The organism is Rufibacter sp. XAAS-G3-1, from assembly GCF_013623775.1.
Taxonomy (GTDB): Bacteria; Bacteroidota; Bacteroidia; order Cytophagales; family Hymenobacteraceae; genus Nibribacter.
In genome coordinates, this window is the sequence record NZ_JABFAM010000013.1 from 1 (window position 1) to 114,688 (window position 114,688).

A 114,688-nucleotide genomic window follows, 5' to 3' on the forward strand; every position below is an offset into this window, starting at 1 on the left:
CAGGTATGTTGAAGTTAATCTTATACCTGGTGATTTAGAACTATAGCAGTTGGAAAAATTATATCGGGGCAATCTAAAGGTTGTGCGTAATTAAATAAAATAAAAATGACACAAGGTCGCGAGCCTCCATCAAGAAATCACTTCAACAACTCTAGTTCAACCAAAAACAATTTTAAAAATTAAGAAAAGCTAAGCAAAAAATGGAAAATTCTACTTCAACAAAATGGTATAATAAGAAAGGACTTGTAACATTATGAATTTTTATTTTCTTTCCTGTTGGCCTATACGCTCTCTGGAAATCAAATAACATTTCAAAAGGCTGGAAAATCGGAGTTACAGCAATTATTGCATTTTTAGTAATTATCAATTTAGGAAGCGACGACGAGAATAATTTAGAAACATCAGCAGATACACCGACTACTACAGAAGTTCAATTAACTCAAGCACAGAAAGATAGTATTGCCAATGTTGAAAAAGCAGCCCAATTAGAGGCGCGGAAAAACAACACAATTACAGCTGAGCAATTATATTCCGCTTATGAAGATAATGAGGTAAAAGCTGACCAGAACTTCAAAGGACAAACTTTTTACGTGACTGGAAAAGTGACAGACATTAAAAATGACATCATGGACGGCATCTACGTAATTCTGGAAGGAGACGTCCGCCTGGTCGTCCTTGCCCCGGACGATGCCCATGGGGCGCCTGATGCGGTAGGCGTTCTCCGAGACGAACCTGAGCCCCTTCCCGGACAGGAACCTGCCCAGGCCGACGGAGTAGACGCCCGTGTCCTCGAAGCCGAGGATAAGGCCGTGGTCCGGGCCGGGGCTGAGCTTGGCGGCTCATTTGGCCAGTTGGCCGAAGCCAGCCTTTGTGTTTTTGAACTGGGAGTGGCAGTGCCCGTTGTCGGGGAAAAGCGCGGTGGCATCCAGCACCAGCTTGCTGACGTCGATGCCGATGAAAAGGTTTTTTCCCATATCTTTAATTGGCGTTAAAAATAAGGTCGGGCGACTCTCACCTTTAGCAGGCATGCAGGCCTAGTGTTCTATCTGGTCAAGGCCGACCGGAAGAAATGGGGGGAGGACTAACACAATGTAGGGGCATGGAAACCTATGTAAACGTTTAGTTCTCCTCTCCCATTTCAAATATAAAGAAATTGCACTATTAAGGATTGGGCAAATATAAAGGTGTAAACGCCAGTGGCCGACAGCCTCCCCTCCGCCGTCTTTCACACGAGGCCATTAGAGGGTATTTAAAATATAATTTTACTTATAGTTACCATAATGGTAACTTTTTTCTTTATATTTGAGTTATAAAAGAAAGAAGTGAGAGTAATAGCAAAACGGGCACTGCGGGATTTCTGGGAAAAGCATGCTGATAGTGAGAAGCAGCTACAGGCCTGGTATAATGAGGCAGAGCAAGCAACTTGGAAGTCTCCAAACGACATCAAGAAAGATTATCCTTCAGCTAGCATATTGGAGGACAATATAATGGTTTTCAACATCAGGGGAAATAACTATAGGTTAATCGTAAGAATCAACTACAAGTATGGCGTCGTGTGGATTCGGTTCATTGGTACGCACGCCGAATACGATAAAGTTGACGCAACTAAAATTTGAGACGAAATGAATATAAAGCTTATAAAAACAGAGGAAGATTACCAATTAGCGCTTCAACGGCTGGAAGATATATTTGACGCTGAGCCGGACACGAAGGAAGGAGATGAACTGGAGGTTCTTTCTTTTTTGATTGACTCTTATGAGAAGGAGCATTTCCCGATTGAAGCACCAGACCCGATTGAGGCGGTAAAGTTCAGAATGGAGCAGCTTGGGATAAAGCAGAAAGACTTAGCAGAAGTTCTGGGCTTCAAGAGCAGGGTAAGTGAGGTATTAAACAAGAAAAGAAAACTTACGCTAGAAATGATAAGGAACCTTCATAAAAGTCTAAATATTCCGACAAACGTGCTGATTCAGGAATATTAAAGAAAAACACCCTCTAACGGCTGGTATATACAAAACCCTTGCTCCGCTGCGGGCTTTGCATATACTAGCCGTTAGGGGCAAGCAATAAAATCAACAACTATCACATTAGAATCGTAACTTACTAAAATGAAAACTTTAGTAATAAACTTACCTGAAACGGTTGATATGACGGCAAAGGAGGCTGTCATGGTACTTGCTGCCCAACTTTACGAAATGGGCAAACTATCGCTCGGACAAGCCGCAGAGTTTGCTGGATACTCTAAAAGAACGTTCATGGAGTTGCTTGGCAGTTATGGAGTATCCGTGTTTAATTACCCTGTTGACGACTTAGACAACGACATCCTAAATGCAAAGAACAATCATATCTGACACAAGTTGTCTGATAATATTGGACAAAGTAGGTGAAATAGAATTACTCAAAGCACTTTATAGAGAAATAAGTATAACCTCAACTATCGCGCATGAATTCGGGCGGGCATTGCCAGACTGGATTTCAATTAAAGACGCTGCAAACAAGACTTACGAGGATTTGCTCAAAGCCTCAGTCGCCTAACTCAACAGCAAGCGCAATAGCACTTGCTGTTGAGTTAGGCGACTGCCTACTGATATTGGATGACTACAAAGCAAGGAGATTAGCTTCCAGCCTGGAGCTAAAATTTACCGGAACATTCGGCATATTAGTTGAAGCCAAACTTAGCGGTTATTTGCCGTCAGTCAGACCTATCCTCGAAAAAATAAAGGAAACAGACTTTCGCCTTTCTTTGGATTTAGAAAGAAAGATTCTGGAGAAGGCTGGAGAATAAAAAAGCAGCTGCTAACATGAACTCTGTTAAAAGTCAATAAAATCAGGCGGAAAATCTTTTAAAATCTGGTTGGTAGGCAACACCCGAATGAATAATAGCGAAAGCCTGCTTGAGCAACTTTTTGCAAACAGCGATCAAGGCCAGTTTTCGGTTTTTCCCTTTCGCAACCAGCCGCTCATATAACTCCCGGCAGGCCGTGTTCGCCCGCATTGCCGTCAGGCTGCACATGTATAGTTTGCTGCGGATCTGGCTGCCTCCCATCTTGGTTATTCTGACTTTACCCCGGACACTAGGCCCGGAGCTATACTCCCGGGGACACAGGCCCGCTTTGGCAATCAATTGACGGTAAGAAGTAGCCTGCCTGAACCCGCCAAAGGACAGGAGCAGCATACCGGCCGTTTTGCTGCCAATGCCGGGGATAGAGCTTAGCAGCCCCGTCTGCTCCTTGAACTGCTCCCGCAGGTGACCATCCAGCTCCTGCTCCAGCAGGCGGATCTGTTTCTGCAGCACCAGCAGCGTAAGCTTCAAGGTTTCCAGGGTCGCTTTACTGCTGACCGGCTGTTGCCCCAAAGCCTCCGGGGAGTTAAGGGTCATGGTTTTTTGCTTAATGAGCTGCTCAATGGCCTGCCCCGGCTGCCTTCATTCCACCAGCCGCGCATCGTCGGGCCGCCAAAGCCTCAGCTCGTTCTGCTGGCCGTAGCGCATGATCCACTGGGCGTCCTTCCGGTCAGACTTGCCCTTGCCAAGGCGCATCTGGATGAAACGCTTGATGACCAACGGGTTTACCACCGCCACTTTTGCGCCCTGCCCAACCAGGAAATAAGCCAGGCGCATGTAATAGGAACCGGTGGCTTCCATCACATACAGGCTCTCCGGCCCGCCGCCTTTGAGCAGCCTGCGGAAGCCTGCCTTGGCGTTCTCCACCTCCAGGTGCCGGGGTTCACCGGCCACTAGGTGGCAGGCAGCCAAGGTTTCTTTACTCACATCAATACCGACTACTGTTTGCATAGCTTAGGGTTTTTAGTAAGTTTAACAAAAACAGAAAGGGAGAAGACTATTGTGGCTTTATCTATCCTGATGCAAGCTCTCGGGCTTTATGGAACTCTTCAAAGTAACAATAGGAAAGGAAGGGGATTATCATGTTAGACAGGCTCGCAAGGGCCTCATTGTATAATAAATCTTGTTCCTTCCCTTCTTCTCTTTTATACAAGTTAGTTAGTTTTTGCAAACATAGGCTAGTGTAAACAGCATCTCGGCCGACGGCTTCCGCCGCCGTTTACACTAGCCGTTAGGGGAAAACATAATTATCAGAATAAATAGATTTTAACCTATTTTTTATAATTAAAAGTATAAGTGGATATGCAAGAAGAACTCATAAACAGGATAACGATAGATTCAAATATTTGCCACGGTAAACCTATCATCCGTGGATTGCGGTATCCGGTCGACAATATGCTCGAACTTTTGGCATCCGGTATGACAATAGAAGAACTCCTGGAAGATTATCCGGACTTGGAGAAAGAAGATTTTCTGGCTTGCCTCCAGTATGCGGCTAAGCTGACCCAGATAAAAAGTATCTACAGGATAGCTTCATGAAGTTCATTGTAGATGCACAATTGCCCAAAACTCTTTCTGACTTCATTAAATCCAAAGGCATAGACTCCATCCATACACTCGAACTGCCTGACAAGAATAGAATGCAAGACGGGTACATCACCCGATTAGCCACAGAAGGAGAACGTATTGTCATCTCAAAAGATGCAGACTTTCTGGAGTCGTATGTACTAAGAAAAGAGCCTCCTAAGCTTTTGATTATACGAGACTGTTAGGGGCAATCTCAATAATTACCCAGAATGAGAAAAATATTATTGGTTTTAAGTTTATTATCTACCTCATTAGGTTATAGTCAAAATAAAATATGGCTGATTGGAACAGCACACAAAGAAGAAAACTACATAAACCCTGACAGCTTAATTACTGCCTTGAATAAGGTACGGCCTGATATAATACTATTAGAGCTTGAAGATGAGCATTTTACAAAAGACTTTAAGTTCAACACGGCAAAATATTCCTTGGAAGAATTCCTAAATGGCAATGAAAATATTGCTGGTTATAACTACCAGCAACAAAACGGCACCCTACTCCGACCATTTGACATAAATGGAAGGCATGAATTTTACCAGAAAGAAAAGTATCACGAACAAGAGAATAAGATGTTCGGTGAAATGCTTAACATATACAAAGACAATAGATTCTCTGAAAACTGTAAAGCTGACTTTGAGATTTTGCTTTCCGCATTAAGCAGTTACTCAGAGCTTAGTTTCAGTTCTTTGAGGGAGGCAAATTCAGATGTTGCAACTAGATTCCATGCACTAAAGAATAAAATCAACTTTGAACTCATGATTTCAATCATTAAGAGAACCAAGGAGTTGGAGAAGTGGCTAAGTTTTGCTGAACTCAGAAAGAATTATTGGAACAGAAGAAACCAAGTAATGGCCGAAAATATAATCAAGTATGCCAACGAGTTTAAAGGAAAGAAAATCGTGGTTCTAATTGGCAATGACCACAAATACGCTTTAGTTGAAATGCTGAAAAAAGGCGGTTTTGAAGCTAAGAACTATTATGAGTAAAAAAGAGACTGCCACAACATGGTGTTCTATGGTAACTCCAACAAAAATCATTAAGATAAACTGAGCATTCTTTCCAGGCTTGTTCTTGGTTCTGTAAGCATGCATAAGCCGCATGTCTTCCCTCATTACAGGGAGACATGCGGCTTATGATCTTATGTTTGATGACATTTAAACGCACTATCTTTTCTTTGCCTTTTTTGGCTTCTTTAACGCCATTTCATTGTCACTCAACTCCTGCCCGAAATCAGGCATGCCATCCTTAGTCCATCTCAGTACCCGGGCGCGGGTGTGGCGGTTGGGGTCGTACAAGGGTTCGCCTTTGATTTCTTTGTAGTCACGGGCATGGTAAATCATCACATCGGTTTTGCCGTCTTCGGCCACAATAAAGCTGTTGTGCCCCGGCCCGAAACGCTTGAGCGCCTCGTTGGTGAAGAAAACCGGCTCCGGTAATTTGTGCCAGGAGGCGGGATCGAGAAGGTCAGCACCCTCTTCGGCCCAGAGTAAACCCAGGCAGTAGTTGGCATCGGTGGCGCTGGCCGAGAAGGTCACAAACACTTTTCCGTTGCGGATAATCACGGCCGGGGCCTCGTTCACGTTATGCCCTTTCCTCTCCCACGCATATTCAGGTTGGGAGATGACCACCTGTTGGTCAGCCAGGGTGGTGGGGTTGGTCATTGGGGCGATATACAGGCCGGTGTTCACCTCCTTGGCAGAGGCCCGGTCTACCCAGATCATGTAGCGTTGGGCCTTGTGTTCAAAGGTGGTGGCATCCAGCGTGAACTGATTGGGTTTACTCACCATCTCGCCTTCCTCTTTCCATTCGCCCTGGGTGGGGTCTTCTGATGCGTTGGACAAAGCGTATTTGCGTATCGCCCATTTGTCTTCCACTGAACCGGCCGCGAAATAGATGTACCATTTGCCGTCTATCTGGTGCAGTTCGGGAGCCCAGATGTGGTTGCCCATGGGGCCTTTGGCGTGCTTACGCCATACCACCACCGGCTGCGCTTCTTTTATGCCATTGATGGTTTTCGACTTCCGCATCTCAATGCGGTCGTACTCAGGCACCGTGGCAATAAAGTAATAGGTACCGTCTGTGGCTTTCCACACGTGCGGGTCTGCCCTCTGCGTAGCCAAGGGGTTGTTGAACTGGTTCTTCTTCAGCTTCTGCGCGTTAACGGCCAGTCCGCTGATTAGGAGCGTTATCGCAAGAATGAGTTTAAAAAGTCTGGTGGAGTTCATGTTGTTTGTGCTGCTAATCTTTTTTAAATATAAACGTAAAAAAGACATTTATATTAAATTAGAGACTTCTTTTCAAAACTCGGCTACTTCCTTGTCATTTATAAACGTCTAGCTTCTCAACCCTATAAAAAAAAAGATAGCGTTTTAGACCTGAAATTCAATAAGCAGGCTCAAAACGTTATCCCTTATAAATAGCTGTAATTCTATTTAACCAGCAACTAGGCAGTGCTTTACTTGCGTCCTTTCCCCCGGGTACCGGCGGTTCTGGTGGGTTTCTGGTCAGAACCTGGCTTGGGTTTCCTGGCCGAGGCTGCTTTGGGGTTTCTGGCGGGCAGTGAGCCTTTGGGCGACCGGGGCGTTTTCTTGGAGACGTGCTCAGATTTGGTTTTCAGGTTTTTGCCAGCCGCCGGTTTGGGTCTCCGCTCTGCGGGTGCTTTGGAGGTTCTATCGGTATCGGGTGCATCATCAGCGTGGCTGGAGGCCTCTTTCTTCGGTCTTCTGCCGGGCGTGTAGTCTTTGGGAATGCGGCGGGTGGCACCAGCATCTGGGGCGGGTCTGCGGGCCGCTTTGGCGTTGGGGTGCTCGTACTCCGCAGAAGTCCGCTTGGGTTTGCCTACGCTGTGCACTTTCACGCCAAATTCCTCTATTACCTCGTCTGCTTCTTCCGGTACATCTTCCGCATCTGCTTTGCGGGCAGAGCGGGCCGCTTCTTTGCCCCAGCTGGAAGCATCTTCGGTTTTAGAGGATTCAGACACCAGTTGGTTGATGGATTTCATCTCCTCCAGGGTAAGATAGCGCCAGTGGCCGGTAGGCAGGTCGTCTAGTTTCACGGTCATGATGCGCACGCGCTTCAGCTTCTCCACCTTGTAGCCCAGCGCCTCGCACATGCGTCTTACCTGGCGGTTCAGGCCTTGGGTTAAGACAATCCGGAAGACCTTGTGGCCTTGTTGCTGCACAAAGCATTTCTTGGTCACGCCCTCAAACAAGCGTACCCCGTTGCTCATGTTCCGGATGAACTCGTCCGTTACGGGCTTGTCCACCATCACCACGTATTCCTTCTCATGGTTGTTGTCGGCGCGCAGGATCTTGTTCACAATGTCGCCGTCGTTGGTCAGGAAGATGAGCCCTTCAGAGGCATTGTCCAAGCGCCCGATGGGGAAAATACGCTTGGGGTAGCCAATAAAGTCAATGATGTTCTTCTTGTCTTTGGTATCTGTGGTGGTGGTAAGGCCGGTGGGTTTGTTGAAGGCAATGTAAATGGGCCGCTCGTTGGGTTTTTTAGACCGGATGGCTTCGCCGTCCACGGCTACTTTGTCGCCGGGTTTTACGGTAGCGCCTTTTTTGGCGTTGCGGCCGTTAATGGTCACGCGGCCTTCCTCAATGTACTGGTCGGCCTCGCGGCGCGAGCAGAAGCCCGAGTCGCTGATGAATTTGTTGAGCCGAAGTTTATTATCTGTTGACATGTTGTTGCTGATTCTGAATACGATACGTGTGCGGGAAAAGGAGCGCCAGCATTTTGGCGCCTATGTTTCTGAAAAAGAAACAAACTAGGCGAAAGTGTCCAGATACAGGTCTTCTACCTTTTTCCGGGCCCAGGGCGTTTTGCGCAGGAAGGTAAGGCTGGACTTGATGCTGGGGTTGTGCGTGAAGCTGTTGATCCGGATGCGGTCACCCAACGCATCCCACCCGTAGTGGTCTACCAACTGCACCAGAATCGTTTCAAGGGTTTTCCCGTGCAGCGGATTGTTTTTCTGTTCTTCCATATTTCCAGTACGAATATTCCCTAGCAAAGCAAGCATTAACAACCCGATATCAAAACCAGTCTAGAAGCCTCGTTATGAGGCTTTTTTATTGCCCTCTATGTTTTTGTTTATAGGTAATATTCGTTTTCTTTGTGTAAATGTTGTTCCTTTTATGTACATTTCCAAACATAAAGGGAGAATTTTTTCAATAACAGCTATAAAATGGCACACAATGGCATTTGATGGCAGCAAAAGACAGTCTTTGACACAGGGAACGCATGAGTAACATACGGATTGAACGGGCTTGCCAACATTGCGGCGCCTCATTTGAAGCCAAGAGCACAGTTACCAAATACTGCGGCCTCCGTTGTGGCCAGAGAGCCTATAAGCTAAAGGTTAAGCTGGAGAAGATTGAAGCAACCAAGAAAGAGGCTGCCCAGGTTCCAGCCTCCAAGCCATTTGAGGAACTGAAGGCGAAAGAGTATCTGACCATAGAGGAACTAACACAACTTCTTCCCATAAGCAGGCGCACTGTTTACCGGTTGATTGATAGGGGAGAGCTTAGGGTTGGCAAGCTAGGGAGAAGGACACTGATACGCCGCTCCGACATTGACTTGCTTTTCACTACCCCAAAAACACCTGAGGCATGAAGATCACCAAGGTAAAGCTTCGCACCAAAGCCATGCTCAATAATCGGGAGAGCGTTCGCCTGGACTACTACCCACCCATACCAAACCCAGAAACTGGGAAACTAACCCGCTTTGAGTATACCGGCCTTTACTATTTCACGAAGCCCAGGACAGTTCTGGAACGCACTCATAATAAGGAAACCAAGGCCCTAGCAGAAAACCTACGGGCTCAGAGGCAGCTGGAGGTTCAAGCCGGGCAATTAGGTTTCCTAACTGCAAAAGACCTGCATGCAGACTTCATTGCCTTTTTCAGGGACTTAAAGGAGAAGAGAGATGGAACCACTCAAGGTAACTGGACAGGCACCCTTAACTACCTGGTTAAGTTCTTTGGCATGACAAAGCCCATGAAAGAACTGTCTGCAAAGGATTGCGAGGCTTTCAGAGAATTCCTGTTGACTTATAGGGGGCCTAAGGAAGAAGATGCCTCTCTCTCCCAGAATACGGCGGGGTCTTACTACGGGAAGTTTAAATCTGCCCTTAAGCTGGCCTTTAAAGAGGGACACCTACTGAAGGATTTAGATAAGGACACCAAAAACATAAAAGCTGAGGAGACGGAACGGGAGTTCCTGACATTAGAGGAGCTTAAGGTTTTGGCTTCCACCCCCTGCAAAAACACCTTACTCAGGAAGGCAGCGCTGTTCTCAGCACTTACCGGGCTACGCTACTCAGACATTGAGAAACTGACCTGGCCAGAGATCCAGCACAGCCAAGCAGACGGTTACTCCATACGCTTCAGGCAAAAGAAAACGAAAGGTACTGAGACCTTGCCTATCTCAGAAGAGGCGGTTTCCCTGCTTGGTGAACGCAGTTCAGGGAATGTCTTTGAGGGGCTTAGCTATTCCCGTACCCTGCTTAAGAATCTAAAGACGTGGGTTGAGGAGTCTGGCATTCCTAAACACATCACTTTCCACTGTTTCAGGCATACCTACGCCACGCTACAGATTTCTATGGGCACAGACCTCTACACCGTTTCCAAACTGCTAGGGCACCGGGATCTGAAGACTACGCAGGTTTATGCTAAGGTGATGGATAAGGCTAAACAGGAGGCCGCTGGAAAGATTAAGTTGTTAGATATTTAAAGACAGTTACTATGCCAACAATATCGGAAGACTTTGAATACGAATTAAGCTCAATTAACAATGGCTTAGATGAGAGGTATAGAATTGGATATGAATGCAAGAAAATCATAGTTGAAGATGAGTATTTCAGGGATTCCCTTTTCAATGAGTTCTCTCTTCTTGCTCCAAAGCCCAAATTCCATTGGTATGTCAAAAACTTCATAAGTGATGAGGTTTATTCTAATGCAAGAACTAACTCTAATCGATTTAAAGACGACCAAGCAGATAGAGTAATCTATTGGTTATTTGATAGATTTAACAAGAAGCAAATAAACAATGATGTTGAAGATAGATATTGTGGGAGGTCACTAAAGGATACCAGTACGATTAAACTGTTAAATGAAATTCACAATAAAGTTGAGGCTTTTAAAAGATATGTTCTGGTAGAAGGAAATGAAGATTATTCAACTTTTGCTAGGGCAATATGCAGGGTAATAATAGATCTTACTAATCAATTCACCATGCCAGGGCTAAAATTTGCTGTATTGAATACTTTTAAAGAAGAAAAGGAAAATATCCATATAGATATTTTAAACGCCTTAGGAAATCGGAACAGTGATAAAAGTACATTCAAGGCTAGGTATGAAATGTTAAAGACTTATGCTGATGCTATAATTATTGAAGAGATTGGAAAAAGCTCTGAAATAATTAATAAACCAAAAGCTTATAGTGGACAGGATTGGCTTGATTCATATAATGAAAGATACATAAAGTACCTTGGTGTAAGTAGGCCTAGTTTGACATATAAAGATTCCATTAGAGAAGAGTATGTGACAACTGAAGAAGAGGCTGAACAAACCAATGCATACTGGAGTAGCGCCAATGTGAAAGCTGGATATAAAGGAACTAGATTCAAGCTAATAACTTCTAAGTCTCAAGCATGGGAGAGGCTAGTGAACTATGAGGCACAGATGCTACTTGAGTCTTTACAAATGAATTTGTATGATACATTCGGAACCCCTAAGCCAGATGTTTGCAGAGAAAAGCTTACTTCTATAAACGACTTTATAGCTAGTGCGGAAAAGGAAAGCATAGAAGAAGCTTTCAAAGGTCATACAAAAGAATCTATAAAGCATGAATATCTCCGGCTTAAACATAATTATTACCAATTAAATGAGTGCCCAATTGTTAATGGTCCTCTGCCGGCTCAAGTATATGGTAAATACTTCTTGTTCAAAGAATGGCTTGAAACTAAACTAAACCATAAAAGGAATGATGATAGTTTTAACCTTACATCTACTGATCATTCAAAATCAGAGAACACATCGACACCTCCAATTAAGCTGATTACTATCCCTGAAGATAAAATAAATATTATCTATGATGAGGTTAAACATCTTTTTTCTGAGCAACAACATCTGTTGCTGAGTGCATTGAAGGGGGAGAAAATAACAGGAAAGCTAACATTCAATGGCTCACAAAAGCAATGGGTTGAACTGTTTAGAAGAATGCATTACAATGGAGTACTTACTCAGGATAAAAGGCAAACTGAGGATTGGATTAATACTTATTTTCAGTATCAAGACAAGAAAAGTGGTTGCATGAAAAATTTTGGAGGCACAACATACGCCTATCTTACCAGGCCGGCTGGTGATCTAACAGAAAGTAAACGCCTATGCAAAACAGAATGGCTAAAGTATAAGTCTAGTAAAATGTTGAAAGGAGAAAACAACCTTAATAAGATCAATTAATAAACACTATACCATTTGTATCCCAAGATATAAATGGGTCTTGAATGGGGTACTCCTTACTTAGGTCATTTGCATCATTAGTTCACTAAACTATTGATGCAATGGAAGCTTTAGTATTAACCCAATTATCTATACCAGAGATACGGCAACTGTTCAGACAGGAGTTGGTGGCCTACTTCTCTGAGGCAGCAACACAATCAGCAGCCCCGCAAAATGACAGGCTTCTTACAGTAACTCAAGCAGCCGAGTTCCTTAGCCTGGCTACTCCTACCATTTACAGCCTGGTAAGCCGTAATGAGATTGTTTACATGAAGAGGGGCAAGCGCCTGTACTTCTCTGAGCAAGAGCTTACGGCATGGTTAAAGGGAGGAAGAAAGGAAGCAGCTGAAGCAAAGCTACCTGCCACTACTTCAGCCCTAAGAGGTAAGGGCCCTAAAAAAGGAGGTGCGAAATGAGCAAAACATTCCACACCTCCGAAGATAATTCTTTAGATCCGCAAGCTAAAGATAAGAAAATCAATCACTTCCTGCAAACAGTGCCCTTCCTTTCTTTTTCAGATAAAGGACTGGAGAATATCGCCAAACGGTTCGGAATCTCTGTTGAAAGTCTCAAACTAAGGATAGAAGAGTTCGAGCAAGGAGGCGGGGTAAATGTTTGACCCATCCGAAAGAATCACTGTAGACATACCGGAGGACTTTGATTTAAATGAAGCCTTTGGGGATACTCCGCCGCCCTCCTATACTTTTGAAAAGCCAAATCTGCTGGAAACCTTGGAGCCGCATAGGTTCCACTCTTACAATTCAATACCTAGGCCTGATGCTATTATCAGTGTAGACGGGAATATCCTTTCCACGGCCGGGAACATCACCACCATTGCAGGCCAAGCCAAAGCGGGCAAAAGTGGGGTTGTTGCTGCCATATTAGCCGGAGCCTTAGCTATACCTGGAGACACCCCGCCAGACACCCTAGGCATCACTGTAAAGCGAAATGACGAAGGCAAGGCCCTAATTCATATTGATAGTGAGCAGTCACGGTATGACCATCACCGGAGTATGATGCAGGCAATTAAAAGGACACCCCGCAAAACAGAAACTGACTGGTTCTACTCCTTTAATCTCCAGCTGTTTGATGTTAAGGATCGCCGACAAAAGCTTCTCCAACTATGCGAAGTCCTTTCCGAAAAGCATGGCGGTATCTATATGATCATTTTAGATGGTGGTGCTGATTTCGTGAATGATACGAATGAACTGAAGGAGAGTAACGATGTAGTGCAGGAGTTTACGGCCTTAGCGGTCAACTATAACTGCCCTCTTATAAACGTGCTGCACTTCAACCCGGGCATAAGCGAAAAGGGGAGGGGGCATTTCGGAAGCCAGTTGGAACGCAAAAGCGAAAGTGTTATTGCGATTACCAAAGACCAAGATAGCGGAATCAGTACGATTGAAGGCAAAAGGCTGCGCAACAGCGGCAACCTTCCACCTATCCAATTTGAATATGACACTGACTTAGGATACCATGTATTCATAGGGATCAAAAAGAAGGTCAGCAAAGAGGAAACCAAAGAAGCGGGCCTCTCTGATTTGGTTTTTCAGCTCTTTCCGATCGGTACTGAAACATACACAACTGCAGAACTACAGGCGCAAATAATGGAAGTTGAAACGGTTAAAGAAAGAACCGCCCTTACCAGAATTAAGAATCTTAAAGATTGCGGTTTGATTGAGAGAGACCCGGCCTTGAACAAATACACCTATACTAATAAGCCTTAGTGCAAAGGTGCAAAATAGGTGCAATTGCACTACTGCACTACTAGGCGCATACATGGTGCAAAGGTGCAACCCCTATATATATAGGGTTGCACTGTTGCACTACCTGTAACATCAATACTTAAAAAGCCTATTTATGGAAAGCATCTTAAATGTTACCGTTTCCGGTTATTCCACTTTCGCAGCAGAACCAAAGGACGTGAATCTTTTATCCTACTTGAAGTCCACCAAATACAGGGCTGCAGTAGATGAGATCCGGAAAGAGGAAGAACCTGCCAAAAGGAAGGCGCTGAAGGAGTACCTACCAGGGATCACACCTTCCGGACGTTTTACCGAAAGGAAGGAAGCTGGTCTTATTGAACATAGCGGCCTTATCCAGTTTGACATTGACTTCAAGGAAAACAAACACATCACCAACTTTGCCCAGCTTAAAGAGCAGATATGCAAAATCTCCTCAGTGGCCTATTGCGGGTTGTCTGTGAGTGGTGCCGGGTTTTGGGGCTTGGTTCCGATAGCGGACAGGAGTAAGCACAAGCAGCACTTCAAAGCCCTTCAGCAAGCCTTCCTAAATTTCGGCATAATCCTAGACGCTGCCCCCTCCAATCCTGCCAGCTTCAGGTATTACAGCTATGATGAGGAACCCTACTTCAACCACAGCGCCCAACCCTTAAAAGCTTTCTACACCCCGCCGGCTTACGTGCCTACTGCATACCGCCAAAGTGTAGATGATAATGAACGAAAAGTACAGGCCTGTATAAGTGAGATTGAGCGCACATGCACTGACATAACTAAAAATTGCAGTCAGACCGAGTGGGCGGCAATTGGTTATAGCCTAGCCGCTGTATTTGAAGAAACCGGCCGGGATTACTTTCACCGGGTTAGCCAATACCATCCTACCTATTCTCCAAAAGAGACTGACTCTGTTTATAGGTCCTGCCTTGGTGGGAAAAAAGGGGATATTGGTACCTTTTTTAAACGGTGCCTTGACTCAGGGATCAAGTACATGGATAGCACCTTGTTTTCGGAAAAGCAGAAGGAGCCAACCCAAAAACCTTACAAGTCTTACACTCATGTTGTATCCGCTCCAGCTGAGTTACCCCGCGTTTCAGAAGTGACCTTAATACCTGAAGAAGAGCAGGAACAAGTAGAGTTCTACAATCAGACATTTTCTGAGCTATGCGATGCACTAGGCTATGACAAAGCCATAGAGAAGGTGAACTACTACTTATTCCTTTCCGGCAAACATTCAGAGTGCAGCACCTTTATTATTCATACTTGCACCCTCTTATCAACTTTCAAACAATCTAAGGCAGCATAATTCAACCACTAACCATAAAACCCAAAACCATGCAAATCACAACAGAGAACACCGCAAAAACCAACACCCTGCCTAATCCAGCGGACACCCTGAAGGAAGTACTAGGAGCCGTAGCCTTTATGATGGAGAACGGGCAGATAGCACGTAACGCGGCGCCCCTGGTAAACATCCTGAATGCAACAGATAAGTATCACAGCGATGATATGGCCACGCTACGGCAAACCATTGTGGGGCACTTTGACCTTGTGGACGGGCAGCCCCTCCGCTGTGAGCAGTTTGAGCCTTATGAGCTTTGGGATAGCCCAGAAGATAAGCTAAGAGATGCCATTGCAAACCTGAAGGTGAAAGAATTTGAGCCTCCTTTCGGTGATGATTACCAGAGATTGTTCGGCTCTCCCACCAATGAAGAACCGGGGGAAATCTATGATGAGGTGTACCTATCGGTAAAGCAGAAAGAGTTCTTGGAAGGCGTTCTCAAGTACTGGTATAATGGCAAAGGGGAAACCATAACGGATGAAGAGCACCTAACCCTCAAAGATGTTACTGAGCAACTGTTCATGTAAGCCGTGCCAGAAAAACAGCATCATTGATAGATGCAAGAAATGAAACGCAAAAGGCCCCTCTACTGCAGTGAGTGAGGGGCCTTTTCCTTATAAGACTTTTTATGTTAAGTAGAAACCTTTTCTTATAAAGGTGCAATCCTTGATAAATAAGGATTACCCTCCATTGGCCCTGATGGCATCAATACTAGAACGCACCCCATTATCAATACTGGTAAGGATAGGTGGTAATGCCTGCAACGCTCTATTGGTCAGGTCAATCTTCTCATGGGTTAGGCGCGTGTTGTATTCAATCCGCTCCAGCTGCCTCAGCTTCTGCATCCCCATATCCATGTAGTCAACATTATTTTTAGCAAGCAAATCCTTGATGTTCACCAAAGACATCTGAACGGCCAGAGTACGCCCGTTCAGTAAGTCCGCCTGTTCGGTGGTGATGCTTTTGATTTGGCCACGTAAGGCATCCTGTTTTGAGTCCTCCGGCTGATAGTCCACTCCGGCAATCTCCTGCATCTGCTTATACCCTTCATGAGCATCTTTCAGCAGCTTTTCACGCAAGTTCTTCAGGTCGGCTATTTCGTCTTTAGTTAAACCATCTGCTGCTGCTTTGTCAAAGGCTATGTAAAACTCCTGTAATTGTTCCTCTAGCCACTTTCTCTCGAATGCCTTAGAAATAGAGCGCTTTATGATTGCCTCAAAGTTTTCACCGAACTCTTTCGCCGCAGGGTCAAGGCCCTGCTCAAACAAGGCGGTAATTTCAGAAAGCAAAGAATCAAAGGAAGTTCCTGTGGTTTCAAACCGGATGCTGTTCAGGGTATCGCGGTACTGTTCTGCCGCATCCAATAAAGCATTGATTTGGGCAGCGGCCTCCGAGTTCCCGTCCGTGATGTTCTGGGCTAAAATATCCCGTAAGCGGGCTATGGCCAATGCGTTATTGTTGATGTCCTGTAGGGAGGCTATCAACTCATTCAAAGTAGGCACGCCGTTCTGGCCTTCATCCCTTTGGCGTATCCGTCTAAACAGGAGCTCAATGGCAGGTATCTGCTTTTTGTACTCAGTTGTGATGGAAGCCAGACCCCGCCGGTACTCCGTCAACCTCCGTGCCCCGTACAGGTCTTTGATAACCGCCAACTGAGCCTCCATGAGTTTTGTGCCGCTTTCTATTTGCCTGATTCTTATTTCCTCGGCATTTTGGCGCTGATCCTCTGCTAAGGCTTGTTTCCGCTCGTATTCAGCGGTTTTATCGAACAGGGAGGCAATCCCTTTGATGGTGTTCATAGCGGCAACGACAATACCAATCGCAGAACCAATACCCGAGGCATAACCCCCGATGACTCCCATTAGTGATTCGGCGCCGCTATTGCCCGCAGCCTTTTCTTTTTTAAGCTCGGCTAAAGATTCAGTGATGCTGTTGATGGTGCTTTTCAAGGTGCCCACGCCTCCGATAACGTCCCCAACCGTATTTAGTAATGAACCGAAGTTTTTGTCGATCATTGACACCGAACCAGCGAGACCCTTAAACTGGCCAGCCATGGTAGTAATCGCCTTCGGTACCTTCTCTTCAATGGTCCTGGAGGCTTGGTTTAGGAGTTTACGGATTTCCTCAATTTTTTCATTGTCTTTAAGACCTGCTTTTATCAACTTCTCCAGCTTCGCCTGGGCGAGGGCTACCACCTTTTTGGCGTTGTCAACTGTAAGGTTATCAACACCCTTGAGTAGATCCTCGAAAATGTTGAGTTTCTCTATATTGGCCCTGTCTAGGGAATTTAAATCGTCTTGGTAGATGCGTTTCCTTTCCTCAAGTGCGGCTAGGTCTCCATTAAGTAATAAAGCCGCTTCGTCCTTCTGAAATTGCTCAGTAAGGCCTGTTCTCTGCTGCTGATAGGTTCGTAATCCGGTCAGGAGGTGTTGGTATCTATCCTTTTCCCGTTGCTCCTCTTCTTTGGCGTTTTTAGTAAGGAAGTCTTTCCGGCTGCTTTCCCCTGTGGTCAAGTCTTCCGGTTTAATCGCGGATAGCTTGGCCAGTTCAGCGGCCGCATCCTTGGCGGTCTGCTTGGCTTTCTCAAGCTCTGCCCCGTAGCGTTTGTCAGCGTACTCTGACGACACTTCCTCCCTTGCCTGTTCATAGTCAGAAACCAGCTTCTTACTCTCTTCCAGCGCTATTTTTAATTTCTCGGTGCCATGCTTATACTCCAGGTCGGCAATGACCTTTACTTTCAAATCATCCAAAGGGGCAATATTGATTCCGCTGCCGGGGTTCTTCGTGTTGAACCTCACCACCTCCGCCCGGATCTTCATGAACTTATCAATAACCGCCTGAATCTCTGCCTCTTCCGGAGCCATGGACTTGCGGTTGTATTCGGCGGTGATGGCGGTGATCTGCCGCAAAAGGGTAAGCCTGGCGTTGGCGGCCACATTCCCTTTCTTGGTTTTCTCCGTTACCTCATCGGTCAGGTCTGCCCCGTTCTTTATTTCCCTGGTGATGAACTTGGTGAGCCCCAGGTTGTCTTTCTCGATTTTACGGATGCCGTCTAACTTCTTCTCCCTTTCGCCTATCACCTCAACGATGGCCTGCTGGTTGGCGGAGATGGCAGAGTCTACATCCTGCCGGGTGCCTTCCCGGGCAGAGGTATTGGCCGTTTTTCTTCTCGTCTCATCCAACTGGGCAAGTTTCTCCTGGAGCTTCAGCTCCTTCTCATCCAGTTCTACTATCTCGCTTATGATCTTCTGCCGGTTACGCTCATTCTCGGTAAGACCCTCTTCCGCTGCCCGTGCCCTTGCGGTGGCCAGGATGGAATCGGTCAGGCGCTGGTAGGCATCGCTTGCCTTGCCGGTCAGGAACTCCTCATCCTTGATGTTGCCCAGGTACCGCGGATAATCTTTCTGCAGTTGGTCAACGGCGGCCTTGCGCTTCTCCAGGGAGATGGTGGTGTCTTGGGTTATCCGGTAGAGCGTGCGTAAGGTGGTGAGCTCCGCCTGCGCGTTCTGGTTACCTGTCAGCGCAACATTGGCCAGGTGTCTCCTTGCCTCAGCCGCCTCGTCCGTCTTCTTCTTGAGGAGGTCCAGACCTGAGAGGTAGTTCATCAGCGGCTCTATGGCAAAGGCCAGCAAACCAGCGATACCCAGCCCCGGTAGGATATTGGCTACGGTCTTCAACCCGCTCCACATACCCCCTAAAAGTCCGGTGTTCCGTTTCACCGCGTCCCCAACCTCGTTAAAGCCAGTTTTCCCGATGTTACGGGTTCTGTTGATCTGTAATTCCGTGCGCTGAAGGGCGGCGTTGTACTTGGCGATAAGTTCAGGGTTGCCGGTGGTGGCCGCGCCGTTGGCGTAGATTTTCTGCAGGGCAATCAGCTTCTCCAACTGTCCCATGGGCTTCTGAATAGCATTCCCGAGGTCATCATATCCGCGGGAACCTGCCCTCGCCATCTTGGCTATCTGCTCCTCCAGCACCTGGGCCTGTTTGTTGTATTCCACCAGGCGCCACGGGTCTTTCTCCCGCTGGGCCGAAGCCCTCACGGATTCCAGCTTAATCTTAAGTTGGTCTATGCTTTTGTCAAATTGCTTGGTGTCCAGACGGGCCACCCAGTCCAGGGACATGTCATCTCCGCTTACGCTTGCAGGCATGGCTTATAGGTTTAAAAGTTGTTGGAATTCCTCCAGGGAAGTAGGGCGTATGATGTTATCCGGACCACTACCCTCTTTCTTTATATCTTCATTGTCATCTTGGCTACTTTCCGGAATGATGTTCATGAACATGACCAGGTTAATCCAGGTCATCTCCCAAAGCACATATTTTGGAGTCCACCGGTAGTACCTCGATGCACCGCCGATTAATGACCACGGGCTATTCTCTCCCCGGTTCCGTTTTCTGGGTTCACCTTTGGAAGTGCGTTTTGGCTCTTCGTCAAGACTATACAGGTAGAAAAATCCGATAGGTGCACCTGGTAGCACACGGCGCTCAGCACGCGCAGCACCATCGGCATGTCAAACTCCCTACGGATAAGCCGGCGCAGCTCTTCCTCAGGCTCCTGCTCAGTGTCAGTCAGGGCCAGGGCGATGATTTCCACCAGTGTGAGCAGGTGGTCGTGCACCAGGGGCAGTATGGCGCCGGTCTTGTCCAGTTCGTGGCCCTGAGGGATTCCGGAAAGCACATCATCGGGTATCTTCATGGCCTCGGCCGAGATTCTGAGCACGGTCCCTACTTTAAGGGAGCCTACCAGGTACACTTTCTCCTCCTGGTGCCTGCCCAGCAGCCGGTCAATCTTCTGGCGCAGGTTCTTGGGCGGCGTGGCGAAGGAGACCTTGATGGCCGGCCGGTGGGTCAGCGCGTCAATGGCATCCTCCGTAATCTCGGTGCGGGTTCTTACATTCTTAATCATTTATTTGGGGTTTATGGGTGGGTAATCGTTTTATCTTTTCCTGAAGGCTGCCAGTGCCTCCCTCAGTTCTCTCTCAGCGATAAAGGAAGAGCCGGTCAGCACATCGTAGCCTTTCGACTCCACAGCCGCGGCGTACTCCATGCCTGCCACCACTACCAGCACCAAGCCGGTAGGGTACTTGGCAGCGGCCCTTCTGGCCACGGCAATACCTTTGGCGGTACCCTCTCCTGTCTCTGGGAAGTGTTCTCTGATTGTTTTTCCGTTGTTCTGGATTAGGAAACCCACGGAGGAAGTGAGCGCACCGGTCCGGTCTTTATAGCGCGGTGTTGCCTGTGTAATATTCCCGCTCCTGTTAGGCTTTATCTTCAAGGGGGACAGCGGAACCGCTCCAATGGTAAGGCCTGACGCCCGCGCCCTGGTCTTCATGGCCTCCCGGTATGATGGGTCTGCGTGAACCTTTTCGCGCACGTTGGTCACGAACCGATCCCCCACAAAGTGCAGGGTCTGAATCATGGTATCATACATGGCCTTCAGCTTCCGGTCAATCACCCGGTTGATGTCGCTGCGGCTAAACTGCGCTTCAAATCCCATACTCACAGGCTTATTGGTTCGGGTTCTGCGGGGTTGGCAGCAGGGCCCAAAAGGATTCCCCACTGCCTCACCACTCACAAGAAGTCCCTATTAAAGATACCGAAAATCGTTGGAAATACCATGGGTTTTAGCTATATTTATATCATATAATAGCCTGTATAATAGCTTATTATATACATTTACTAAAGAAAATAGTATAAGTAGATAAGCCTAGCCATGACACCGGAACAGCAGCAGGAAATAAACAAGATTGTTGATGCGCTTATGGGTACAACGCCTCCTAACCAGGCACCCACGGAAACGGAAAGAAAACTCACCCCTGAAGAGGCGGAGGAGCAGGCCCGGGTTGACGAAATCATGAAACACTTCCCCATCATCTAACCACCCTTAACCCCACAGAAATGGCAAAATCATCATTGAAGAGCCTGTCGGCCGAACACCGGCAGAATGTCGTGAGCGAAGTCCTGGACCTGCTCCGAACCAAGTACGGCCAGCAGATAGGCCATATTGAGATTACCCAGTCAGAGCTTGATGCCCTGGGCCATATCCCACAGGCGTCCCAGCAGGAGATTGACGCAGTAAACCTTTAACCACTTAGCAAGAGACCCATGGAAACCACCACCCAAAAATTCCCCATCCTGATTCACGAAGACGCGAAAGCCTACCAGAGCTTTATGCAGTCCTACCGATTGCACGTCCTTCCCACCGTGAAAGACATCAAGGCGATGTATGAGAAACTCAACCTTCAGGAGCCCTTCAGCGATGAGGTATGGCAAGACATCATACACGGGGGCCGCAAGGTGCAGGCTGCCATAGAAGCCCGGGTGAAAGCCGTCAGGGAATTCCTAGGGGTGAGCACCGGACTCGTCAAAGAAGACGTGATGAGCAAGGCCAACCCCTATGGCCCGATAGCCGACAGGATGTACCGCTTCCACAACACCTTCAATGGTAACTCGGAACAACTGCACCGGCTTCCCTTGAGCGAGGTGGTGAACGTGGCAGATGTCCCCGAAATCAGTGAGAAAGGCAAAGCCATGGTCTTGGAGATGTTCAGGGAGTACATCCAGAATGAGGAGGAACTGCGCATCAAAGAAGATGCTGAGGCCTTTATCGAGGCGTTCAACAAAATGGCGAAGACCCTCAAAGGGGCGGATGTATGGGAAAGAACCTATGGCCCCATGTTCGGGAACGGCCACACCATGCACATGATAATCTCTGAAGACAGGGATGATGCCAAGACTCCAGTATTCAGCCTTAACCCAACTCTTTTCTCCTCTTTGAGATACATCCGAAACTCGAAGAAATATAGATAGCATGTAGGGTGCCTTTGGAAGATTGGGCACCCTTTTGCAGAAACAGGTAATAAAACACTTACCTAACCTTTCCAAAAATGAGCGCAGAAGATAAAAACAAGGTAGACCCCGATATTTTAGCCTTTGGCAAGAAGAGCAAAGGAGGAGCCTGCCCCCAAAGAGGGCGTAGACCCGGCCGTTGCAGCCTTCAGGGATAAAATCAGAGCCAGGCAGTTGAAGAAATAACCGGATGGAAAGCAACACTATAGAAGAGCAGGCCTTTTTGGATGCCTTGGAGGCTTTTACTATTGAGTGGAACAAGATGAGCGTGGCATTAGCCCCCACGGGAATCTGGAAGCATCAGGAAGGCCCCCTTGTAGCAGACAGCCTTACTTTCAACGCCCTTTTCAGAGAAAGGAAAGAGAAAGACCAGCCCTCCCATCTGTCCATCAACCCAGAAGCACTTGACCTATTCAACTGGCTTAAAAACCACAAAAGATAAACACCATGAAGACCCAGACTTTACCCCAAACACCCTCTCAGGAGAAGATACTTATCCATGAAGACCCTGATCTCTTCCAAGGGCTAATGGGCAGAGGAAAACAATTGTTCGGATTGGTCAGCGATATAGCAGAAGCCTACTCCGAACTGAACATCGGGCCCTTTGACAATGAAGCCTTCCAAGCGGCTATCCATAACCCGTCCGCCATCAGGGATAAGGTAATGGGCACCGTAGGGCAGGCGCTCGCCTTGGCTCCCTTCAAGGCTAAGAATCTGAGGCAGGAGATGACGGAAGATGCCGAGGCGCTATTGAGTGACCTTTACAAGGCGGTTACCGTGCTTAGGCAAGCCGGCCAGAGCCCCGGCAGCATTCCCCTTATCTTTCCTCTGTCTTCCATCACCATCAACGAGGAGGGTTCCCCAGAAATAAACGGGCAGAACCAGGAGAAGCTGAAAGAGCAGTACTGCAGGATTTACCTGGAGTCGCCGGAGGAAAAAGCCCTTTACCTCAAACTGAAAGAGCTGGAGAAAGCCTACAACGGAGTGCAGGAGGAATTCAACAAGCACCGGTTCATAGGTCAGCTGGGTGTACACCCTACCATTGACACCCTGGTATTGGATTCCCAGAACATGGCTACCCTGAAGCCCGAGGCCACCAAAATGCTGGTGCAGAGATACCAGGCAAACAGATATTAGCCGGATGGAGAGCAGCTTCAACTACTCTATGGTAAAGAAGAGTTTCGCCATTCTGAAAGACCAGGCCGCTTACCTGAGAAGGAAGGGCAACAAAGCCTCTAACTGGGTAAGGGAAGCGATTGACGAAAAGGTGCTCAGGGAAATGGGGGCCCAGACCCTTGGCGGACTGGGCCTAAATCCTTTCATCACCAATACTGCAGAAGGGCCTATGGATTCCATACAGGTCTTTCTGGTGGAACAGGCAACCGACACCCACTCCCTTATTCTGGTGAAGGGCGGCGGCCGGGACACCTGCGGGGAGATACCCAGCCAGCAGGTAAAGCCTTACCTAAGGTATATACGGAAGCAGCGTTTCAACAAACCGATAGAAGAGCGCCATATCACCAGAGAGGAATTTGAGCAGAAAAGGGAAAGCGTACTTTTTGAAAACAACAAAAATCAGCAAAAACCATGGGACTGAAAAAAGGCCAGACGAACAACCCAAATGGAAGGAAACCTGGGGTACCCAATAAACTGACAGGCAGCATGCGCGAGCGGGTGAACGGCTTCCTGGATGAGAACTTTGACACGGTGACGGAAGCCTTCACGCAGCTGAGCCCCTCCGACAAACTGCACTTCTACACAAAGCTGCTGGCGTTCGGGCTCCCTACCCTAAAGGCGGTGGAGCACTCCGGCGAAATCAAGAATAAACTGGAGGCTCTCTCAGATGAGCAGCTGAACGAACTGGTGCACCAGGTATTAAGTGCCGTTGACAAATAACCTGTGTATATGGGGGCTGAATGTCAACACAAGTTTGTCTTCAAGTATGTCGAAAAGACAAGCAGAGGTAATGGGTACTACGGGAGGCTATACCAGAAAACTGACTATTTCTTTTGTGAGAAATGTCTTGAGGAAAGGGAAAAGATAGAGAAGGTGCAAGCAAACATAAACTACCCTGAGGAAATACCCGCCTGGGCAGCAACAGGGGTTAAGCGGCTAGATTAATCAATCACCTTATGAAAAGACAGGAGAAGATAGAAGCGCTCAGGAAGATACTTGACGGGGTTCCGGTGGAAGAGGCATTCCCTGTTGTGGAAGTGGTCCTTTATGAGAGCTTTGAGAAGGAAGGAATAACGGTGGCGCTTGTAGAGCCCCGGGACGGGTATAAGCAATCCGTCATTGTAACCCCTAACCAATTGGCGGCTTCTGTGGTGGATGACATACGGAAGTGGAACCCGCTGAAACGGGTAAAGGCAATCTACATCTCCAGAGCGGAGCTAGACGCATACGATGCTTGGTTTGAAAAGGAATTCTAATGGAAAACACCAGAAAGATATTGGCGGAAGTACTGACCGGCGCTCTTACCCCTCAGCAGGCGGCACCAGCTTTGCGGCAGGCCATGGCAGAGGAAAACCCTGTGGTATTGGTCTTGGAAGAGAAGGATGGCACCTACAGCCTGGTAGAGGTATCAGAAAGCTTTAAGGTTTGCGATGCCAAAAAGGGCTTTACCCGGGAAGAGGTGGAAGAGAAAACAAGGTACAGGAAGGCGCTGTACTTTGACAGCGAAGACAGCCAGCTGGGCAACGCCACCTTAGTAACCCATCCGGACCCAAAGAAGGTTAATACAGTCATTGTCCTACCTGACAACGGTAGGCGCTTAAACCAGAGCTTATGACCATCATAGAGACAAGCAGCGAAGAGTACCGGGAATTGGCGGTTAACGCCATTGTTAACCAGGACGTGCATGTGCTGAGCCAGCTGAGGGAAGCCAACGAGGCCGGAGCCGGTGAGGTGGTGGTGCTGGGCTCCTTTTTGGATGCGCTCATATACTCCACCGATGATGATGACAACGATGATGAACGGGCGGAGGTAATCACAGACCTGACGCTGTACAACTTCTTCCATAACCCGCCAGCGGCATGACACAGACTAGCAGAGAGATACTGGCCGATGTATTGGCCGGCAACATTACCATGGTAGCCGCGGCGCCGGCGCTGAGGTTGGCCATGAAGAGGGAAGCACCATTGGTTATTGCGATGCAGGAAGAAGACGGCACCTGGTCAGTTACCCATGTAGTAGGAAAGCAATTTGAAATGTCGGACATGTTCCTTAACCCAACGATCAAAGGTCTCTCTGAGGAAGAGTATAGGGCACGCTACGGAGAACACAACGGTATAGAGTTCAAAGCTGTAGAGCAGGTGGGTTGAGTTCTCTTAAATAGTTGATGGTCTTAAAGTTTATCCTTAATTTGTAGAATGGTATACGCAATTTTGAAAGACACACATGGGCATTTCCAATATAAGGAATGCCAAACTACTGAAGGAGCTCTAACACATCTTCTTAAAAATGATTGCTTGCCAATTGCAGTCATTGACAATAGCGGCTATGTTGAGCTAATACATGTTAATAACATGGCCTACGATCCATTCAAAGTATTCCAAGATGCACTTATGAATTTTAGGGAAAATGATAAATCGCTACCTTATAGCAATTACAACTATGCTGAGGAAGTAATTAGAATGGGAAAGGATAACTCCTCATATTTATTTTAATCCTACCCTCAATCGTTCGGAATTGCACCTTTAGAAGAATTTCTCTCTACTTAACATAAGATGTGTTATAAGGAAAACCACGCTCTTTCATTCCTGCCGGGGTGTCTTTTCCGGTTGGTTTCTTGCATTCTTCTCAGGAGGTTGATTTATGGCACGGCTCCATTTATCCTACGTGCGGTTCCGGCGCGGGGCGCCATGCGACGATGGAGTAGCGGAAAGGGATGCCTCTGGGATTCTCTACCTGGAATACCCTCGGCGTACATCCCCGCTATCACACATCTGGGCCCTAGGGGGTGCTCGATGGTAAAGAGGCAACTCTGCTCGTGGGTAGGCTTCTGCTCTTCGAAAATGATCCAGTCCTGCATGGTTAATGTTGTTAAGAAGGGAGGCGTTGATTTGAGCGGCGCATGGCTACAGACAGACATGCTATACCAGCTGTAACTATTACTTGAAGGCTAGGTGATAGGCTCCCACCTGTCCACAAACCAAGCGGAGTCATACTCATCGTCCAATTCACCCTTGACGAACTTCTGCCCGGTGGCCAGATAGTAGCCCGTCTTCCAAACGTCTGACCTTACATTATCTATCCTTTGCCATTTAACCTTGCTTCTATGCTGAGGCAAGGTAGCTGGGTCTAATTGTATCACTGGCATAGCCTACAGGTTGATTGCGGGGCAAAACAACTTAAAACATGGCATCCATGCATTGTATCGGCCTAGGGATTAAACACGGGGTAACGTGTGATTTTTCACATAGATTCGGATGGTACCCTTTCAGAGAGCAAGATGTGTTTTTGTTCCAAAAAAACTGCTGCCACCTTATTGACTAAGGGGCGCCCGCTGCTAATGCCATCATAAAAAAGCCCCGGCTTCCCGAGGCTTTTCCTATTTTAGATCAATTCGAGCGTCCTGTCATTGATGAATACATCTAGTGGAATCTTGAGTGCCTTATGCAGATTGTTAATCTGTTGCAGAGTGAAGTATCTTTTTCTGCTTAGAATTTCAGATACTCTAGACTTGGGCCCAATCAAAGGCTCAAGGTCTTTGTTCTTCCATCCATTTTCTTCCATTATATACTTGATAGCATCAATGGGATCTGGTGTGGAAATGGTGTAATGCACTTGCTCGTAAGCGTGCACAAGAGTGGATAGGACCTCTAGTTCATCATCAAGTTCAGTCTCTGGTTCAGGATTTAAGTCTAAAATTTGGTCAATGCGAGTGATAGCTTCACGGTAGTCTTGGTCGGTACGAATTGGGTGAATTGCTGAATTTGGGGTGGTAGCGGTCTTTGTCATGATTTTTGTACCCTGGATATTTCGTCTTGAACTTGGTATTTGGCGCGGTCAGTTCATTTAGCCCACTACACAGAGTGGGCGTCTATTCTATCATACTCTGCGTGGGTTCCGATCCATCTGATGTATACTGTCTGGTTTTTGACCAGAACCACGGTTATGATACGGTAGCGATTTCCTTTGATGTCGAATATAGCTCGGTTATTACCTAGTATATCTACTGAGTTAAAGACCTTCTTCAACTCATTCAGGTTCTTAATTTCAAGTCCTTTAATGATGGAGACCCAAACCTCAAGAGGGAGTTTGGAGTCTGCATGTTTGGTATAGAACTCAATTAAGCGGGCATTTGAAATAATCCTCATTTTTTTTCATATATGAGTAGATAGAGGTGCTTTAGTGAAACAAAGTTACAAAATATGTAACATTTAACCTAGCATTAGGTTACATAATATGTAACCTAATGCTAATAAAAAGCCCCTCTACCAATGGTAAAAGGGGCCTATTTCTTATAGAAACTTTTCTTACAACTGAACAGGGTTATCCCTTATCAACTGATTAGCCTGGCACCAGTTCAGGCACTCAGGCTTGATGTACCCAAAGATGGACTGCCTGAGGTTTTCCACGTCTTCGCTCTCATATCCTTCCAGAGCGTCTATTACGTTCATCAAGGGAACTGCTGAGGGTGACACCTCTCCCCTTTCAATCATTGCTGAGACTGCCATCAACACGCGGCCTAGGGCCTTGGAGTTATTAAGGAGCTGATGAGGATCGGGTTGAGCGGTGGCTGTTAGACTTACATCATGTGTCATATGATTGCAATTTCACACATACCATTGAATTTATAGAATGCAGTTAAATCCTGCACCTCGAAATGAATTCTGTCACTATTCGTCGTAAGGGAAAACCTGGATGGGTTAGACTCCCCGGCTCTCTCAAAGTGCCCTATGCACAATCCCTCGCTTGACTCTGATACACAGATACTGTTCTCTTTTATGGAGGCAATCTCATGTAAGGGAATAGGTTCTAAAACTAATTTATCACCTTTTGCCGCAAACGGCATTAAACCATCAGAGCCAAGTGTCAATACGTGTTTATTTGGATATGATATCATAGCAATACAACAATTTAGATGAAGTGAATTTAATCAAATGCAGGACTAATCGTTTTTGGACCACCCTCTTTCGTCAAAGGTGAACAAGTTAGGGTGCCTCAATTTGACACATTCAGGGATGAAGGGCTTACCGTTTTCCTTGCCGTCTGCATACAGATGTTGCCAGGTGAAATTGTCTTTTCTGATCATCAGGGTTATCCCTGGTCCCATGCCCCATGTTCTTCTTTCCCCTGTGCGGCTGTCGATGAATGAGTAATATATGACCGCCGCTATGCAGTCACGGTTTAGCCAGGCAAGCTCCTTCAAGGGTATCGCCAGCGACTGCGGCTCATACCATCCTACATGACCAACACCTGAATCGTTAATGTATACATGGGGCTTTATCTCTTGCACTATATGCTTCTCTACCCTCAGAGACTTTAATATCATATGTATCTCAACTTCAGCAGTTGAGTAGGAGGTAATCTGGTTATTGTCTGGATTAACCTCGGGTTCAGGGATTCCGAAGTAAGAACCGGCCCAAGGGCGACCCTCTTCGGGATTTTCCCGCTTTTGATTTTTCCTACCTTCACTTGCCTTTGTTAAGGCTTTGTTGCGATTAGCGCTAGTCGGGCTATTAGGGATTTTTACTGGCTGAGTATTCATGGCTCCTATCTTTTATTTCTGTCAACTGTGAAAATTACCTCTGGTTTCCAGGTATGGGCATTAAGGCGAGACCATTTAAGATGGCCAACCCTGACTAGGGGACTAAAAGAGTGATAGTCTAACTCCTTTGCCTGCCCAGTAGCTTTGTCAATTAGTGAGGTCCGGTTTACAAAAGCAATTGCGCTACTGTCGCTGCAGATAAATTCATTGATAGCAGCGGCCTCTTCCTCATTATCAAAGCCCTCCATGTCACATATGACTTTAATACGCTTTACTTCTAGATTTTTTGTAATAATCTCGAAATCATGTACTACTTGATATTTTGAAGAGTGAGGCTTCAGCAGCCGTAAAGGAATGCCAGCAAAGTTCACTGGCTCATTTTCCTGCCGGTCCAGAAGTAATGGTAATTGCTGCTCTTCGGATTGGATTTGGTTTTCATTCATGATCTTGTGGTTTATGGTTAGAAATAGGTTTTCAATCCAAGTGAGCAAGACCAATTTTGAAGAAGAAAAGCGGGATACGTACCCTTCTTGTTCCTTGTAAGTTTGTACTTGCTTACAAGTATTTGATTGTTAGTTATTTGAATAGATTTGCTATATTCCCAGTACAAAGGTAGTCTTTCTAGGTGAGTTTTACGCGAATGCGCCAGAGAGGGTGGTTCTGATAGGATTAACCGCGCCAGTTCAGCCAACAACTGCTTTGTTTTTGTCCTGTTTTTCAGGAAATAGGGTAAAAACCAAAATTTGGCTCTGGATCGGTGCGTCAATTGTCATTCTATGGGGAAATGTCTGTAACTTAAGGAAGTTTTTAGCTCCCTCTTTTTACCGTTGCACCAAACCAATTCCTTCCCTATGGATACCCTTGCTTCTCCGCTTACCGTTCCTCCTTCTTCGCTTACCATAGACGAATTTATCCAAACGTACGCCAGCCACCCAGTGTACATGGCACCCCGTGGCCCGCAGCTGCACGCGAAGAACTGGCAGGCCGAGGCAGCCCTCCGGATGTTTCTGAACAACCTGAGCGCAGAGGTGGCCGAAGACCCGGAGCAATTGGTGGTTTATGGCGGAACAGGGCAGGCGGCGCGTACCCCGCAAGACGCCCGCAAGATTGTAGCACTGCTGCTCACGCTGGAGGAAGACGAGAGTTTACTCATCCAATCGGGCAAACCGGTGGGCAAAGTCAGAAGCCATGCCGAGGCGCCGCGCGTGCTCATTGCCAACAGTAACCTGGTGCCCAAGTGGGCTACGTGGGAGCATTTCAACCAACTGCGCGAACGCGGCCTCATGATGTACGGGCAAATGACGGCCGGTTCCTGGATTTACATCGGTAGCCAGGGCATTTTGCAGGGCACCTTTGAAACCTTCGCCGCCTGCGGCCGACTCCATTATGAGAATGACCTGCGCCACAAACTGGTGGTGAGCGGCGGCTTAGGCGGCATGGGCGGGGCGCAACCCTTGGCCGCTACCATGACGGGCGCCACGTTTCTGGGCGTAGACATTGACCCCGAAAGAATACGGAAACGGCTGGAGACCGGCTACCTAGATAAAATGACCTTTGATTACCGCGAGGCCATGCGCCTGTCCCTGGCGGCCCGCGACAAAGGCGAGGCGGTTTCCATTGGCCTGGTAGGTGACATTGGCGATGTGCTGGAGAAACTCCTTCAGGACGGCATCACCCCAGATATTCTTACCGACCAGACCTCCGCGCATGACCCTTTGAACGGCTACGTGCCCCACGGCATGAGCTTGCCCCAGGCCTTGGCCTTGCGCGGAGCAGACCCAGTTATGTACCGCGAACGCTCCTTGAAAAGCATGGCCCGCCACGTAGGTTTTATGCTGGAACTACAGCGCCGCGGCAGCCGCACCTTTGACTATGGCAACAACCTGCGGGAGTACGCGCAGCAGGGCGGCGAACCCAACGCCTTCCAGATTCCCGGGTTTGTGCCCGAGTACATCCGGCCGCTTTTCTGCGGAGGCAAAGGCCCGTTCCGGTGGGTGGCGCTCTCGGGTGACCCGGAGGATATTAAAGTAACAGATGAGGCCCTAAAAGCACTTTTCCCGGAGAACACGCACCTGATTAACTGGCTGAACCAAGCCGCCATGCGAGTGGAGTTCCAGGGGCTTCCCAGCCGTATCTGCTGGCTGGGCATGGGCGAGCGCGAAAAAGCCGGACTTTTGTTTAACCAATTGGTGCGCGAAGGCAAGGTGAAAGCACCCATTGTCATCGGTCGTGACCACCTGGACTGCGGCTCCGTGGCCTCACCTTACCGCGAAACCGAAGGCATGCTGGACGGCTCAGATGCTGTCTCTGACTGGCCGTTGCTCAACCTTATGGCCAACGCCAGCGGCGGTGCTACCTGGGTTTCTTTCCACCACGGCGGCGGCGTAGGCATGGGCTACTCCCAACACGCCGGCATGGTCATCCTGGCCGATGGTACCGACCGCGCCGACCGCTGCCTGCGCCGGGTGCTGCACAATGACCCCGCCCTGGGCATCTTCCGCCACGCCGATGCCGGGTATGACACCGCCCAGGAGAATGCCCAAAAGTTTGGGTTGGAGCTGTAGGAGTAGGCGCGGATTTACCAGAATTGAGTTCCGGCAAGACATGGAATAACCTTGTCTTGCCGGTAGATGTAGGGGCAATCCCTGGTGGTTGCCCTAATCTTTGCTGAGGGAACAAACCTCCACAGGTGATTACAATCTATAGTGTCTAAAATACGCCCACCGTGGTTGCGTGTTCTCACCAACAACCCAGACTGCGGAGGAGGGCGAAAGGGCAACCACCAGGGATTTCCCCTACCTTCAGGAACGCCAATTTCTTGTGGAAACACCCTTTCAGAACTGCTCTCAGACCAGAAAGCTTGGTCTGTCTATTTTCTCACCTATCAGCCGTTTTCAGCCTGTTTTCTAAAAATAGAAGGAAAATCAGCTTTGGAATGCCACAGTCATTATCTTGCTGTCTGCACTACTTTCTTCCCGAAACCTGACCCAAATGACAGAAGAACCAGAATCCTACCTCCTTATCGGGCCTTTTAGTCAAATGGTGACCATGGCCGGTTTGCCGTTAAATGGATCTCTAGCCGATGGGCAGTTAGAGGCGCTGGAACAAGCAGGTGTGCTTATCAGAGGAGAAAAGATTGAGAAAGTAGGAAACTATGCTCTCTTACGGCGGGAAGCAGAAGCAACCCATTACCGGCTGCATGAAATAAATACCCCCATGGTGCTGCTGCCGGGTTTCATAGATGCCCACACGCATCTGTGTTTTGCGGGTGCCCGAGCCAATGATTACGCCCTGCGGGTAGCCGGTAAAAGTTACCGGGAGATTGCCCGCAGCGGCGGCGGAATTCTGGATACCGTTTCAAAAACCAGAGCTGCCACGCTGGAGCAACTGGTGCCGGAACTCATGGCCCGTTGCGACCGTCACCTGACCGAAGGCGTGACCACCTGCGAGGTGAAAAGCGGGTACGGCCTTACCGTAGCAGACGAACTCAAAATGCTGGAAGCCATTCAGCAGGTAAACCAGCGGCACCCGCTGGATTTGGTGCCCACGTGCCTGGCCGCTCACCTGCGCCCGCCCGAATTTCCAGATGCCCACGGCTACTTAGAGCACATTCTTCAGGAACTGTTGCCGAAAGTAAAAGAGCGGAAACTCGCCCAGCGGGTAGATATTTTCATGGAAGAAACCGCCTTTTCTGAAGCGGAAGCGTTGCCCTATCTACAGGCGGCCCAAGCCTTGGGCTTCGACATCACCGTACACGCAGACCAGTTCAGCACCGGGGGCAGCAAGGTAGCCGCCCAGGTCAAAGCCGCTAGTGCCGACCATCTGGAGGCCAGCGGTGCAGGTGAACTCACGTTGTTGAAGGAGGCCGATGTAGTAGCCACCGTCTTGCCCGGCGCTTCCCTGGGGCTGGGGATGTCGTTCGCGCCCGCCCGTAAAATGCTGGAGGCCGGCCTCTGCGTCGCCATCGCCACCGACTGGAACCCCGGTTCCGCGCCCATGGGCGATTTGCTCTTACAGGCTGCCTTGCTCGGGGCCGCCGAGAAACTGACTTTGGCTGAGACCTTCGCTGGAATCACCTACCGCGCGGCCCATGCCCTCCGCATGACAGACCGCGGGAAACTGGCCCCCGGCCTGCTGGCCGATATGGTCGCTTTCCCAACCGGCAATTACCAGGAGATTCTGTACTACCAGGGAAAACTGAAGCCCACCAAGGTCTGGAAAAGCGGAACGTTAGTCTAGCAAAAGAGGTCGTTTTTGTTTTCAGGAAGTACCACAGACACTAAGAGCATGTTTAAATTTCATCTTTACGCTGCAAACGGCCATAAAAAGAACCTGCGGAAGCCTTTTTCTGGTCATTTTCGCTGGCAAACCTCAAATTTAAACAAGCTCTAATTCCGGGATTTCTCCTTTTCCAAAAGAATGCGCACAATGCGGGTATCTTCATCATCCCAATTGATGTTTTTGACGTTCTCTATCAATTGCACAGACAGACCGTCATACTGGCCAAACGTGTTATAAACCTCTATCAGGAATTCGGTCTCGGTGATTTCTTTGATAAACCCGTACAGCCCTAAGTCCTGGTAAAAATTCACGTAGATGAGGTTTTCTTCTTTGAGAGCCTGCTGTAAGATCTCTTCAATGCTGCAGTTCCCGATATGGAAAATAGCCGGAACGGAGGTGTCGGCGTAAAGCTTTCTGAGGCTGGCCTCTTTGATCTCTAATCTGCGCAGAAAAACATCGTCAAAGTCAGCTCCAAAAAGATCAGTGGTTCTGATGATGGTGATCCCGTTGGGCAGCCCTTGCTGCGAGATAGACCTGATGCTGACCGTTTCTTCGTTTTGGTCAAGCAAATAGCCAAAGTGAAGTTTTGGGCCATCAGATGCGTTGACTCTAAGGGTTACCGGTTTTTGTTCTTCTATTGATTTCTGAAGTAATGAGTAGATTAATGACATGTAAGCAAGCGTAGGTAGATTTGTTCTTTTAGAAATGATAATCTTGGTGTAAAATAAAAAAATATTCTGTACCCTACTCTAAATTTACTTCCGTCTATGTACAAACCATCAGATAAAACCACCTGGAAAGGAAGGTTAGACTTGCCGGATGGCGAGTTGGGGTTGAGGTGGCATCAGATAATACGGTTGCTGGATCTCGCCGGCGAAGTACCAGAGGATCACGGGAATTTCGCCTTGCTGGGCTTCTGCTGCGACGAAGGGGTTCGGCGGAACCAGGGCAGGGTAGGAGCAGCGGGTGGCCCGGCCGCTGTCCGCCAGGCGATGTCTTCCTTCGCTTCTCATCTGCCATTAGGAGTACAGTTGTTTGATGGGGGCGATGTATTGTGCGCCAACCAGCATTTGGAAGAGGCCCAAGCGCAACTAGGCAGGAAAGTGGAGCTACTACTCCAGAAGGGTTTTAAGGCGATTGTTCTGGGAGGCGGGCATGAAACAGCGTACGGGCACTTCTCAGGCATCCGGAAAAGCCTGAAAGAGGGAGAGCGCCTGGGAATCATCAATTTCGATGCGCATTTTGACCTCCGCAGCTACGCCCAAGGTTCCAGTTCCGGTACGCCTTTCCGCCAGATAGCCCATGACCTACACGCGGCCGGAAGGAATTTCCAGTACCTCTGCCTCGGCATTCAGGAATACGGCAACACCCGCCAGCTTTTCCAGACCGCGGCAGAGTTGGGCGTGGAGTACGTGTCTGCCCAGGGGATTCAAGTTGGGGCAACTGGGGCAGTGCAGGAGAAGATAAAGCAGTTCATGGCGAAAGTAGACAAGCTGTACCTGAGCATTGACCTGGATGTGTTTGCCGCCGCCTACGCACCCGGTGTCAGTGCCACCAATGCCTTAGGGCTCACGCCGCATACTGTTTTGCCTTTATTGACTCAGGTTGTCAGCAGTGGGAAAGTGGTTTCTTTAGACGTAGTGGAACTCAATCCAACGCTGGACTTGGACGACCAAACCGCCAAACTTGCCGCCGCGCTTATTTATCAGTTGGTGCAGGCGTGGGGGTAGAAAAATTCTGTTCGTGTGATTTTCGTTCCGGTTTCTCGTTTTAGGCCAGTTTTTAGAAAATCAGGCTCAAAACACCATGAAAAGTTATTACTGACCTTCCGCAGGAGCCTCATTCCGGAGGCCCGCTGATGCGTTTTAGGACTTTTTTTAGGAAAACGGGCCGGAAACGGCATTGGCAGAGACACTCGTAGGAGCTACGCACACTACGAGGTCTTGGGAGCGGGCGATATTGCGGAAGGAGGCCCAAAACGCGAAAACCTGTGAGGTCTCCAAGACCTCACAGGTTTAGAAATTTACTGGCGCGAGACTCCGGTCTCGTGACTTGGGATGAAGCGAGTCTCCAGACTCGCCGGGAACCACCAGCTATAAAAATTTCGGGTTAAAACAGCAGGAGCCGGTTCCTTTCATAGGAACCGGCTCCTGCCTTGATAAACCTTAGGCAGAATTGCGTTCAGCGTTGATGATCCCGAAGGAGCAGCGCATGACCAGTTTCTCGAATTTGCTTTTGTCTGGGGTCACAGCTTCCTGTTCCTCCATTTCCCTGATTTTGGTGAGGGCAAACTGTTGGATGGTGAGCAGCGGCATTTCAATCCGTTGGCGCATCTGAATGGAGTGGAGGTTCACCGGTTTATCGGCCATGAGGTGCGTATTGCCCGTGAGCCGGAGCACGTACTGTTTGGTGCGCTCAAACTCCTGGTAGATGATGTTCCAGAGCTCGCCGTATTGGGGATGGTTGGCCAGGAAAGCGGTGAGTGGGAAGAAGCACTTGGTCATGGCCATCTCGCAGTTCCCCAACAAGGTTCTGAAGAACAGCGAACGCCCGTACAGTTGCGCAATGGCTTCCCACTGCCCGTCGGCTTCCAGTTTCTCCAGCGCGCTGCCCACCCCGAAATAGCCCGGCAAGTTCTGCTTTAACTGGCTCCAGGAACCAACGTACGGCACCGCGCGCAGGTCGTTCAGGTTCAGTTTGCCGGGTTTGCGCTTGGACGGACGGCTCCCGATGTTCGCCTCGGCGTAATACCTGAGCGGACTGGCGTAATTGAGGTACTCCAGAAAGTTAGGGTTGTTTTTAAGGGTGTTGTAGGCTACGTAACTTTCCTCGGCGAGGCGCTGCATCACCTGCTCTTCCTCAGCGGAAAGCGTGGTTTCCTGAGCAGTGAACAAGGCATTCCGGATGCCCGCGTGCATCAACTGCTCCATGTTGTACTGGGCAGAATCTATGGTTCCGAAGTTGGAGCTGATGGTCTGTCCCTGAATGGTCAACTGGATTTCCTTGCTCGCGATTTTTGGGCCCATGGAAGCGTAGAACTGGTGCGTACTTCCGCCGCCCCGGGCGGGCGGGCCTCCGCGCCCGTCAAAAAACACCACCTGCAAATCATACTGGTGGGCGAGGCGGGTGAGTTCTTCCTTGGCTTTGTAGATGCTCCAGTTAGACATAAGGTAACCGCCGTCTTTGGTGCCGTCTGAGAAGCCCAGCATGATGCTCTGGATGTTGCCCCGGCGGTGCAGATGCTGGCGGTACTCGTCAGAACGGTACAAGGCCTGCATCACCTCATGGGCATTCTTGAGGTCGTCAATGGTTTCAAACAGCGGTACAATGTCTACGGACAGTTCCTCGGGTTGCCAGCCGCTGAGCAGAAACAGGCCGTACACTTCCATGACATCCAGGGCACTGGTGCTGTGGCTGATGATGTAGCGGTGGCTGCCGTAGGGGCCATTGATTTCCTGAATGGTTTTGATGGCCTGCATAGACGCCAGTATGTCGCGGTGCAGTTCATTTTCCAGGGCTTCGGGAGAAACGGTGGCGTTGGCGTTCAGCAGGGCTGATATTTTCTCGGAGGGGGAGAGCTCGGCGTAATTTTTAGGCAAAGCATCTGTGCTGGCCGCGATGGCTTCCAGCGCTTCGGTATGCGCAGAACTGTCTTGCCGAACGTCAAGCGAGGCGAAGTACAACCCAAACAGCTCTACTTTCCTGATCAGGTTTTCGGCATGGTGCAGGAACAGAGAATTGTGTTCCCTGATCAAGGTCTCCCGTATTTTCTGCAGCGGCACCAGTACGTCATCTTTGGTGATGTCTGCTTTGTAGCCCGGCAAAAACAGGTTGTTGTACAGCTTCTGCTCCAGCACCAGGAGTTCATTCAACACGCCTTTGAAGGTCAACCGCCGCTTGAGCCGGCGAACATCCCGGTAATACGACTTGATGATGGCGCCCCTAAGCGATTCGGCCACTTGCAGGGTAATGGCGGCGGTCACAAACGGGTTGCCGTCCCGGTCTCCGCCGGGCCAGAAACCTAGCCTGATCAAGGGGTTTTTATCTGAAACCGCCTGCGGAAACTGGCTTTTGAGGTAAGCCATGATTTGGCCGGCCGCCTGGTAGAACACGTTTTCCAGGTACCAGATCAAGCTCACCGCCTCGTCATACGGTGATGGTTTCTCGTTTTTGAAGAACGGCGTTTTGCCCAACTGCCGCAGATAGCTGTTCACCTGCGTGGTGTTGTCGTTCAGCAGGGCTTTTGAGAGATCGTTGATGATGCCCAAGACCTCGCTGGGATAGAACTGGGTAGGGTGGGCGGTGAGCACCAAACGTACCGAGAAGTCCTGCAGCTTTTCCTTTAACTGCGCCTGGGTCTGGGTTTGCTCCACCTCGGCCTGCAGGTGTTTCAAGGTGCCGGCCCCGGCCATGTCATGCGTCTCCCTAAACGATGCGTCTTCCAGGGCATCAAAGAGAACCACCTGCCGCTCGGCGTACTGCACAAACCTGAACAGCAGATCTATCTGCTCCTGCTCGGTACGGTAGGGCGTGTACTGCCCAAAAAACGTGCTGATGATTTCGTTGGGGCTCAGTTCTTTCTCAAATCCTTCTTCACAGTGCAACAGGAAAATAGACAGCAATACGCCGGTTTTCTCCACCCTATGGAAGGGAAGCGAGGTGAACAGGCTGTTGTATAACTGAAACTTCAGGCCTACGTGTTTGTCATAGGTTTGCAGGGCGCTGTTGGAAGAACTATCCATAAGGTCTTGGTTTTGATTTTGGGGTAGGTGGCTAGAGAGAAATGGGAACGTGTTTTTATAAGCTTTTATTTCTTACAGTAAATCTAAAGAGTTGTTGTGAAAAGAATGACAGAAACAATGATTTCTTTACAAATTATAGGTTGTAAAGTAAGATTAGTTGAAATTGTTGCAAGAAGGGTTTTGCCAGCCTTCTTGGTACATACGGCAGGTGTTTCCATGCTGTTTTGAAAGAAACAGGCCTAAAACAGATGGGTATGTTTCTAAGGTTAGAGGAAAAGTACGGAGACAGCATTCCGTTATCCTATTTGTCGTCCTGGAAGGATCTTATGGGCGAACTAGAATAGTTTTGATGGAGCGTTATTGCCGCTTGCCACCAAGATCCTTCCAGGACGACAACAAGAAAAGTAAGTCAAGCTAATTTTGTCCGCATACTAACATACTGTACCTCTCAACGGGTAGGCTTAAAGTACTCTGTTTTAAGCTTAGTTTGCCGAAAACACCTTAAAAACGGCTTATAACTGACCTTCCGCATCCCGCTGGCGGTTCTTGGCGAGTCTGGAGGCTTGCGTCAATTGGGTCTAAACCTGCGAGGTCTTGGAGATCTTACAAGTCTTCGTGCTGATAGTTCTTAAAAAGTAAAGATTTCACTCGCTCGCCTCAGGCGAGGGTGGGTTACCCGCGGCCTTTGGCCGCTAGGCTGGACATTCCAGATGACTTTCCTGGCCAATAGCACAAAGGCTTTCAGCCTCTGTTTTAGGCCTGTTTTCCGCAAAACAGCTCTAAAACGCATAAAAAAGGGAAGGCCTTAAAGCCTTCCCTTCTTCAGTTGGTGCAATCTGTGATTAGATGTTCACCGGTTTCATTTTAGGTACCAGCGACTTCATCACGGCCCAGGCCAGCAGATACGCCAGCGCGCAGAACGCAAACATGATGGTGTAGCCGGTTTCTATGCTGCCCGCTTTCTCGTAGTGGTCAAACAGATAGCCGCCCACTTTGGTCACGATCACTCCACCAATACCGCCTGCCATGCCGCCTATGCCGGTCACCGAGGCCACCGATTTCTTGGGGAACATATCTGAGACGGTGGTGAAGATGTTCGCGCTCCAGGCTTGGTGGGCAGAGGCCCCGATACCGATCAGAATCACCGGAAACCAGAAGCTGACATGCCCCAGCGGCTGCGCGGCCAGTACCACCAGCGGGAAGAGCGCGATCACGAGCATCGCCCGCATGCGGCCCTCATAGGGGTTGTAGCCTTTGTTGATGAAGTACATGGGGAACCAGCCCCCAAAGATACTCCCAATCATGGTCATGCTGTACAGCACGCTCAAGGGCAGCATCACGTCCGTGCCGGTTAGGCCGTACTGCGCTTTGAGGTAAGCGGGCAGCCAGAAAAGGAAAAACCACCACACCCCGTCGGTCATGAATTTGCCGAAGACGAAAGCCCAGGTCTGCCTGAACTTCAGGAGGCTGAACCAGGACACCTTCTCGGCCGCGGCCGGGGAATCCTGCTCCAGTACGGGCTCAACGTCGCTGGTGATGTAGGCTTTCTCGGCGGCCGAGAGGCGTTTCTGTTTTTCAGGGGTTTCATAGAAAATAAACCAGAAAATCAGCCACAGGAAACCCACGGCCCCAATGATGAGGAAGGTGTATTCCCAACCCAGGTGCGAGGCGATCCACGGAACGGTCAGCGGGGCCAGGATGGCCCCCACGTTAGAACCGGAGTTGAAGATACCAGTAGCCAGCGAGCGCTCTTTCTTGGGGAAATACTCGGCGGTGGCTTTGATGGCCGCCGGGAAGTTACCGGATTCTCCGAAGCCCAGAAAAGCCCGGGCCACCATGAAACCCAGCACCGAGACGGAGATGCCCGCAAACCCCAGCGCAGTGAACAACGGACTCACCGCCCGGCCCAGAGGCTCAGCGTACGCGTGCAGGATAGCGGCCAGAGACCAGATGATCAATGCCCAGGCGTAGCCCTTCTTGGTGCCCAGCTTGTCAATGAACCGTCCCGCAAACAGCATGGAGATGGCGTAGGTGAACTGGAACACCGCGGCAATGTTGGCGTAGTCGGTGTTGGACCACCCAAATTTCTCGGCCAGCATGGGTTGCAGCAGGCTAAGCACCTGCCGGTCAAGGTAATTGACCGTGGTGGCGAAGAACAGGAGACCGCAGATGGTCCACCGGTAGCCACCAATCTTTTCCTGGGTGGTCATGGGTTTAAGGTTTGTTTGTGTTGTTTGGGTCATATGGGCGCGGTTTATTAGTTTCTACAATTCTTGGCTAGAGCCAGGGCCTGCGTAGTGAGGTCGTGTAACTTGTCGTACGCACGGTTGTCCAGCACGTCTTTGCTGATGAGCTTGCTGCCCATGCCCACGGCGCAAACACCGGCCTTGAACCAGGTGCGGAAGTTCTGTTCCTCCAGTTCCACACCGCCCGTAGGGATGAACATCTGGCCGGGGAACAGTTCTTTGATGGAGGAAAGGAAGGCTGGCCCCAGAATGTTGGCCGGGAAAAGCTTGATCAAACCGGCTTGGGCGGTCTGGGCGGTATGGATCTCCGTGGGAGTGAAGCAACCGGGCACCCAAAGCAAACCAGCCTCATGCACCAAATTACCTACCTGCGGGTCTACAATGGGAGCCACAATGTAGTCGGCCCCGGCTTTGAGGAAGTCGTTGGCCTGCTGCACGGTTTTAATGGTGCCAATGCCCAGGTGCAGGTCTTGGTACGTTTTCAGCTCAGATTTCAGAAACGTGAAGTTTTCCAGCGCGGCGGCCCCGCGGTTAGTGTATTCCAGCGTTCTCACACCCGCCTGGTACAGGACTTTGATGATTTCCAGGCTCACTTCGGGGCTCTCGTAGAAAAACAAAGGCAGTAGCCCCTGGTCTACAATCGCCCGGAGGGCCGTCTCTTTAGTCTGCATATTCTTTTATGGTTTCCTGTATCTCTGCTACCGAAGTGGTGGTAGCGTCGCTCTCAATGAATAATTTCTTGAAGGCCGCCGCCGTGGCAAACTCCAGGGTCGTTTTGGGGCTGTTTTGGTGAAAGAAGCCGTAAATCAGGCCCGCCATGAAACAGTCGCCGCTGCCCACTTTGTCCAGAATCTGGTCTACCACATACTCCTGAGAGACATGTAGTTGGCCTTGGGTGTACAAGGTAGTGAAATAGCGGATGCCTTTTGCCCCATGGTCAAAACGGAACGTGTTGGCGACTATTTTACTTTTTGGGAATTCTTTCAGGATAGCCTCTGAGGTAAGGGTGGCGTGCTGCAACAGTTTGTCTTTCTCAATGTCAGCCACCAAGTCTTCCTGCAGCGGCATGCCCAGCATTTTATTGGCGGCCCACACGTTGCCCATGATCAGGTCACAGGAAGAAGCCAGGGCAGGCATTACCTCTACCGGTTCTTTCCCGTATTTCCACAGCTTGGCGCGGTAGTTCAGATCCAGGGAAACGAAGATTTTCCGGTCAGCGGCGGCTTGGAGGGCTTCGGCGCAGACATCGGCCACGTTCTGGGTGAGGGCGGGGCAGATGGCACTGAAATGGAACCAGCTTACGTCCTCAAACACCGCGTCCCAGTTGATGGTGCCGGGCGTAAGATCGGCGTACGCCGAACCCGCGCGGTCATAGATCACCCCCGCGTTTTTGAGGTCTTTTCCCTTGGGCAGGTAATAAAGCCCGAGGCGGTCTCCCTGCATGACAATGGGGGAAGTGTCAATCTGCCGCTCCTGCAGGTAGCCCACCAACTGCTCAGAGATGAAGTTCTGGGGCAGCGCAGTGAGATAGGCTGAGGGAACGCCCCAGAGCGCGAGGGCAGTGGCCACGTTCAGTTCGGCGCCGCCCACGTAGAACGGCAGTTTGTTTTCGCCCAGCCACTGGCCCTCGCCGTCTGGGCAGATTCTCAAGAGCAGTTCCCCGAAGGATAAGACTTTTCCTGCCGCCATACCTTAGAAGTTGAAGTAGTTTTTGGCGTTGTTGTAGCAAATATTCTCCACCATCTGGCCAATCCAAGCCATTTCTGAGGCCGGTAACTCGCCGTTCTCCACGTCATTGCCCAGCATGTTGCACAGGATTCTTCTGAAGTACTCATGGCGCGGATAGGAGAGGAAGCTGCGCGAATCGGTGAGCATGCCCACAAAACGGCTCAGCAAGCCCATGTTGGAAAGGGCGTTCATCTGGGCTTCCATGCCTTGTTTCTGGTCCAGGAACCACCACGCAGAACCGTACTGGACTTTGCCCGGCGTGCTGCCGTCATTGAAGTTCCCGATCATGGTGGCGTACAGTTCGTTCTGGCTCGGGTTCAGGTTATAGAGGATGGTTTTGGCCAGTTGGTCTGAGTTGTCCAGTTTGTCCATGAATTTGGAGAGCGGACGCGCCACGTCAAAATCCCCGATGGAGTCAAACCCGGTGTCTGCCCCCAGTTCACGCATCATGCGGGTGTTGTTGTTCCGCAAAGCGCCCAAGTGGAATTGTTGCGTCCAGCCTTTGGCGTGGTCCATCAAAGCCAGTTCCACCAGCATGGCTGATTTGAATTTCAGGATTTCGCCTTGCGTGAGGGCCTGTTTCTGGAGTGCTTTTTCAAAAATCTGGCTAATCTGTTCGCTCGTGTATTCTTCGGCGTACATGGTTTCCAGGCCGTGGTCAGACAAACGTCCGCCCTGGGCGTGGAAGAAATCATGGCGCTGTTGCAGGGCATCCAGTAACTCCTGGAATTTGCCGATGGAAACGCCCGAGGCGGCTTCCAGCTTTTGCAGATACGCCAGATACCCGGTGTCTTCAATGGCCATGGCTTTGTCCGGCCGGAAGGTAGGCAGCACCTTAATGCCGAAATCATCGGCGGCAATTTTCTGGTGGTGCGCCAGGCTGTCAATGGGGTCATCGGTGGTGCAGATCACCACCACGTTCATCTGCTTCAGGATGCCGCGCACGCTGTACTCCGGGGTTTGCAGCAAAGCGGTGGCTTCGTCATAGATGGAACGGGCACTCTCGGGGTTGAGGACTCTGTCAATCCCGAAGGGGCGTTTCAGCTCCATGTGCGTCCAGTGGTACAGGGGGTTCCGCATGGTGAACGGCACGGTCTGGGCCCATTTCTCGAACTTCGCGTAAGCATCGGCATCGCCGGTGCAGAAACGCTCCGGAATGCCGTTGGTACGCATGGCGCGCCACTTGTAATGGTCACCTTCCAACCAGATCTGCGTCAGGTTGTCGAATTTTCTATCGTTGGCAATGTCCTCTGGGTTCAGGTGGCAGTGGTAGTCAATGATGGGCATGTGCTTGGCATGCTCATGGTACAAGGTCTGCGCCGTCTTGGTCTGGAGGAGAAAGTTATCGTCTAAAAAGGACATGTACTTGGTATGATTTGATGGAAACTACCTGTAAACTCAAATACGCTGGCAAACCAGCCGGGGCGTTTACGGGGTGATTTTGTGAAAATAGGCTAAAAACAGGCATAATACCCAATGATAAGAGCTGCAATTGTTAGAAAGAGACCTATTTGGTACTTTTTTAGACCGTTTTTGCCTGTTCTTTTTGCTGTAGCGTTTTCAACTGGGTGGTCATGGCGGCTTGCAGCCCTTCCACTTGGGTAAGGTCAGCGCCCCAGAAATCCTGGTTGGCCAGCACGGCCTGTACGGTTTCCCCGGGCGTTTCTTTCTGCCAAGCCGATTGGAAGAAAGCCAGCACCTCAGGGGCATCGTTCAGCGGAATCTGCTCGCCGTTGTAGTCGCCTTTGTAGAACAGGATGAGCGCGGCCAAAGACTTAAGAAGCCGGGTGGGCAACTGGCCTTTTCTGCGGTGATATTCCAAAATAGAGGGCAAAACGCGCACCTTGAATTTAGACACCGAGTTCAGCGCAATGGAAAGCAGCTCGTGGTGAATGAACGGGTTCTGGAAACGCTCTATCACGTCATTGGCAAACTGCTGCAGTTCCTGGGCAGAAAGATCTAGGGTAGGGATGATCTCCTCAAAGATGGTTTCCCTGATGAAGGCGCCGGCTTCTTCGTCTTCCACGGCTTCGCGCACGGTGCGCAACCCCTGTAGATACGCCACCGGTACCAGCGCCGAGTGGGCCCCGTTCAAGATGCGCACTTTCCTGATGCGGTAAGGCGTGAGATCGGCTACGATCTTCACCTGCAACCCGGCCTGTTCTGCCGGGAATGCCTTGGCGACAGATGCCGGAGCCTCCATCATAAACAAGTGGAAAGGCTCTGATTTCACCAGCAAGTTGTCTTCAAACCCCAGTTTCTGCTGAATCTGCTGGCTGGTGTCTTTGGGGAAGCCGGGTACAATGCGGTCTACCAGGGTGTTGCAGAAAATGGTGTCTTGCTCCACCCAGGCCGAAAAGCCAGCAGGAAGGTGCCAGAGGTCTGCGTACCGGAGCACGATCTGCCGGAGCTGGTCGCCGTTCTGCTCAATCAACTCACACGGAATGATGGTGAGCGCCTTTTCCTTGGCCCCGTTAAAGTGCGTGAACCGGCGGTAAAGCAGGGCCGTCAGTTTGCCGGGGAAAGAGGTAGGCGTTGTCTCAAACGTGGTATCTGCGGGGTCAAACGTGATGCCGGCTTCGGTGGTATTGGAGATAACGAATTCCAGGGCGGGGTTTTGAGCTAGTTTCAGGTAGGCGGCATAGTCAGCGTAGGGGCTGAGCGCGTTGCTCACGCAAGAAACCAGTCTGGTCTCCTGCACGGTCTGGCCGTCCTGAAGTCCTTCTGTCACCACATGGAACAGGCCGTCCTGCGCGTTCACTTTCTGGTACGCTGTCTTGTCGCGGGGCTGCACAATCTCTACCGCGCCGTTAAAATCGGTTTTCTCGTTCAGGATGTCAATGATCCAATCTACGAAACCGCGCAGGAAGTTCCCCTCTCCAAACTGTACCACCTTGGTAGGCCTGGTTTGAGTAATCTGGGCGGTTTTTCTGTTGAGTGGTTGCATGGGTAAGGTTTTTGTTTTGGGGGTAGAATTTGAAAAACAGGCGTAAAACGCGGGTGCTGCTTTGGTGCGCTGCGGGCGCTGTGGCCGCAGGGTTAAGGTAGCCGCCCAGGTTTCCGTAGGGTAGAGCCCCTGATGATCAACTCGGGCTTGAGCACCGTTTTCTGCGGCACCAGTTTGGTGTCACCGCCTTTGAAGTGCTCAAAGAACAGTTCGGCGGTAATTCTGCCCATGGTTAAACTGAACTGGTCTACCGTGGTAAGGGCCGGGTCTGAGAAGGACGTGAACGGCTCGTTCCCGAAACCGGCTATCGCGATTTCTGTGGGCACCAGAATCTTGTGTTCTTTTAGTACCTGCAAGGCTCCCATGGCCCCGTAATCTGAGGCCGAGAAAACGGCATCGGGCTGTACCTTCAAGGCAAGGAGTTTCTCCATGCTGGTGCGTCCGTCCTCTAACTGCAGGTTGCTCTTGATGATGAGTTCTTCGTCAAAAGGAATCTCGTAGTCTCTGAGGGCATCGGTGTAGCCGCGCAACCGCTCCTTGAAAACGCTTACTTTCTTGGGGCTGGTGAAGTGGGCAATGCGCCGACAGCCCTGCAGAATGAGGTGCTCCACCACCTTATAGGCGCCTAAGTAGTCATCAATGACCACCTGGCTTACTTCCAGGGCATCTGTGGTGCGGTCAAACAATACCAGCGGAATCCCTTTTTCATGGCAGCGTTTGTAGTGGTCAAAGTTCTCTGTGTTCTTGCCTATGGAAGCAATGATGCCGTCTACCCGCGCGCTCAACAACGCGTCAATGGTTTGCACCTCCTTCTCATAGTTGTCATAAGACTGGCAGATGATCACTTTGTAGTTGAGTTTATTGGCTATTTCCTCAATTCCCCGCACCACCGACGCGAAGAACGCCCGGTCTGCCGTAGGCACAATAATGCCAATGATGTAGCTTTTGCCGTTGCGGAGTGCCGCGGCAATGTTGTTAGGCTGATAATTCAACTGCTTGGCTGCTTTCAATACCGCCTTTTTGGTGATCTCACTTATTCTGGGGTTGTCGTTCAACGCCCTGGAAACGGTGGATGCCGTAATGTTGAGTTTCTCCGCTATGTGGTGAATGGTCACCTTTGGTTTACTAGCCATATGGTTATTGGTCGCCCCCGGGGGAGGGTCAAAATCTACTACACGCTTCTATCTGTCACCGTTGGCCTACCGTTCATTGCTGGGTTTCCCTATGGTGGCCAGGATGCCCCCGTCCACGTAGATGATCTGCCCGTTGACGAAGTCGCTGGCGCGGCTGGCCAGGAACACGGTGGCCCCGCCCAGATCTTCAGGATCACCCCATCTGCCGGCGGGTGTCCGGTGAACGATGAACTCGTTGAACGGGTGGCCGTCTACCCTGATGGGCGCGGTCTGCTCGGTGGCGAAGTAGCCCGGCCCGATGCCGTTGACCTGCACGTTGTGGCGGGCCCACTCGGTGGCCAGGTTCTTGGTGAGCATCTTCAGCCCGCCCTTCGCGGCGGCATAGGCGCTCACCGTGTCGCGGCCCAGCTCGCTCATCATGGAGCAGATGTTGATGATCTTTCCCTGTTTCCGGGCCACCATGTATTTGCCCACGGTTTTGGACATGACAAAGGGGCCGGTAAGGTCTACGTCCAGCACTTTCCTGAAATCGGCTACCTCCATCTCCAGGGCGGGGGTGCGCTGGATCATGCCGGCGTTGTTCACCAGAATTTGGATGGGGCCCACCTCTTCTTCAATGCGCTGGATATTGGCTTTGGCGGCCTCCTCGTCAGTGACGTCAAACAAATAGCCTTTCGCGTCTATGCCGTTGGCGCGGTACTGCTGGAGCGCCTTCTCCATCTTAGCGGGCGTGTTGCCGTTTACCACCAGGGTGGCACCGGCCTTCGCCAAGGCAGTAGCCATGGCCATGCCCAAGCCGTGGGTGGCACCGGTCACCAGGGCTACTTTGCCGGTCAGGTCGAATAATTGCTGTGTCATGTCTTCTTACTTAAGGTCGGTGATGGGGAATTTGTCCATGTCATTGTAATCCAGGTTCTCGCCGGCCATACCCCAGACAAAGGTGTAGTTGGAGGTGCCTGCGCCGCTGTGGATAGACCAGGGCGGGGAAAGTGCCGCCTCCTGGTTCTTCACCCAGATATGGCGCGTTTCCTGCGGTTCGCCCAGGAAATGGCTCACCACCTGGTCTTCGGGCAGGTCGAAGTAGAAGTAGGCCTCCATGCGGCGGTCGTGCACGTGGGCGGGCATGGTGTTCCAGACGCTGCCGGTTTTCAGCTCCGTCACGCCCATCTGCAACTGGCAGGTATCCACCACTGAGTTGATGAGCACCTTGCGGATGGTGCGGGCGTTTGAATTCTCTGGCGCACCTGTCTCCACGGTCTCGGCCTCAGCCAGGCTCACCTTCTTGGTAGGGTAGGCGTGGTGGGCCGGGGCGGAGTTGAGATAGAAACGGGCCTCCCCGTCTTTGGCCGGGTTGAACAGAACTTCCTTCACGCCTTTGCCTATGTACAGGGCCTCCTTGGGGGCCAAGGTGTATTCCTCGCCCTCTACGGTGACGCTGGCCTGGGGGCCCACGTTGATGATGCCCAGTTCCCGGCGATCCAGGAAGTTCTCTGCGCGGAGGGTAGGGAAGGTGTCCAGCCGCACCGGCCCGCCCACGGGGTTCACGCCGCCTACAATCAGGCGGTCATACAGGGTGTAGGTCAGTTGCAGCGTGTCTGGCACAAACAGATTCTCGATCAGGAAGTGCTCGCGCAGTTTCTGCGTGTCGTAGCCCTTGAAGTCTTGGGGGTGAATCGCGTGGCGCGTTGTGTGGTGGAGGCTCATATGGTTTGTAGAATTGATGTAATCGTTTGCGCAAATTACAAATTTATCAATGCCTTCGGTTATCTGATCTTATAAAAAGATGTAGAAAGTACTAGAAGGTGCGTTGAATCGTTTTGCTAACATAATAAAAAATTGGTGAACAAGGCAGATGTTTAGGGTATGTATTTAGAAAAGTATCAAAAAAACGGGTTGTTTTTTTGCGAAAGAATTTAAATAAGCGTAAATATGCAATCGGTTGCGCAGATTAGTGCCATGCCGCCAGCCTTGCCCCAAATCCTTAACACTTTATCAAAAAACAAATTGTTATCTATGCAACAAGCATTACTAAAGAAGAGCCGGTACCTGCTGGTGCTGGTTTTTTTCTTCACTGCCCTAGCTGGTGCCTTTGCTCAGACTGTTACCATCACCGGGAAAGTGACAGATGAGAAGAAGGAAGGCCTGCCAGGCGTGACCGTCCTCTTAAAGGGAACCACCACCGCCAATGCCACCGACGTAGACGGGAACTTCTCCCTGGCGGTGCCCAATGGAACCGGTACTTTGGTGTTTTCCTACATAGGCTTCGTTTCTCAGGAAGTGCCCATCAATGGAAGAACTTCTATCAATGTAGCCTTGGTCTCAGATTCAAGGGCTATTGATGAGGTGGTAGTGGTAGGGTATCAGACCGTCACCAGAAAAGAATTGACCAGTTCCGTATCATCAGTAAACGCAAAGCAATTGCAGGACATACCAGTAAGTACGGCAGCTGATGCATTGGCTGGGCGATTGGCAGGGGTTCAAGTTACCTCATCAGATGGGCAACCAGGTTCTGAAGTGACAATTCGGGTAAGGGGTGGAAATTCTATCACTCAAAGCAATGAGCCATTATATATTGTGGATGGTATTCAAGTTGAAAATGCATTGTCCTTCCTTTCGCCGCAAGAAATTCAATCAATAGATGTGTTGAAGGATGCGGCCTCTACCGCAATATATGGAGCAAGAGGCTCTAACGGTGTAATTGTGATCACTACAAAAGGTGGACGCGAAATGCCCACTCAAGTGACCTATAATGGTTTTGCTGGCGTGCGGCAAATTGTGAACAAGTTGGACGTGATGGGGCCTTACGATTTCGCACTTTATCAATATCAGAACTATAATTATAATAGAGATGAGGAAACCCGTAATAGTTTCCGGGATAGGTATGGGCGCTATGAGGATTTAGATATCTACAGAAGCATGCCTAAAACAGATTGGCAAGAAGAGGTATTTGGTAGGGCTGCTTTGAGCCAAACGCATGTGTTAGGTGTAACAGGGGGAAGTAAAACAACTTCATTCAATTTTACTCTGAACCACGTGGATGAGGAGGGAATTATGCTGAACTCGGGAAATGTGCGTACCCTGGCCTCTTTGAAATTTGATCATACAGTAAACGATAGATTCAAAGTTGGATTTACTGCTCGTTATAGCCGCCAACAAATTGAAGGTGCAGGAACCTCTACTACGGGAAACGTTGGAAACAGCAGGCTGAGAAATGCTGTTCGCTTTAGACCCTTTATCGCTCCAGGATTTGAAGATCAGGTGAATGATTTTGATCCTTTAGATTTTGAAAGATCTAATCTTATAAGCCCAATCCTTTTGGCTAATCAAGAGCTACGCTTTGATAAGCGCAATGACATAATACTCAATGGTTACTTTAGTCTTGATTTGTTAAAGAACTTAACTTTTAAAAGTGTATTTGGGGTTACTGCCGGCGAAAGAAATATTGATGAGTTTTATGGCCCGTCCACCTCATCAGCAAGAAGAGAAAACGGACAGCCTATCGTAAACCTAACCGATAGGAATACATTGTCTTATACTAATTCAAACACCTTGAACTATAGGACAACCTTTGGGGAAGACCATAATGTCAATGTATTGGTCGGTCAAGAAACTTGGAAGAGGAGTAGGGAAGAGTATGGTGTATATGTGAGATGGCTTCCAATAGATATTACTCCTGAGCAAGCATTCGCAGGGATTGATAAAGCGACCCCGCCTGCAAACTTAATACAAGATCCGGCGACAACTAATGAATCCGGAGAGGCTCTTTTTTCTTTGTTTGGATCAGTCGGATATAATTTCAAGGAGAGGTACAGAGTGAATTTTGCTTTTAGACGTGATGCTTCTTCTTTGTTTGCTCCTGAAAATAGGGCAGGCGTTTTCCCTACTGCTTCTGTGGCATGGCACATTGGTGAAGAGAGCTTTATGGCTGGTACTAAAAGCTGGTTAAATGACTTGAAGATTCGTTTTGGGTATGGGGCTGTTGGAAATAACCGAATTGAAGCTGATAGATGGAGACCTGTATTCGGTACAGATGAAGATGTAGCCTACGCCTTCAATGAAGCCATCACTCCCGGATATTACGCCCCTGCCCTAGCGAATAGAAGCCTGGTTTGGGAAACAACAGTTTCTAAAAACCTTGGAGTAGATATGTCCTTATGGAATAGTAGGTTAAATGCTAGTATTGACGTTTATGAAAACACTACTAATGACCTCCTGATTGAGGCGGTAGTGCCACAAACTAGTGGCTATACACGTCAGCTTCAAAATGTAGGAGAAACTAGAAATAGAGGGGTGGAGTTGCAACTAGATGGTGTGGTAATGGATAAAGGTGACTTAACTTGGACTGCCAACTTCAACATTACCCATCAAAAAAACAGAATTATGAGCCTTGGTATTGATGCTACAGGGCAACCACTTAAATCTTATCCTTACCCATCTGGTTGGCTTCCAACACAATCTGTTACTTATAATGATTTCTTAGTAGAAGTGGGTAGGCCAGTGGGGCAGTTTTATGGCTATGTAACAGATGGATATTATAAACTTGATGATTTTACTGCCACTTACAATGCAGCTTCAGATTCTTGGACTTATGTACTTAAGGAGGGGCTCGCAAACAGCAGAGAGGTAGCATTAGGTAATAGAGCTCCGCAACCGGGTGATTTAAAACTGAAGGATTTGACTCCGGATAATGGTTCAACTATGATTGGTGCCGATGACAGAACTGTTTTGGGAAATAACCAACCGAAATTCTTTGGTGGCTTGAACCAACAAGTAACTTACAAAGGGTTTGACTTGAGCGTATTTCTTAACTTCTCTTACGGAGCAAAGGTCTACAATGCTAACAAACTTGAGTTTACCACCCTTTATGAGGATTTAGACAATAACGTGCTCTCGCTGATGAACGACCGTTGGAAATGGTATGACAACAATGGGGCTTTAGTCACAAATCCAGAGCAGTTGGCTGAAATGAATAAAGATTCAAAATACTGGACTCCAGTAAGAGGTAATTACTTCCTTCACTCATTTGCCATTGAAGACGGTTCCTACCTTAGAATTTCAAACCTAACCCTTGGGTATTCACTGCCAGAATCTTTATTGAAAAGAACAAGAGTGATCTCAAAACTTAGAGTGTATGCCACTGTAAACAACTTGGCAACTATTACTGGCTATACAGGCTATGATCCTGAGGCAAATACTAGAAGAAATACAGGCTTGACCCCTGGTGTAGATCATGCTGCTTATCCACGGAGCCGCTACATCCTGGGTGGAGTAAATGTTACTTTCTAATCTCAAATCTGTAAACCATGAATACTAAATATATTAAATCTCTTTTTGTTGCAACAGCAATTGGAGGATTCTTAACCTTGTCAGGTTGTGATGAGTTCTTGACAATTGAAAATGATTCAACTCTAACACAAGACGCAATCTTTGCGAGTGTTTCATATACTGAATCTGCATTAATAGGAGTATATAACATGTTACCTGGCGATAATGGATATGGTAACAGAGTCTCTATTATTTTTCCTAATGCGGCTGATGACTTTAGGGTAAGTGGAGATCATAATGCTCAAGGGCGCCAAGGTATTGCTCATTATGGTGTTGCACCTGGCAATGGTGAACTAGAGAGGCCCTTTAACCAGCTGTATGGGGGCATAGAACGAGCAAATATTTGTATAAAAAATATTCCACTATCAGATATTTACACATCTGGCTCTGCCTCTGAGCAAGCAAAAATGCGCAAATTATTAGGAGAGGCATTGACTCTGAGAGCGCAATTCTATTATGAGCTTGTACGAAACTGGGGAGATGTTCCGGCCCAATTTGAGCCTTCTTCTGATATTCCAGACCTCTATTTGACAAAAACTGATCAAGATGAAATCTATGACAGACTGTTAGCTGATTTGGCTCAAGCAGCAGAACTTGTGCCCTGGCGTTCAGAAACAGGTGAGCCTACCACTCGTGTGACCAAGGCTGCTGTAAAAGCACTGCGAGCTAGAATTGCGTTGGCAAGAGGAGGGTATTCTTTGAGGAGAACTTCAAAGATGATGGAGCGCAGAAGCAATTATCGGGAATTTTATGAGGTTGCTAAGAACGAATGCCGTGATATCATTCTTCAAAATGAAAATGGTTTAAGTCCTATTTATGAAGATGTTTTTAGAGCATTGCATGGTAGCTCCAGATCAAGTGGGGCTAGTAGAGAGTTGATTTGGGAAGTTGGAGCCTATGGTGGCGGAACTCAAACCGATACGAAGTTGGGTTATTCTAATGGGCCAAGAATAAACCAAGCAAATCCTACTTATGGCCAAGCAAATGGGTTGGTTGAGGCAGTTCCAACCTATTTTTATGAATTTGACTCGATTGGAGATTCACGAAGAGATGTCACATTAGCATATTTTGCTGTTGAGGCAAATAACAATAAGACACTTTCTACTTCACTGGTAATGAGAGAAGGTAAGTTTAGGAAATACTGGACTAACTTCAATGGTACTATCCAAACCCTAGGAATCAATTGGCCACTTATCAGATATGCAGATGTACTTCTAATGTTTGCAGAAGCTGAGAACGAATTAAATGGGCCTACGTCAGAAGCAGTTGCCGCATACGAAGAAGTTAGAAAGCGTGCTTTCTTTCAGTGGGAACCTAGGATGGGCACAACACCCACAACAAAACCAGAGTTCTTTAATGCTATTGTGCAGGAAAGATTGTTAGAGTTTGGCGGAGAAGGAATCCGGAAATATGATCTTATTCGCTGGAATTTATTAGAGCCAACTATACTAGAAACAAGAGCTAAGATGCGTGCTATGATGGAAGGCACTGGACGTTACGCTAATGTTCCTGCAACAGTATACTTCAAACCTAATCAACTATTAGGTAGAAATGTGACAGCTCAGGAAGAAGCCCTTAATTTTCAGTTGCTAGCAGGATTTGGGACAAACGGAGAGCCAATTACTGGGAATGTAAATCAGGTAATGTACCAACCATCGCCAACTACTACTACCCCAACTGGGTTTACTGGAGTGAATTGGAGAGCTGCTATCACAGAGGCACACATTTCCGGGCCAGTAAGAGCTTTTGCAAGTCAATTCACACCAAATCAGTCTGAGCTTTTCCCAATTCCTACTGGAGCTTTGAATGCTAATTTTAGACTTACCCAAGACTACGGTTATTAATCAAAGTTTTTGATTACAAAAGATAGAAGACATGAAAAAAATAAATTCAAAGTTGTTCCTGCTGGTTTACCCTATGTTATTATTACTTGGGTTGGGTATGGTTTCTTGTAAAGAAGATGACGAGGAATTGGGGGGGATGCGGATGTTCCAGCCTGGGGGTGAAATTTCGTCTTCTTCTGGAGAGTCATCGGTCACCTTAACTTGGGAAACCCCGGCGAACACTGTTGCAGGTACTACAACTTACACTGTGGAGATTGCCAAGGATACGTTGTTTCAGACACCTGTAATTTTGACGGCACAGACAGATACCGCTACCATCACCTTTACAGAGGAGCAACTTACGATAAAAGAACTCTACTATGCACGGGTAAAAACCAACGCTAGAGAAGATGGTAGAGAAGAATCAAAATGGTTGACCAGTTCAAGGTTCAGTATCAGAGGGGCTCAGTTGTTCGTGAACAATCCTGTAAACAGCGAAGACCTCACCGACAGAGGGGTTCGGTTAAAGTTCATCTCAAGAACAGAATTAACTAGGGTAGTTCTGACCCCTCTAGGAGGAGGAACCCCGATTGTGGTGAATCTTACCCCCGCCAACCTTTCTTCTGGTACAATTCTGGTAGATAATCTTGCATCTGGCACCACGTACATAGCAGAAATCTTTGCGGGTACCAAAAGCAGAGGAACTACCACCCTCAGAACCAAAGATCCACTAGCCGGAATTTTGGTTGACCTCAGGGGCTTCACGAACAGACCAAGTGTATTACAGGATACCCTAACTCAGATCCCTAATGGAAGCACTGTTATTTTGAGACGTGGTATGACTTATACCATTGCATCAGAAGTGAACCTGGACAAGTCTGTGACAATTACCAGTGGAACAGATTTGACAGAACCTGAATTAGCCTCTATTTACTTCACCAGCAACTTCAATATTGCTGCTGGTAGCAACATAGATCGCGTTACCTTTAGAGATGTGATTTTGACCGGAAGTGATGCTACGGCAAAGTACGTCTTCAATATCAACAAAGCCTCTACAATAAAGGCGATGACGTTTGAAAATGTGAGAGCTGGTAAGTTTAGAGGACTAGTGCGAACCCAAGCTAGCCCGGTAATCATCAACAACTTCACCGTAAACAACAGCGTGCTTGATAGCTTAGGCAGTTACGGGGTTCTTACCGTTGACGTAGCCACCAGCCAAGTACAGAATATTATTATCAGCAACTCTACCATCTACAAAGCAGAGAAAGTGATTGTCAGCAGAAACAACTCCACTTCTGTGTTAATTGAAAACGTAACGGTGAATGAGGCACCCGCTTCAGGTGGTTACTTGGTTGATTATTCTACAACTGGTACAAACAGTGTAACCAACGGAATCAAGATTAGAAATTCAATTCTAGGAATTGGCAAAGCGGGTAGCCAAACCATTAGAGGTATCAGGGTAAACTCAGCCTCTCTGGTGGAGGTATCTGGAACTTACGCCACCTCTGACCACGTGGAGAGTGCTAATCCGCTTCCAAGTCTTTCAACTTATAACGGCACCTCTCTTACCTTATGGCAAGACCCTAAAAACGGAGACTTCCACTTTAAAGATGGCAACTTTGCAGGCAAAGCAACTGCCGGAGACCCACGTTGGAGATAGGAATAAAAAGAAGCACCAGAAGGATAAGTGCCGTCAAGTAGGCGGTATTTGTCCCTCTGGTACTAAGGTGCATCAAGGCCGTTTAGAGTTCCTGTTTTGGGCCTGTTTTTGATAAAACAAGCTCTTAACATAAGAAGCCTGGAAGAGGCTGAAAACTGAACTTTCTGAATGGCAATAGAAGTGAGAAAAGTCTGAGTTGTTTCTATAGACATACTATGAAGCTCTTAGAGTTTTGCGCCTGTTTTCCTAAAAACACCCTGGAAACGGCGGTACAAGCGGATGCTTGCGGCAGTGTACAAATAACGGCTTCTTGTTTTCTGCCTGTTTTCATAAAAGTAGCCTAAAAACGATGGCGCTGGTTGACGCTTGCCCCAGAAGAATTGCTTTAAATGCCGGTTCATGAAAAACTCTAAACAGGTTCTATATTATTCTGCTGGGTGCAATGTGCTTGGGTAGTTTCCTTCCCAAGTCTTACTCCCCCTTAAAACTATGATTACTAAGAATTTTACTTGGATCAACGGAATCTTCGCATTCCTGCTCTTGCTGAACATGGGGTGTGCTACAAGCCAGAACACCCCACAAGGAGCAACCGCTAGTGAATTCCCCCAATCCTTTACCGTACAAGTAACCAACCCATTGAACCGCGAGCGTGAGAGTGTGCTGGTGCTCATCAGCGAGGCAGACTTGCAACGGAGCCACCGCTCTTTCAACAGACAAGCCTTTGCGGTATATGACGGCACCATTGAGATCCCCAGCCAGTACAACGCCAAAGACACCTTCAACAAAGGCATAGCACTGGTGCTGGACAACATGAAAGCCGGCGAGACCCGCAAGCTCACTGTTCGCTACCGTCAATCCGGCACCAACCAGCGCACTTACCCCAAACGCACCCAGGCCGAACTCTCCAAGAAAGTAGGCGGTCGTTTTGAGAACCGAAAATACATTGGCGGCACGTTCCAGAACATAGATTCCCTGCGCGTCCCCGATGAAGTCACCGACCATTCCTACTACCTGCGCTATGAAGGCCCGGGTTGGGAGTCTGACAAAGTGGGCTACCGTTTTTACCTGGACTGGCGGAATGGGGTAGACGTGTTCGGGAAGAAGACCAATGCCATGGTGCTGCAGCAAGTAGGGCTGGACGGCTATGATTCTTACCACAACCCGCAGCCCTGGGGCATGGATATTCTGAAAGTAGGCAAAGCCCTGGGCGTAGGTTCACTGGCCATCTTTGACAACGGCAAAGCCGTGCGCGTGGAGAAAACAGACAGCACCTACAGCAAAATCACCCAGAACGGAGACGTGTACTCTTCCATCCTCACGGACTATTACGGCTGGCAAGTGGCCGGACAAAAACTGAATGTCCATTCCCAACTCAGTATCCACGCCGGTACCAGACTCACCCGCCACCAGATGCGCCTTGAAAACGGGCAGCCGCAGAACATCAGTACCGGGTTAATCAAAGACAAAGCCGCCAAGCTGGTTTCTTCTAAAGGCGAAGCGGGCAAGAGCTACGGTTACATTGCCACGTACGGCCCGCAGACCTTGAACACCCCGCCAGACAAGGTAGGCATTGCCGTGCTTTTCAAACCACAGGATCTCATCACGCTTACCCAAGATCCTTTGAACCACGTGGTGCAGTTGAAGCCTTCTAACGGGCAAGCCGAATATTATTTCCTGGCGGCGTGGGAACTGGAGCCCAACGGCATTAAAACCGAAGAACAGTTTCACCAATACCTGAAAAGAACCGCTGAAGAACTGGCGCACCCGGTGCAAGTGAAGGTCTCCAGATAAGCCTTGCCCGAAGGCGGAATACAGACTTCTGCCTCGCACCGATAGCTTTCCGTTTCGGGCCTGATTTCTGAAAACCAGGCCCGAAACGGAAAGCCTTCAAACACCTTCCTCGGCGATGGCATTAGTTGCCGGAAGGTGATTTTTTACAAGAGGAAAACGGGGAATAGATGAAGGGGAGGGTGCCTCTTTTACGTACGACAAAACAGAAAATGAAAGTAGTAAACAGTTTGCCGAAGCTTTCCCTTTTGGGTATCGCATTCCAGATGATTTCTTTCTCTGGGTGCGCCCAGAAAGCTTCTCCCACCACTACCGCGCCGGTCGCAACCAAGGCAGAGACCGGCCAGGCGTTGGCGTTTCCGGGGGCCGAAGGGTTCGGGAAGTTCACGACCGGCGGCAGGGGCGGACAGGTAGTAGTGGTCACCAATCTGAACGATGCCGGACCGGGCAGCCTGCGCGAAGCCATCCGCAAGAAAGGCCCGCGGGTGGTGGTGTTCGCCGTCTCCGGGTATATTGAACTGGAGTCGCCGCTGGACATCAACAACGGGGACTTGACCATTGCCGGACAATCCGCCCCCGGCGACGGCATTTGCCTGAAAAATTACCAGGTGAGTATCAAGGCAGATAACGTCATTGTGCGGTACCTCCGGTTTAGATTAGGCAACAAAGCGGCCCAACAAGCCGATGCGTTCGGGGCCAACAAAGGGAACAGCAACATCATCATTGACCATTGCTCCATGAGCTGGGCCACGGATGAGAGCGCCTCGTTTTACCGCAACAAGAACTTCACCTTGCAGTGGAGCATCATCGCGGAAAGCCTGAACGCCTCGGTGCACGCCAAGGGCGACCACGGTTACGGCGGCATCTGGGGCGGAATGGGTGCCTCTTTCCACCACAACCTACTCGCCAGCCACAACAGCCGGATGCCCCGGTTCAGCGGTTCCACCACCACCCCAAATACCCCTGATGAACTGGTGGATTTCACCAACAACGTGGTCTACAACTGGGGCCAGAACAACACCTATGGCGGCGAAAAAGGCCGTTACAACATGGTCAACAATTACTACAAGGCAGGCCCGGCCACAGCCTCCTCTAAAAAAGACCGCTTGGTGAACCCATCGGCGCCGTTCGGGAAATTCTACGTGGCAGGTAATTATGTAGATGGTTTCCCAGCTATCACAAAAGACAATTGGGCAGGCGGCGTACAGCCAGATAATAAAGATTCGCTTAATGCGGTGAAAGCCGCTAACCCGTTCCAAGTCACTTCCATCAACGTGCAAGAACCACAAGCCGCGTTTGAAGCGGTGTTGAAGGGGGCCGGAGCCAGTCTGAAGCGCGATGCTGTTGATGCCCGCGTGGTGCAGGAGGTAAGAACGGGCAACTCTAACAATGGCAAAAAGAAAACCGGCATCATTGACACCCCAGAAGAGGCAGGCGGCTACCCGGTTTTGAAAGCTACCCCCGCTCCGGCTGACCAAGACCAGGACGGCATGGCAGATGCCTGGGAAAAGTCCCAGAAGTTGAACCCGGCCAGCGCCAGTGATGCCGCCGCGTTTACCCTAGATAAGCGATACACGAACATCGAAGTTTATTTGAACAGCCTCGTAAAATAGAATGCCCATGAAGAAGTGGATGCCCTTTTTGTTTCTGATGTGCTTTGGGGTTCTGGCGCAGGCCCAGCAGAAAAAGCTGGTGGTGGCCCAGGACGGGAGCGGCGACCATACCACCCTCCAATCGGCGGTAGACGCTATTCCCGCGTTCCCCAATGAGCGCCTCGAGATTCACATCAAAAACGGCACGTACCGCGAGAAACTGGTGATTTCCTCCTGGAAGACCAAGCTCTCCTTCATCGGCGAAGACAAAGACAAAACCATCATTGTCTGGAACGACTACTCGGGCAAGGGCAACATCAATACCTTCACTTCTTACACGGTGCTGGTGCAGGGCAATGAGTTCAGGGCGGAGAACCTCACGTTCCAGAATAGTGCGGGGCCGGTAGGGCAGGCGGTGGCGTTGCACGTGGAGGCCGACCGTTGCGTGTTCAAAAATTGCCGCATCTTAGGCGACCAGGACACGCTGTACACGGGCGTAGACAACAGCCGCCAGTACTATGTGAACTGCTACATTGAAGGCACCACAGATTTCATCTTCGGGCCGGCCACGGCGTTCTTTGAGAATTGCATTATCCATTGCAAAAAGAACTCCTACATCACGGCCGCATCCACCCCCCAGAACCAACCGTACGGCTACGTTTTCCTAAACTGTACCGTGACCGCCTCGCCCGCGGCGACCAAAGTGTACCTGGGAAGACCCTGGCGGCCTTTTGCGCAGACGGTGTTTCTGAACACGACGCTGGGCGAATTCATCCGTCCGGAAGGCTGGCATAACTGGAGCAAGCCCGAGGCTGAGAAAACCACTTTTTACGCCGAGTACAATTCCAAAGGCCCTGGTGCCGCGCCGGAGAAAAGGGTGAGCTGGTCTAAGCAACTTTCCAAAAAAGAAGCCAGGAAACTGGCCAAGGCCGAAGTGGTGCTGGCAGGCCAAGACCACTGGAATCCCCGCAGATAAAGGTTTGGCGTTTCAGGGCTGTTTTTTAGAAAACCGCCCTGAAACGAAAGAAAGAAGAACTCGGCGATAGCTCTCCAGAGCCGCACAAAAGAAAAATATTCTCATGCAAAAAACGATGAAGCGTACCCTGTTTTTCCTCCCCCTGCTGGCATTGTTGTTCACGGCCTGTACCTCTGGCCAGAACACCAGCGGAAGCACCATTCCCGCCTCGCCCACCGGCAAACCGTACTCCGTCTGGATGGCCGATTCCGAGATGAAGCGCAGTCCGCAGGGCTGGATGATTGATTTCCGGCCCGTACCGAAGTGGGACTATACCCAAGGCCTGTTCGCGAGTGCGCTGGAGCGCGTCTGGAAACGGACGGGTGACCAGAAGTACTTCACCTACATCCAGGCCTTCGCCGATACCATGATTACCGAGAACGGCACCATTAAAACCTACAAGAAAGCAGACTACAACATTGACCGCGTGAACCCCGGCAAGTTCCTTATTGGCCTGCACAAAGAAACTGGAAAAGAGAAGTATAAGCTGGCCCTGGATCAACTGCGCGACCAGATGCGCACGCACCCCAGAACGTCTGAGGGTGGTTTCTGGCACAAGAAAATCTACCCCCACCAGATGTGGCTGGACGGCCTGTACATGGCCTCGCCGTTTCTGGCCCAGTACGCCGCCACCTACAATGAGCCGCAACTGTTCAATGACGTGGCGCTACAGATTGAGCTGATTGACAAGCATACCTATGTGCAGGACAAGAACCTGTTCTACCACGGCTGGGACGAGAAGCGCGAGCAGAAATGGGCGAACCCCCAGACCGGGCTTTCGCCGGAGGTGTGGGGCCGCGCCATGGGTTGGTTTGCGATGGCCTTGGTAGACGTGTTGGATTATATGCCGCAGAACCACCCGAAACGTAACGACATTCTGAAGGTTACCCAGAAAATGGCCAGCGCCATTGCCCAGTACCAGGATGCCTCCACCGGACTTTGGTGGCAGGTGGTGGACAAAGGCGGCCAGGAAGGCAACTACCGGGAAGCCTCCGTTTCGAGCATGTTTACTTACTTTTTGGTGAAATCCGCGAAGAAAGGCTACATCGACCAGAATTATTTGACCAATGCCCGTCGTGGCTACAACGGCATCTTGGAGAACCTCATCCAACAGAACCCCGACGGCACCATCAGCATTACGCAGGTTTGCGCCGTGGCCGGTTTGGGCGGCACGCCGTACCGCTCCGGAACGTACGAATACTACATCAACGAGGAGAAACGTGACAATGACCCTAAGGCGGTGTCCCCCTTCATCATGGCCTCGCTGGAGTTTGAGGAAATGGGCAAGGCATCGGCCTCTAAATAAAACAAGCCATGACGTTCAAGAAACCTTTTCTGGTGCTGGTCTTGCTGTTTGGGACTTTGCTGGCGCAGGCACAGAAGTATGATTTTGTGGTAGCCAAAGACGGCAGCGGGAACTTCAAAACCGTGCAGGAAGCCATTAATGCGGTGCCTGATTTCCGGAAGAACACCACCACCATTTTCATCAAGAATGGTACTTACAAAGAGAAACTGACGCTGCCCACCACCAAGACGGCAGTGAAGATGATTGGCGAGGACGTGAAGAAAACCATCCTCACCTTTGATGACTATGCGTCCAAGAAAAACCGTTTTGGCGAGGAGATGGGCACCACCGGCTCCACCAGTTTCTTTGTCTTCGGCGATGATTTCACGGCGGAGAACCTTACGTTTGAAAACTCGTCCGGGCCGGTTGGTCAGGCCGTGGCTGTTCGGATTGACGGCGATAAAGTCATGTTCCAGAACTGCCGTTTTTTGGGCTTTCAGGATACCTTGTACCCGCATGGCGAGAGAAGCCGCCAGTACTACAAAAACTGCTACATAGAAGGCACCACGGACTTTATCTTCGGGTGGTCTACGGCGGTGTTTGAGAACTGCGAAATCTTCGCCAAGAAAGGCGGCAATTTCATCACGGCGGCATCCACCCTGGAAGGCGCGCCCTACGGGTTTGTGTTCCTGAACTGCCGCCTCACCGGCGATGCCCCCGAGAAGTCCTTCTACCTGGGCCGCCCCTGGCGGCCTTTCGCCAAAACGGTGTTCCTCAATACCTACCTGGGCAAGCACATCAAGCCCGAAGGCTGGCACAATTGGAACAAACCGGAGGCCGAGAAACAGGTTCTCTACGCCGAATACAACTCCAGCGGCCCTGGAACTTCTAAAACAGAGCGCGTGAAATGGGCCACCCAACTCACCGCCGAACAAGCCAAAGACTACACCTTAGAGAAGATATTCAAAGACTGGAACCCGCTGGCCGTGAAACCAGCGGCCCAGGTCGGGAAGTAAGTCCAGGTTTTGCGTTTCAGGGCTGTTTATCACAAAACAGGCCCGAAACAGAGAAGGAATTGAACAATAAAAGAGGAGAAGGAAAGACAAATTGGAAGCCCTTGCCGCCAGATTTGTACCCATGAAGTCACTAGTTTATTGCCCATGAAAATCAGATACTACACCGCTGGGTTGTTTTTCCTGATGGCTTGCCAGACAGAAAAGTCGATACCCACGGTTTCTTCTTCCCCCGCTGTTACCGCCAATGACGTGTCCAACGTGTGGGTCTCTGACAAAGGAGACGGCACGTTCCAAAACCCTGTCCTGGACGCCGATTACTCTGACCCCGATGTGGTGCGCATAGGCGATGATTATTACATGACTTCCTCCAGCTTCAATGCCATTCCGGGTTTGCAGATTCTGCACTCCAAAGACCTGGTGAACTGGAAACTCATCGGCTACGCCCTGGACCGACAAGCCCCTTTTGACCATTTCGCCAAGCCGCAGCACGGCAACGGGGTGTGGGCCCCGGCCATTAGGCACCACAACGGCGAGTTCTACATCTACTGGGGAGACCCCGACTTCGGGATTTACATGGTGAAAACCAAAAACCCGGCGGGCCGTTGGGATTCGCCGGTGTTGGTGAAAGAGGGCAAAGGTTTGATTGACTCCTGCCCGCTGTGGGACGAGGACGGCAACGCCTATCTGGTGCACGGCTGGGCCGGAAGCCGCGCGGGTATCAAGAGCGTGCTCACCGTGAACCGCATGAACCCCGAGGGCACCAAAGTGCTGGACGAGGGTGTGATGGTCTTTGACGGCCATGACGCGCACCCCACCGTGGAAGGCCCCAAGTTTTACAAGCGCAACGGCTACTATTACATCTTCGCCCCGGCGGGCGGAGTGAGCACGGGCTGGCAACTGGTCTTGCGCTCCAAGAACGTGTACGGCCCCTACGAGGAAAAAATCGTGCTGGACCAAGGCCAGACGCCCATCAACGGTCCGCACCAAGGAGCCTGGGTAGATACCAAGTCCGGCGAGGACTGGTTCTTCCATTTCCAGGACAAGGAAGCCTACGGGCGCGTGGTGCACCTGCAGCCCATGAAGTGGGTGAACGACTGGCCCATGATTGGCGAGGACAAGGACGGGGACGGCAAAGGTCAGCCCGTGCTCACCTACAAAAAACCGAACGTGGGCAAAACCTACCCCATCATGACGCCCGCTGAATCTGACGAGTTCAACAACCATTTGCTGGGCTTGCAGTGGCAGTGGCACGCCAACCCGAAGGCCACCTGGGCCTTCGCCTCTAACAAAGGCCACCTGCGCCTCTTCACCGACCAAATCCCCGAGGGCGGCAAAAACCTTTGGGATGTGCCCAACCTGCTGCTCCAGAAATTTCCGGGCGAGACCTTCACCGTTACCACCAAACTTACCTTCAAGCCCAACCCGAAGCTAGAAAACGAGCGCACAGGTTTGGTAGTCATGGGCTTGGATTACGGCTTCGTATCAATTGTCAGCAAGAAAGACGGCCTGTACCTGACCTACAACACCGCCCTCAAAGCGGACAAAGGCACCCCTGAAAAAGAGCAGATTTTAGGAAAACTGACCGGAAACGAAGTACAGTTTCGGGTGAACGTAAGTCCGGGGGCCAAGTGCCAGTTCAGCTACTCAGAAGACGGGCAGAACTTCAAGAACGCGGGCGCGCCTTTCACGGCAACCGTCGGCAAATGGATAGGGGCTAAGGTGGGATTGTTCGCCATCAGAGAAGACAAAACCAATGACTCCGGCTTCGCCGATTACGATTGGTTCAGAATCACGAAGTAATAGAAAAGGCGTTTAGGAGCCGTTTTAGAGGAAACATCCTCAAAACGGTGTTCCAAAATTGATGAAGTAAAAGGACTGATGAAGCCATACATTTTGTCCTCCATTTAAAGATGACAAGGCCTAGCTGTTCGGGAGTTCTACTCCCGAACCTATCTGCTGCGGAGTTCTACTCCGCCGGGAACCACGGGCAAAAAAAGGGGAGTGGAACTCCCCGGCAGGTTGCTTCCGGAGTAGAACTCCAGAAGAGCGGGGAGCTGGGGTAATTCTCAGGGAGAACTCTCACGCATTCCGTCCCCCTTTGAAGGGGGTAGGGGGATGAAAAAGGCGCATGAGGTACCGGCTGCGTTACATGGAAATATGAAGAAGTTGAATCTCAGCAATGCGTATTCAGCAAAAGTGAAACATCCCCCTACCCCCTTCAAAGGGGGGACGGAATGCGTGAGAGTTCCTATTTTAAACTAAGTAACGAGAGTAAAATAATATGAGCATGAAAAAGGGTTTTTCCAGCAAGTTCCTAATGACGTTGGGTTTGGTAAGTGCGCTCCAGTTCTCCTGCCAGCGGGAAACGGCTGCACCGGCGGCGAGCGCAACTTCCGGCAGTGCCACCACCGCGGGGGTGAACGTCTCCAACGCCAGCGTAGACGCCACCATTTATGAGGGCATTGAGTTTGACATGCCCAAAGTGAAAGAGACCAAGTTCCCCAACTACAGCGTGAGCATTACCAAGTACGGCGCGGTGGGCGACGGCATCACCAAAAACACCCAAGCCTTTGCGCAAGCCATTGCTGATGTAGCCGCGAAGGGCGGCGGGCGCGTGGTGATTCCGCGCGGATTGTGGCTGACCGGGCCCATCGTGCTGAAAAGCAACATCAACCTGCACGCCGAGGCGGGTTCCATGGTCATCTTCAGCCGGGACTTTGATGATTACCCCGTGGTGGAAACCAGCTTTGAAGGGCTGAACACGTTTCGGTGCCAATCGCCTATTTCGGGCCGGGATTTAGAAAACATCGCGATTACGGGCGAAGGCACTTTTGACGGCAACGGTGACGCCTGGCGGCCGGTGAAGAAAAGCAAAATGACCGATGCCCAGTGGAAGAACCTGACCAAAACCGGGGTGCTCAACGCCAAAGGCGATATGTGGTACCCCACCGAGAACGCCCTGAAAGGCGACACCCAGGGCAGCAACTTCAACGTGCCCGACCTGAAAACCCGGGCCGAATTTGAGGCCATCAAAGATTACCTGCGCCCGGTATTGCTGAGTCTGGTGAACTGTAAAACCGTGTTGCTGGACGGCCCTACCTTTCAAAACTCGCCGGCCTGGAACCTGCACCCGCTCATGTGCCAGGACATCATCATTAGGAACCTGAACGTGCGCAACCCCTGGTACTCGCAGAACGGCGACGGCCTTGATTTGGAGTCCTGCAAGAACGCGCTGGTCTACAACAACACCTTTGACGTAGGTGATGACGCCATCTGCTTCAAGTCCGGCAAAGACAAAGACGGTCGTGACCGGGGTGTACCTACCGAGAATGTCATCGTGAAAAACAACGTGGTGTACCACGGCCACGGCGGGTTTGTGGTGGGTAGTGAGATGAGCGGCGGAGTGCGTAATATTCACGTGTCTAACTGTACCTTCATGGGCACCGACATCGGGCTTAGATTCAAAAGTACCCGCGGCCGCGGCGGTCTGGTGGAGAACATCTGGATATCGAACATTGACATGGTGAACATTCCTACCCAGGCCATCAGCTTTAACCTGTTTTACGGCGGCAACTCGCCAGTGCTGGAGGAAGACCAGCGGGCAGGGGATGAAGCGCGGGTAGAGAGACTGGTGCCCGTGACCGAGGAAACCCCGTCGTTTAGGAACATCTGGATGCGCGACATCACCGTGTCCGGCGCGGCCGAGGCGGTGGCCCTGCAAGGCCTACCGGAGATGAACCTGCAGAACGTGAACATCGCGGATTCCTATCTGAAAGCGACCCGCGGAATATCGGCGGTAGACGCCACGGGCATCTCTTTGAAGAACGTGAAAGTGATTACGGAGAAAGGCCCGGCCCTGACTATTTACAACAGCAAAGACATTCTGGTGCAGGGGCTGTCCTTTAACCAGACCAAGGAACCGGCCGTGAAAGTGCTGGGTCCGCTCACTAAAAACGTGAAGCTGGAAAGCAAGGATTTCACGAGTGCCGCCACGCAAATCTCTAAAGGAAAAGAGTTGGGAAAGGCGGCCGTTTCGCTGCAATAAACGCAAAGGAAAAGAAGGATAGGCCGAGGTTGGTTTACCCTTCTTTCTTACTAAATGGCTCAGAAATGAATAGGAATTTAATGGCGGCATTACTGCTGCTGGTGGCGGTGTGCGCCATGTCGTTTGCCCCCTTCAAAAAGAAAATCGTGCGTGTGTACCTCATCGGGGACTCCACCGTGGCCGACTATTCTGACTATGACGGCGAAGATTATATGAACAAGCGCTACCCCGTCATGGGCTGGGGCCAGGTTTTCAAGCCGTTTCTGGTAAAAGACAGCCTAACCAAAGTAAAGCACCTCATCAAAGCCGATAGTGTTCTTCTGCTGAACAAAGCCCGGGGCGGCCGCAGCACCCGCACGTTTTTTGAGGAAGGCCGCTGGGCGCAGGTGTACAAAGACCTTAAGAAAAACGATGTGGTCATGATTCAGTTCGGGCATAATGATGCCGCCGTGGATAAGACGGAGCGGTACGTGACCGTTCAGGGCTACAAAGAATTCCTGCGCCTGTACGTGAACCAGACCCGCGCGAAGGGCGGCGTTCCCATTCTGCTCACGCCGGTCACGCGCAACTATCCCTGGAAAGACGGCAAAATCGGCAACGTACACGGCGCGTACCCGCAGGCGGTGAAAGACGTGGCCAAGGAACTGAACGTGCTGCTGATTGATCTGCAGCAACTTTCCATTGATTCGTTCTCGGCCAAAGGCCAGGAATACGTCACCGCCAATTATTTCATGAACCTGCCGGCGGGCAAGTACAAAAACTACCCCGAGGGGCAGAAAGACAACACCCACTTCCAACCCGCAGGGGCCCAGGAAGTAGCGAGGTTGGTATTTGAGGGAATGAAGCGGCTGAAGTAAAAGAACTGAAAGAAGGTTTCAGTTTCGGGGCCGTTTTCCTGTAAACGGCCTTGAAACGGGAAACCGCTCGCACATAGGCTTTCCCAAAACCACGCAGGTGTACCGTTCACCCAGAAATGACATGATGAAAAAACTACTCTTGTTGCTGCTGTGCGCCATGGCGGGGCAGCAGGTAACGGCCCAGCAACTGGCTTTCCCGGGAGCGGAAGGATTTGGGCGGTACACCACCGGCGGAAGGGGCGGGGCCGTGCTGGAGGTGACCAACCTGAATGACGCGGGGCCGGGGAGTTTACGGGCTGCGGTCAATGCGTCGGGAGCTAGAACGGTGGTGTTCAGGGTGTCCGGTACCATTGCGCTGGCCTCCAGCCTGACCATCAAGAATCCCAACATCACCATTGCCGGGCAAACGGCGCCGGGTGACGGCATCTGCCTGAAGAACTATCCTGTGACGGTAGACGCCGATAATGTGATTATCCGGTACCTGCGGTTCCGGATGGGCGACGAGGCTAAGCAGGAGGGAGATGCGTTTGGGGGGCGTTTCCACAAGAACATCATCATAGACCATTGTTCCATGAGTTGGTCTACCGATGAGTGCGTGTCGTTCTACGCGAATGAGAACTTCACTTTGCAGTGGAGCATCATCTCGGAGAGTCTGCGCAACTCGGCCCACACCAAAGGCGCGCACGGCTACGGCGGCATCTGGGGTGGCAAAAACGCCTCGTTCCACCACAACCTCATGGCCCATCATGACAGCCGCAACCCCCGTCTGGGCGAGGAAGCCGGCAAAGCCTTCGCGCTCACCGACCTGGTGGATGTGCGCAACAACGTGTTCTACAACTGGGCCAACAACAGCATCTACGGCGGCGAGGCAATGAACGTGAACATCGTAAACAACTACTACAAACCGGGCCCCGCCACCACCAAAGGCGAGCGCATCATTTCCATCGATAAAAACAAAATACCGGGTACGGAGGTGTACGATATCTGGGGCAAGTTCTACATTGACGGCAACGTGCTGGAAGGGAGCACCCGCGCCACCAATGACAACTGGACGTACGGGGTCTACAACCAATTCCACAACAGCTACGGCACTGTCTCGGAGGCTGACAAAGCCGCGCTCAGGAAAGACACACCCCACGCCATTGCCGGCAACGTGACCACCCATTCCGCCCAGGAAGCCTACGAACACGTGCTGGCCAAAGCCGGGGCCTCCCTGAAACGGGATGCCGTGGATGCGCGGGTCATTGAGACGATCCGGAACAAGACATTTACGGCCGCGGGCTCCAACGGCAGCACCAAGGGGATCATTGACAGCCAGAACGACGTGGGCGGCTGGCCCACGCTGAACTCACTTCCGGCCCCGGCCGATACCGACAAAGACGGCATGCCTAACGAGTGGGAAACCAAGAAAGGACTAGATCCGGCTAACCCAGAAGACCGTAACCAGGACGCAAACGCTGACGGATACACGAATTTAGAAGAATATCTGAACGGCTTAGTTTTAGCCGCCAATCTGACCAGCTCGCCAGAGTCACAGCAGATGGCCGGGGAGAAACTGTTTCCTAACCCTTTTACCACTTCCACTACGGTTATATTTGTGGCGAAGCAACGGACGAAGGCACTGGTGAATGTGATGGATACGTCTGGTAAGCAAGTTGCCACCCTGTTAGATGCCTCCGTGAGCCCGGGAACTCATTCCGTGACTTGGCACGGGACAACCGCAAGCGGGAGCAGACTGCCTGGGGGCGTTTACTTCATCTCTGTTCAGGTTGGAAGCGAAAAGACAACGAAACGGGTGGCCCTTTTAAACAAGCTCTAAGAAAGAAGAATTGGTCTTGCAAAATAAACATAATCGCAATAGCACATGTCAGGACAGAAGGCAAGTGAACACCAGCGGGCAGTGGTTTTGAAATTACCGAACTGGTTCTAAGGTAACGTGGTGTACTTATTTGTGCCCCTGCATCAGAATTTTTGATAACAGAGAGAATGAGATCCTTTTTCATAAACCTATCCTCCCGTGCCGCCTTGGCGCTGTTTCCCCTGTTGCTAGGTGCGGCAGATGTGCGGGCGCAGGTGCTGCCTTTTAAGGCGCAGACGGTGTATAATGCGTACCTGGTGCGGAATCTGCACGAAGTGTATGACCAGCGGCGCGCGAAACTACACCAAGCCCTTGCGTCTAAAGAAAGCATGCAAGCGTATCAGGCTCAGGTGAAAAAGCAGTACCTGGCTGTTTTGGGGCAGTTTCCGGAAAAGCAGCCCTTAAACGCCAAAGTCACCAGGCACACCAAGCAGAACGGTTTTAGAATAGAGAATGTACTCTATGAAAGTCGGCCCAACCACCATGTCACCGCCAATCTGTACGTGCCGCAGGGCAAGGGGCCGTTTCCGGCGGTGATTCTGATGAACGGCCACGAAATGACGGCCAAAGCCACCGAGTCTTACCAGAAAACGGCCCGGCTCTTCGCTGCCAACGGTTTTGTGGTGCTGTCCGTTGATCCGTTTTCGCAGGGCGAGCGCGTACAGCTGACCGACCAAACCGGCAAGTCCCTGACCCGCGGCTCTACCACCGAGCATACCTTGCTCAACGCCGGGGCCAACCTGGTGGGAACCAGCGTGGCGACTTACATGCTCTGGGACAACGTGCGCGGACTGGATTACCTGGAGTCACGGCCCGAAGTGGACAAAACCAGCATTGGCGCTATCGGGAACTCAGGGGGCGGCACCCAGACGGCGTATTTGCTGGCCTATGATGACCGCATCAAAGTTGCCGCGCCGTGCAGTTACTTCACCCAAAGAGACCGCTACATAGAGTTGGCCGGTGCCCAGGACGGTTGCCAGTTCCTGCCCGGGGAAGGCAATCTGGAGATAGCGGATTTCATCATCGCGGCCGCGCCCAAACCAGTTTTGATCCTGGCGGGAGAGAACGATTTTGTAGACCACAGAGGCACGCTGCAAGGCTTTGAAGAACTGCAAGAAGTGTATGCCGCGCTGCAACAGCCAAAGAAAGTGAAACTGTTTGTCTGGCCAGACGGACACGGTATTTCGCAGCCCAAAAGAGAGGCGGCCGTTAGCTGGTTCAGGAAGTGGCTGTACCAAGATGACAAAGCCGTGCAAGAAGGCAACATCGGGTTTTTACCCGAGAAAGAACTCCTGGCTACCACTACCGGTCAGGCCACCACAGCCTTCCCCAAAGAAACCACCGTGCAGGCCCTCAACCAGCAGCAATTCCAAAGGCTGGCCGCGCAACGCCAAGCCTTTACGGCAGAGAAAGACTTGGCAGCCTTGCAGGCGAAGGTCAGAGACGTGATTGGGCTTAAATTAAATACCTCGCCGGTTTTCACCCAGGTAAGCGGCGAGAGCCAGGGCAAAGGCTACCGGCTGGAGAAGCGGGTCTTGATGCGGAACGGCGAACTGCCCATCCCCCTCCTGGTGTACACGCCCACCGGAGCAGCCCCGCAGAAGATCGTGATTCGGCTGGCCGAAAAAGGGAAAGCTACGCTCGCCAAGAACGACAGCCTGATTCAGAAAGAAATAGCCGCCGGAAATATGTTGGTGTTGGCCGATGTGCGGGGGGTGGGCGAGTCTTTGGATGACCCTAAACTGAACGATCCTAAGTACTGGAGCCATGAATACCGGAACGCGGTGTTGGGGCTGCACCTCAAACGCCCGTTGCTGGCGCAACGCGTGCAGGATATCTCCACCCTGCTGGATTACCTGAAGGCCCAACCCAATTGGACGAACCTACCTGTCTTGGCATGGGGAGATGGTTTGTATGGGCCAGTGCTGACGCACGCGGCCTTTCTGGACAATAGAATCAGCCAGGCGAAGATAACCGATGCCATTTGGTCTTATGAGACCTACGTTTCTAAACCCATTCAGCAGGACATGTACTCTAGTGTGGTGCAAGGCATCTTGCAATTCTATGATTTGCCAGACCTGGTAAACCGAAGCAATAACCGAATCAAGCACCTATCGTTATGAAATTAGAACACTTCGCCCTGAACGTAGAAGACCCGGTGGGCATGGCTGCTTGGTACGTGGCGCATCTGGGCCTGCGTATTGTGCGGCAAATGACAGAGGCTCCTTTCACCACCTTCCTCGCAGATGATTCAGGGAAGATCATGGTGGAAATTTACCTGAACCCCGCCCACCAGGTGCCGCCTTACCGCACCATGGATCCTTTGCTCGTGCATCTAGCTTTTGTGGCTGAGAACCCGTCTGAAGACCAGGAAAGACTGTGCGCGGCAGGAGCCACTTTGGTCACAGACCAGCATTTAGAAGATGGTTCGCATTTGATCATGTTACGTGACCCGTGGGGTTTGGCGCTGCAACTCTGTAAACGCGGAAAGCCCATGCTCACCAGATTTGATTGGTGATTTCTTTCTGTTTTTACCCTGTTTTCTGGATAATGACTCCAAAACGACTATGAAAGCACCAAACAGGAGAATGATGGGATGCTGCCGGAAAACAGATGTTTGCCATAAGGAATTTGCGTCTGAGTAACGGGGAAATCGTCCAAAAGGCGCAAAAGCGCTCCTCCTGGAAAGAACATCCTTTTTTTGAGCGTGACCATTAACGGAGAAAAAGTAACGCTGCCCAAAGAGGTGGCTTCAAGTTGTATATCTATGAAATTCAAGCTTACTACTCTTGTTCTAACTCTTTTCAGCCTGGGGCTCATGTCTTTTCTATCTGGAGAGAGAAAGCCCCTCACGGTGTACCTCATTGGGGACTCCACCATCTCCATCAAAGAAACCCGCTATTATCCGGAAACGGGCTGGGGCATGCCGTTCGTCTACTTTTTCGATTCTACCGTCACGGTGTCTAACCACGCCAAAAACGGCCGAAGCACCCGTACCTTCATAGAGGAGAACCGTTGGCAACCCATCTCTGCGGCGTTGAAGGCGGGCGATTACGTGTTCATCCAGTTCGGGCATAATGACGAGGTGAGCACCAAGAGAAGCTTCACCCCCCAAACCGATTACCGCGCCAATCTGGAGCGGTTCATCTCTGAGACCAGGAAGAAAAAAGCCAATCCCGTACTCCTCACCCCTGTTGCCCGCCGCAAGTTTGATGCCGCCGATAAAGTAGAGGACACCCACGCGGTGTACTCGGGGATTGTCCGTTCCGTGGCCCAGCAGCAAAAGGTTCCGCTCATTGACCTAGACCGCAAGAGTCAGGCCCTGTTGCAGCAGTACGGGCCCGAAACTTCCAAGAAACTGTTCAACCATCTTCGGCCCGAGGAGCATCCCAACTACCCGCAAGGCAAAATGGATGATACCCACTTCAACGAATTAGGCGCCCGCGAAATGGCCCAGATTGTTCTTGCCGAAATCAAAGCCCTCAACCTAGCGTTAGCCGGTAGAATCGTGCAGCCTCCGGTGAAACCGTAAAGACCCAGCACCGGCTTATTGCTGGATCTTGCCTGGTCTCTAGCCATCAACCAAAACATGCCGGGTTTGCATCCGTTTCTAGCCTCTTTTTAGAAAAACAGCCCCCAAAAGGAAAGAAATAAACCACCATTAACCTATGAGAAAAACGACCTTTCTGCTGAGTTGTCTTGTGTCTGTTGTGGTTTCCTCCTGTGTTGCCGTGAAGCCCACCAGATGGGAGATGCATTCCTTGGCCTCCATTGGGGGACATTCTACCCAGGTGCTGGGGAACCCCAGCACGATACCGGGAAAAGACGGTGCGCCAGCCATTGCCTTTGACGGCGTAGACGACGGCTTGCTCATTGACGCCAACCCTATTGCGGGGGCCGAGGAATTCACCATTGAGGTGGTCTTTAAACCCAAAGCGGTCTGGCCGGCCAACGTAGAGCAGCGCTTTCTGCATATTGAAGACATGGCCGTAGGCCAACGCCGCATCCTGCTGGAGCTTCGCCTGAACAACCAAAACCGGTGGTACGCAGACTTTTTCATGCGCACCGAAAAAGCGGCCCTCACCCTCATAGATTCCAGTAAAACCCATCCGGTAGGAGAGTGGGCTACCATGACCCTCACCTACAAAGACAAGCAACTGAAAGGCTACGTGAACGGGAAACTGGAGCTTTCGGGGGAGATAGAGTATCTGCCTATCCCACCCACGGCCAAGACTTCCATCGGAACCCGTATGGACAAACGCTCCTGGTTCAACGGCCAAATCCAAAGCGTCAGGTTCTGGAAAGTGGCGTTGCAGCCCAAGAAGTATTCTGACATCCTTTAACAGGATTATGAGGAAGCGTTTTACCTCTGTTTTCTGAAAAAGAGCCCGAAAACAGCCAGCATAGAATAGACCATTTTGTTTGTGGCGCAAGCAGACGCTTCCGCCACAAAGACCTGCTTGAATTCAATCTTGAAAAACACTAGGCAGGTAAAAGGAATTATTTGCCCGGCACACGTAAAAACAGGGAATGCGTTTTGGGGCTGTTTTTGCAAAAACAGCCCCAAAACGCATTCCAATACCTTGAGCAAGCTAGCCTGTTTACAGGGTCATGTACTTCCGGACTTTCTCAATCATTTCTGAAGAGCCAATCACCAGCGGGCAACGCTCGTGGAGGGCGGTTGGGTTCTTGTCCAGAATCCGTTCAACGCCGTCAGTGGCGGCCCCGCCTGCTTGTTCCGCAATGAAGGCCAGGGGGTTGCATTCGTAGAGAAGCCGCAGTTTACCGGTTTTGTTTTTGGCCGAACCTGGGTAAAAGTAAATGCCGCCTTTGAGCAGGTTCCGGTGGAAATCTGCCACCAGGGAGCCAATGTAGCGCGAAGAATATTTCTGCTCTTTGCAGAAAGCCAGGTAATTCTGGATTCCCAGCGGGAAGTTGCTCACGTTGGCCTCGTTGCAGGAGTATTGTTTGCCGTCGGCGGGGATCTTGATGTCTGGGTGCGAGAGGAAGAACTCGCCCAGAGATGGTTCATAGGTAAACCCGTTCACGCCCCGGCCGGTCGTGTACACCAACATGGTGGAGGCACCGTACAGGATGTAGCCCGCCGCCACCTGCTGGGTTCCTTTTTGGAGGCAATCTTCCAGGGTGCCGTTCTGGCCGCCGTCAGAAAGCCGGCGGTAGATGCCAAAGATAGTGCCCACCGGAATGTTGACACTAATGTTGGAGGAGCCGTCCAGCGGATCCATGGCCACAATGTACTTGGCTTTGAGGTTGCCGGTATGGATGATTTCCTCTTCTTCCTCAGAGACAATCGCGCACACTTCGCCGCCGTTCCGCAGCGCCCTGATGAACCTGATGTTGGCAATCACGTCCAGTTTCTGCTGGTCTTCGCCCTGCACGTTCTGGGTGCCAATGGCCCCCAGGGAATTTTGGTCGGCCCGGTTTAATTCTCTGCCCACAATTTTGGCCGCCAGCGCAATGTCGCGCAGCAACTGGGATAACTCACCAGATGCGTACGGAAAGTCTTCCTGCTTTCTCATGATAAACCTATCCAGGGTAGTGCCAACGGGAAGCGCTAAAGCATCATTGTTCATATCGTAATCTTTGGGATATAGTAAGGAATAGAGGTGTGACAGATATACGTAAAGGAACAAGGCCCTGTCCCTCTGCCTCAGCTGCCACGCAGAACTGAAGCGATGGTGAGGGGCAGGGCCTTGCTTATGCTGTGAATTCTAACTGGCTGCGGCCAGCCTCAAATTATGTGGTGCAGGCTTATAAAGACACCCCGCGTTTCCACGGAATGAAATCGTCTTGCTGCAAGGCTTTCTCTTTGGTCTGGATTCTGCCGCTGGCTACTTCAATGATGAAGTCCAGCACGTCTTCGCCCATTTCTTCAATGCTTTTCTCACCCGTGATCACCGCGCCGGTGTCAATGTCAATGATGTCTGGCATGCGTTGCGCCAACTTGGTGTTAGAGGAAATCTTGATCACCGGCGTAATAGGGTTGCCGGTTGGGGTTCCTAAACCGGTGGTGAACAACACAATGTTGGTGCCGGCTCCTACCAGGGCAGTGGTACATTCCACATCGTTGCCGGGGGTGCACAGCAGGTTCAAGCCTGGTTTGGTCGCGTATTCTGGGTAATCCAAGACGTCTACAATAGGAGAGGTACCCCCTTTTTTAGCGGCTCCCGCCGATTTGATAGCGTCGGTAATCAAACCGTCTCTGATGTTGCCGGGGCTGGGGTTCATGTCAAAACCAGAACCCACGGCCTCTGCCGAGGCGGCGTACGCGCGCATCAAAGACGCGAAGCGGTCAGCGGCTTCCTGGGTTTGGCAGCGGTTAATCAATTCCTGCTCCACACCGCAAAGTTCAGGGAACTCAGAAAGGATGGTTTTTCCGCCCAAGGCCACCAGTAGATCTGAGGTGTGCCCAATGGCCGGGTTGGCTGAGATACCGGAGAATCCGTCTGACCCACCGCATTCCAGGCCAATGGAAAGCTTGCTTAACGGGGCAGGTTGCCTGGTCTGTTTATCGGCTTCAATCAGCCCCAAGAAGGTCTGCCGGATAGCTTTCGACATCATTTCTTCCTCAGTGCCTTCTTTCTGCTGCTCCAGTACAATCAACGGTTTCTCGAAATTGGGGTTCAGGGCCTTTAATTTATTTTCCAGGATGCTTACCTGCGCGTTCTGGCAACCCAAACTCAAGACCGTGGCACCGGCCACGTTGGGGTGGTGAATGTAGTCGGCCAACAGGGCGCAGAGCATGTCAGAATCTTGTCTGGTGCCGCCGCAGCCGCCTTGGTGGGTCAGGAATTTGATGCCGTCTATGTTTTCAAAGATCCGGCGCTGGGCCGGGGCGGTGGCTTTCTGCAAGGTAAGCGTGCCTATGGCTTCGGTGTTGCCAGATTGGTACAAGTCTACCATCTGCTGCACATACGACTTGTAGACATCGCGCTGGCCAAAGCCCAGTTCATCTAAGAAAGCTTGCTTGATGATGTCTACGTTGCGGTTCTCGCAGAACACCATGGGAATCACCAACCAATAGTTGCCGGTGCCCACCTGCCCGTCTGGGCGATGGTAGCCCAGGAAGGTGCGGTTCTTCCATTTAGAGACATCGGGCGCCTGCCAGCCCGTGACTTTGGTTTTGCCGGAAAAACCGTTTACCTGGTGTTGTACGTTAGAAGTAGTCAAAACCCCGCCTACCGGAATATCATACACCGCTTTGCCCACCAAAGAGCCATACATCAGGATCTCAGCCCCGGCTGCCAGGGGAGTAATGGCGAATTTATGCTTGGCTTGAACGTCATCCACCAATACAATCTGGGAGCCCTCAAATTCCACGAGGTCGCCTTTTCTCAGATCGGTGAGTGCTACCAGCACATTGTCATTGGGGTGGATTTTTAAAAACTTTTGTGACATATCTCTAAAGGTAAGATGTGCAATCGATTGCGCAAGATATTAATATTTAGGTAAGATTGAAATAATCTGAACCAATTACCGCTAAAAATTAAAGTTTAAGAATGGTGGGCAGGAAATAAGTTTCTGCGTTTCCATATTCGGAAAAATTATCTGTGACAGCCAAAGTTTGGTTAGCGTCTTATTTACCTGTTTTCTCCGCTTGCGTGCCTGCTCAACAAAGGAGTTGGTACAGCTTCCAAACCTTTCTGGCGGGCAAAAAATTCCGTTTCTCTGTTTCGGGGCTGTTTTTAGGAAAACAGCCCCGAAACAGGGAAACGGAGAAAATCAGACAGCCCCCCAAAGCAATGATTTCACTCGCTCGCCTCTGGCGAGTGTTCTGGTTTGGTGATCATTATTTTTTCAGAGCAGCCCAGAAATTTATCAGCCCGTTATCTGATCCATGACCCAGGCGGTACGGGCCCCGGATTCGCCGGTGCTGGGGCATTCTCCCTGGCCGGTAAGCTCTTCCACAATGGTCTGGATAAACGGTTGCTGCACGTGGGGCGGGGGAGGCAGGAAAAACTCTTCGGTTCCTTTTTTGGTCTCCAGTCTGATGGGTTCGGGCGCAAAAGACGGGAACGTGAGGCGGCCGTTGCTTCCTACCACTTCTATCTCGTCTTTGAACTGCTCAGGAGCCACCGTAAAACACCAGGTACCGGTGCCTAACACCCCATTCGCAAACTTAAACTGCGCGGTCACCAAATCTTCGGCGGGGTAAAGCCCGGCCTGGTTGGCGGTTTGCCCCGTGGCGGCGATGATAGGGCCTAACAGATAATCAAGGTAATCTAATTGGTGCGGGGCGAGGTCATAGAAGAGGCCGCCCCCGGCAATCTCGGGCTGCACGCGCCACGGAAGCTCGTTCTGGTCTAGGTTTTCCTGCACCGGATGGAAGAGCCGGATGTTGACGAACCTCACCACGCCAATGGCCCCAGCGTCTACCAGTTCTTTCACTTTCAGGAAGGAGGGCAACCGGCGGCGGTAGTAGGCCACAAACAGCGGCACGTTGGCTTGCTGGCAGGCGGCGATCATCTGCTGGCATTGCGTGTAATTCAAGGCCATGGGTTTCTCTACGTACACGGGCTTGCCCGCAGCGGCTACCTGTAACGTGTATTCTGCGTGCGAACCGGGCGGCGTGGCAATGTACACGGCATCTACCTCGGGGTCATGGATCAGGGCCTGGGCATTGTCATACCATTTGGGTACCCCGTGCCGCTGGGCGTAGTCTTGGGCCTTTTCGCCGTTTCGGCGCATGACGGCCACTAACCGGGAGTTAGGTGTTTTCTGGAAGGCGGGGCCGCTTTTGACTTCGGTGACGTCACCGCACCCAATAATGCCCCACCGGATGGTTTTGGTTGATTCTTTTGCCATTGCGTTTTTAGCCGGTTTTCTTAAAACCAGCCTCTAAATGTAGGAGGGTTCTGCGGGAAAATGGTAGAAGAATTGATCTTTTAAGGGGAAAGTTGGCGAAGGGCCGTTTAAGGCTGATCTGTCAGAATCACACCAACTGAATTATTGGAGGGACTTACTGCCACCTCTTGTGCTTTATAGTCCTGATGAGACACAATGAGCACTAAATGCTTTTTTGGAAGATATAAAAGAAATTCCCCTTGACTGTTGGTCATTGTCTCTGTGCCCATGCCTTTCACCTTGATAATAGCCCGGGGAACAGCTTTTCCTGCAGTGTCTACAACATGCCCACCCAACCGCCAAGTAGTTTCTGCAGGCGTAGGCTGGGTTTGCTCAGTAGCAGTCTTTTCTGGTGTGGCAAAGTAATGGTGGTACACCACCTCGGCCACGGCAAACAACAGCACCAGCAGCACGGCGGCCGTCTGCCAGATGGGCCACAGGAAGGTTTTCCGTTTGCGCTTTTTCTGGGCAAGCAGGTTTTTGAGGCGGCCACGGGTTTCGCGCACCGCTGACTTTACCCGGGCAGGTTGGGCCAGGGTCATGCCTTCCAGCAGGTCTGAGCAGAGCTCGCAGGAAACCAGGTGCTGTTCCAGTGGGTGGCGGAGGGGAGCGGGGAGTTCACCGGATTGGTACTGCCGCAGCATGTCCAGCGATGGATGCTCCTGGGCGTCCCAGTGATCGGGGTGGTTATTCCTGCTCATAGTTTTTGTTTATGTAGTTTTTTAGGTTCCGTTTGCCGTTCTGGATGTGGCTTTTCACTTGTCCTATCTCATAACCCGTTAGTTCGGCCACTTCTTTGTAGCTCTTTTTCTGCAAATAGAACAGCTCCACGCACGTGCGTTGCTCCTGGCTTAGTGCATCAAGCCCTTTGGTCAACAGCTGCAGTTCGGGTTCATGGTCAGCAGGATCAGTGGCGTGGGCCAGCGCGGCTTTCTCTACCAAGGGCAAGGTCTTCTCGTCAATGAGATCGGCGCTGCGCTTTTTCTGGGATCGCAGTAGCATGAGGCAGTAGTTCTTGGTGAGTACGTGCAGCCAGCTTTTGAAATTGGTGATCTCGTGCTTGTGCAGTCCCGTGAGCAGTTGCTCAAAGATATGCATGGTGGCGTCTTTGCTTTCGTCTTCGTCCTTCAGGTACTTCAGGCAAATCAAATACACCATTTCTGTGTACCGCTCAAACAACTGCCCCACCAACTCCACATCACCCGTCTCCCGATACTGCTGTATCAGTTCCAGGTCTTGCGGGGGCTTGGCGCGGGAAAATAGCTTTAGAAACATGCAGCGGGTGAGTAAGCGGTTCCAAATAAAGGGATAATAACGAACTAGTAAAACATACCGGTCTGGGCCTTTTCTATTCTTTACCTGTATGATGCAGCCCAAGGGCATAATCCATAAACATGCCCGGGGCTTTTATTGCCTTTATCTCTGTTGGCAGTTGAAAATGCAGCTTGACAGAGTTAAGAAATGGATTCCTGTTTAGAGGCTACTTTTGGAAAACCAGGCCCAAAACAAGCAAAGTAGCCCATAGAAAACGCCGGTTTATTTGAGGTGAAAAGCAGCTACCCAGAAAAACTACCGTATTAATTCGCTTAGAATCAGGGTAACTATGTTTGGTGGCCTGCACGTATTGCAGAAGGTTATGAAAAAAGAAGAGATCTATTTTCCCGATTGGCAACGTCTCTTGATTGGAAATACGCCCTGGGAGTTTATGGCCGAGGTGCTCCTGCGCACCCTGGTCATCTACATTGTCTTGCTGGTGATCCTGCGCTTGATGGGCAAACGCATGAACGCGCAGTTAACCATCTCAGAGCTGGCGGTCATGGTTACCCTGGGGGGAATCGCCTCGGCCCCCATGCAATTGCCAGACCGCGGAATTCTGATGGGAGTGGTGGCCTTTGTCTGCGCCTTGGTTTTTCAGCGGGGCTTCAACCTGCTGGCCTTCCGTCACCGGAAGGTAGAATTGGCTGCCCAGGGCGATGTGAGCTTGATTCTAAGGGAAGGGGTGTTGCAGATAAAACAATTTGAGCACTCCCGTTTGTCTAAAGACCAGGTTTTTGCCGCTTTAAGAACCCGCAATATAACGCAGCTAGGCGAAGTGAAACGGTTGTACATGGAAGGGTACGGCTTGTTCAGTATTGTGAAAGAACCTAACCCCAAACCGGGGCTGGCCATTATCCCGCTCAAAGACAGAACCCTGCTGGAGTCCCTTTCCTCAGATCAAAAACATGCCGCCTGTACCCGCTGTGGGTATCTGGCCGAGGCCAGCCGGGTGCAAGGCACAGAATGCCCTAACTGCGCCTGTGATGAGTGGGTTCCCGCAACCAAATAAGACAGAGGTAGAATTATGAAACCAGAAGATATTCAGGTAACAGACTGGCTGCGCATTCTCCTGGGCGAAGTGCCGGGTATTTTTTTATTGGAGATTGTGATCAGGGTTGCCTTCATCTACCTGGTGCTCATGGTTTCCATGCGGATCATGGGCAAGCGGATGGCCTCTATGCTGAGCAGAACCGAAATGGCCGCCTTGGTGTCTTTGGCCGCCGCCAACGGGGTAGCCTTGATGGATCCCTCGCGCGGAATTCTGCCTATTGCCATCATTGCCTTTGTAGTAGTAGGCATACAACGCCTCATTTCCTGGCGAAGCACCCAGGACGCCAGCTTTGAGGAAACGGTGATGGATGACATGGACATTCTGGTGATAGACGGCACCCTGCAACTGGATATCATGGAGCGCACCCGTATCACCCGCGACCGGCTCTTTGCCCAGTTCAGACATGAGGATATCTTCAATCTAGGCAAAGTGCAGCGCACCTACATGGAAGCCAATGGTTCTTTCACCATCATGAAATTCGCAGAAGACCGGCCTGGTTTACCCTTAATACCAGACATTGATCCAGATTTTCTAAAAGAGCAGAAGGTTGCCCCAGACACCTTTGCCTGTAAAGGCTGCGGCTTGTTGGTAAAAAGCCAAAGACCACCTCAGCATGACTGTACCAACTGCGGGGCGAATGACTGGAAAGAGGCGGTCATTTCCTGATTGGCCTTTTCCTTTCCTGTTCGCCTACGTTAACCCCTCTTGGAATACCGTTTTCCTGACAGACGCCCGTTGGTTCTGGAAATGGTATGAATTGGCGGGCAGCGTTAAGAAAGGCACAAAGGCACGTAGCGCCAGCTCTTTGGTGAAGCTGTGGTGGAACAACTCCTCCAACAAACCCCGGTCTTGGATGGAAACCGCCAGCAGCTCAATCTGGTTATCCAGTACAAATTCCTTCAGGCCCGCCAGAACATCGTCGTGTTTCAATTGGGAAACACTATACCGGTTCTGGGGGAAAAGCTTGTTGATTCTGGTGAGCGCCTGGTAGTCAGAAACAATGTTCAGTTGCTTCTCAGATTTAATGTTGATGATGCTTACCTGGGCACCCAGGGAAGAGGCCAGCGGGAAGAGTTGTTTCAGGTAAGCGGTTTCCTCGGTCTCAAAGTCTGAGGCGTACGCCATGCGGAGAATAGGGGTGAACGTTGCGTGGGCAGGCACCACTAACACCGGGCAATGTGCGGCTTTGATGAAACTGGAGGTAGTGGTGCCAAGAAAGGTATCCAGCAGATTGCCGGCCCCGTGGGTTCCCATCACCACCAGGTCAACCGCCTGTGTTTTCACCAACTCATTCACCAGCGGATTAAGCGAGCCAGACAGGCAAAAAGTAGCCACCTTAAAAGAAGACCCAAACTCGTTCCTGACGTTCTCCCCTATTTTTTGCAGTTCATCTTCACAGTCTTCTATCAATTGGGCATCCAGAGAAAGCAGGGGCAACCCTTCGGGCATAACGGAGGCGGGCACTTGAACGGTGTGCACCAAGAGCAGCCGTCCGCCTTTGGGTTGTAAGAGAGAGGCAGCATAAGTAACTGCATTGGCGGCATTCCGGGAGAAATCTGTGGGAACTAAGATAGTTTTCATAAGACCTGAGGGTAAGAGCATCAATGCTTTAGGCAGTACTTGTCTGCAAAACTAGCAGGGCGGGCCAGGCATTGGAATGATGCTGGTCAGAACCAGGAATGACTTTGGTCATGCCCGCTCCCCACGGGTAGGCAACCGCCGGTAAAAAGAGGAAGATGGCTTACAGGAAATTACCTGTTATATTTTGGTGCTAATTTCCTGAAAACACGCTATAAACAGACTTCGTACAAACAGGAGGGTTCTCAATAGTGATAAATGTCATTGAAAGAAGTACCTTCAGTCTTTACTTTTATAAAATTACTTGATTTGGAAGAACCGTTGCAGCCCTCCCACCACCAAAACGCAGATGACGACCAGGCCCGCCTGAAAGCCATTATTGACACCGCCATTGACGGCATCATCACCATTGACCGGCGGGGCACCATTGAAACGGTGAACCCGGCGGCGGCCCGTATTTTCGGCTACGCGCCGGAAGAGATCATCGGGCAGAATATCAAAATTCTCATGCCGGAGCCCGACCAGAGCCGCCATGACTCTTACCTGGACAATTACCACCACACGGGTGAGCGGAAGATCATTGGCATTGGCCGGGAGGTGGTGGGCAGGCGCAAAGACGGCTCCCGGTTCCCGTTCCTGCTCAGCATCAGTGAGGTGAAATTGCAGGACAAAGTCATCTACACGGGCATTGTGCATGACATCTCGCAGCAGAAAAAAGCGGAGCAGCAGCAGCGCGAGAGTGAGAACAAGATCAATTCCATTATTCAGGCGGCGGTAGACGGCATCATCACCATCAATGACCGGGGCATCATGGAAATGATCAATCCCTCGGCGGCCCGGCTGTTCGGGTACCAGGAAGAGGAGCTTCTGGGCAAGAATATATCGGTGCTCATGCCCGAGCCGGACCACAGCCGCCACGACGGCTACATAGACAATTACCACCGCACGGGGCAGCGCAAGATCATTGGCATTGGCCGCGAAGTGTCTGGCTTAAAGAAAGACGGCACCGTTTTTCCGCTGTACCTGAGCATCAGCGAGGTGCAACTCACTGACCGCAAGGTGTACACCGGGTTTATCCATGACATCACCAAGCAGAAAGTAAGCGAGGAACGCCTGCGCCGCTACGCCGCCGAACTGGAGCGCAGCAACCGCGAGTTGCAGGATTTCGCCTACGTCTCGTCGCATGATTTGCAGGAGCCGCTGCGCAAGATCCAGGCCTTCGGCGATAGGCTCAAAACCAAGGAGCAGGCCCATTTAAGCGAGCAGGGGCAGGATTACGTAGACCGCATGCTCAACGCCGCCGTGCGGATGCAGAACCTCATCAATGACCTGCTCACCTTCTCGCGCGTCACCACCAAATCAAAGCCGTTTGAGAAAGTAGACCTCAACACCATCCTGAACGGGGTGTTGTCTGACCTGGAGATCACCATTGAGAAAACCGGCACCGTGATTGAACGCACGCCGCTGCCCATCATTGAGGCTGAGCCTACGCAAATACGCCAGTTGTTCCAGAACCTCATCAGTAACGCCATCAAGTTCCGGAAAGAGAATACCACGCCCGTGGTGCGCATTGCCGCCCGCAACGTGCAGCGCACCGCCCACCTCACGGCCACGCCCGGCGATGAGCACGTGGAGATTGAGGTGGCCGACAACGGCATCGGGTTTGAGGAGAAGTACCTTGACCGGATTTTTAATATCTTTCAGCGGCTGGAAGGGCAGAAGTACGAAGGCTCTGGCATTGGCCTGGCCATCTGCCGCAAAATAGCCATCCGCCACGGCGGCGACATTACCGCCCGAAGCACACCCGGCGAGGGTACTAGTTTTATCATCACCCTAGCCACCAGACACCTACAGGAATAGCCCCATACCGCTTATGAGCCGCAATAAAAGAACAATAGTGATCCTGATTGCCGATGACGATGCCGAAGACCGCATGCTGGTCAAAGACGCGCTGGAGGAGAACCGCCTGACCAATGAAATCCAGTTCGTGGAAAACGGCGAAGAGCTGATAGATTACCTCCACAACCGGGGCCGCTTCACGGATAAAACTTTATTCCCCACGCCCGGCCTCATCTTGCTGGATTTGAACATGCCCAAAAAAGACGGCCGGGAAGCCCTGAAGGAAATCAAATCTGATGAACACCTGCGCGTGATTCCGGTGGTGGTCTTGACCACCTCCAAAGCCGAGGAAGACATTCTGCGTACCTATGACCTGGGCGTGAGTTCCTTCATCACCAAACCCGTCACCTTCGCGGCGCTGGTAGACGTGATGAAAACCCTGACCAAGTACTGGTTTGAGATTGTGGAACTGCCCAAGCCGTAGTGATTGAGTGATTGATTGATTGATTGATTGATTGATTGATTGATTGATTGATTGCGCATTCTGGTGAAACCTTCCTGCCTTTTCTGTCCTCCTGAAAAGGATCTTGTGGGCGAACTGGAGAGACTTGGAATAAGCGCCATTTCCGTTCGCGCACAAGATCTTTCCAAGATGACAGAAAGGGAGTAGTGAAGGATTGTAAACTCTCAAAGAACGTAGAACTGTAGTCATAACGTTTGGCATTGACCTGTTTCTAGCCCGATTTTCAGAAAACAGGCTTAAAACGAAAATCCACTTGCCGTGCCAAGTGGCCAAAATAGAAACCAGATGTCCGATAAAATTAGAATCTTGTTGGTGGATGACGATGAAGATGATTACGTGATCACCCGCGACATCATCCAGGATATTCCGGGCCGGCAGTACCATTTGGATTGGACGGCTTCCTTTGATGAGGCGCTCACGCGCATTAGGGAGAAAAAGCACGATGTCTATCTGGTGGACTTTTTCCTGGGGGCGCACAATGGGCTGGAGCTTATCACCAAGGCCGTGGAAGAGGGCACCACCGCTCCGTTTATCCTGCTCACCGGCCAAACAGACCGCGAAACCGATGAGAAAGCCATGCGGGCGGGTGCGTTGGATTACCTGGTCAAAGGCACGTTCAACCCGTATGATCTGGAGCGATCCATCAGGTACAACATTGAGCACGCCAAGAGCCTGGCCGAAATCCAGACCCTGAACGCGCAGTTGGAGCAGCGGGTAGAGGAAAGAACCCAGGAGTTGGCCGCCGCCATCCAGAAGCTGGAAAACACCAACCGGATCCTCTATGATGCGCAGCTCGATATTGAGAAAGCCCTCCAAAAGGAAAAAGAACTGAATGAGCTCAAGTCGCGGTTCGTGACCACGGCCTCACATGAGTTCCGGACGCCGCTGAGTACGGTGCTGTCCTCGGCCTCCATTATTTCCCGCTACAAAACCACCGAGGAAGACGACAAACGCCTGAAGCACGTAGACCGCATCAAGTCGGCGGTGCAGAACCTGACGGTGATCCTGAATGATTTTCTGTCCATCAGTCGCATTGAGGAAGGCAAGGTGTACAACATTCCGTCTACCTTCAACCTGGTGTCGTTTGTGAAGGAGAGTGTGGAGGAGATGCAGGCGTTGGTGAAAGACGGGCAAAAGATTGTTTTCCAACACCAGGGGCCGCAGGAGCTGGTGGAACTGGACAAGCAACTGCTCAAGAACATCCTCATCAACCTGCTGTCCAACGCAAGTAAATACTCAGGTGAGGGCAAAACCGTTTATCTTTCCACCGCGATTGCCCCGGAGAACGTGACCATCACGGTGCAGGACGAAGGCATCGGGATTCCGGACCCAGACCAGACGCATTTGTTTACGCCGTTTTTCCGGGCGCAGAACGCCACCAACATTCAGGGCACCGGGCTGGGCCTGAACATTGTCAAACGCTACGTGGAAGTCATGGACGGCACGCTCGATTATAGGAGCGAACTGGACAAAGGCACCACGTTTACCATCACTTTCCCGCAAACGCTTTAGAGCTATGAAGAAGATACTGCTGATAGAAGACAACCAGGAAATACGGGAGAATACCGCCGAGATCCTTTCCCTTGCCAACTACCGGGTGGTGGAAGCCGAGAACGGAAAAATGGGCGTGGACCTGGCCCGCAAAGAACAGCCCGACCTCATCATCTGCGACATCATGATGCCCCAACTAGACGGCTACGGCGTACTGCATCTGCTCAGCAAAAGCCCCGATACCTCCAGCATTCCGTTCGTGTTCCTGACCGCCAAATCTGAGAAGGAAGACTTTAGGAAAGGCATGAAACTGGGCGCCGATGATTACCTCACCAAGCCCTTCGATGACCTGGAACTGCTGGATGCCGTGGAGATGCGCCTCAAGAAGAACGAGCTGTTGAAGGCCGAGTTCCAGAAAAACGTGCAGGGTTTGGATGCCTTCATCCAGGAAGCGAAAGGCTACGAAGACCTGAACAAACTCATCTCAGACGAACGCCGCGTGACCATTTTCAAGAAGAAGCACAACCTGTTTCTGGAAGGCAATTACCCCAACGCCTTGTACTTCCTGAGCAAAGGCAAGGTGAAAACCTACAAAGCCAACGAAGACGGCCGCGAGTACATCACCAACCTCTACAAAGACGGCGACTTCATCGGGTACCTTGATCTGCTGGAAGAGAACACCTACCGCGAATCGGCCATGGCGCTGGAAGACTCAGAGGTATACCTCATCCCCAAGGAAGACTTCTTCACGCTCCTGCACCAGAACCGCGATGTCGCCAATAAATTCATCAAAATCCTCTCAGACAACCTCGCCGACCGCGAAGACCGTCTCCTGAAGCTGGCCTACAACTCGGTTAGAAAACGCGTGGCCGAGGCCTTGATATTGGTGGAAAAACAGTACCAGCAAGACGGCCACAACGTCACCGAGATGTCCATCTCCCGCGAAGACCTGGCCAGCATAGTAGGTGCCTCCAAAGAAACCGTCATCCGCACCCTCGCCGACTTCAAAGACGAAAAACTCATTGACACCCGCGGCAGCAAAATCTTCATCCTCAACTCACCCAAGCTCGCCAAAATGCGGAACTAGATTTTGAATGAATGATTGAGCGATTGAATGATTAAGAGAGTAGGAAAAATTGGATGACGGATAATAATCCCAAGCAAGTCCATGCAAACCCATGCTTCAAGTTTCTAACTTAGACCATGGGTTTTGGAAGTTTGTAACTTCCGTTCATTCCTGATCTACTAAATTCGCAAGTTGCAAACTTGCGCTTACCATGGCGCGGAAGTTACTTCTGCGCCATGGTTTCTCAAAAGACCCTGTAGTGTCTGAAAAACCTACGAGTGTCTCTGCCATGAACCGTTTCAAGTCCATTTTCCACAAACCAGCTCCAAAACTGCTTAACAGATACTGATGTATCTCTTCCCAGAAACTGACCAACGTCATGTTTCCTGAGGCCGGTTCTGCTGAAATTTGCATGGCAATTAAACAGGAAGATGCAGAATCAATTCAAAGTCCTCACCTTATCATACAAGCAAGCTCCCATAGCAGTGCGCGAGGCCGTGGCCTTGAATGAAATTGGGTGCCGGAACCTTCTGGACAAAATCAAGGATTTCACGCAGGCGCAAGACGTGCTGGTGTTGTCTACCTGTAACCGCACCGAGGTGTATTACGCCGCTGAGAAAGACTGTTCCAAAGAAATCATCAAACTGCTTGCCCTGGAGAAAGGCTTTATTGCCACCAGTGAGATTGCGCCTTACTTCAGACACCTGACCCAACCGCAGGAAGCGGTGCAACACCTGTTTCAGGTAGCCCTGGGCTTGGAGTCTCAGGTAGTGGGTGACATGCAGATCATGAACCAGGTGAAGAATGCCTACCAATGGGCCACTGATGCCAACGTGGTAGGCCCGTTCCTGCACCGCCTGCTCCACACCATTTTCTTCACCAATAAACGGATTGTGAATGAGACCGGCTTCAAAGATGGCGCGGCCTCGGTTTCTTATGCCACGGTAGAGTTGGTGGAGGAACTGACCAGGAAAATAGAGAACCCCAAAGTATTGATGCTCGGCGTAGGGGAGATTGGCGCGAACGTGTGCGATAACTTCCAGAAGTCTGAGGTGCGCAACATCACCATCGCCAACCGCACGCACCACAAAGCCGTTGAACTGGCCCAGAAATGCAACGCCACCGCCATCTACTGGGAAAACGTGTGGGAAGCCATGGCCCAGGCCGATGTGGTGATCTCCTCAGTACCCGGTGACTGCTTCTTCATCAGCAAAGAGGTGGTAGAGAAAATGGGCGAGCACCGGGCTTCTTTCTTCGTGGATTTGTCTATGCCCCGCAGCATTGACAGCGCGCTGGAAGAACTGCCCCACACCCATGTCTACAACATTGACAACATCCGGAACCGCGCCACAGAGGCATTGGAGCTTAGGTTGGCCGCCATTCCGGCGGTGAAGGAAATCATAGCCGAAGCCATGGCCGAGTTCCAGGCCTGGACCCGTGACATGGGCATGTCGCCGGCGTTGCAGCAGTTTAAGAATAGATTAGAGGAAATCCGCCAGCGCGAACTGGCCCGCTACGTGAAACAATTGGGCGAGCAAGAAAGGGAACTGGTGGAAACCATCACCAAAAACATCCTGAACAAGATTGTGAAAATGCCCGCCCTGGAGCTGAAAGCCGCCTGTCAGCGGGGCGAGTCTGAGGCGTTGATTGAAGGACTCAGCGCGTTGTTCAACCTGGAGAGGGAAACGGTGGCGGCCTAAACATTACCTCTGCCTTTCTAAGGCAGGGAAGAAAACCAGTAGTGAAATCTGTATCAAAAATCACATATAAAATCAAATCAAAGGTTTAGCAGAAGGAGGCTGGCAAATTCGCCAGCCTCCTTTTTTTAAGCGTAAGTACCAGATCACCTAAAGCATCTCTTCCGCAGGAAGAGTCTCATCCCCAGCCCATGTGATGCGTTTCTGGCCTCTTTTCCGCAAAAAAGCCCCAAAACGCATCATTGAGGCTCCCCTCTTCGGGACTCATCTTGTAGGGAAAAGATGCTTCCCTGGCTTGTCACCCGACCCGCCAAAATAGAGGAATGGCAGGCTGAGGTGCCTTTCCAGGCTTATCAGAAAACAGGCTGGGGAAGTAGTTTAAGCGTTTTGGGGCTTTTTTGCGGAAAAGAGGCCAGAAACCAGTAAGCTATCCACGACCTCACCGGGGTAGAAGTACCAAGGCGGCGTCATGCTCGGGGTAAAGTGAAACTCCCGGCGCGACGGGAACCACCAAACGGGCTTGCATGACAGCAATCGCTAAGAGCTTGTTTAAATTTCAGGTTTGCCGACGAAAATGGCCAGAAAAAGGCTTCCGCAGGTTCTTTTTATGGCCGTTTGTAGCGCAAAAATGAAATTTAAACAAACTCTAAGAGGGAAAGATAAAGAATTCAGGAATTGCTTTCAATGTCTCAGCCGTTGAACTAAATTTCAGTAGAATACTTTATAGCTTTACTCAGGAAAGTATTTTCAAGAATAATTATATAATTTGTTTGTGAGTCAGGTATTTTCCAGTTCAATTGTAAAAAGAGACTATAAATCCTTTAATTTTACATGCTTCTGTAATGTTCCTGGCTTGGACTTACAAGTGTTTAGGAAAATTCTAGTGGTAATAACTGGTGAGGTAGGTATTCATTCTCTTGTTTCTATCCTATGAGAGTACTTTTATTTCTATTGCTTTTTTTGCCGGGGCAGGTTTTTGCGCAGGAGAATCCAATGGAACAATTACTGCGGCAGGCGGAAAGCGCCCCTCAAGACACCTCCCAAGTGTCTCTGCTTTGCGACCTTAGCCGGCAGTACATGCTCACCGATGTGAAAACCGGGATGCAGCATGCCAAAGAAGCCCACGTGTTGGCCAAACGCCTTCGGTTTTCAAAAGGAGAGGCCCAAGCGATAGGCCTTATTGGAAGCGGACATTTGGTGTTAGGGGAATATGATAAGGCGTTACCGTATTATTATACCGCTCTTAAAATTGCGGAGCAGCTCAAAGACACCGCCCTGCTGGTGGCCACCTATAATAGTCTAGGCATTCTTTGCTACAAAACCAAAGACGATAGAAGAGCTTTCCAAAACTATGAGTTGGCCCAAGCCTTTGCCCTGAAAACCAATAACAGGGTAGCCTTGGGAAAGGTGTACAACAACATTGGCAATATCCACGAAGACAATGGCGATTATGCAAAAGCGTTGGGGTTCTACGAGAAGGCAGCTGCCATTCAGCGGGAAACCGGCGTCAAGAAAAGCTATGCCATTGGTTTACTGAACATCGGCAATGTGTATACTTTGATGAACAAACCACAGGAAGCCTTGCCGTACTTGTTTCAGGCGCTTCAGATAGACGAGGAGTTGCATAATAACATGAACATGACCGTGACCCTTCACGGCATTGCAAAATCCTACCTCGCGCTCCGGCAAACAGAAACAGCCCTGGACTATGCCAAAAGAAGTTATGAGGTGGCAAAGAAGACAGAATCTGGCAAGAAGATCATCGCCGCGGCCCAACTATTGGCCGAAATCTATGCGTCTAGGAAAGAGTATGAAAAAGCCTATACCTATCAACAGATCTTTGCCCGGCAAAGCGCCAAATTGGGCATAGAACGGCAGAACCGCACGGCCGCCGAGATAATAGCCAAGTTTGAGAGTGACAAACGGGAATTGGAGAACCTGAAGTTAAAAGCCCAGAGACGCATCCAGGCCATTGAAATTGAGCAGCAGAAAGCGGCCATGTGGTTTGCGGGAGTGATCCTGTTTTTACTTTCCATACTGGTGGTCATCCTGTACTTCAGCCGCAGGCATTTCAAAGTCATGTCAAGGCAACTGCAGGAAGCAACGGATTTACTGCTGCAGAATAACCAAAAGATCACCGCCCAGAAGGAAGAAATCTCTAAGCAATCTTCTGTTCTGGAGAGAAAGAACCACCAGCTGGACAGGCATAATAGCTTCAAAAGCAAGATTTTCTCCATTGTCACGCATGACCTGCGAACGCCTTTCAGTTCAATCCAGGGTATTCTGCAACTGGTGCAGAATAGAACCTTCACAGAGGATGAGGTGAAACGCATTTTTGAGTCTCTGGGTAAGAACATGGAGGTAGTCGTGAGCATGATGGACAACCTTTTGGGCTGGTCTAAAGCCCAGATGCAGGGCTCCTCCTTAGAGTTGCAATCGTTTCAGTTGTATGACTTTGTAGAACAGAATTTACAGGTGATGTCTGAGCAGGCCTCGGCCAAGGGGGTGTACCTGGTGAACCGTATTGACAGGCAGGTACGTATCTTCTCAGACAAAGAGCGGCTGGCGTTTGTTCTGCGTAATCTCTTGGGTAACGCCATCAAGTTCAGTTTTGAAGGGGGCGAAGTGACGCTGGAGATGAGGGAAGAAGAAGCGGGAGTCTCCCTCATGGTATCTGACACCGGGAAAGGCATATCTGAGAAGCACCAGGCCAAACTGTTTTCTGATAATCGGTTCACCACCCTGGGCACGTCCAAAGAAAAGGGCACGGGGTTAGGTTTGATGCTGTGTAAGGAGTTGATGGAAAGTCTGGGCGGCGATATTACCGTGCAAAGTGTGGAGAACCAAGGTAGCTCATTTACAATTTTCCTGCCCTGTCACGTGCAAAAAATGGAGCAGGAACAGGCTCCGTTTCGGGGAAGGGTAGTAGAGGCTTTGGAAGTTTAATCCATTGATACGCTGGGGCAAGCGTCAACGTATACCCGTTTGCTTATCCGCCGTTTTTGACCTGTTTTAGCAAAACCAGGCTAATATTGGCTCCTTTCTGCGCGTTAGGTCTTTGCCTGCAACTGGCCGTTTAGTGCCTGGGGATGAGCTGGTGCACGGAATATGCTGATTCCTTGGCTTGGCTGCTTTTTGCGTGGGTGCAGGTGCTGAATTGTTTCATCTCTGGCGGTATGCGCTCACGGCCGCGAGGCCTCGTCTTCCCCTCTCGCACTGCCCTTTCGGCCTGTGAAGTCTGTCTCTCTTAGTTTTGCTTATCTATGACCAAAAGCGAGGCGCGCTCGGGAAAGACTGGAACTGGGAATGCGCATTCCTTTTCCCTGAAAAAACGTATTCCCCTCCTTGGAGGGGTAGGGGTGGGTTCTGCTTTCCGCACCATTTCTTTCCAAGGCGCATCATCATGAAAGAAGGGTATAAGCCCAGCAGCAGGGCGCAGGCATTCATTTGTGTCCTGCTGCTGGGCCCTGTTTTTGGTGCCTTTTAGCAAAAACGCACCAGAACCGTCCCACGCACAAACTTGGTTTTGTTTATGGGTGGATGTTATAACAAGCTATTCATTGGCCTCGGAAGGATTCTCTTTCCCGAACTCTGAGAAAAGCCAATCCAGTGCAGCCTCTTTGTTTGTGAAGGATTCTAACTTGGTGGACAGGTGTAAGCTTTCATCGGTGGTAAAGCCATTGAAGATGCGGTGAATATCCATCAAACCAATACTTTCTTTGAGAGATATTCGGGCAAACTTCATCAAGGAGGAGGTCTTCAGTACAGGCTTCATGGCTCTTAGCACCCAATTCTGATCGGCAAAATCCAGGTAAGGAATCTGCCGGGAATCGCTTAGCCAATACGCGCACTTATTGGTACTGGAAATAGTGGTTGCCAGTTCAAAAGACTGCCTGAATTGCTCAGTAGTGGGTGGTTTAAGCCATTCCACAAAAATAAATTTCGCCCGCTTGTCCAACTCCACCTTTATGTGGTCATCTTGGTGGACAAGCTGTAGTTGTAAGTCTATGTGCATGGGAAACGTATGTCTCGTTTTGGAGAAATGGATAGAAACCAAAGTGACATTGTTGCCGTCTGTTAAAAGCAAGATATATAAAATTGTGATTATTGGTGCCTGAGTTAACTATTATCTTCGCGTGTTTAGGCCCTATGCCAGATAGCTTGTTTCCTTTAAGGCCGGAAGTGGCTAACTAATAAAGGGTTAGGTTGAATTAATTTATCTTGAATCCTGCCAAAGGAAACGGAACAGCCAGAACTTGATTGAATAACCTGCCGTCTGGTGCTATCTTGCAGGTAAGAGCTTGTTTGCAGCGCAAAAAATGAAATGTAAACAAGCTCTAAAAAGGTGATCAACACGGTTTATGTATAGAATTACAAACGTTTTACTGGCAGGTGTACTATTGTTAGTGGGGTGCGTGGGCGCGAGGCCCATTGATAAGAAGGCCACTCCAGAAACACGGGCGCTTTACCAGAACTTAGGCAAGCTCGCTAAGGAACATACTTTGTTTGGGCACCAGCACGCCACCGAGTACGGACATGGCTGGTTTAGCGGCAAAGACAGGTCTGATGTGAAATCAGTGACCGGCTCGCACCCGGCCGTGGTGGGGGTTGATTTCAGCGGCTTCTCTGGGCGTTCTCCCGAAGCCATCCAGAACGCGAAAGAAGAAGTAAGGCAAAATGTAATAGACACTTACAACCGGGGCGGGGTCACTACCGCGGCCTGGCATTTCTCCAATCCTGTCTCTAAAGGCGGCTTTTACTGGGTAGATTCGCTTTCGTTGCCGGCGGTTAGGTACATTATTCCCGGTGGAGAGGCGCACGGGCAGTACAAGCAGATCCTGCGTGGCATAGGCGAGTGGGCGCACAGCGTAAGAGGGGCCGATGGGAAACTGGTGCCAATGATTTTCCGGCCTTTCCATGAGTTTGACGGCGGATGGTTCTGGTGGGGCAAACCGCACGCCAGCCGCGAGGAGTTTGTCGCCCTCTGGCAATTTACGGTGTCTTACCTCAGAGACAGTTTAGACGTCCATCACTTTATCTACGCCTTCTCGCCAGACAATAAATTCAACTCAGAAGAAGAGTTCCTGGAGCGCTACCCCGGCGACAAATGGGTGGACATGGTAGGCATGGACAATTACGCCGACCTGGGCCGCGACCGCTACGCCATTGACACCGCCGCGTATAAGCTGAAGATTGTTTCTGATTATGCCCGCAAAGCGAAGAAACTGGCCGCCTTTACTGAAACCGGCTTAGAGTCCATTCCCAACCCTAACTGGTGGACTACCACTTTGCTGCCAACCATGCGGAGGTACCCCATGCGGTTGTCTTACGTGCTGGTTTGGCGAAATGACACCCGAAGCCCCACCCACTATTACGCTCCATTCCCCGGGCAAGCCAGTGAAAAAGACTTCCTGAGGTTTTACCAAGATCCATACACCCTCTTTGAGAAAGACCTGAAAAGCATCTACAAACGGAAAAGGTTCTTAGGTGTTTTCTAGTTGAGGCTCACTTAGGGAAGTGCGCGCTCCTTTTGAGGAAACCAAAAGAATCCGTTTTGGGGCTGTTTTTCGTAAATGAGGGCCTAAACGGCAGGGGCGTAGACATTGGTAGGAACTGCGCGCGCACTACGAGGTCATTAAAAACGGGCGGCATCGCGGAAGCAGACAGTTGGAACGTACTGGCGCGAGACTCCGGTTTCGTGACACGGGATGAAGCGAGTCTCCGGGACTCGCCGGGAACCAACAGCAGTAGGGCTCTTGCTTGTTCGGGAGTTCTACTCCCGAACAAGCTTGCCGGGGAGTTCTCCTCCGCCGGGAACCGCAGGCAAAAGAAGGGGAGTGGAACTCCCCGGCAGTAAGCTTCCGGAGTGGAACTCCGGAAGAGCGGTTTGGTTTTCTGGGATTTTCAGAAACTAAATAACTAAAGTTGTGATTTATTCACGCCGATGAAACCCCCTCCTCTCCCTCTGAGGAGGGGAATTCCGCAAAAGGAAGAACAATTCCCCTACCAAACTTTTCTCCCGTCCTGTCGGGGGCAGGATGGGAGAAAAGCGGGTTGGTGCGTTTTAGGTTCGTTTTCCGCAAAACAGGCCCAAAACACCATCCCTGTTCTTCCATCCCGCTCTTTCGGGGTGGAACACCGCAGCAGGCAGCTTCGGCCCGGACAGCGACCTCGGCAAAAGTTTCCCCACAAGAGGAGCCTGGGAGGGATGGGTTGAGTAGGGCTATACGTTTGTTCAGTTCCGCTCTTTCGGATGTATCAATCCCCGTATCTACCCAACTGGCGCGAAAGGGATTGATAAATCCCCGACTGAGTGGTTCGGGATTGGAAATCCCGACCAGCAACGTTGGTAAAAGTTTCCCTACAAGATGAGCTTCAAAGGGGGATGAAATGCATGTAGACCAGGGCGCGGAGACGGCACTTCTTCGGCTAAGTGAATCGCTGTATTCCCGAGTTCAAGTTAAGGTGAATGTTTGGGGTAGTATTCTTACCGAAGCATGGGAGTAAAAAAAGGCTCCCGGTGCGGATGAATAGGCTAGAGTAAACAAAAAAGGCGGCTGCCCAAGTGGACAGTCGCCTTTTTTGTTTATAGAGTTGCAGGTAAGACCCGCTTCTTCTAGATAAGCGTTGGATCGCTGGTCAGGCTGCCGCGGTCACGGTCTGTGTCTGTAAAGCCAGCGCCGGTTTTGCCTATGCCCGTTCCGGTGGTGCCGGTAGCAATGCTGGCTAAGCCGCTCCCGGTAGTACCGGTGGTGCCAGTATCGGAGTTGGAGGCAGTAGTACCGGTTGCGTAAGTACCTGCATTTCCAGTTCCAGTAGTGCCTGGGTTTGAGCCTGGGCTGGTGGTTCCGGTAGTCAGGTTGTCAACCTCCACCTCCGTAGAACGCAACGTCTCTCTGATCACCTCTTCGCGTTCCTCCACTTCTTTCTCCAGGGTAACCTCTTCCACCACGCGGGCCTCTTTGCTTACCACGGGGACTTCGGCGTGCTGGGTCAGTTCTATCTCTCCTTCCTGGAAGGTGTTGAGGTCGTTCGCGGTGGCGGGGCGGTCTACGGGGGTTCTCTCCACCACTACCCGTTCCTCGCGCAGGCGGACATGCTCTTCCACCGGGCGCTCTACCATGCGGCTGCTGACGTGCACACCGCCGGTCTCTACTTCGCGCTTTCCTACCTCCAGGTTTTCCTCAATGATTGGGATGACGGTGTCGCCCTCCAGAGAGTTGGGCGTGTGGGTGCCTAAAGAGGCATTGTCTGTGGCCGGAGAGGTACGGCGGCGGGTAAAGCCACGGTCAGAGAAAAGTTCATGGTTATAGAAATCATCCCTATCGGGGTGGTGGCTGGTAAGGGCTGCGCCTGCTCCGGCGGCCCCGAGGCCCCCAAAGATAGATCGGATGGAGGTCTCATGCGCTTGGTCTATGCTTCCCTCGTGGTAGGTGGGCAGGGAGCGGAGCTGCTCTGCCGTCACAGAGGGCAGGATCACATCATCGTCAGATTCATGCAGGTCGGCAATCCCGATGGGGATGAGCACATCGCGTGGCTCCAGATCCAGCGTGCTTCCCTCCAAGTCCACTACCATGTAGCGCACCTTGCGGGATTGTACGTCAAAGATAAGTTCGTCCACCTCGCCAATGGTGCGGCCTTGCGGGTCTTTCACAGTCCAGCCTTTGATGTTGGGCTGGTGATCGGCGATCTCGTAGTCACTGCCGCCCAACTCCTGCAAGCGGTTTGTTTGGTTATACTTGTTATCTCTTTCCATGGTGAAGTAAGGTTTTAAAGGTTGTTAATTCACTTGAGTCTCAGGTCTGATAAGCCTGGGGGAGAGGGCTTTCTACTGAGGTCTGCGGGCTACAATCTCCACTCTGCGGTTTTGCTGGCGACCTTCTTCCGTGGCATTGGACGCTACCGGGCGGGATTCGCCTACCGGGTGAAGAGATACATTGTCTTGCGTGATGTTTCCGTTCTGCACAAGCCAGGACTGCACGGCTTCGGCCCGCTGTTCGGCCAGCTCTTTGTTGTACGTGGCGCTGCCCTGGGCATCGGTGTAGCCGTAGATACGTACCTGCCCCCCATTGAAGCGTTTGCCCATGGAGGCGGCTATCTGCTGCAGTTTCTGGATGCCCTGCGGCTGGATGCTGCTTTGGTCGCTTCCGAAAAGGATGGTCTCGTCCAGGCTGTACACGGCGTAGTCATCGTTTCCGCGCACCTCAATATCCTGGTCGGTTATCTCGTCAAAGGCGGCTACCGGGGCGTCTAAATTAAGGGTGTTCCAGGCACCGTCATCAGTGCTTGCCCCGGTGTCGGTGCTGCCAGCCGCGTCACCGGTAGCCCCGGCACCAGCGGTAGTTGCCGCGGAAGTGCTATCTGTGGAAGCCTCCTCCCGGTCACAGCCACGCAGTAAGAAGAATAGGAGCGCCAGTGCTACCAATGCCAGTAAAAGCCACAGCCACCAAGGTCTGCTGCTTTTGGGTTGAACGTCTAAATCGGCCATAGTTTTATTTTGTTTTTGTGAGTGAATGGAATGGGAAAATCTGCTGTCTGCGTTAGAGAAGGCAGTATAAAGGCGGCTACCCTACCAAGAATAGCCGCCTCAATGCTTTCATTCAAAAATAATTAGATAGCGGTGGTACGGTCATTGTCCAGGTCTGTGCCTAAACCAGTACCCGTGCTGCCGGTAGTACCGGTGCCATAGCCAGTACCCGTTGTATTCGTGGTGCCGGTACCGGTGGTACCCGTATTCAGGTTTTCAACGTCTACCTCAGTAGAGCGTAGGGTTTCTCTGATTACTTCATCGCGTTCTTCTACTTCTTTGCCTAAGGACACTTCTTCTACCACCCGGGCTTCTTTGTTCACTACCGGTACCTCGGCATGCTCTGTCATCTCAATTTCTCCTTCTCTGAATCCGGCGAAATCAGCCTCAGTTGCCGGACGGTCAACCGCATGGCGTTCTACCCGCACGTGTTCTGAGCGCAGGCGCAGGTGCTCTTCTACGGGGCGTTCTACGATTCTGCTGCGCAGGCGGGTGCCGCCGGTTTCAATCTCGCGCTTGCCTACTTCCAGGTTTTCCTCAATGATTGGAATAGAGGTAGCATCTGAACGGGTAGTGTCATTGTAGTCTGAGGTGGTATCCGTTAGGGCGGTGTTGGTGGTAGAGCCGTCGTAGGTGGAATCGGCGCCGCCGGCATAGGTGGTGTCTGTGCCGCCGGTGTAAGAACCTCCGGAACGGTAGCCATACTCGGTAGCGCGTTGGTCTACGTCAACAGAACCGTATTGATCCAGGATCATGGCTGCCCTGCGGGCCTCTTCATCTGACTGGGCATGCACGGTGACAATGCAGTCTGAGTGGCGGGCCACGTTAGAATAGGTGGTGGCGCTTTCATCGTCATCGCTGAACAATGACCGGAAGAATCCGCCAATGCCGTCGTTGTTGTCATGGTTGGTGGAAGAACCCCCATACGCTCCGGTGGTACCGCTTCCGCCGTAAGCTCCGGTGGTGCCGCTTCCGTATGACGTGCCGGTAGTAGAACCGGAAGAACTTGCGCTGGAAACGTCAATGTTGTTGTCGCTGAGCCCCATGTTTCTTAATTCTCTTACTGCTTGCTGGGCTTCTGCTAAACTATCGAAAATCCCGATTACTGTCTGTGCCATAGTTTTAATGTGTGTTAGTGAATGATTGTTAAAAGGTGTTATTATTGAAAATTGATTGAAAACTAGCTTTGGGGAGCCTGGTCAGGAGAGATGCGTTCTACCCGTATCTCTTCTTTTCTGAGGCTCACCTGCTGCACGTCATGGGTTTGCACTCTGTTTTTGGTGATGTGCAGTTCTTCTACCACCATGAGCCGTTTCTGCACCACCATCACTTCCTGCACAATGGGAATAATCATGGTATCGCCTTCGTACCGGACGGGCGGCGGCGGTGTGTCTACGTATTCATTGATGGGTACCCGTTGAATGTCATGCTCCTCCTGGATCAGCGGAATATTTACCGGCACCTCCTGCTCCGTCACCGACTTGATAATGCGCACACTCCCTTTCTCTACCACTTGCTTGTCTAAGTGCACACGCTCCTCAATAACCGGTATGGTCATAGATTGCGGTGACCCAGAGTTGGCTGTGTTCTGCTGCGGGGAGTTACCGGCTGGGTATGAATTGCCCTCAAAATTTCTTGTCTGATCCATTTGGCTTTCTCTTTGCATAAGTAAACGGGTTAGAAAGGGTGAGGTTTCTAAAAATTTTTAAAAAAAATTGTATTCTTGTTATTTTGAGATCTGCTTGGCAATTGCGCATAAACAAAGTTTTAGGTAATATGTTTTCTATAAGTAGTTGTTATTCAAAATAATTTGACAAATAATAAACTGTGTTTGACAAATAGTAAACTGTGTAAGTTGTATATAGTGGAATAATTAAATTATAATCTGCTAAGAAGGGGATAAGGAGTGTAAGTCTTTAATTATAAGTAGTTATTAAGGAATGTTTGGATTAAAGCCAGTACAAGTGAGAACTACCTCCCCAGACTAAATCCTGTAGGATGGCTTGTCTCCATGACTTGTTTCAAGGGTTCCCACGCAATCAGGATGACAGGTAGGAGGTGCACCCCCCGTGAGTTAACACCGTCATGAGGAGTGGGCTGGTTCCTTCCGAAAGCTGCTAAAAAGGTTATTTTCTGGAAAAGCCGCCTGAAATGCCAAGGCGGTCTGTTTTCTTATGCCAAAAAAGCCGGGCATGGGGCTGGGCGTGTACGTGTAGGGTTGCCCCATGCCTGGCTTAAGGAAGAATATCAGAGAGGGGACGAGGACGTGGTAGGAGGAGTGTTTCTTGCAGAGTCGTTCCGGAGGTCATCTATCTGGATCTCTGTTTTGCGGGCGGTCGCATGGATGATTTCTTCGTGAACCTCCACGTCTTTGCCAATGGTAATCTCTTCAACCACGTGCGCCGCTTTAGAGATAACAGGAACTTCGGCAAACTCTTTCAGTTCTATAGTGCCTGCCTGGAAACTGTTAAAATGGGCGGCGGCGGCAGAGCGGTCAATGGGCACGCGTTCAATCTGGATGTGCTCTTCGCGAAGGCGCAGGTGCTCTTCCGCGGGCTGTTCCACCATGTGGCTGTGTACGCGGGTTCTTCCGGTTTCAACCTGCTGTTTGCCAAGGTGAACCTGTTCCTCCATCACCGGGATGGAAGTAGAATTGGTTGGGTAGCTTTGCGCAGGAGGAATGTTGGAGCCAGAGGTCTGTTCTACCTGAATGTCCAGTTCAGAGGCCCGGTGCGAGTCCAGAAGCTGGGCGGCGCGGTTTGCTTCGTCCTGGGAGTACGCGTGCACGACAACCAGGGCATTGCTGTTCTGCATTTTGCCCAGGTGCAGACTTGCCTCTTGGGGCGTGGCGAAGAGCGAATGAAAGAAGCGCTCAAAGTTGGAGGAGGAATAACCTTCCTGGGTGTCTGACGTGTGCCGGAGGGCTACCTCCATACTATCTTTCGGGAAACCGCTGTTCAGCAATTCCTGGGTGACGCGCTGCGCGCTTCCGGCATCGGCAAACAGCCCGATGACGTTTTTGGCCTTCCGGTTACGGTAAAGATTGTTTTGGTTGAACTGTTCCTGACCATAATAGTCGGGGTTGCCGGGCTGTCTGGCAGGGGATGGGGTGGTGCCGTGTACGTGGTCTCCCACAAAAATGCGCTGCACCATTCTCTCCGTTTCCTGGCTCAATTTGTTGGTTTCATACCCCGGAAGCGCCTGTAACTTGTCCACCGAGAGGTTGGAGACCGTGACCACGTCATCGGCTTCGTGCAGTTCGGCCAAGCCGATGGGGATCAGGATATCGCGCGGTTCCAGATCCAGCAGGTTGCCTTCCAGATCCACAATCAGATACCGCACCTTCAGCGCCCCCGCGTCGCAGAGGAGTTCCTTCACCTTGCCCACCAGGTTTCCCTGTGCATCGGCCACCTTCCAGCCCCTGATGTCGGCCTCGCCTTTGGCTACTTCATATTTGCTGTCACCTAGTTCCTGTAGATGATACGTAGACGCAGCATGTTCTCTTCTTTCCATAGAATAGTTCTTATAAGACGTCCTGTTGACGCGCGTTTTGGTCTCCTTTTCTCAATTCTGGCCCTAAAACAGGAACCCAAATGGCTGCCTGAGTGCCGTTGTATTTTCCTAACCAGTTGAGGTACAGAGGTAATAAACGCTTACGTGTGCTTGTGGGAGATGTTGGCGTAAATACTGACTGCCAGATGCCGGGTAGACCGTTCTGCGTTTCTCGCCCGGTTTTCAAAAAACAGGCGAGAAAGAGGCAGCCGTAGGCGTGTTCCCGTTCTGTTGGGTTTAAAAACAAGAATGTTGTTTTTCTTATTTTTCTAGCTTAAAAAGGATAAGAAGCGTTTGCCCGCTTTCAGTTCTGTGGAGCGTATTCGCTGCTCTGTGCTGTCATTAGGCCACCCTTACAACTCGTTTGAATAATACATATTTCGCTTGGTTGGGCGTCCTGAAAGAATATGTTACAAATCCTTAAAAGCTTGCGTTAAATACTGTATATGCCTGATAATGACATAGTTTGATTTGTTTCTGAATTAGAAAGTGCTAATTTGAATGACTATATCAGCAATACAACCCTATTTGTATGAAGAAAAAGATACCCTTAGAGAATGTACTATACATCATTTGTAAGTCAGATTTAGTGGCCTGTTCAGATGCTGTTGAGTTTATGAACAGTCTGGACTTCTACCAATACAGCCAGGAAGAGTTAAAGCTGATCAGTGATACCCTCAGTGAAAGGATCATAATGCAGCTTCGCCTGGATCTAAGGGTTAGCCGGGCGTAGGTTTAAAAAAGAGCAGCCTGTGTTTAAAGGCACTTTCCATAAAACAAGCCCAATGCACACATGAGCGGAGGGCAGACGTTGTCCTTGGTAGTCCTAGAAAAGCAATGATTTTACTCGCTCGCTTCCCGCGAGTGTTCTGTGTTAGTATATCATTACTTTTCCAGTACTACGCTGTCTTTTCAGGCGGATATCTGCTTAGGGGCGGAAGGCAACGGAACGGCTGCGGAAATTTGGTAGTGGAATGAATGCAGCCGTGCACCCGGCAGAAGTTATCTTGCAAAGAGGGGGATCGTGCCGCAGGCAGCGTGTTTTCCTGAATCAAGTCTGCCTATAATGGGTGCCCAACTGCCAGGTTGGTAGGTTTTATCCCCGGAAATGGAGTTTAACCGGTGGCCTGAGTTAGAAAAGCAGTGTTTGAAGGGAGGCGTTGTCTAAAGCAGGTGCCTCAGGAATATTCAAGTCAGTGCTGTTTCTGATAATAGGTTTGAGTAGAATAGGATAAATCACAGGATTGTTGAATTTTATGGGAGCGTTCCAGCTTTGGGCGCGTTTCAATACTGTGCCGATTTAAGTTCTATTTCTGGAAGAAGTGCCATAAACGGATGTAGGTTGAAGTGTACCGGGTAAAAACAAACCAACCGTGCCCTCGTACAGATTTGGAAAGAAAGGCTGCTGATTTCAGCTTTCATTGTTTTAACCTAAAACCATCAGATTATGTGGCAACCAATTGACAGGCCCATGCACGGCGTTGCAGATGTGGCCTATATTCCCGCTGTGGCCTCAGCCCCTGAGACAGTGGGCTTTACCGAAGAAGAAACCGCAACCACCCTTTGCCGCGCTATTGCCGGCGGTACGTTGGTGTCTGCGCTGGTCACCAAAGCTGAATGGGGCGCTGTGCAGGTAATGCCGTACAAGGCGCACCTGGCCATTGATTTCGCCACCAGTGTGTTTGCATTGGCTGCCCCCTGGATGTTCGGCTTCTCCCAAAACATGAAAGCCCGGAACACGTTTCTGGCCATGGGGCTGGTGGGCTTGGTAGTGGGCGCGCTTTCCAGACCAGAGGAAATGTCCCCCACCAAGGTAAGAACGCTGAGAAGAAGAGCAGACACCCATCCTGCGTTGTAGCAAGAACAGTTTACCCGTGGAGGTATGGCGCTCCTGTTTTGGGGCTGTTTTCATGAAAACAGCCCCAAAACAGGAGCGCTTTGTTTCAATTCGCCCTCACCGGCAATGCTTTTTTGTATTGGGAGCATCCAGGTAAGGACAGGTAGTAAAAGCATTTGAGCCTTGCTTCCCCAAAGCCCCGCAAAAGCTATCCTGCTGGTCACAGGAAAGAAGGAAATGGGTGGGTAGAGTAGCGTGTTGAACAAGTTTTAATCTGTTGCCGTAAGAGTTAAAAAATCAAACGTTAGAACTTATGAAATCCCTAACCCATACAAAACTTGCTCAGGCGGTGCTGCTCCTGGTTTTCCCAATGATGGTTAGTTGCTCGGTGTTTAACAGTGGCGGACTGTCCAGTGACCCAATTGTGGCAGAGCAACAACGCCGAGTGGAAACCCTGAAAGCGGAAGCTGAAAGAGCCGAGCAGGAAACCGAAGACGCTGAAGAAAGAGAAAAAGCCGCCAAAAGCAGACTGAAAGCCGCGCAGGATCAATTGAAAGTACTACAGACCGAGTCTAAAAGGAGAGGAGCTTAACCTTGGCCTGCTTCCTTGATTACGGCTAAAAGCCAGTTTATTGGTGAATGAAAACCCCTGTCGGTTTCTTGTTGTAAGAGAGGCCAGCAGGGGTTTTATTGCGGGTAACCCATGAAAAGAATGCTGCCCTCGTCCGCTTCCCAAACGCGTGTGCGTTACGCCTAGCAGCCCGGTGGTGCGTTTTAGGGCTGTTTTGCGAAAAAGAGGCCTAAAACGCGAAAACCCGTGAGGTCTTCAAGATATCACAGGTTTAGAAACAACTGGCGCGAGACTCCCGTCTCGTGACTTGGGATGAAGCGAGTCTCCAGGCTCGCCGGGAACCACCGGCAAGAGGGCGGAACATCAGATCTTGAATTTCCGTCTGGCTTGTAGCGCTTCTTTTGATGCGCTTTGTATGCGATTGTTACGCTTGAAAGAGGATCATGGCAAACTATGCAAGAATTGCGAGTACCGGTAAACCGAAGGTGGTCATCATTGGCGGCGGTTTTGCGGGGCTGGAACTGGTAAAGTCCCTGAGAAACGCCGATGTGCAGGTCATTCTCATTGACAAGCAGAACTACCACACCTTTCAGCCGCTCCTGTACCAGGTGGCCACCGCCGCCATAGACGCCGAATCCATTATTCACCCGTTCCGGAAGGTTTTTGACGGGCAGGAGAATTTCTTTTTCCGGCTGGCCGAAGTGCAGTGCGTAGACACCGGGCAACAGGTGGTGGAAACCAACATCGGCCTTATCCGGTATGATTATCTGGTCATCGCCACAGGCGCTACCTCCAACTACTTTGGAGATGTGCAGATGGAGCAGAAGGCCGTTCCCATGAAAAGCGTAAACGATGCCATCAGCCTCCGCAATATCATTCTCAGCAACTTTGAGAACTCCCTGCAACTAGACGACCACGAGCAACTGAACAGCCTTATGGACTACGTGATTGTGGGCGGCGGGGCCACCGGCGTAGAACTGGCCGGGGCCCTGAGCGAACTCCGCAAGCACGTTTTCCCCAAAGATTATCCCGAACTGGACTTCAAATCCATGGACATCCACCTGATCCAGAGCGGCGGCGAGTTGCTGAAAGGCATGTCTAAGGAAGCCTCGCAGAAATCACTGCAGTTTTTGGAGGAGATGGGAGTGAAGGTTTGGTTGAACCGAAGGGTAAAATCGTATGACGGCTACACCGCTACCTTGGACACCGGCGAAACCCTAATTACCCGCACGCTCATCTGGGCCGCCGGGGTGACGGGAAACCCGGTGAAAGGACTAAAGCCGGAAAGTATTCTGAAGGGGAACCGGCTGCAGGTAGACGTGTACAGCCGCGTGGTGGGCTATGAAAACGTATTCGCCATTGGCGATATCGCTGCCATAGTGACCCCCGAAAATCCGCAGGGGCACCCCATGCTGGCCCAACCGGCCCTACAGCAAGGCAACTTGCTGGGTAAAAACCTGCGCCTGCTTTTCGCCGGACAGCCCATGCAGCCATTCAAGTACCAAGACCAGGGCACCATGGCTACCATTGGCCGCAACAAAGCCGTCGCCGACCTGAAACTATTCAAGAAAGAGATCAAATCGCAGGGCTTCTTTGCGTGGCTTATCTGGATGTTCATTCACCTGGTTTCCATTGTGGGCTTCCGGAACCGGCTGGCCGTGATGCTGAGTTGGGCCTGGAATTACTTCTCCTATAACTCGGGCAACCGTCTCATTCTTGGCAAAAAGCAGGAGAACATTCCCATCACGGAGACCATTACCCACAAAACGGTTATTTAGGCGTTTATTTCCTGGTTAACGTTCACTCGGGAATTCAAAAAGCCTTTGGAGGTAATAAGTTCTCCTTGGGAACACCAACTGCGCCTATCCACGGTAGATGCACCCCCTCCAGTAAGGATACCCACTTGAAACAGCAATACGGGCGGGTAGTGAGCTAGACAAGTCCTGAGTTCGCCTTCCAAATAAGCCCCATCTTTCTTAAGGTTGCATGGAGTTCACTGCCAGCAAGCCTGATCTACTCTGTTGTTTCTGCTATTAGTACAAAACGCAACTGCTTTCTTTTTTCAAAATCAAGATGCAAGAATGTGATAATTATAGAAACTAATTAAGAAGGGACTCGTTGAAAATATAAAAAGTACAACTAAAATAGAAGAATCATGAAAAAAACTCTACTAACTTTCTCTTTAGTGATGGCTGTAGTAGGTAGTGCTATGGCGCAGACCATCACTCGCCCCCAAAGTACCGCCCCGGTGGAAGCTAGCACCATTCAGCAGGGGAATTGGCTGATTGGGGCCGGTATCGGCTCTATTGGGCATAACTTCAAATCAGAGACTTTTACGTTTGAGATAGAGCCCCGGGCCGGGTATTTCATCAGCGACAATGCCGCTATTGGTACCCAGGTGCAATTGGCCGCCCAAATCTTTGACGGCGGTGAGTTTTTCAGCTACGGGTTAACTCCCTTCATTAGGTACTACTTCCCCGAAGGAGCGGCCCCTACGCACCGCTGGTTTGGCGAGGCGCTGGTTGGTTTTGCCGGAAGTAACCTGGAAGACGTGGAGGGAGACCGGTTCTTTTCTACCGTGTATGGCGTAAGGGCAGGGTATGCCCACTTTGTGGCGACCAACGTTTCTTTGGAAGGAACGCTGAACTTGGTTCGCAGTAAAGCCAATATTGACGTAGGCTCTGGTACTTCTGGCAATACAGGCCTGTCTCTGGGGGTAGGGCTGCAGATCTACCTTCCGTCACGGGGTGGCAGGTAACGTAAGCTTTGCCGCAGGCAGGCGCCTGTCCATGCTTGGGGCGAATATATTGTACGCGGCAACCTCAAAATGTGGGTATTTTCAACGGCAGTTCTGCGTGAAGCCAATATTTTGGGGCAAAACTGGAAATCTGACGTAAAAGTAATTTGATAGAGATAATTATCGCCTCTCCTTGTCCTCCTGGAAGGATCTCAGAGCATGGTTACATTTCATTTTCGCTGGCAAACCTCAAATGTAGACAAGCTCTCAGTGGCGAACGGCAATAGCATTGATTTACCGCTTTCTAGTTCGCTCACAAGATCCTTCCAGGAGGGCAGAATACGATAGCTTCTATTTGTCCGGCTACTTAAACAAAAGCCTGTTTAGGGGCTGTTTTCTAGAAAACAGCCCCTAAACAGGCTTTTGTCAAATAAACACATAGTGGGGGTAAAAAGAAACTGCCGGGGCTAACTTGTACGCTAATCCATTGCACGGTGGGCATTTCATCCTGATATGATCATCGCCCACGGTTTTTGCCCGAATTCTCTCGCCGTCAAAGGGGCTGTGGTCCATCAATCACCAATTGGTCTTTGAGGTAGGAGCATGCCGCTTCCAACGCGTTTGGATACCTGAGTGCTACATTGAATGTCTTTGGCGTGGAAAGATTAGCTGCCTTGGTGAAGCACTTTGAGAGCTTCCTCATTGCCTATTTTGTCGGCCATTTCCAGGGCGGTTAGGCCGCGGCTGTCTCTGATGGTTTGATCGGCACCGTGCTGGGCCACCAGTTTCATAAGTTCATGACGGCCAAACATGGTGGCGAACATAAGGGCGGTGCCACCGCTGTAATTCTGGATGTTCAAATCTGCCCCGTGCGCAATCAGGAGTTCGGCAATATCGGCGTAGCCTTTAAAGCAGAGGCCCATTAAGGCGGTGTTGCCGCTCATGTCCTGGATATTTATATCTGCGCCGGCGTCAAGGAGAACCTTAGTGGCTTCTAAATGGCCTTCATACGAAGCCAGGATCAAGGGAGTAAAACCCCGTCCGTTTTTAACGTTAACGTCTACGCCCTGGGCGAGCATTTCTTGTATGGTTGCCACGTCTCCTTTGCGGCAGGCGTCAAAGAGTATGTCTTCTGTTCTGGCTGATGTGAATTCCATAGTGCTGGTCGGTTGTTTGGTTATGCAATCTTTGCAGTACGTAACCTATAAAAGGTTGAATATGTTTACGGCGTCTGCAAAAGTACTCCTTCTGGTAGAGAAAGGAAAGTCGCTGCGTTTGCTCCAGCAAAAAGCCCCCGGGAAAACGGCCTTTACTGCGGGATTGACCCGCGGCAGTCTTCTTGGGGGCTTCGTATTTTAGAAGGGAAGCAACTTAATCTCTTTTAGAATCTCTTTTTTGCTGTTTCTCAGCCCTTTTCTCTTTCAGGGTTTTGGCGGGTTCCTTTTTTGCTTTCTCTTTGGTGGGTGTTTTTCCGGGCATGGTAGTAACGTTTACAGTGAAGTACTAGATTAAAGATAAAGAATTAAACAGATATATAACGCATCTGCCAAGATATCTATTGGGCAATCACGCAATGCCTGTGTTTCCGCTCCTTTATACGAGCCGTTTTTGCTTTTTACTTAAATTAAAATAAAGAGACCATTCCACCACCTCCAATTAACCTTTTTTCTATAAGATTAGCTTAGAAGGGGTTGGTTTCTCCCTCGTCCTGTCTCTTGATTAATTAGCTAAGCAGCAGTACTTTGTTGTTGCGGTAAATGTCAATTCCTACCCGGGTCAGGTGCTTGATACTGATTCTAACCTCGTACTGCGCCGTCTCTCCGTTTTCCTCGCGCTCAAACCGGTGGTTCTCGCCCAGCAGGGACTTTTTCTCAGAGACAATTTCGCCGTTGTATTTAATGGTTTCCAGGCCGGTGAAGGAGTTGTCTACTTCTATTTTAACAGAATCTGAAAGGTGAAGGGTGAGCACGTTCATAGGGCATGGCTTTTTAAGGGTTCAGAATAGGGCAGAGAGAGATGTGCTTTGATGGCCGAAACCAGCGTAGTCACTTCTCTGAATATTAGTCTGATCACCTCAAAATTTCTTACAAGAGATGCGCGAATTCTCTACCTGATCTTTTGCTGATAATAGAATGCTTTTTAGAGCATGTTTAAATTTCATCTTTGCGCTGCAAATTGCCATAAAAAGAACCTGCGTTCGCCTTTTTCTCGCCCCGTAGCGCTGCTACGGGGCGAGAAAAACCCTTCCGCAGAACCTTTCTCTGACAATTTTCGCCAGCAAACCTGAAATTTAAACAAGCTCTTAAGCAACAACCTTACGTTGGCCTTCCGTTTTTGGGCAGTTTTTGTGAAAGCAGGGTAAAAACGGAAGGGTACTCTGGGAAAGAGCCGTAGTGAAAGCGTTGGCCTCAGTTGTTCAGGAGTTCTCCTTCGCCCAGGGGTTCTTCATAGTATCTTCTGGAGACCGTCCATTTAATAGAGGCTATGTTTTCGTTCACCAGCGAGTCTGCGTAGAACTGTTTTTGGGCAGTTGTGTACGAAGAGACGCTATGTTGCATTTTCAGGTCTGTGAAACACGCCTGGTCTTCTTCCAACAAACGGCCCGCCTTCTTGATCTCTTTCCCAGATTTCATTTTGATGACTAGCGTGTAAATGCCGGAGACCTCTTGGCTGAAACACATCTCAAAGGATTTCTGATCCAGAACTTTGAACGAGGTCATTTGGAGGGCATCACCTTTCCAGTTGGTGCAGCCAAGAAGAGAAAGGAACAGGAAGCTAAGCAGCTTTGCTTTCATGGTAGGTAAAATAAGGTACGGGCTTTTCTAGCGGGGAGAGCCGCCGGTGTGGCTTAACAGGAAAGCTGTTGGCAGACGTACGCTAAAAGAGCAGCCCAAAGGTACGGATTACATCCTGTTCTAGGGAGAGTTAGTGGGGCAGCCCGGGAGTTTGCCCCCAAATAAAAAGCCAGTTGAGGCAGACCGGCAAACGTCTGGCTTAACTGGCTTTCGTAGAAGAACCCTGCTTGCCCACAGCAGCAGGTAAAAACAAGTGCGAAATGGTTGCTCCCGTTTAGGTAGAGGAGTGAGGCCGAAGCAGGAAAACAAAGAAACTGCTTCTCTGCTGCTTAGCTACGCTCTTCGGCCTCTACCGGAACAGAGTTCGCGGAGGTGCCGTCTAAAAGGAACGTAATAACGGTTTTTCCGAACCAAAGGCCATCTTCTACGCCGCCTGCCTCAATTTCCTCAACGGCTAGTTCCAGCATTTTGGTGAGGAACAGGAAACGCTGATGAGATTGGGTTCCTTCAGTAGAAGTCTCCAGCAGGTGCTGAAGCACTTCGTGGGTTTCCTGGAAAGATGCCAGGATGGTAGGGGTTACTGCTTCGGCAAAGCTGGTGCTTTTTTCCAGGTCTCCTAAAATGTTTCTCAATTCCCGGACAATTTCTTCCCTTAATTCCATAACGTAAAAGTTCTTCTTATAAGCTTAGTTAGGTTTTATACGGCAAAAGCGCCTGTAATTTTATCTCTACAATGATTCTGTACTGATTCTTGTAAGTGGCTTGCTGGCTTGCGTGTGCTTTAAGTGCAATTATTTAGTGGTTTTTAAGGCTTTTAATGCTTGGTGGGCAATAATTGCATTGCTGTCCACTTGATCTTATCCCGCAAGCAAGTGTTTAACTCTGTATTTTCCGTCAAAAGTTTTATAAAAGTACAATATTTTTAACAAGTACAAGCAACGGTGAATATTATTTTTGCTATTCAGTGAAACCTTTCTTGAAAGGGAAATTTGCGAAGAGTGGCATGTGAATGAATAATCTGTTAGGTTGAGGTTATATGTCTGTAGACTTGTAATTTATGAATTGACTGCCCTTCTTATGTAATAGAATCACCTAAAATGCTCATAAATGGCACTTGCGTAAGATGAATGAAAGTATTTGCCTTGCTAGGGGTTATTTTATTGAATTATGCTGAAGCGATAGCTTTCTGTCTGATGACTGACTCAAGCTGAGAATTTTACTTGTAAAACCTTGGAAAAAATTATTTTTGACAAGGTTTATAAAATTAAATAATCCTATTAAAGTATTGAATAGGTGCCATTGAGCAGAGGTGCGCCTAGTTTAAGATGGTTGCTTGGTTTTTGGATCAAAACAGGTAAGGTGTGAATTAGGTGGATGGTTCATGCAGTAGAAATTGATTGGCCATTTATATTATGATGAAGCAGCTTGTAGTGAAGTGATTTTCTTCATTGGAAACAGATGAAAGCACTTAGCGCCATTAGTAGAAACAAGGAGGAGTAATTTGATGGAGTAGGAGAATTTGGGAGTGATAACTCCTGAAAGGAAACAGTAGGGTCTAGCCTACCCGTGCTTTTCAATACCCAACGCTGGTTTATAAAACGATAGATATTGAAAGCGTGCTGACAAGGTTAGTGGTATTCTGGGGTGTAAGGTGCTTGGGAGAAAGTGGATAAGTAATGATTGCTAACAAAGTTATCAACAATAAGCGAATGAAGGCTGTTTAGCGAATTGGTTTAGCAATGTCTTGTTGAGTTGGCTTACTTTCTTGATTAGAAGGAGGTGCTGCGTTGGCGTCCAGTGTTGACTTTGAGCAATCTTTAATACCAGCACGTGTTAAACTCCTCTGTTTTATCAGCCTAACTACTCCCAAACGTTCATGCTCAGCCAGAACGGGGAGGAGGTCTGTTCTGGAATGTTAAGAGAGTTTCCTGTCAGTTCCCTAATTTGTAAGTGAGTATTTCATTTATGCCTCGGCACTTAGTTGTAAAACACTCCTTTTCGAGAATGCACAGTATGCTAAAAAACAGTAGTTACTTCGTTAGATTATCCTTGCTGACTTTATGAGTGGTCTCAAAATCACCTTTGCGCCACCCCATATTAGATAGATCCGTGTTGATGATATAGGCCCCTGTTTCTGTATCCAACACAATGACGCCTCTTTCTCCCACTTCTGTGACAAACCGCGCTCCTTGTCCAGTATTGCCGTTTTTAAAGCTAAAAGCCATGGTCAGCAAGGCGGCACTTAAAAATCCGATAACGATTGATTTAAGGTCAAACTGGGTTTTCATAGAGACAACAGTTGTGTTTTCTACATAAAATGTTGCAGCTGGTTTTGTGCCTGTTTTCCTGAAAACAGGCACAAAAGGATAGCTCCATAACAAGATAATAAAATGGACAATCGAAACCAAAATACACAGAAGCAAAAAGCCCTCTCAACATCCAGTTGAGAGGGCTTTTCAGGTAATGTGGCCGCGCCAGGAATCGAACCTGGATCGAGAGCTTCGGAAACTCCAATACTATCCGTTGTACTACGCGGCCCCGTATTGCGAGGGCAAATGTAGGGAATGGCAGGCAAGAATAAAAGCCGCCTCTGGCGTTTTTTGGCTGTTTCCACAAAAAGGGGAGGAAAGGAGGGAAGGAAGGCAAGGCAACTCTAACATTTTCGGCTTGAAACAGTTTAGGAATAAGACACCAGTACATTACAAACAAAGAACTATGAAAAGAGTATACACCGCGGAAGTTACCGCCACCGGAGGCCGCAGCGGCCAGGTAAAATCATCAGACGGAATCATTGACATGCCCGTGCGCCTGCCCGAGGGCTTGGGCGGCAAAGGCGGGGCTACCAACCCAGAGCAGTTGTTTGCGGCGGGTTATGCGGCCTGTTTCCAGAGCGCCCTGCAACTGGTGGCCAGCAAGCAGCAGATCAGACTAGACGAGAATTCGACGGTAACCGCTCATGTGGGGTTGGATATGCTGGACAACGGCGGCTACGGGCTGTCTGTGCAGCTAGATGTGAAAGTGGACGGCGTAGAGAAAGCCAAAGCCGAGGAATTGGTGAAACAGGCGCACGAAGTTTGCCCATACTCCGTAGGAACCCGCGGCAACATAGACGTACAACTAAACGTGCTGGACTAGTTTTCCTAATCTGTTTTCAGCAGATTAGGAACCTGTTTAGTAAAGCCAAAGTGAAATACCCTCGCCCTTGCTGCGCAGTTTCACCAGCAGGCGGAAAGGTGCTTGACGGCTATGGTGAGAACACCAACAAGGCCGGCGGAGTTGTCCAATCTTGTGCTTTACTAAACAGGTTCAAGGCAATACGGGAGCCCTTTGCTGAGGCTCTCGTTTTTTTAGCTGATGCTGTGAGGCAAAGCATTGGATAAGTATGTATTTGACTCTTGTTACGCAGGAGCCTCGCCCTAGCTCCCACTTCAGCGATAGGGGGAACCCCGCTGCTGCGTTTTGGGGCTGTTTTGCGGAAAGCAGGCCTAAAACCTGTGCGGTCTTTAAGACCGCACAGGTTTTAGGATCACCTGGCGCGAGACTATAGTCTCGTGCCTAAGGATGAAGCGAGTCTTCAGACTCGCCGGGAACCACCAACAGGATGGCGTAACAGCAGGTACGAAGTAGCGGGACAAATGAAGCTATCATTTTGTCACCCTTAAAGGATCTTGTGAGCGAGCTAGAAAAGCATTTAGTAAGCGCTACTGCCGTTCGCCACCGAGATCCTCCCAGGAAAAAGAGGAGAGGGAAGAGCTAGTTACTCCTGTCCAGTGGCTTACCTGCTCTCATTGGTTTTCTGGGGCAAGCGGACGCTTGCCCCAGGATTGTACCTAACCAGTGGTGGAAGATACTGTAGGTGATGGGGTAGTCCAGGATAAGCTGTAGCAGAGGGTAGGGCGAAAAAAAGCATCCGGGGAAATTACCCTGGATGCTCTCTTTATAAGAAATCTGTTCTGCACAGCCCACTGGTTTTAAAGGGCGGGTGCTGGTTATCGGCCGAAGGCCCAGAGTAGGAAATCTGGCATCATTCTGCCCCAGGTAGACACGTCATGCCGACCGCCAATGAGTTCTACGTACTTCACGTCTTCACTTTTTTGGTAGCCTTTTTTGTACAGCTCCAACATTAGGCTGGTGGTGTCATCAATAGAGTCAATGATGCCGTTCTGGTTGCGGTCAGATTTTTCGTCCTGGGTGCCGGCTTCAAACCAGAATTTCAGGTTGGGTTTCTCTGGAGTGGAACTCACCAGTTTATGGGTGATGCGGTGTTTGTCTGGGAATTCTTTTTTGGCTTCTTTTTTCCGCCACCAGAACGCCCCAGAAAAGGCACCTACCTTAGAGAAAACGTCTGCATGGCGCCAGGCGATGTCAAAGGCAGAAACAGCCCCCAATGAGAAGCCAATAATAGCGGTGCTGGCGAACTCCTGAAGGCTGGTTTTCTCGTAAATGGCGGGCAAAAGCTCCTGTACCACAAACTGCCGGTAGTTTTCGGCCTCAGCGCCTCTCCCTTTGTAATCTGATACGCCAGAAATCCCGAATTCCTTGGTGCGCTCTCCCGCTTTTATGCCAACGGTTAAGATGGGGGTGATCTGTTTCTTTTTATAGAGAGGCTGCAGAATCTGGTCGTACTGCATGGTGGCAAGATCTTGTCCGTCATTGACCAGAAGCAAATGCAGAGGCTCTACCACGCCGTCCATGTCGGGTACGTACAGCGTGCATTCCACGTCCCGGTTCAAAAATTCTGATGTTACCGTCAACTCCTCTACCCTGATACTCACATCAGACACTATATATTCTAAAAACATTATATTAAAAAAGTATTTGTTACAAACTAAAATAAGGGCACTTGCGATAAATACTTTCCAAATCTCGGAATATTTTTAACAACAGTACCCTTTTTGGAATATCCTATTGGAAACTTACAACGTAACCATACAGAATTAATACTGAGGCCCATGATAGAACAGTATCACAAATGGTATTCGCAGCAATTAAGCCAGGACATGGAAATGCTCGTCTTCGGTGACAGAGGCTATCCGGTTATTCTCTTCCCCACGTCCATGGGCCGGTATCATGAAAACAAAGACTTCAAGCTCATTGAGTCGGCCGCCTGGTTTGTCAATGAAGGGCTGGTGAAAATCTATTGCATTGACTCCGTTGACAAGCAAAGCTGGTACAACAAAGGAATACACCCTGCAGACCGGGTCAGAACCCACATGGCCTATGATCAAATGTTGTACCAAGAACTGGCGCCCTGGGCCATGCATGAGACGGAAAAGTCCAAGGTATGTGTGGCGGGCTGTAGTTTTGGCGGCTACCATGCGGCCAACTTCGCCTTCAAACACCCAGACCGGGTAAGTCATTTATATAGCATGAGCGGCGCCTTTGACATACGGGGGCAACTGGACGGGTTCTTCAATGATGACGCTTACTATAACAACCCCATAGATTTTGTGCGCCATGCCACAGACCCCGCTTTATGGCAATTGAAGATTATTCTGGGCACTTCTGACCAGGATATCTGCAAAGAATCTAATCTAGTACTCTCCGCAATATTGAACGGAAAAGGCATTTCCCATTGGCTTGACGTCCGGCCCAACGCAGTCCATGACTGGTCTGTCTGGCGCGAGATGTTTCCGCATTACTTATCCCAGATCTAACGCAAACTCTAAGCACTATGAAAAAAATAGGAATCTTATTCGGGCAGGAAAAAACTTTTCCGCAAGCCTTTGTTGACCGCATCAACCAAAAGGGAGGAGGAGACATTACGGCAGAATTCGTGCACATTGACAAGGTGATCCAGTCAGAAGGGCCTGGGTATGATGTGATTGTAGACCGTATCTCACAGAGTGTGCCTTTTTACCGGGCCATGCTCAAGAACGCCGCCATGGCGGGTACGGCTGTTATCAACAACCCTTTCTGGTGGAGCGCAGATGAGAAGTTCTTCAACAACTCCCTGGCCGTTAGATTGGGTGTTCCGGTGCCTAAAACCGTTTTGCTGCCTTCCTGCCAAATGCCAGATGACACCACCGGCGACTCTTTCCGGAACCTGAGTTTCCCACTGGACTGGGACGGCATCTTCAATTACGTGGGCTTCCCGGCATACATGAAACCGTTTGACGGTGGTGGCTGGCGTGATGTCTATAAACTACATGACGCCCAGGATTTCTTTGATAAGTATAACCAGACCGGCCAATTGGTCATGATGTTGCAGGAAGAAATCATTTTCGATGATTATTTCCGGTGCTACTGCATTGGCGGCGAACACGTGCGCATCATGCAATATGAGCCCCGCAACCCGCACCATCTGCGTTATGAGCACGGCAAAGCCCCGGCTTCCAAAGAAATTCTAGATCAGGTACGGGACTACGTTATCAAACTGAACCAGTACCTGGGGTATGACTTCAATACGGTGGAGTTTGCCATCAGAGACGGCGTTCCGTATGCCATTGATTTCTGCAACCCGGCGCCAGACGCAGAATTGACCAGCGTAGGCGAAGAGAACTTTGAGTGGGTGGTGGAGACCGCGGCCAACTATGCCATTGAACGCGCCAAAAACCATCGGCCAGAGGCAGACAATCTTACCTGGGGCAAGTTTGTGTCTACGGGCGCAGCCAAGGCCTCTTTATTGGGTGGCCAGGCAGGAGCGGCAACGCCTATGGCCACTGAAGAGGCATCTGCCAAGCCAGCCAGAAAACCAAGAGCGAAAAAGCTAAGCTAGGTTCTATCTATAAATCTCGTGCACTATGAATGAATTCACATTGGGAGTAGAAGAGGAGTTCATGGTGGTAGACCCTGTAACCAGGGAACTTACCTCTCATGATCAGAAGATTGTTGATGCTGCTCAAAAAATACACGAAGATCAGGTGAAAGCAGAGATGCACCAGGCGGTAGTGGAAGTGGGCACAAACATTTGCCGGAACACAGATGAGGCTCGGGCCGAGGTAACCAAACTGCGGAAAACCGTAGCTACCCTGGCCGGAGAATTGGGGTTGCGTATTGGCGCGGCCGGTACGCACCCTTTCTCGCATTGGCAACATCAGTTAATCACCGACCACCCGCGCTACTTTGACATTGTCAATGAACTGCAGGAAGCAGCCCGCTCTAACCTTATTTTCGGGTTGCACGTGCACGTGGGGTTTCAAAGCAGAGAGATGGCCATGCACATTGCCAATGGCGTTCGGTACTTTTTGCCGCACGTGTACGCCTTGTCCACCAATTCGCCGTTCTGGGAAGGAAGAAACACTGGTTATAAATCTTTTAGGACAAAAGTATTTGATAAATTTCCAAGAACCGGCATTCCAGATTACTTCAATAGCATAGAGGAATATGACA

General features: G+C 50.3%; 108 protein-coding genes and 1 tRNA gene (1 of these 109 cut by a window edge). 65 read left to right on the plus strand and 44 right to left on the minus strand.

The window, feature by feature from the left end:
* Positions 1–344: 344 nt before the first annotated feature.
* From HHO50_RS15035 to HHO50_RS15055, 5 genes are all read left to right on the plus strand, one after another.
* On the plus strand, positions 345–992 hold the full coding sequence (locus HHO50_RS15035) for a hypothetical protein (RefSeq protein ID WP_370457614.1): 648 nt from the start codon (positions 345–347) through the stop codon (positions 990–992).
* A 330-nt stretch (positions 993–1,322) separates the two neighbouring features.
* Positions 1,323–1,616 carry a type II toxin-antitoxin system HigB family toxin gene (locus tag HHO50_RS15040; RefSeq protein WP_181306931.1) on the plus strand — a complete coding sequence of 98 codons (294 nt, stop codon included), beginning with the start codon at positions 1,323–1,325 and terminating at the stop codon, positions 1,614–1,616.
* 6 nt (positions 1,617–1,622) lie between these two features.
* A complete protein-coding gene (locus HHO50_RS15045; protein ID WP_181306933.1) occupies positions 1,623–1,979 on the plus strand; it encodes a type II toxin-antitoxin system HigA family antitoxin in 357 nt (118 codons plus the stop codon).
* A 126-nt stretch (positions 1,980–2,105) separates the two neighbouring features.
* On the plus strand, positions 2,106–2,348 hold the full coding sequence (locus tag HHO50_RS15050) for a UPF0175 family protein (RefSeq protein ID WP_181306935.1): 243 nt from the start codon (positions 2,106–2,108) through the stop codon (positions 2,346–2,348).
* Positions 2,349–2,440: 92 nt separating this feature from the next.
* On the plus strand, positions 2,441–2,782 hold the full coding sequence (locus HHO50_RS15055; RefSeq protein ID WP_219921558.1) for a DUF3368 domain-containing protein: 342 nt from the start codon (positions 2,441–2,443) through the stop codon (positions 2,780–2,782).
* Positions 2,783–2,824: 42 nt separating this feature from the next.
* Here HHO50_RS15055 and HHO50_RS15060 read toward each other — a convergent pair whose 3' ends face one another.
* Both HHO50_RS15060 and HHO50_RS15065 read right to left on the minus strand, forming a co-directional pair.
* Positions 2,825–3,376 (minus strand): transposase, encoded by a 552-nt coding sequence (locus tag HHO50_RS15060; protein ID WP_181306937.1) that lies wholly within the window; start codon positions 3,374–3,376, stop codon positions 2,825–2,827.
* A 45-nt stretch (positions 3,377–3,421) separates the two neighbouring features.
* Complete coding sequence (locus HHO50_RS15065; RefSeq protein ID WP_181306939.1) at positions 3,422–3,790, minus strand: transposase; 369 nt, start codon at positions 3,788–3,790, stop codon at positions 3,422–3,424.
* Positions 3,791–4,141: 351 nt separating this feature from the next.
* Here HHO50_RS15065 and HHO50_RS15070 point away from each other — a divergent pair, with 351 nt between their 5' ends.
* The 3 genes from HHO50_RS15070 to HHO50_RS15080 are packed head-to-tail and all read left to right on the plus strand — an operon-like array spanning position 4,142 to position 5,412.
* A complete protein-coding gene (locus HHO50_RS15070) occupies positions 4,142–4,378 on the plus strand; it encodes a DUF433 domain-containing protein (RefSeq protein ID WP_181306941.1) in 237 nt (78 codons plus the stop codon).
* Positions 4,375–4,611 carry a DUF5615 family PIN-like protein gene (locus HHO50_RS21570; protein WP_181306943.1) on the plus strand — a complete coding sequence of 79 codons (237 nt, stop codon included), beginning with the start codon at positions 4,375–4,377 and terminating at the stop codon, positions 4,609–4,611. The genes HHO50_RS15070 and HHO50_RS21570 overlap by 4 nt, the downstream gene beginning before the upstream one ends.
* Positions 4,612–4,635: 24 nt before the next feature.
* Complete coding sequence (locus HHO50_RS15080) at positions 4,636–5,412, plus strand: hypothetical protein (protein WP_181306945.1); 777 nt, start codon at positions 4,636–4,638, stop codon at positions 5,410–5,412.
* Between the two features lie 177 nt (positions 5,413–5,589).
* Here HHO50_RS15080 and HHO50_RS15085 read toward each other — a convergent pair whose 3' ends face one another.
* The 3 genes from HHO50_RS15085 to HHO50_RS15095 form a co-directional block, all read right to left on the minus strand.
* Entirely contained in the window at positions 5,590–6,651 is a 1,062-nt protein-coding gene (locus HHO50_RS15085) for a family 43 glycosylhydrolase (RefSeq protein WP_181306947.1), read from the minus strand.
* A gap of 230 nt (positions 6,652–6,881) precedes the next feature.
* Entirely contained in the window at positions 6,882–8,114 is a 1,233-nt protein-coding gene (gene rluF / locus HHO50_RS15090) for a 23S rRNA pseudouridine(2604) synthase RluF (protein ID WP_181306949.1), read from the minus strand.
* 84 nt (positions 8,115–8,198) lie between these two features.
* Complete coding sequence (locus HHO50_RS15095) at positions 8,199–8,414, minus strand: VF530 family DNA-binding protein (protein ID WP_181306951.1); 216 nt, start codon at positions 8,412–8,414, stop codon at positions 8,199–8,201.
* Positions 8,415–8,671: 257 nt separating this feature from the next.
* On the opposite strand from HHO50_RS15095, the gene HHO50_RS15100 reads away from it, so the two are divergent.
* From HHO50_RS15100 to HHO50_RS15135, 8 genes are all read left to right on the plus strand, one after another.
* Positions 8,672–9,043, plus strand: a complete 372-nt coding sequence (locus tag HHO50_RS15100; protein WP_181306953.1) for a helix-turn-helix domain-containing protein — start codon at positions 8,672–8,674, stop codon at positions 9,041–9,043.
* A complete protein-coding gene (locus tag HHO50_RS15105) occupies positions 9,040–10,161 on the plus strand; it encodes a site-specific integrase (protein ID WP_219921559.1) in 1,122 nt (373 codons plus the stop codon). The genes HHO50_RS15100 and HHO50_RS15105 overlap by 4 nt, the downstream gene beginning before the upstream one ends.
* 11 nt (positions 10,162–10,172) lie before the next feature.
* On the plus strand, positions 10,173–11,891 hold the full coding sequence (locus HHO50_RS15110; protein WP_181306955.1) for a hypothetical protein: 1,719 nt from the start codon (positions 10,173–10,175) through the stop codon (positions 11,889–11,891).
* A gap of 101 nt (positions 11,892–11,992) precedes the next feature.
* On the plus strand, positions 11,993–12,346 hold the full coding sequence (locus tag HHO50_RS15115) for a helix-turn-helix domain-containing protein (protein WP_181306957.1): 354 nt from the start codon (positions 11,993–11,995) through the stop codon (positions 12,344–12,346).
* Positions 12,343–12,549, plus strand: a complete 207-nt coding sequence (locus tag HHO50_RS15120) for a hypothetical protein (RefSeq protein ID WP_181306959.1) — start codon at positions 12,343–12,345, stop codon at positions 12,547–12,549. The genes HHO50_RS15115 and HHO50_RS15120 overlap by 4 nt, the downstream gene beginning before the upstream one ends.
* Complete coding sequence (locus tag HHO50_RS15125) at positions 12,542–13,657, plus strand: AAA family ATPase (protein ID WP_181306961.1); 1,116 nt, start codon at positions 12,542–12,544, stop codon at positions 13,655–13,657. Before HHO50_RS15120 ends, HHO50_RS15125 begins: the two co-directional genes overlap by 8 nt.
* 133 nt (positions 13,658–13,790) lie before the next feature.
* Positions 13,791–14,972 (plus strand): BT4734/BF3469 family protein, encoded by a 1,182-nt coding sequence (locus HHO50_RS15130; protein ID WP_181306963.1) that lies wholly within the window; start codon positions 13,791–13,793, stop codon positions 14,970–14,972.
* A gap of 29 nt (positions 14,973–15,001) precedes the next feature.
* Positions 15,002–15,535, plus strand: a complete 534-nt coding sequence (locus tag HHO50_RS15135) for a hypothetical protein (protein ID WP_181306965.1) — start codon at positions 15,002–15,004, stop codon at positions 15,533–15,535.
* 153 nt (positions 15,536–15,688) lie between these two features.
* Here HHO50_RS15135 and HHO50_RS15140 read toward each other — a convergent pair whose 3' ends face one another.
* The 3 genes from HHO50_RS15140 to HHO50_RS15150 all read right to left on the minus strand — a co-directional run bounded on the left by HHO50_RS15140 (position 15,689) and on the right by HHO50_RS15150 (position 20,502).
* Positions 15,689–19,156, minus strand: a complete 3,468-nt coding sequence (locus HHO50_RS15140; protein ID WP_181306967.1) for a hypothetical protein — start codon at positions 19,154–19,156, stop codon at positions 15,689–15,691.
* 206 nt (positions 19,157–19,362) lie between these two features.
* Positions 19,363–19,911, minus strand: a complete 549-nt coding sequence (locus HHO50_RS15145) for a hypothetical protein (protein ID WP_181306969.1) — start codon at positions 19,909–19,911, stop codon at positions 19,363–19,365.
* A gap of 30 nt (positions 19,912–19,941) precedes the next feature.
* A complete protein-coding gene (locus HHO50_RS15150) occupies positions 19,942–20,502 on the minus strand; it encodes a hypothetical protein (RefSeq protein ID WP_181306971.1) in 561 nt (186 codons plus the stop codon).
* 216 nt (positions 20,503–20,718) lie between these two features.
* Here HHO50_RS15150 and HHO50_RS15155 point away from each other — a divergent pair, with 216 nt between their 5' ends.
* The 12 genes from HHO50_RS15155 (at position 20,719) to HHO50_RS15210 (ending at position 25,522) form a co-directional block, all read left to right on the plus strand.
* Positions 20,719–20,883 carry a hypothetical protein gene (locus HHO50_RS15155; protein ID WP_181306972.1) on the plus strand — a complete coding sequence of 55 codons (165 nt, stop codon included), beginning with the start codon at positions 20,719–20,721 and terminating at the stop codon, positions 20,881–20,883.
* Between the two features lie 20 nt (positions 20,884–20,903).
* The gene (locus HHO50_RS15160) at positions 20,904–21,092 is read left to right on the plus strand and encodes a hypothetical protein (RefSeq protein WP_181306973.1); all 189 of its coding nucleotides are present in this window, start codon (positions 20,904–20,906) and stop codon (positions 21,090–21,092) included.
* Between the two features lie 18 nt (positions 21,093–21,110).
* Positions 21,111–21,815 (plus strand): hypothetical protein, encoded by a 705-nt coding sequence (locus HHO50_RS15165; RefSeq protein ID WP_181306976.1) that lies wholly within the window; start codon positions 21,111–21,113, stop codon positions 21,813–21,815.
* A 229-nt stretch (positions 21,816–22,044) separates the two neighbouring features.
* Entirely contained in the window at positions 22,045–22,296 is a 252-nt protein-coding gene (locus tag HHO50_RS15170; protein WP_181306977.1) for a hypothetical protein, read from the plus strand.
* A 5-nt stretch (positions 22,297–22,301) separates the two neighbouring features.
* Positions 22,302–22,991: a hypothetical protein gene (locus tag HHO50_RS15175; protein WP_181306979.1), complete on the plus strand. Its 690-nt coding sequence runs from the start codon at positions 22,302–22,304 to the stop codon at positions 22,989–22,991.
* A 28-nt stretch (positions 22,992–23,019) separates the two neighbouring features.
* Positions 23,020–23,451, plus strand: coding sequence for a hypothetical protein (locus tag HHO50_RS15180; RefSeq protein WP_181306981.1), 432 nt, complete (start codon positions 23,020–23,022; stop codon positions 23,449–23,451).
* Entirely contained in the window at positions 23,442–23,750 is a 309-nt protein-coding gene (locus HHO50_RS15185) for a hypothetical protein (RefSeq protein WP_181306983.1), read from the plus strand. The genes HHO50_RS15180 and HHO50_RS15185 overlap by 10 nt, the downstream gene beginning before the upstream one ends.
* A 236-nt stretch (positions 23,751–23,986) precedes the next feature.
* A complete protein-coding gene (locus HHO50_RS15190) occupies positions 23,987–24,286 on the plus strand; it encodes a hypothetical protein (RefSeq protein ID WP_181306985.1) in 300 nt (99 codons plus the stop codon).
* Positions 24,286–24,645, plus strand: a complete 360-nt coding sequence (locus HHO50_RS15195) for a hypothetical protein (protein WP_181306987.1) — start codon at positions 24,286–24,288, stop codon at positions 24,643–24,645. Before HHO50_RS15190 ends, HHO50_RS15195 begins: the two co-directional genes overlap by 1 nt.
* Entirely contained in the window at positions 24,642–24,893 is a 252-nt protein-coding gene (locus tag HHO50_RS15200) for a hypothetical protein (protein WP_181306989.1), read from the plus strand. Before HHO50_RS15195 ends, HHO50_RS15200 begins: the two co-directional genes overlap by 4 nt.
* Positions 24,890–25,177: a hypothetical protein gene (locus tag HHO50_RS15205; RefSeq protein WP_181306991.1), complete on the plus strand. Its 288-nt coding sequence runs from the start codon at positions 24,890–24,892 to the stop codon at positions 25,175–25,177. Before HHO50_RS15200 ends, HHO50_RS15205 begins: the two co-directional genes overlap by 4 nt.
* Before the next feature lie 63 nt (positions 25,178–25,240).
* The gene (locus HHO50_RS15210) at positions 25,241–25,522 is read left to right on the plus strand and encodes a hypothetical protein (protein WP_181306993.1); all 282 of its coding nucleotides are present in this window, start codon (positions 25,241–25,243) and stop codon (positions 25,520–25,522) included.
* Between the two features lie 455 nt (positions 25,523–25,977).
* Here HHO50_RS15210 and HHO50_RS15215 read toward each other — a convergent pair whose 3' ends face one another.
* From HHO50_RS15215 to HHO50_RS15240, 6 genes are all read right to left on the minus strand, one after another.
* Positions 25,978–26,175 (minus strand): hypothetical protein, encoded by a 198-nt coding sequence (locus HHO50_RS15215; protein ID WP_181306995.1) that lies wholly within the window; start codon positions 26,173–26,175, stop codon positions 25,978–25,980.
* 236 nt (positions 26,176–26,411) lie between these two features.
* Entirely contained in the window at positions 26,412–26,816 is a 405-nt protein-coding gene (locus HHO50_RS15220) for a type II toxin-antitoxin system HigA family antitoxin (protein ID WP_181306997.1), read from the minus strand.
* Positions 26,817–26,881: 65 nt separating this feature from the next.
* Positions 26,882–27,175 carry a type II toxin-antitoxin system HigB family toxin gene (locus HHO50_RS15225; RefSeq protein WP_181306998.1) on the minus strand — a complete coding sequence of 98 codons (294 nt, stop codon included), beginning with the start codon at positions 27,173–27,175 and terminating at the stop codon, positions 26,882–26,884.
* A gap of 159 nt (positions 27,176–27,334) precedes the next feature.
* Positions 27,335–27,478, minus strand: coding sequence for a hypothetical protein (locus tag HHO50_RS15230; protein ID WP_181307000.1), 144 nt, complete (start codon positions 27,476–27,478; stop codon positions 27,335–27,337).
* 491 nt (positions 27,479–27,969) lie between these two features.
* Positions 27,970–28,569 carry a hypothetical protein gene (locus HHO50_RS15235; protein ID WP_181307002.1) on the minus strand — a complete coding sequence of 200 codons (600 nt, stop codon included), beginning with the start codon at positions 28,567–28,569 and terminating at the stop codon, positions 27,970–27,972.
* Positions 28,570–28,574: 5 nt separating this feature from the next.
* On the minus strand, positions 28,575–29,012 hold the full coding sequence (locus tag HHO50_RS15240) for a hypothetical protein (protein WP_181307004.1): 438 nt from the start codon (positions 29,010–29,012) through the stop codon (positions 28,575–28,577).
* A 498-nt stretch (positions 29,013–29,510) separates the two neighbouring features.
* Between HHO50_RS15240 and hutU the strand changes: the two genes are divergently transcribed.
* Together hutU and hutI are read left to right on the plus strand one after the other, a co-directional pair.
* The gene (hutU, locus tag HHO50_RS15245) at positions 29,511–31,133 is read left to right on the plus strand and encodes a urocanate hydratase (RefSeq protein WP_370457615.1); all 1,623 of its coding nucleotides are present in this window, start codon (positions 29,511–29,513) and stop codon (positions 31,131–31,133) included.
* A gap of 427 nt (positions 31,134–31,560) precedes the next feature.
* The gene (gene hutI, locus HHO50_RS15250; protein WP_181307008.1) at positions 31,561–32,808 is read left to right on the plus strand and encodes an imidazolonepropionase; all 1,248 of its coding nucleotides are present in this window, start codon (positions 31,561–31,563) and stop codon (positions 32,806–32,808) included.
* A 149-nt stretch (positions 32,809–32,957) separates the two neighbouring features.
* Here hutI and HHO50_RS15255 read toward each other — a convergent pair whose 3' ends face one another.
* Entirely contained in the window at positions 32,958–33,521 is a 564-nt protein-coding gene (locus HHO50_RS15255; protein ID WP_181307010.1) for a hypothetical protein, read from the minus strand.
* A gap of 96 nt (positions 33,522–33,617) precedes the next feature.
* Between HHO50_RS15255 and hutG the strand changes: the two genes are divergently transcribed.
* Positions 33,618–34,580, plus strand: a complete 963-nt coding sequence (hutG, locus tag HHO50_RS15260) for a formimidoylglutamase (RefSeq protein WP_181307012.1) — start codon at positions 33,618–33,620, stop codon at positions 34,578–34,580.
* Between the two features lie 435 nt (positions 34,581–35,015).
* On the opposite strand, the gene HHO50_RS15265 is transcribed toward hutG, so the two are convergent.
* The 9 genes from HHO50_RS15265 to kduI form a co-directional block, all read right to left on the minus strand.
* The gene (locus HHO50_RS15265) at positions 35,016–37,592 is read right to left on the minus strand and encodes a phosphoenolpyruvate carboxylase (protein WP_181307014.1); all 2,577 of its coding nucleotides are present in this window, start codon (positions 37,590–37,592) and stop codon (positions 35,016–35,018) included.
* Positions 37,593–38,434: 842 nt separating this feature from the next.
* The gene (locus HHO50_RS15270) at positions 38,435–39,835 is read right to left on the minus strand and encodes an MFS transporter (protein WP_255478763.1); all 1,401 of its coding nucleotides are present in this window, start codon (positions 39,833–39,835) and stop codon (positions 38,435–38,437) included.
* Positions 39,836–39,849: 14 nt separating this feature from the next.
* On the minus strand, positions 39,850–40,509 hold the full coding sequence (locus HHO50_RS15275; RefSeq protein WP_181307016.1) for a bifunctional 4-hydroxy-2-oxoglutarate aldolase/2-dehydro-3-deoxy-phosphogluconate aldolase: 660 nt from the start codon (positions 40,507–40,509) through the stop codon (positions 39,850–39,852).
* Positions 40,499–41,527 (minus strand): sugar kinase, encoded by a 1,029-nt coding sequence (locus HHO50_RS15280; RefSeq protein WP_181307018.1) that lies wholly within the window; start codon positions 41,525–41,527, stop codon positions 40,499–40,501. The genes HHO50_RS15275 and HHO50_RS15280 overlap by 11 nt, the downstream gene beginning before the upstream one ends.
* Before the next feature lie 3 nt (positions 41,528–41,530).
* Complete coding sequence (uxaC, locus tag HHO50_RS15285) at positions 41,531–42,928, minus strand: glucuronate isomerase (RefSeq protein ID WP_181307020.1); 1,398 nt, start codon at positions 42,926–42,928, stop codon at positions 41,531–41,533.
* A gap of 160 nt (positions 42,929–43,088) precedes the next feature.
* On the minus strand, positions 43,089–44,513 hold the full coding sequence (locus HHO50_RS15290) for a tagaturonate reductase (protein ID WP_181307022.1): 1,425 nt from the start codon (positions 44,511–44,513) through the stop codon (positions 43,089–43,091).
* A 92-nt stretch (positions 44,514–44,605) separates the two neighbouring features.
* Entirely contained in the window at positions 44,606–45,646 is a 1,041-nt protein-coding gene (locus HHO50_RS15295) for a LacI family DNA-binding transcriptional regulator (RefSeq protein WP_181307024.1), read from the minus strand.
* A gap of 66 nt (positions 45,647–45,712) precedes the next feature.
* Positions 45,713–46,504, minus strand: coding sequence for a gluconate 5-dehydrogenase (locus HHO50_RS15300; protein WP_181307026.1), 792 nt, complete (start codon positions 46,502–46,504; stop codon positions 45,713–45,715).
* A gap of 6 nt (positions 46,505–46,510) precedes the next feature.
* The gene (gene kduI / locus HHO50_RS15305) at positions 46,511–47,350 is read right to left on the minus strand and encodes a 5-dehydro-4-deoxy-D-glucuronate isomerase (RefSeq protein ID WP_181307028.1); all 840 of its coding nucleotides are present in this window, start codon (positions 47,348–47,350) and stop codon (positions 46,511–46,513) included.
* A gap of 225 nt (positions 47,351–47,575) precedes the next feature.
* Between kduI and HHO50_RS15310 the strand changes: the two genes are divergently transcribed.
* The 14 genes from HHO50_RS15310 (at position 47,576) to HHO50_RS15375 (ending at position 70,428) form a co-directional block, all read left to right on the plus strand.
* Complete coding sequence (locus tag HHO50_RS15310; RefSeq protein WP_255478764.1) at positions 47,576–50,932, plus strand: TonB-dependent receptor; 3,357 nt, start codon at positions 47,576–47,578, stop codon at positions 50,930–50,932.
* Between the two features lie 17 nt (positions 50,933–50,949).
* Positions 50,950–52,815, plus strand: coding sequence for a RagB/SusD family nutrient uptake outer membrane protein (locus tag HHO50_RS15315; protein WP_181307030.1), 1,866 nt, complete (start codon positions 50,950–50,952; stop codon positions 52,813–52,815).
* Positions 52,816–52,846: 31 nt separating this feature from the next.
* Positions 52,847–54,454 carry a DUF5123 domain-containing protein gene (locus HHO50_RS15320; protein WP_181307032.1) on the plus strand — a complete coding sequence of 536 codons (1,608 nt, stop codon included), beginning with the start codon at positions 52,847–52,849 and terminating at the stop codon, positions 54,452–54,454.
* Between the two features lie 489 nt (positions 54,455–54,943).
* Positions 54,944–56,245, plus strand: coding sequence for a DUF4861 domain-containing protein (locus HHO50_RS15325; RefSeq protein ID WP_255478765.1), 1,302 nt, complete (start codon positions 54,944–54,946; stop codon positions 56,243–56,245).
* Positions 56,246–56,454: 209 nt separating this feature from the next.
* Positions 56,455–57,855: a polysaccharide lyase family 1 protein gene (locus HHO50_RS15330; protein ID WP_255478766.1), complete on the plus strand. Its 1,401-nt coding sequence runs from the start codon at positions 56,455–56,457 to the stop codon at positions 57,853–57,855.
* Positions 57,856–57,862: 7 nt separating this feature from the next.
* Positions 57,863–58,810, plus strand: a complete 948-nt coding sequence (locus tag HHO50_RS15335; protein ID WP_181307034.1) for a pectinesterase family protein — start codon at positions 57,863–57,865, stop codon at positions 58,808–58,810.
* Positions 58,811–58,925: 115 nt separating this feature from the next.
* Positions 58,926–60,155 carry a glycoside hydrolase family 105 protein gene (locus tag HHO50_RS15340; protein WP_181307036.1) on the plus strand — a complete coding sequence of 410 codons (1,230 nt, stop codon included), beginning with the start codon at positions 58,926–58,928 and terminating at the stop codon, positions 60,153–60,155.
* An 8-nt stretch (positions 60,156–60,163) separates the two neighbouring features.
* Complete coding sequence (locus HHO50_RS15345; RefSeq protein WP_181307038.1) at positions 60,164–61,150, plus strand: pectinesterase family protein; 987 nt, start codon at positions 60,164–60,166, stop codon at positions 61,148–61,150.
* A 144-nt stretch (positions 61,151–61,294) separates the two neighbouring features.
* Positions 61,295–62,950, plus strand: coding sequence for a glycoside hydrolase 43 family protein (locus HHO50_RS15350; RefSeq protein WP_181307040.1), 1,656 nt, complete (start codon positions 61,295–61,297; stop codon positions 62,948–62,950).
* 481 nt (positions 62,951–63,431) lie between these two features.
* A complete protein-coding gene (locus HHO50_RS15355) occupies positions 63,432–65,195 on the plus strand; it encodes a glycoside hydrolase family 28 protein (RefSeq protein ID WP_181307042.1) in 1,764 nt (587 codons plus the stop codon).
* Between the two features lie 65 nt (positions 65,196–65,260).
* Positions 65,261–66,052 (plus strand): rhamnogalacturonan acetylesterase, encoded by a 792-nt coding sequence (locus tag HHO50_RS15360; RefSeq protein ID WP_181307044.1) that lies wholly within the window; start codon positions 65,261–65,263, stop codon positions 66,050–66,052.
* 121 nt (positions 66,053–66,173) lie between these two features.
* Positions 66,174–67,871, plus strand: coding sequence for a T9SS type A sorting domain-containing protein (locus HHO50_RS15365; protein WP_181307046.1), 1,698 nt, complete (start codon positions 66,174–66,176; stop codon positions 67,869–67,871).
* 167 nt (positions 67,872–68,038) lie between these two features.
* The gene (locus HHO50_RS15370; RefSeq protein WP_181307048.1) at positions 68,039–70,033 is read left to right on the plus strand and encodes a S9 family peptidase; all 1,995 of its coding nucleotides are present in this window, start codon (positions 68,039–68,041) and stop codon (positions 70,031–70,033) included.
* Entirely contained in the window at positions 70,030–70,428 is a 399-nt protein-coding gene (locus HHO50_RS15375) for a VOC family protein (protein WP_181307050.1), read from the plus strand. The genes HHO50_RS15370 and HHO50_RS15375 overlap by 4 nt, the downstream gene beginning before the upstream one ends.
* Before the next feature lie 47 nt (positions 70,429–70,475).
* Here HHO50_RS15375 and HHO50_RS15380 read toward each other — a convergent pair whose 3' ends face one another.
* Complete coding sequence (locus HHO50_RS15380; protein WP_181307051.1) at positions 70,476–70,688, minus strand: hypothetical protein; 213 nt, start codon at positions 70,686–70,688, stop codon at positions 70,476–70,478.
* Between HHO50_RS15380 and HHO50_RS15385 the strand changes: the two genes are divergently transcribed.
* Complete coding sequence (locus tag HHO50_RS15385) at positions 70,678–71,442, plus strand: rhamnogalacturonan acetylesterase (RefSeq protein WP_181307053.1); 765 nt, start codon at positions 70,678–70,680, stop codon at positions 71,440–71,442. The genes HHO50_RS15380 and HHO50_RS15385 overlap by 11 nt on opposite strands.
* 136 nt (positions 71,443–71,578) lie before the next feature.
* A complete protein-coding gene (locus HHO50_RS15390; RefSeq protein WP_181307055.1) occupies positions 71,579–72,253 on the plus strand; it encodes a LamG domain-containing protein in 675 nt (224 codons plus the stop codon).
* 258 nt (positions 72,254–72,511) lie between these two features.
* On the opposite strand, the gene fbp is transcribed toward HHO50_RS15390, so the two are convergent.
* The 5 genes from fbp to HHO50_RS15415 all read right to left on the minus strand — a co-directional run bounded on the left by fbp (position 72,512) and on the right by HHO50_RS15415 (position 78,050).
* Positions 72,512–73,504, minus strand: a complete 993-nt coding sequence (gene fbp / locus HHO50_RS15395; protein WP_181307057.1) for a class 1 fructose-bisphosphatase — start codon at positions 73,502–73,504, stop codon at positions 72,512–72,514.
* Between the two features lie 178 nt (positions 73,505–73,682).
* Positions 73,683–75,329: a UxaA family hydrolase gene (locus HHO50_RS15400; RefSeq protein ID WP_181307059.1), complete on the minus strand. Its 1,647-nt coding sequence runs from the start codon at positions 75,327–75,329 to the stop codon at positions 73,683–73,685.
* A 420-nt stretch (positions 75,330–75,749) separates the two neighbouring features.
* Positions 75,750–76,736, minus strand: coding sequence for a Gfo/Idh/MocA family protein (locus HHO50_RS15405; protein ID WP_181307061.1), 987 nt, complete (start codon positions 76,734–76,736; stop codon positions 75,750–75,752).
* Positions 76,737–76,843: 107 nt separating this feature from the next.
* On the minus strand, positions 76,844–77,476 hold the full coding sequence (locus HHO50_RS15410) for a carboxypeptidase-like regulatory domain-containing protein (RefSeq protein ID WP_181307063.1): 633 nt from the start codon (positions 77,474–77,476) through the stop codon (positions 76,844–76,846).
* Positions 77,463–78,050 carry an RNA polymerase sigma factor gene (locus HHO50_RS15415; protein WP_181307065.1) on the minus strand — a complete coding sequence of 196 codons (588 nt, stop codon included), beginning with the start codon at positions 78,048–78,050 and terminating at the stop codon, positions 77,463–77,465. Before HHO50_RS15415 ends, HHO50_RS15410 begins: the two co-directional genes overlap by 14 nt.
* A gap of 361 nt (positions 78,051–78,411) precedes the next feature.
* Here HHO50_RS15415 and HHO50_RS15420 point away from each other — a divergent pair, with 361 nt between their 5' ends.
* Both HHO50_RS15420 and HHO50_RS15425 read left to right on the plus strand, forming a co-directional pair.
* The gene (locus HHO50_RS15420; RefSeq protein ID WP_181307067.1) at positions 78,412–79,101 is read left to right on the plus strand and encodes a DUF421 domain-containing protein; all 690 of its coding nucleotides are present in this window, start codon (positions 78,412–78,414) and stop codon (positions 79,099–79,101) included.
* Positions 79,102–79,116: 15 nt separating this feature from the next.
* A complete protein-coding gene (locus tag HHO50_RS15425; protein WP_181307069.1) occupies positions 79,117–79,809 on the plus strand; it encodes a YetF domain-containing protein in 693 nt (230 codons plus the stop codon).
* Between the two features lie 24 nt (positions 79,810–79,833).
* Here the strand turns inward: HHO50_RS15425 and HHO50_RS15430 are convergent, their stop codons facing one another.
* Positions 79,834–80,724, minus strand: a complete 891-nt coding sequence (locus HHO50_RS15430; RefSeq protein WP_181307072.1) for a universal stress protein — start codon at positions 80,722–80,724, stop codon at positions 79,834–79,836.
* A 306-nt stretch (positions 80,725–81,030) separates the two neighbouring features.
* On the opposite strand from HHO50_RS15430, the gene HHO50_RS15435 reads away from it, so the two are divergent.
* From HHO50_RS15435 to HHO50_RS15460, 6 genes are all read left to right on the plus strand, one after another.
* Positions 81,031–82,581 (plus strand): PAS domain S-box protein, encoded by a 1,551-nt coding sequence (locus HHO50_RS15435; RefSeq protein ID WP_255478768.1) that lies wholly within the window; start codon positions 81,031–81,033, stop codon positions 82,579–82,581.
* A 13-nt stretch (positions 82,582–82,594) separates the two neighbouring features.
* Complete coding sequence (locus HHO50_RS15440; protein WP_181307077.1) at positions 82,595–83,044, plus strand: response regulator; 450 nt, start codon at positions 82,595–82,597, stop codon at positions 83,042–83,044.
* 324 nt (positions 83,045–83,368) lie between these two features.
* On the plus strand, positions 83,369–84,595 hold the full coding sequence (locus HHO50_RS15445) for a hybrid sensor histidine kinase/response regulator (protein WP_181307078.1): 1,227 nt from the start codon (positions 83,369–83,371) through the stop codon (positions 84,593–84,595).
* A gap of 4 nt (positions 84,596–84,599) precedes the next feature.
* Positions 84,600–85,661 carry a response regulator gene (locus HHO50_RS15450; protein WP_181307080.1) on the plus strand — a complete coding sequence of 354 codons (1,062 nt, stop codon included), beginning with the start codon at positions 84,600–84,602 and terminating at the stop codon, positions 85,659–85,661.
* Positions 85,662–86,071: 410 nt separating this feature from the next.
* Complete coding sequence (gene hemA, locus HHO50_RS15455; protein ID WP_181307082.1) at positions 86,072–87,340, plus strand: glutamyl-tRNA reductase; 1,269 nt, start codon at positions 86,072–86,074, stop codon at positions 87,338–87,340.
* 990 nt (positions 87,341–88,330) lie between these two features.
* Positions 88,331–90,283 carry a tetratricopeptide repeat-containing sensor histidine kinase gene (locus HHO50_RS15460; RefSeq protein ID WP_181307084.1) on the plus strand — a complete coding sequence of 651 codons (1,953 nt, stop codon included), beginning with the start codon at positions 88,331–88,333 and terminating at the stop codon, positions 90,281–90,283.
* A 607-nt stretch (positions 90,284–90,890) separates the two neighbouring features.
* Here HHO50_RS15460 and HHO50_RS15465 read toward each other — a convergent pair.
* The gene (locus HHO50_RS15465) at positions 90,891–91,352 is read right to left on the minus strand and encodes a hypothetical protein (protein ID WP_181307086.1); all 462 of its coding nucleotides are present in this window, start codon (positions 91,350–91,352) and stop codon (positions 90,891–90,893) included.
* A 346-nt stretch (positions 91,353–91,698) separates the two neighbouring features.
* Here HHO50_RS15465 and HHO50_RS15470 point away from each other — a divergent pair, with 346 nt between their 5' ends.
* Entirely contained in the window at positions 91,699–92,835 is a 1,137-nt protein-coding gene (locus HHO50_RS15470) for a glycoside hydrolase family 26 protein (protein WP_181307088.1), read from the plus strand.
* A gap of 1,118 nt (positions 92,836–93,953) precedes the next feature.
* Here HHO50_RS15470 and HHO50_RS15475 read toward each other — a convergent pair.
* The 5 genes from HHO50_RS15475 to HHO50_RS15495 form a co-directional block, all read right to left on the minus strand.
* Positions 93,954–95,093, minus strand: a complete 1,140-nt coding sequence (locus tag HHO50_RS15475; RefSeq protein ID WP_255478769.1) for a DUF2382 domain-containing protein — start codon at positions 95,091–95,093, stop codon at positions 93,954–93,956.
* A 72-nt stretch (positions 95,094–95,165) separates the two neighbouring features.
* Positions 95,166–95,825 carry an OmpA family protein gene (locus HHO50_RS15480; protein WP_181307091.1) on the minus strand — a complete coding sequence of 220 codons (660 nt, stop codon included), beginning with the start codon at positions 95,823–95,825 and terminating at the stop codon, positions 95,166–95,168.
* 122 nt (positions 95,826–95,947) lie between these two features.
* Positions 95,948–96,982 (minus strand): YsnF/AvaK domain-containing protein, encoded by a 1,035-nt coding sequence (locus HHO50_RS15485; protein WP_181307092.1) that lies wholly within the window; start codon positions 96,980–96,982, stop codon positions 95,948–95,950.
* Positions 96,983–97,044: 62 nt separating this feature from the next.
* Positions 97,045–97,512, minus strand: a complete 468-nt coding sequence (locus tag HHO50_RS15490) for a YsnF/AvaK domain-containing protein (protein ID WP_255478770.1) — start codon at positions 97,510–97,512, stop codon at positions 97,045–97,047.
* Positions 97,513–98,111: 599 nt separating this feature from the next.
* Positions 98,112–99,377: a DUF2382 domain-containing protein gene (locus tag HHO50_RS15495; RefSeq protein ID WP_181307094.1), complete on the minus strand. Its 1,266-nt coding sequence runs from the start codon at positions 99,375–99,377 to the stop codon at positions 98,112–98,114.
* A gap of 571 nt (positions 99,378–99,948) precedes the next feature.
* On the opposite strand from HHO50_RS15495, the gene HHO50_RS15500 reads away from it, so the two are divergent.
* The 5 genes from HHO50_RS15500 to HHO50_RS15520 all read left to right on the plus strand — a co-directional run bounded on the left by HHO50_RS15500 (position 99,949) and on the right by HHO50_RS15520 (position 104,582).
* A complete protein-coding gene (locus HHO50_RS15500; RefSeq protein WP_181307096.1) occupies positions 99,949–100,149 on the plus strand; it encodes a hypothetical protein in 201 nt (66 codons plus the stop codon).
* 714 nt (positions 100,150–100,863) lie between these two features.
* Positions 100,864–101,274: a hypothetical protein gene (locus HHO50_RS15505; protein WP_181307098.1), complete on the plus strand. Its 411-nt coding sequence runs from the start codon at positions 100,864–100,866 to the stop codon at positions 101,272–101,274.
* A 292-nt stretch (positions 101,275–101,566) separates the two neighbouring features.
* Positions 101,567–101,845, plus strand: coding sequence for a hypothetical protein (locus tag HHO50_RS15510; RefSeq protein WP_181307100.1), 279 nt, complete (start codon positions 101,567–101,569; stop codon positions 101,843–101,845).
* A 422-nt stretch (positions 101,846–102,267) separates the two neighbouring features.
* Positions 102,268–103,602 carry an NAD(P)/FAD-dependent oxidoreductase gene (locus HHO50_RS15515; RefSeq protein ID WP_181307102.1) on the plus strand — a complete coding sequence of 445 codons (1,335 nt, stop codon included), beginning with the start codon at positions 102,268–102,270 and terminating at the stop codon, positions 103,600–103,602.
* 377 nt (positions 103,603–103,979) lie between these two features.
* Positions 103,980–104,582, plus strand: coding sequence for a hypothetical protein (locus HHO50_RS15520; RefSeq protein WP_181307104.1), 603 nt, complete (start codon positions 103,980–103,982; stop codon positions 104,580–104,582).
* A 644-nt stretch (positions 104,583–105,226) separates the two neighbouring features.
* Here HHO50_RS15520 and HHO50_RS15525 read toward each other — a convergent pair.
* From HHO50_RS15525 to HHO50_RS15550, 6 genes are all read right to left on the minus strand, one after another.
* Positions 105,227–105,718 (minus strand): ankyrin repeat domain-containing protein, encoded by a 492-nt coding sequence (locus HHO50_RS15525; RefSeq protein ID WP_181307106.1) that lies wholly within the window; start codon positions 105,716–105,718, stop codon positions 105,227–105,229.
* Positions 105,719–106,284: 566 nt separating this feature from the next.
* Complete coding sequence (locus HHO50_RS15530; protein ID WP_181307108.1) at positions 106,285–106,536, minus strand: hypothetical protein; 252 nt, start codon at positions 106,534–106,536, stop codon at positions 106,285–106,287.
* A gap of 433 nt (positions 106,537–106,969) precedes the next feature.
* Complete coding sequence (locus HHO50_RS15535) at positions 106,970–107,356, minus strand: hypothetical protein (RefSeq protein ID WP_181307110.1); 387 nt, start codon at positions 107,354–107,356, stop codon at positions 106,970–106,972.
* A gap of 329 nt (positions 107,357–107,685) precedes the next feature.
* Complete coding sequence (locus HHO50_RS15540) at positions 107,686–108,018, minus strand: hypothetical protein (RefSeq protein ID WP_181307112.1); 333 nt, start codon at positions 108,016–108,018, stop codon at positions 107,686–107,688.
* Between the two features lie 1,368 nt (positions 108,019–109,386).
* Positions 109,387–109,644: a hypothetical protein gene (locus tag HHO50_RS15545; protein ID WP_181307114.1), complete on the minus strand. Its 258-nt coding sequence runs from the start codon at positions 109,642–109,644 to the stop codon at positions 109,387–109,389.
* Between the two features lie 178 nt (positions 109,645–109,822).
* Positions 109,823–109,894, minus strand: a tRNA-Arg gene (locus HHO50_RS15550).
* 177 nt (positions 109,895–110,071) lie between these two features.
* Here HHO50_RS15550 and HHO50_RS15555 point away from each other — a divergent pair.
* A complete protein-coding gene (locus HHO50_RS15555; protein ID WP_181307116.1) occupies positions 110,072–110,491 on the plus strand; it encodes an organic hydroperoxide resistance protein in 420 nt (139 codons plus the stop codon).
* Between the two features lie 854 nt (positions 110,492–111,345).
* Here the strand turns inward: HHO50_RS15555 and HHO50_RS15560 are convergent.
* Positions 111,346–112,158 (minus strand): esterase family protein, encoded by an 813-nt coding sequence (locus HHO50_RS15560; protein ID WP_181307118.1) that lies wholly within the window; start codon positions 112,156–112,158, stop codon positions 111,346–111,348.
* A 150-nt stretch (positions 112,159–112,308) separates the two neighbouring features.
* Between HHO50_RS15560 and HHO50_RS15565 the strand changes: the two genes are divergently transcribed.
* The 3 genes in view from HHO50_RS15565 to HHO50_RS15575 are tightly spaced (at most 25 nt apart) and all read left to right on the plus strand, a layout consistent with a single transcriptional unit that may run on beyond the window.
* Entirely contained in the window at positions 112,309–113,013 is a 705-nt protein-coding gene (locus HHO50_RS15565) for an esterase family protein (RefSeq protein WP_181307120.1), read from the plus strand.
* A gap of 17 nt (positions 113,014–113,030) precedes the next feature.
* Positions 113,031–114,074, plus strand: coding sequence for a RimK family alpha-L-glutamate ligase (locus HHO50_RS15570; RefSeq protein ID WP_181307121.1), 1,044 nt, complete (start codon positions 113,031–113,033; stop codon positions 114,072–114,074).
* Between the two features lie 25 nt (positions 114,075–114,099).
* A protein-coding gene (locus tag HHO50_RS15575) for a carboxylate-amine ligase (RefSeq protein WP_181307122.1) crosses the window boundary here: on the plus strand, positions 114,100–114,688 show its 5' portion. It continues 515 nt past the right edge of the window; only the first 589 of its 1,104 coding nucleotides appear in the window; it begins with the start codon at positions 114,100–114,102; its stop codon lies off the right edge, out of view.

What these genes read in the sequence shown, in the direction of transcription:
- HHO50_RS15045 (WP_181306933.1), top strand. Translation starts at nt 1,623, where the DNA reads ATGAATATAAAGCTTATAAAAACAGAGGAAGATTACCAATTAGCGCTT.
- HHO50_RS15050 (WP_181306935.1), top strand. Translation starts at nt 2,106, where the DNA reads ATGAAAACTTTAGTAATAAACTTACCTGAAACGGTTGATATGACGGCA.
- HHO50_RS15055 (WP_219921558.1), top strand. Translation starts at nt 2,441, where the DNA reads ATGAATTCGGGCGGGCATTGCCAGACTGGATTTCAATTAAAGACGCTG.
- HHO50_RS15060 (WP_181306937.1), bottom strand. Translation starts at nt 3,376, where the DNA reads ATGACCCTTAACTCCCCGGAGGCTTTGGGGCAACAGCCGGTCAGCAGT.
- HHO50_RS15065 (WP_181306939.1), bottom strand. Translation starts at nt 3,790, where the DNA reads ATGCAAACAGTAGTCGGTATTGATGTGAGTAAAGAAACCTTGGCTGCC.
- HHO50_RS15070 (WP_181306941.1), top strand. Translation starts at nt 4,142, where the DNA reads ATGCAAGAAGAACTCATAAACAGGATAACGATAGATTCAAATATTTGC.
- HHO50_RS21570 (WP_181306943.1), top strand. Translation starts at nt 4,375, where the DNA reads ATGAAGTTCATTGTAGATGCACAATTGCCCAAAACTCTTTCTGACTTC.
- HHO50_RS15080 (WP_181306945.1), top strand. Translation starts at nt 4,636, where the DNA reads ATGAGAAAAATATTATTGGTTTTAAGTTTATTATCTACCTCATTAGGT.
- HHO50_RS15085 (WP_181306947.1), bottom strand. Translation starts at nt 6,651, where the DNA reads ATGAACTCCACCAGACTTTTTAAACTCATTCTTGCGATAACGCTCCTA.
- rluF (WP_181306949.1), bottom strand. Translation starts at nt 8,114, where the DNA reads ATGTCAACAGATAATAAACTTCGGCTCAACAAATTCATCAGCGACTCG.
- HHO50_RS15095 (WP_181306951.1), bottom strand. Translation starts at nt 8,414, where the DNA reads ATGGAAGAACAGAAAAACAATCCGCTGCACGGGAAAACCCTTGAAACG.
- HHO50_RS15100 (WP_181306953.1), top strand. Translation starts at nt 8,672, where the DNA reads ATGAGTAACATACGGATTGAACGGGCTTGCCAACATTGCGGCGCCTCA.
- HHO50_RS15105 (WP_219921559.1), top strand. Translation starts at nt 9,040, where the DNA reads ATGAAGATCACCAAGGTAAAGCTTCGCACCAAAGCCATGCTCAATAAT.
- HHO50_RS15110 (WP_181306955.1), top strand. Translation starts at nt 10,173, where the DNA reads ATGCCAACAATATCGGAAGACTTTGAATACGAATTAAGCTCAATTAAC.
- HHO50_RS15115 (WP_181306957.1), top strand. Translation starts at nt 11,993, where the DNA reads ATGGAAGCTTTAGTATTAACCCAATTATCTATACCAGAGATACGGCAA.
- HHO50_RS15120 (WP_181306959.1), top strand. Translation starts at nt 12,343, where the DNA reads ATGAGCAAAACATTCCACACCTCCGAAGATAATTCTTTAGATCCGCAA.
- HHO50_RS15125 (WP_181306961.1), top strand. Translation starts at nt 12,542, where the DNA reads ATGTTTGACCCATCCGAAAGAATCACTGTAGACATACCGGAGGACTTT.
- HHO50_RS15130 (WP_181306963.1), top strand. Translation starts at nt 13,791, where the DNA reads ATGGAAAGCATCTTAAATGTTACCGTTTCCGGTTATTCCACTTTCGCA.
- HHO50_RS15135 (WP_181306965.1), top strand. Translation starts at nt 15,002, where the DNA reads ATGCAAATCACAACAGAGAACACCGCAAAAACCAACACCCTGCCTAAT.
- HHO50_RS15140 (WP_181306967.1), bottom strand. Translation starts at nt 19,156, where the DNA reads ATGCCTGCAAGCGTAAGCGGAGATGACATGTCCCTGGACTGGGTGGCC.
- HHO50_RS15145 (WP_181306969.1), bottom strand. Translation starts at nt 19,911, where the DNA reads ATGATTAAGAATGTAAGAACCCGCACCGAGATTACGGAGGATGCCATT.
- HHO50_RS15150 (WP_181306971.1), bottom strand. Translation starts at nt 20,502, where the DNA reads ATGGGATTTGAAGCGCAGTTTAGCCGCAGCGACATCAACCGGGTGATT.
- HHO50_RS15155 (WP_181306972.1), top strand. Translation starts at nt 20,719, where the DNA reads ATGACACCGGAACAGCAGCAGGAAATAAACAAGATTGTTGATGCGCTT.
- HHO50_RS15160 (WP_181306973.1), top strand. Translation starts at nt 20,904, where the DNA reads ATGGCAAAATCATCATTGAAGAGCCTGTCGGCCGAACACCGGCAGAAT.
- HHO50_RS15165 (WP_181306976.1), top strand. Translation starts at nt 21,111, where the DNA reads ATGGAAACCACCACCCAAAAATTCCCCATCCTGATTCACGAAGACGCG.
- HHO50_RS15170 (WP_181306977.1), top strand. Translation starts at nt 22,045, where the DNA reads ATGGAAAGCAACACTATAGAAGAGCAGGCCTTTTTGGATGCCTTGGAG.
- HHO50_RS15175 (WP_181306979.1), top strand. Translation starts at nt 22,302, where the DNA reads ATGAAGACCCAGACTTTACCCCAAACACCCTCTCAGGAGAAGATACTT.
- HHO50_RS15180 (WP_181306981.1), top strand. Translation starts at nt 23,020, where the DNA reads ATGGTAAAGAAGAGTTTCGCCATTCTGAAAGACCAGGCCGCTTACCTG.
- HHO50_RS15185 (WP_181306983.1), top strand. Translation starts at nt 23,442, where the DNA reads ATGGGACTGAAAAAAGGCCAGACGAACAACCCAAATGGAAGGAAACCT.
- HHO50_RS15190 (WP_181306985.1), top strand. Translation starts at nt 23,987, where the DNA reads ATGAAAAGACAGGAGAAGATAGAAGCGCTCAGGAAGATACTTGACGGG.
- HHO50_RS15195 (WP_181306987.1), top strand. Translation starts at nt 24,286, where the DNA reads ATGGAAAACACCAGAAAGATATTGGCGGAAGTACTGACCGGCGCTCTT.
- HHO50_RS15200 (WP_181306989.1), top strand. Translation starts at nt 24,642, where the DNA reads ATGACCATCATAGAGACAAGCAGCGAAGAGTACCGGGAATTGGCGGTT.
- HHO50_RS15205 (WP_181306991.1), top strand. Translation starts at nt 24,890, where the DNA reads ATGACACAGACTAGCAGAGAGATACTGGCCGATGTATTGGCCGGCAAC.
- HHO50_RS15215 (WP_181306995.1), bottom strand. Translation starts at nt 26,175, where the DNA reads ATGCCAGTGATACAATTAGACCCAGCTACCTTGCCTCAGCATAGAAGC.
- HHO50_RS15220 (WP_181306997.1), bottom strand. Translation starts at nt 26,816, where the DNA reads ATGACAAAGACCGCTACCACCCCAAATTCAGCAATTCACCCAATTCGT.
- HHO50_RS15225 (WP_181306998.1), bottom strand. Translation starts at nt 27,175, where the DNA reads ATGAGGATTATTTCAAATGCCCGCTTAATTGAGTTCTATACCAAACAT.
- HHO50_RS15230 (WP_181307000.1), bottom strand. Translation starts at nt 27,478, where the DNA reads ATGAACGTAATAGACGCTCTGGAAGGATATGAGAGCGAAGACGTGGAA.
- HHO50_RS15235 (WP_181307002.1), bottom strand. Translation starts at nt 28,569, where the DNA reads ATGAATACTCAGCCAGTAAAAATCCCTAATAGCCCGACTAGCGCTAAT.
- HHO50_RS15240 (WP_181307004.1), bottom strand. Translation starts at nt 29,012, where the DNA reads ATGAATGAAAACCAAATCCAATCCGAAGAGCAGCAATTACCATTACTT.
- hutU (WP_370457615.1), top strand. Translation starts at nt 29,511, where the DNA reads ATGGCACCCCGTGGCCCGCAGCTGCACGCGAAGAACTGGCAGGCCGAG.
- hutI (WP_181307008.1), top strand. Translation starts at nt 31,561, where the DNA reads ATGACAGAAGAACCAGAATCCTACCTCCTTATCGGGCCTTTTAGTCAA.
- HHO50_RS15255 (WP_181307010.1), bottom strand. Translation starts at nt 33,521, where the DNA reads ATGTCATTAATCTACTCATTACTTCAGAAATCAATAGAAGAACAAAAA.
- hutG (WP_181307012.1), top strand. Translation starts at nt 33,618, where the DNA reads ATGTACAAACCATCAGATAAAACCACCTGGAAAGGAAGGTTAGACTTG.
- HHO50_RS15265 (WP_181307014.1), bottom strand. Translation starts at nt 37,592, where the DNA reads ATGGATAGTTCTTCCAACAGCGCCCTGCAAACCTATGACAAACACGTA.
- HHO50_RS15270 (WP_255478763.1), bottom strand. Translation starts at nt 39,835, where the DNA reads ATGACCCAAACAACACAAACAAACCTTAAACCCATGACCACCCAGGAA.
- HHO50_RS15275 (WP_181307016.1), bottom strand. Translation starts at nt 40,509, where the DNA reads ATGCAGACTAAAGAGACGGCCCTCCGGGCGATTGTAGACCAGGGGCTA.
- HHO50_RS15280 (WP_181307018.1), bottom strand. Translation starts at nt 41,527, where the DNA reads ATGGCGGCAGGAAAAGTCTTATCCTTCGGGGAACTGCTCTTGAGAATC.
- uxaC (WP_181307020.1), bottom strand. Translation starts at nt 42,928, where the DNA reads ATGTCCTTTTTAGACGATAACTTTCTCCTCCAGACCAAGACGGCGCAG.
- HHO50_RS15290 (WP_181307022.1), bottom strand. Translation starts at nt 44,513, where the DNA reads ATGCAACCACTCAACAGAAAAACCGCCCAGATTACTCAAACCAGGCCT.
- HHO50_RS15295 (WP_181307024.1), bottom strand. Translation starts at nt 45,646, where the DNA reads ATGGCTAGTAAACCAAAGGTGACCATTCACCACATAGCGGAGAAACTC.
- HHO50_RS15300 (WP_181307026.1), bottom strand. Translation starts at nt 46,504, where the DNA reads ATGACACAGCAATTATTCGACCTGACCGGCAAAGTAGCCCTGGTGACC.
- kduI (WP_181307028.1), bottom strand. Translation starts at nt 47,350, where the DNA reads ATGAGCCTCCACCACACAACGCGCCACGCGATTCACCCCCAAGACTTC.
- HHO50_RS15310 (WP_255478764.1), top strand. Translation starts at nt 47,576, where the DNA reads ATGCAATCGGTTGCGCAGATTAGTGCCATGCCGCCAGCCTTGCCCCAA.
- HHO50_RS15315 (WP_181307030.1), top strand. Translation starts at nt 50,950, where the DNA reads ATGAATACTAAATATATTAAATCTCTTTTTGTTGCAACAGCAATTGGA.
- HHO50_RS15320 (WP_181307032.1), top strand. Translation starts at nt 52,847, where the DNA reads ATGAAAAAAATAAATTCAAAGTTGTTCCTGCTGGTTTACCCTATGTTA.
- HHO50_RS15325 (WP_255478765.1), top strand. Translation starts at nt 54,944, where the DNA reads ATGATTACTAAGAATTTTACTTGGATCAACGGAATCTTCGCATTCCTG.
- HHO50_RS15330 (WP_255478766.1), top strand. Translation starts at nt 56,455, where the DNA reads ATGAAAGTAGTAAACAGTTTGCCGAAGCTTTCCCTTTTGGGTATCGCA.
- HHO50_RS15335 (WP_181307034.1), top strand. Translation starts at nt 57,863, where the DNA reads ATGAAGAAGTGGATGCCCTTTTTGTTTCTGATGTGCTTTGGGGTTCTG.
- HHO50_RS15340 (WP_181307036.1), top strand. Translation starts at nt 58,926, where the DNA reads ATGAAGCGTACCCTGTTTTTCCTCCCCCTGCTGGCATTGTTGTTCACG.
- HHO50_RS15345 (WP_181307038.1), top strand. Translation starts at nt 60,164, where the DNA reads ATGACGTTCAAGAAACCTTTTCTGGTGCTGGTCTTGCTGTTTGGGACT.
- HHO50_RS15350 (WP_181307040.1), top strand. Translation starts at nt 61,295, where the DNA reads ATGAAAATCAGATACTACACCGCTGGGTTGTTTTTCCTGATGGCTTGC.
- HHO50_RS15355 (WP_181307042.1), top strand. Translation starts at nt 63,432, where the DNA reads ATGAGCATGAAAAAGGGTTTTTCCAGCAAGTTCCTAATGACGTTGGGT.
- HHO50_RS15360 (WP_181307044.1), top strand. Translation starts at nt 65,261, where the DNA reads ATGAATAGGAATTTAATGGCGGCATTACTGCTGCTGGTGGCGGTGTGC.
- HHO50_RS15365 (WP_181307046.1), top strand. Translation starts at nt 66,174, where the DNA reads ATGATGAAAAAACTACTCTTGTTGCTGCTGTGCGCCATGGCGGGGCAG.
- HHO50_RS15370 (WP_181307048.1), top strand. Translation starts at nt 68,039, where the DNA reads ATGAGATCCTTTTTCATAAACCTATCCTCCCGTGCCGCCTTGGCGCTG.
- HHO50_RS15375 (WP_181307050.1), top strand. Translation starts at nt 70,030, where the DNA reads ATGAAATTAGAACACTTCGCCCTGAACGTAGAAGACCCGGTGGGCATG.
- HHO50_RS15385 (WP_181307053.1), top strand. Translation starts at nt 70,678, where the DNA reads ATGAAATTCAAGCTTACTACTCTTGTTCTAACTCTTTTCAGCCTGGGG.
- HHO50_RS15390 (WP_181307055.1), top strand. Translation starts at nt 71,579, where the DNA reads ATGAGAAAAACGACCTTTCTGCTGAGTTGTCTTGTGTCTGTTGTGGTT.
- fbp (WP_181307057.1), bottom strand. Translation starts at nt 73,504, where the DNA reads ATGAACAATGATGCTTTAGCGCTTCCCGTTGGCACTACCCTGGATAGG.
- HHO50_RS15400 (WP_181307059.1), bottom strand. Translation starts at nt 75,329, where the DNA reads ATGTCACAAAAGTTTTTAAAAATCCACCCCAATGACAATGTGCTGGTA.
- HHO50_RS15405 (WP_181307061.1), bottom strand. Translation starts at nt 76,736, where the DNA reads ATGGCAAAAGAATCAACCAAAACCATCCGGTGGGGCATTATTGGGTGC.
- HHO50_RS15410 (WP_181307063.1), bottom strand. Translation starts at nt 77,476, where the DNA reads ATGAGCAGGAATAACCACCCCGATCACTGGGACGCCCAGGAGCATCCA.
- HHO50_RS15415 (WP_181307065.1), bottom strand. Translation starts at nt 78,050, where the DNA reads ATGTTTCTAAAGCTATTTTCCCGCGCCAAGCCCCCGCAAGACCTGGAA.
- HHO50_RS15420 (WP_181307067.1), top strand. Translation starts at nt 78,412, where the DNA reads ATGAAAAAAGAAGAGATCTATTTTCCCGATTGGCAACGTCTCTTGATT.
- HHO50_RS15425 (WP_181307069.1), top strand. Translation starts at nt 79,117, where the DNA reads ATGAAACCAGAAGATATTCAGGTAACAGACTGGCTGCGCATTCTCCTG.
- HHO50_RS15430 (WP_181307072.1), bottom strand. Translation starts at nt 80,724, where the DNA reads ATGAAAACTATCTTAGTTCCCACAGATTTCTCCCGGAATGCCGCCAAT.
- HHO50_RS15440 (WP_181307077.1), top strand. Translation starts at nt 82,595, where the DNA reads ATGAGCCGCAATAAAAGAACAATAGTGATCCTGATTGCCGATGACGAT.
- HHO50_RS15445 (WP_181307078.1), top strand. Translation starts at nt 83,369, where the DNA reads ATGTCCGATAAAATTAGAATCTTGTTGGTGGATGACGATGAAGATGAT.
- HHO50_RS15450 (WP_181307080.1), top strand. Translation starts at nt 84,600, where the DNA reads ATGAAGAAGATACTGCTGATAGAAGACAACCAGGAAATACGGGAGAAT.
- hemA (WP_181307082.1), top strand. Translation starts at nt 86,072, where the DNA reads ATGCAGAATCAATTCAAAGTCCTCACCTTATCATACAAGCAAGCTCCC.
- HHO50_RS15460 (WP_181307084.1), top strand. Translation starts at nt 88,331, where the DNA reads ATGGAACAATTACTGCGGCAGGCGGAAAGCGCCCCTCAAGACACCTCC.
- HHO50_RS15465 (WP_181307086.1), bottom strand. Translation starts at nt 91,352, where the DNA reads ATGCACATAGACTTACAACTACAGCTTGTCCACCAAGATGACCACATA.
- HHO50_RS15470 (WP_181307088.1), top strand. Translation starts at nt 91,699, where the DNA reads ATGTATAGAATTACAAACGTTTTACTGGCAGGTGTACTATTGTTAGTG.
- HHO50_RS15475 (WP_255478769.1), bottom strand. Translation starts at nt 95,093, where the DNA reads ATGGAAAGAGATAACAAGTATAACCAAACAAACCGCTTGCAGGAGTTG.
- HHO50_RS15480 (WP_181307091.1), bottom strand. Translation starts at nt 95,825, where the DNA reads ATGGCCGATTTAGACGTTCAACCCAAAAGCAGCAGACCTTGGTGGCTG.
- HHO50_RS15485 (WP_181307092.1), bottom strand. Translation starts at nt 96,982, where the DNA reads ATGGCACAGACAGTAATCGGGATTTTCGATAGTTTAGCAGAAGCCCAG.
- HHO50_RS15490 (WP_255478770.1), bottom strand. Translation starts at nt 97,512, where the DNA reads ATGGATCAGACAAGAAATTTTGAGGGCAATTCATACCCAGCCGGTAAC.
- HHO50_RS15495 (WP_181307094.1), bottom strand. Translation starts at nt 99,377, where the DNA reads ATGGAAAGAAGAGAACATGCTGCGTCTACGTATCATCTACAGGAACTA.
- HHO50_RS15500 (WP_181307096.1), top strand. Translation starts at nt 99,949, where the DNA reads ATGAAGAAAAAGATACCCTTAGAGAATGTACTATACATCATTTGTAAG.
- HHO50_RS15505 (WP_181307098.1), top strand. Translation starts at nt 100,864, where the DNA reads ATGTGGCAACCAATTGACAGGCCCATGCACGGCGTTGCAGATGTGGCC.
- HHO50_RS15510 (WP_181307100.1), top strand. Translation starts at nt 101,567, where the DNA reads ATGAAATCCCTAACCCATACAAAACTTGCTCAGGCGGTGCTGCTCCTG.
- HHO50_RS15515 (WP_181307102.1), top strand. Translation starts at nt 102,268, where the DNA reads ATGGCAAACTATGCAAGAATTGCGAGTACCGGTAAACCGAAGGTGGTC.
- HHO50_RS15520 (WP_181307104.1), top strand. Translation starts at nt 103,980, where the DNA reads ATGAAAAAAACTCTACTAACTTTCTCTTTAGTGATGGCTGTAGTAGGT.
- HHO50_RS15525 (WP_181307106.1), bottom strand. Translation starts at nt 105,718, where the DNA reads ATGGAATTCACATCAGCCAGAACAGAAGACATACTCTTTGACGCCTGC.
- HHO50_RS15530 (WP_181307108.1), bottom strand. Translation starts at nt 106,536, where the DNA reads ATGAACGTGCTCACCCTTCACCTTTCAGATTCTGTTAAAATAGAAGTA.
- HHO50_RS15535 (WP_181307110.1), bottom strand. Translation starts at nt 107,356, where the DNA reads ATGAAAGCAAAGCTGCTTAGCTTCCTGTTCCTTTCTCTTCTTGGCTGC.
- HHO50_RS15540 (WP_181307112.1), bottom strand. Translation starts at nt 108,018, where the DNA reads ATGGAATTAAGGGAAGAAATTGTCCGGGAATTGAGAAACATTTTAGGA.
- HHO50_RS15545 (WP_181307114.1), bottom strand. Translation starts at nt 109,644, where the DNA reads ATGAAAACCCAGTTTGACCTTAAATCAATCGTTATCGGATTTTTAAGT.
- HHO50_RS15555 (WP_181307116.1), top strand. Translation starts at nt 110,072, where the DNA reads ATGAAAAGAGTATACACCGCGGAAGTTACCGCCACCGGAGGCCGCAGC.
- HHO50_RS15560 (WP_181307118.1), bottom strand. Translation starts at nt 112,158, where the DNA reads ATGTTTTTAGAATATATAGTGTCTGATGTGAGTATCAGGGTAGAGGAG.
- HHO50_RS15565 (WP_181307120.1), top strand. Translation starts at nt 112,309, where the DNA reads ATGATAGAACAGTATCACAAATGGTATTCGCAGCAATTAAGCCAGGAC.
- HHO50_RS15570 (WP_181307121.1), top strand. Translation starts at nt 113,031, where the DNA reads ATGAAAAAAATAGGAATCTTATTCGGGCAGGAAAAAACTTTTCCGCAA.